The organism is Lacinutrix neustonica, assembly GCF_026625145.1.
Taxonomy (GTDB): Bacteria; Bacteroidota; Bacteroidia; order Flavobacteriales; family Flavobacteriaceae; genus Lacinutrix; species Lacinutrix neustonica.
Genome location: NZ_CP113088.1, coordinates 519,042 through 634,384, shown reverse-complemented (window position 1 = coordinate 634,384; position 115,343 = coordinate 519,042). Strand labels below are relative to the sequence as shown.

At 34.8% G+C, this 115,343-nt stretch carries 118 protein-coding genes, 1 tRNA gene and 18 pseudogenes (2 of these 137 cut by a window edge); 104 read left to right on the top strand and 33 right to left on the bottom strand.

The genetic code is table 11. The features are described 5' to 3' along the window. The 50 genes and pseudogenes from N7U66_RS03470 to N7U66_RS03235 form a co-directional block, all read left to right on the top strand. On the top strand, window positions 1–465 hold the 3' end of the coding sequence (locus N7U66_RS03470; RefSeq protein WP_267677342.1) for a hypothetical protein. The gene continues 777 nt to the left of window position 1, outside the view; only the last 465 of its 1,242 coding nucleotides appear in the window; its start codon lies beyond the left edge, outside the window; its stop codon occupies window positions 463–465. After that, window positions 413–1,885 carry a hypothetical protein gene (locus tag N7U66_RS03465; RefSeq protein ID WP_267677341.1) on the top strand — a complete coding sequence of 491 codons (1,473 nt, stop codon included), beginning with the start codon at window positions 413–415 and terminating at the stop codon, window positions 1,883–1,885. Before N7U66_RS03470 ends, N7U66_RS03465 begins: the two co-directional genes overlap by 53 nt. Before the next feature lie 72 nt (window positions 1,886–1,957). Then, a complete protein-coding gene (locus tag N7U66_RS03460; protein WP_267677340.1) occupies window positions 1,958–2,227 on the top strand; it encodes a hypothetical protein in 270 nt (89 codons plus the stop codon). Continuing rightward, window positions 2,217–2,645 (top strand): hypothetical protein, encoded by a 429-nt coding sequence (locus N7U66_RS03455; RefSeq protein WP_267677339.1) that lies wholly within the window; start codon window positions 2,217–2,219, stop codon window positions 2,643–2,645. The genes N7U66_RS03460 and N7U66_RS03455 overlap by 11 nt, the downstream gene beginning before the upstream one ends. A gap of 369 nt (window positions 2,646–3,014) precedes the next feature. Further along, a complete protein-coding gene (locus tag N7U66_RS03450) occupies window positions 3,015–3,410 on the top strand; it encodes a hypothetical protein (RefSeq protein ID WP_267677338.1) in 396 nt (131 codons plus the stop codon). A 340-nt stretch (window positions 3,411–3,750) separates the two neighbouring features. Then, window positions 3,751–3,981 carry a hypothetical protein gene (locus N7U66_RS03445; RefSeq protein WP_267677337.1) on the top strand — a complete coding sequence of 77 codons (231 nt, stop codon included), beginning with the start codon at window positions 3,751–3,753 and terminating at the stop codon, window positions 3,979–3,981. Between the two features lie 46 nt (window positions 3,982–4,027). Then, window positions 4,028–5,638 carry a hypothetical protein gene (locus tag N7U66_RS03440; protein WP_267677336.1) on the top strand — a complete coding sequence of 537 codons (1,611 nt, stop codon included), beginning with the start codon at window positions 4,028–4,030 and terminating at the stop codon, window positions 5,636–5,638. Window positions 5,639–5,790: 152 nt separating this feature from the next. Next, entirely contained in the window at window positions 5,791–7,245 is a 1,455-nt protein-coding gene (locus N7U66_RS03435) for a hypothetical protein (RefSeq protein WP_267677335.1), read from the top strand. Beyond that, window positions 7,196–8,257: a hypothetical protein gene (locus N7U66_RS03430; RefSeq protein ID WP_267677334.1), complete on the top strand. Its 1,062-nt coding sequence runs from the start codon at window positions 7,196–7,198 to the stop codon at window positions 8,255–8,257. The genes N7U66_RS03435 and N7U66_RS03430 overlap by 50 nt, the downstream gene beginning before the upstream one ends. A gap of 81 nt (window positions 8,258–8,338) precedes the next feature. Beyond that, a complete protein-coding gene (locus N7U66_RS03425) occupies window positions 8,339–8,539 on the top strand; it encodes a hypothetical protein (RefSeq protein ID WP_267677333.1) in 201 nt (66 codons plus the stop codon). Window positions 8,540–8,619: 80 nt separating this feature from the next. After that, complete coding sequence (locus N7U66_RS03420) at window positions 8,620–8,919, top strand: hypothetical protein (RefSeq protein ID WP_267677332.1); 300 nt, start codon at window positions 8,620–8,622, stop codon at window positions 8,917–8,919. Window positions 8,920–8,985: 66 nt separating this feature from the next. Then, a complete protein-coding gene (locus N7U66_RS03415) occupies window positions 8,986–10,431 on the top strand; it encodes a hypothetical protein (protein WP_267677331.1) in 1,446 nt (481 codons plus the stop codon). Next, the gene (locus N7U66_RS03410) at window positions 10,383–11,189 is read left to right on the top strand and encodes a hypothetical protein (RefSeq protein ID WP_267677330.1); all 807 of its coding nucleotides are present in this window, start codon (window positions 10,383–10,385) and stop codon (window positions 11,187–11,189) included. The genes N7U66_RS03415 and N7U66_RS03410 overlap by 49 nt, the downstream gene beginning before the upstream one ends. Beyond that, entirely contained in the window at window positions 11,170–12,525 is a 1,356-nt protein-coding gene (locus N7U66_RS03405; protein WP_267677329.1) for a hypothetical protein, read from the top strand. Before N7U66_RS03410 ends, N7U66_RS03405 begins: the two co-directional genes overlap by 20 nt. Beyond that, window positions 12,449–12,892, top strand: a complete 444-nt coding sequence (locus N7U66_RS03400; RefSeq protein WP_267677328.1) for a hypothetical protein — start codon at window positions 12,449–12,451, stop codon at window positions 12,890–12,892. The genes N7U66_RS03405 and N7U66_RS03400 overlap by 77 nt, the downstream gene beginning before the upstream one ends. Window positions 12,893–12,924: 32 nt before the next feature. After that, complete coding sequence (locus tag N7U66_RS03395; protein WP_267677327.1) at window positions 12,925–13,269, top strand: hypothetical protein; 345 nt, start codon at window positions 12,925–12,927, stop codon at window positions 13,267–13,269. Window positions 13,270–13,521: 252 nt separating this feature from the next. Further along, window positions 13,522–13,860, top strand: coding sequence for a hypothetical protein (locus tag N7U66_RS03390; RefSeq protein WP_267677326.1), 339 nt, complete (start codon window positions 13,522–13,524; stop codon window positions 13,858–13,860). Next, complete coding sequence (locus tag N7U66_RS03385; protein ID WP_267677325.1) at window positions 13,860–14,333, top strand: hypothetical protein; 474 nt, start codon at window positions 13,860–13,862, stop codon at window positions 14,331–14,333. Before N7U66_RS03390 ends, N7U66_RS03385 begins: the two co-directional genes overlap by 1 nt. A gap of 103 nt (window positions 14,334–14,436) precedes the next feature. Next, window positions 14,437–15,006 carry a SprB repeat-containing protein gene (locus N7U66_RS03380; RefSeq protein ID WP_267677324.1) on the top strand — a complete coding sequence of 190 codons (570 nt, stop codon included), beginning with the start codon at window positions 14,437–14,439 and terminating at the stop codon, window positions 15,004–15,006. A 59-nt stretch (window positions 15,007–15,065) separates the two neighbouring features. Further along, complete coding sequence (locus tag N7U66_RS03375) at window positions 15,066–15,803, top strand: hypothetical protein (RefSeq protein WP_267677323.1); 738 nt, start codon at window positions 15,066–15,068, stop codon at window positions 15,801–15,803. Window positions 15,804–15,900: 97 nt separating this feature from the next. After that, window positions 15,901–16,947: an RHS repeat domain-containing protein gene (locus N7U66_RS03370; protein WP_267677322.1), complete on the top strand. Its 1,047-nt coding sequence runs from the start codon at window positions 15,901–15,903 to the stop codon at window positions 16,945–16,947. A gap of 105 nt (window positions 16,948–17,052) precedes the next feature. Further along, window positions 17,053–17,196 carry a hypothetical protein gene (locus N7U66_RS03365; RefSeq protein WP_267677321.1) on the top strand — a complete coding sequence of 48 codons (144 nt, stop codon included), beginning with the start codon at window positions 17,053–17,055 and terminating at the stop codon, window positions 17,194–17,196. Continuing rightward, window positions 17,180–19,684 (top strand): RHS repeat domain-containing protein, encoded by a 2,505-nt coding sequence (locus N7U66_RS03360; protein WP_267677320.1) that lies wholly within the window; start codon window positions 17,180–17,182, stop codon window positions 19,682–19,684. The genes N7U66_RS03365 and N7U66_RS03360 overlap by 17 nt, the downstream gene beginning before the upstream one ends. A gap of 545 nt (window positions 19,685–20,229) precedes the next feature. Further along, window positions 20,230–20,307: pseudogene (locus tag N7U66_RS22445) on the top strand (hypothetical protein); the annotation flags it as partial. Between the two features lie 670 nt (window positions 20,308–20,977). Next, window positions 20,978–21,301: a hypothetical protein gene (locus tag N7U66_RS03355; RefSeq protein ID WP_267677319.1), complete on the top strand. Its 324-nt coding sequence runs from the start codon at window positions 20,978–20,980 to the stop codon at window positions 21,299–21,301. Window positions 21,302–21,377: 76 nt separating this feature from the next. Continuing rightward, complete coding sequence (locus tag N7U66_RS03350; RefSeq protein WP_267677318.1) at window positions 21,378–21,842, top strand: hypothetical protein; 465 nt, start codon at window positions 21,378–21,380, stop codon at window positions 21,840–21,842. A gap of 119 nt (window positions 21,843–21,961) precedes the next feature. Then, the gene (locus N7U66_RS03345; protein ID WP_267677317.1) at window positions 21,962–22,216 is read left to right on the top strand and encodes a hypothetical protein; all 255 of its coding nucleotides are present in this window, start codon (window positions 21,962–21,964) and stop codon (window positions 22,214–22,216) included. Between the two features lie 147 nt (window positions 22,217–22,363). Continuing rightward, a complete protein-coding gene (locus N7U66_RS03340; protein WP_267677316.1) occupies window positions 22,364–22,828 on the top strand; it encodes an FG-GAP repeat protein in 465 nt (154 codons plus the stop codon). Next, the gene (locus N7U66_RS03335; RefSeq protein ID WP_267677315.1) at window positions 22,825–23,439 is read left to right on the top strand and encodes an FG-GAP repeat protein; all 615 of its coding nucleotides are present in this window, start codon (window positions 22,825–22,827) and stop codon (window positions 23,437–23,439) included. Before N7U66_RS03340 ends, N7U66_RS03335 begins: the two co-directional genes overlap by 4 nt. After that, on the top strand, window positions 23,426–23,980 hold the full coding sequence (locus N7U66_RS03330) for a T9SS type A sorting domain-containing protein (RefSeq protein ID WP_267677314.1): 555 nt from the start codon (window positions 23,426–23,428) through the stop codon (window positions 23,978–23,980). Before N7U66_RS03335 ends, N7U66_RS03330 begins: the two co-directional genes overlap by 14 nt. 5 nt (window positions 23,981–23,985) lie before the next feature. Further along, entirely contained in the window at window positions 23,986–24,900 is a 915-nt protein-coding gene (locus tag N7U66_RS03325; protein WP_267677313.1) for a hypothetical protein, read from the top strand. 1 nt (window position 24,901) lies between these two features. Continuing rightward, window positions 24,902–25,651 carry a toxin-antitoxin system YwqK family antitoxin gene (locus tag N7U66_RS03320; RefSeq protein ID WP_267677312.1) on the top strand — a complete coding sequence of 250 codons (750 nt, stop codon included), beginning with the start codon at window positions 24,902–24,904 and terminating at the stop codon, window positions 25,649–25,651. 1 nt (window position 25,652) lies between these two features. Then, window positions 25,653–26,357 carry a hypothetical protein gene (locus N7U66_RS03315; protein WP_267677311.1) on the top strand — a complete coding sequence of 235 codons (705 nt, stop codon included), beginning with the start codon at window positions 25,653–25,655 and terminating at the stop codon, window positions 26,355–26,357. Window positions 26,358–26,421: 64 nt separating this feature from the next. Continuing rightward, entirely contained in the window at window positions 26,422–26,871 is a 450-nt protein-coding gene (locus tag N7U66_RS03310) for a hypothetical protein (protein ID WP_267677310.1), read from the top strand. Continuing rightward, entirely contained in the window at window positions 26,849–27,190 is a 342-nt protein-coding gene (locus N7U66_RS03305; RefSeq protein ID WP_267677309.1) for a hypothetical protein, read from the top strand. The genes N7U66_RS03310 and N7U66_RS03305 overlap by 23 nt, the downstream gene beginning before the upstream one ends. Before the next feature lie 31 nt (window positions 27,191–27,221). Beyond that, a complete protein-coding gene (locus N7U66_RS03300) occupies window positions 27,222–27,671 on the top strand; it encodes a hypothetical protein (protein ID WP_267677308.1) in 450 nt (149 codons plus the stop codon). Window positions 27,672–27,777: 106 nt separating this feature from the next. Further along, a pseudogene (locus tag N7U66_RS22440) lies at window positions 27,778–28,091 on the top strand (type II secretion system F family protein); the annotation flags it as partial. A gap of 39 nt (window positions 28,092–28,130) precedes the next feature. Continuing rightward, the gene (locus N7U66_RS03290) at window positions 28,131–28,793 is read left to right on the top strand and encodes a type II secretion system F family protein (RefSeq protein WP_390886675.1); all 663 of its coding nucleotides are present in this window, start codon (window positions 28,131–28,133) and stop codon (window positions 28,791–28,793) included. Window positions 28,794–28,803: 10 nt separating this feature from the next. Further along, the gene (locus N7U66_RS03285) at window positions 28,804–29,226 is read left to right on the top strand and encodes a type II secretion system protein (protein WP_267677306.1); all 423 of its coding nucleotides are present in this window, start codon (window positions 28,804–28,806) and stop codon (window positions 29,224–29,226) included. A gap of 95 nt (window positions 29,227–29,321) precedes the next feature. Beyond that, on the top strand, window positions 29,322–29,711 hold the full coding sequence (locus N7U66_RS03280; RefSeq protein ID WP_267677305.1) for a hypothetical protein: 390 nt from the start codon (window positions 29,322–29,324) through the stop codon (window positions 29,709–29,711). Beyond that, complete coding sequence (locus tag N7U66_RS03275; RefSeq protein WP_313791394.1) at window positions 29,708–30,820, top strand: GspE/PulE family protein; 1,113 nt, start codon at window positions 29,708–29,710, stop codon at window positions 30,818–30,820. Before N7U66_RS03280 ends, N7U66_RS03275 begins: the two co-directional genes overlap by 4 nt. After that, the gene (locus N7U66_RS21310) at window positions 30,735–31,124 is read left to right on the top strand and encodes an ATPase, T2SS/T4P/T4SS family (protein WP_313791393.1); all 390 of its coding nucleotides are present in this window, start codon (window positions 30,735–30,737) and stop codon (window positions 31,122–31,124) included. The genes N7U66_RS03275 and N7U66_RS21310 overlap by 86 nt, the downstream gene beginning before the upstream one ends. Before the next feature lie 2 nt (window positions 31,125–31,126). After that, a pseudogene (locus tag N7U66_RS03270) lies at window positions 31,127–33,027 on the top strand (type II secretion system protein GspD). Further along, window positions 33,027–34,190, top strand: a complete 1,164-nt coding sequence (locus N7U66_RS03265) for a hypothetical protein (RefSeq protein ID WP_267677303.1) — start codon at window positions 33,027–33,029, stop codon at window positions 34,188–34,190. The pseudogene N7U66_RS03270 and the gene N7U66_RS03265 overlap by 1 nt, the downstream one beginning before the upstream one ends. 76 nt (window positions 34,191–34,266) lie before the next feature. Next, window positions 34,267–34,686, top strand: coding sequence for a hypothetical protein (locus N7U66_RS03260; RefSeq protein WP_267677302.1), 420 nt, complete (start codon window positions 34,267–34,269; stop codon window positions 34,684–34,686). Between the two features lie 29 nt (window positions 34,687–34,715). Continuing rightward, a complete protein-coding gene (locus N7U66_RS03255) occupies window positions 34,716–35,438 on the top strand; it encodes a hypothetical protein (RefSeq protein WP_267677301.1) in 723 nt (240 codons plus the stop codon). A gap of 14 nt (window positions 35,439–35,452) precedes the next feature. Then, window positions 35,453–35,674, top strand: a complete 222-nt coding sequence (locus tag N7U66_RS03250; RefSeq protein ID WP_267677300.1) for a hypothetical protein — start codon at window positions 35,453–35,455, stop codon at window positions 35,672–35,674. Further along, the gene (locus tag N7U66_RS03245; protein ID WP_267677299.1) at window positions 35,674–36,192 is read left to right on the top strand and encodes a hypothetical protein; all 519 of its coding nucleotides are present in this window, start codon (window positions 35,674–35,676) and stop codon (window positions 36,190–36,192) included. The genes N7U66_RS03250 and N7U66_RS03245 overlap by 1 nt, the downstream gene beginning before the upstream one ends. 845 nt (window positions 36,193–37,037) lie before the next feature. After that, on the top strand, window positions 37,038–37,394 hold the full coding sequence (locus N7U66_RS03240; protein WP_267677298.1) for a single-stranded DNA-binding protein: 357 nt from the start codon (window positions 37,038–37,040) through the stop codon (window positions 37,392–37,394). A gap of 80 nt (window positions 37,395–37,474) precedes the next feature. Further along, window positions 37,475–37,678, top strand: coding sequence for a hypothetical protein (locus N7U66_RS03235; protein ID WP_267677297.1), 204 nt, complete (start codon window positions 37,475–37,477; stop codon window positions 37,676–37,678). Here N7U66_RS03235 and N7U66_RS03230 read toward each other — a convergent pair. The 3 genes from N7U66_RS03230 to N7U66_RS03220 form a co-directional block, all read right to left on the bottom strand. Further along, window positions 37,635–38,567, bottom strand: a complete 933-nt coding sequence (locus N7U66_RS03230) for a site-specific integrase (RefSeq protein ID WP_267677296.1) — start codon at window positions 38,565–38,567, stop codon at window positions 37,635–37,637. The genes N7U66_RS03235 and N7U66_RS03230 overlap by 44 nt on opposite strands. A 238-nt stretch (window positions 38,568–38,805) precedes the next feature. Next, window positions 38,806–38,890: transfer RNA gene (locus N7U66_RS03225), tRNA-Ser, on the bottom strand. A gap of 96 nt (window positions 38,891–38,986) precedes the next feature. Further along, on the bottom strand, window positions 38,987–39,376 hold the full coding sequence (locus N7U66_RS03220) for an acyl-CoA thioesterase (protein ID WP_267677295.1): 390 nt from the start codon (window positions 39,374–39,376) through the stop codon (window positions 38,987–38,989). Between the two features lie 90 nt (window positions 39,377–39,466). Here N7U66_RS03220 and N7U66_RS03215 point away from each other — a divergent pair, with 90 nt between their 5' ends. The 3 genes from N7U66_RS03215 (at window position 39,467) to N7U66_RS03205 (ending at window position 41,922) form a co-directional block, all read left to right on the top strand. Beyond that, window positions 39,467–40,096: an NAD(P)H-dependent oxidoreductase gene (locus N7U66_RS03215; RefSeq protein WP_267677294.1), complete on the top strand. Its 630-nt coding sequence runs from the start codon at window positions 39,467–39,469 to the stop codon at window positions 40,094–40,096. Window positions 40,097–40,166: 70 nt separating this feature from the next. Next, window positions 40,167–40,580, top strand: coding sequence for a thioredoxin family protein (locus N7U66_RS03210; protein WP_267677293.1), 414 nt, complete (start codon window positions 40,167–40,169; stop codon window positions 40,578–40,580). A gap of 148 nt (window positions 40,581–40,728) precedes the next feature. Next, window positions 40,729–41,922, top strand: a complete 1,194-nt coding sequence (locus tag N7U66_RS03205; protein WP_267677292.1) for a DegT/DnrJ/EryC1/StrS family aminotransferase — start codon at window positions 40,729–40,731, stop codon at window positions 41,920–41,922. Between the two features lie 160 nt (window positions 41,923–42,082). Here N7U66_RS03205 and ribB read toward each other — a convergent pair. The 6 genes and pseudogenes from ribB to tpx all read right to left on the bottom strand — a co-directional run bounded on the left by ribB (window position 42,083) and on the right by tpx (window position 49,498). Further along, a pseudogene (gene ribB, locus N7U66_RS03200) lies at window positions 42,083–43,235 on the bottom strand (3,4-dihydroxy-2-butanone-4-phosphate synthase). 269 nt (window positions 43,236–43,504) lie between these two features. Then, a complete protein-coding gene (locus N7U66_RS03195) occupies window positions 43,505–45,319 on the bottom strand; it encodes an LptF/LptG family permease (protein ID WP_390886619.1) in 1,815 nt (604 codons plus the stop codon). Window positions 45,320–45,381: 62 nt separating this feature from the next. Further along, window positions 45,382–46,018 (bottom strand): annotated as a pseudogene (locus tag N7U66_RS03190) (LolA family protein). Window positions 46,019–46,082: 64 nt separating this feature from the next. Further along, a pseudogene (locus tag N7U66_RS03185) lies at window positions 46,083–48,492 on the bottom strand (DNA translocase FtsK 4TM domain-containing protein). 64 nt (window positions 48,493–48,556) lie between these two features. Beyond that, window positions 48,557–48,883 (bottom strand): diacylglycerol kinase family protein, encoded by a 327-nt coding sequence (locus N7U66_RS03180; RefSeq protein ID WP_267677290.1) that lies wholly within the window; start codon window positions 48,881–48,883, stop codon window positions 48,557–48,559. Between the two features lie 108 nt (window positions 48,884–48,991). Next, window positions 48,992–49,498 (bottom strand): thiol peroxidase, encoded by a 507-nt coding sequence (gene tpx, locus N7U66_RS03175; RefSeq protein WP_267677289.1) that lies wholly within the window; start codon window positions 49,496–49,498, stop codon window positions 48,992–48,994. A 227-nt stretch (window positions 49,499–49,725) separates the two neighbouring features. Between tpx and N7U66_RS03170 the strand changes: the two are divergent. Both N7U66_RS03170 and katG read left to right on the top strand, forming a co-directional pair. Then, window positions 49,726–50,306: pseudogene (locus N7U66_RS03170) on the top strand (fasciclin domain-containing protein). A gap of 209 nt (window positions 50,307–50,515) precedes the next feature. After that, a pseudogene (gene katG, locus N7U66_RS03165) lies at window positions 50,516–52,727 on the top strand (catalase/peroxidase HPI). A 106-nt stretch (window positions 52,728–52,833) separates the two neighbouring features. Here katG and N7U66_RS03160 read toward each other — a convergent pair. The 4 genes and pseudogenes from N7U66_RS03160 to nhaC form a co-directional block, all read right to left on the bottom strand. After that, window positions 52,834–53,091: a DUF6952 family protein gene (locus N7U66_RS03160; protein ID WP_267677288.1), complete on the bottom strand. Its 258-nt coding sequence runs from the start codon at window positions 53,089–53,091 to the stop codon at window positions 52,834–52,836. 44 nt (window positions 53,092–53,135) lie between these two features. Further along, window positions 53,136–53,443: pseudogene (locus tag N7U66_RS03155) on the bottom strand (thioredoxin family protein). A 6-nt stretch (window positions 53,444–53,449) separates the two neighbouring features. Then, on the bottom strand, window positions 53,450–54,094 hold the full coding sequence (locus N7U66_RS03150) for a peroxiredoxin (protein ID WP_267677287.1): 645 nt from the start codon (window positions 54,092–54,094) through the stop codon (window positions 53,450–53,452). A gap of 140 nt (window positions 54,095–54,234) precedes the next feature. Further along, window positions 54,235–55,701 (bottom strand): Na+/H+ antiporter NhaC, encoded by a 1,467-nt coding sequence (nhaC, locus tag N7U66_RS03145; RefSeq protein WP_267677286.1) that lies wholly within the window; start codon window positions 55,699–55,701, stop codon window positions 54,235–54,237. Window positions 55,702–55,787: 86 nt separating this feature from the next. Here nhaC and N7U66_RS03140 point away from each other — a divergent pair, with 86 nt between their 5' ends. Together N7U66_RS03140 and N7U66_RS03135 are read left to right on the top strand one after the other, a co-directional pair. Continuing rightward, window positions 55,788–56,810 carry a metal-dependent hydrolase gene (locus N7U66_RS03140; protein WP_267677285.1) on the top strand — a complete coding sequence of 341 codons (1,023 nt, stop codon included), beginning with the start codon at window positions 55,788–55,790 and terminating at the stop codon, window positions 56,808–56,810. A gap of 118 nt (window positions 56,811–56,928) precedes the next feature. Then, window positions 56,929–57,546, top strand: coding sequence for an SPOR domain-containing protein (locus tag N7U66_RS03135; protein ID WP_267677284.1), 618 nt, complete (start codon window positions 56,929–56,931; stop codon window positions 57,544–57,546). Between the two features lie 207 nt (window positions 57,547–57,753). On the opposite strand, the gene N7U66_RS03130 is transcribed toward N7U66_RS03135, so the two are convergent. From N7U66_RS03130 to N7U66_RS21305, 4 genes are all read right to left on the bottom strand, one after another. Then, the gene (locus N7U66_RS03130; RefSeq protein WP_267677283.1) at window positions 57,754–58,155 is read right to left on the bottom strand and encodes an OsmC family protein; all 402 of its coding nucleotides are present in this window, start codon (window positions 58,153–58,155) and stop codon (window positions 57,754–57,756) included. Then, on the bottom strand, window positions 58,149–58,427 hold the full coding sequence (locus N7U66_RS03125; RefSeq protein WP_267677282.1) for a PLP-dependent transferase: 279 nt from the start codon (window positions 58,425–58,427) through the stop codon (window positions 58,149–58,151). The genes N7U66_RS03130 and N7U66_RS03125 overlap by 7 nt, the downstream gene beginning before the upstream one ends. Beyond that, a complete protein-coding gene (locus tag N7U66_RS03120; RefSeq protein ID WP_267677281.1) occupies window positions 58,420–59,427 on the bottom strand; it encodes a trans-sulfuration enzyme family protein in 1,008 nt (335 codons plus the stop codon). The genes N7U66_RS03125 and N7U66_RS03120 overlap by 8 nt, the downstream gene beginning before the upstream one ends. A gap of 495 nt (window positions 59,428–59,922) precedes the next feature. After that, on the bottom strand, window positions 59,923–60,528 hold the full coding sequence (locus tag N7U66_RS21305) for an NAD(P)/FAD-dependent oxidoreductase (protein WP_313791392.1): 606 nt from the start codon (window positions 60,526–60,528) through the stop codon (window positions 59,923–59,925). A gap of 157 nt (window positions 60,529–60,685) precedes the next feature. Between N7U66_RS21305 and N7U66_RS03110 the strand changes: the two genes are divergently transcribed. From N7U66_RS03110 to lpdA, 4 genes and pseudogenes are all read left to right on the top strand, one after another. After that, on the top strand, window positions 60,686–61,144 hold the full coding sequence (locus N7U66_RS03110) for an Lrp/AsnC family transcriptional regulator (protein ID WP_267677280.1): 459 nt from the start codon (window positions 60,686–60,688) through the stop codon (window positions 61,142–61,144). 18 nt (window positions 61,145–61,162) lie between these two features. Further along, entirely contained in the window at window positions 61,163–61,789 is a 627-nt protein-coding gene (locus N7U66_RS03105; protein ID WP_267677279.1) for a CPBP family intramembrane glutamic endopeptidase, read from the top strand. Between the two features lie 61 nt (window positions 61,790–61,850). Then, on the top strand, window positions 61,851–62,621 hold the full coding sequence (locus N7U66_RS03100) for a response regulator transcription factor (RefSeq protein ID WP_267677278.1): 771 nt from the start codon (window positions 61,851–61,853) through the stop codon (window positions 62,619–62,621). 615 nt (window positions 62,622–63,236) lie between these two features. Beyond that, window positions 63,237–64,635 (top strand): annotated as a pseudogene (gene lpdA / locus N7U66_RS03095) (dihydrolipoyl dehydrogenase). Window positions 64,636–64,759: 124 nt separating this feature from the next. Here lpdA and N7U66_RS21300 read toward each other — a convergent pair. The 3 genes and pseudogenes from N7U66_RS21300 to N7U66_RS03085 form a co-directional block, all read right to left on the bottom strand. Next, window positions 64,760–65,040, bottom strand: a pseudogene (locus N7U66_RS21300) (LytR/AlgR family response regulator transcription factor). Window positions 65,041–65,255: 215 nt separating this feature from the next. Beyond that, window positions 65,256–65,471 (bottom strand): LytR/AlgR family response regulator transcription factor, encoded by a 216-nt coding sequence (locus N7U66_RS21295; protein WP_313791391.1) that lies wholly within the window; start codon window positions 65,469–65,471, stop codon window positions 65,256–65,258. Next, window positions 65,464–66,171: pseudogene (locus tag N7U66_RS03085) on the bottom strand (sensor histidine kinase). The gene N7U66_RS21295 and the pseudogene N7U66_RS03085 overlap by 8 nt, the downstream one beginning before the upstream one ends. Window positions 66,172–66,724: 553 nt before the next feature. Between N7U66_RS03085 and N7U66_RS03080 the strand changes: the two are divergent. After that, the gene (locus tag N7U66_RS03080; protein ID WP_267677277.1) at window positions 66,725–67,099 is read left to right on the top strand and encodes a MotA/TolQ/ExbB proton channel family protein; all 375 of its coding nucleotides are present in this window, start codon (window positions 66,725–66,727) and stop codon (window positions 67,097–67,099) included. A 466-nt stretch (window positions 67,100–67,565) separates the two neighbouring features. Here the strand turns inward: N7U66_RS03080 and N7U66_RS03075 are convergent, their stop codons facing one another. The 3 genes and pseudogenes from N7U66_RS03075 to N7U66_RS03065 all read right to left on the bottom strand — a co-directional run bounded on the left by N7U66_RS03075 (window position 67,566) and on the right by N7U66_RS03065 (window position 70,189). After that, window positions 67,566–67,703 (bottom strand): hypothetical protein, encoded by a 138-nt coding sequence (locus tag N7U66_RS03075; protein ID WP_267677276.1) that lies wholly within the window; start codon window positions 67,701–67,703, stop codon window positions 67,566–67,568. 184 nt (window positions 67,704–67,887) lie between these two features. Further along, a pseudogene (locus tag N7U66_RS03070) lies at window positions 67,888–69,243 on the bottom strand (DEAD/DEAH box helicase). A 40-nt stretch (window positions 69,244–69,283) separates the two neighbouring features. Beyond that, window positions 69,284–70,189, bottom strand: a complete 906-nt coding sequence (locus tag N7U66_RS03065; RefSeq protein WP_267677275.1) for an aldose 1-epimerase family protein — start codon at window positions 70,187–70,189, stop codon at window positions 69,284–69,286. Between the two features lie 67 nt (window positions 70,190–70,256). Here N7U66_RS03065 and N7U66_RS03060 point away from each other — a divergent pair, with 67 nt between their 5' ends. The 6 genes from N7U66_RS03060 to ade all read left to right on the top strand — a co-directional run bounded on the left by N7U66_RS03060 (window position 70,257) and on the right by ade (window position 77,802). Beyond that, window positions 70,257–71,549: an anthranilate synthase component I family protein gene (locus N7U66_RS03060; protein ID WP_267677274.1), complete on the top strand. Its 1,293-nt coding sequence runs from the start codon at window positions 70,257–70,259 to the stop codon at window positions 71,547–71,549. Between the two features lie 53 nt (window positions 71,550–71,602). After that, window positions 71,603–71,920 (top strand): serine aminopeptidase domain-containing protein, encoded by a 318-nt coding sequence (locus tag N7U66_RS03055; protein ID WP_267677273.1) that lies wholly within the window; start codon window positions 71,603–71,605, stop codon window positions 71,918–71,920. Between the two features lie 13 nt (window positions 71,921–71,933). After that, on the top strand, window positions 71,934–72,422 hold the full coding sequence (locus tag N7U66_RS03050; protein ID WP_313791552.1) for a serine aminopeptidase domain-containing protein: 489 nt from the start codon (window positions 71,934–71,936) through the stop codon (window positions 72,420–72,422). A 214-nt stretch (window positions 72,423–72,636) separates the two neighbouring features. Continuing rightward, window positions 72,637–73,749, top strand: coding sequence for a tRNA lysidine(34) synthetase TilS (tilS, locus tag N7U66_RS03045; RefSeq protein ID WP_313791390.1), 1,113 nt, complete (start codon window positions 72,637–72,639; stop codon window positions 73,747–73,749). Beyond that, on the top strand, window positions 73,746–76,133 hold the full coding sequence (locus tag N7U66_RS03040) for a protein-disulfide reductase DsbD family protein (protein ID WP_267677272.1): 2,388 nt from the start codon (window positions 73,746–73,748) through the stop codon (window positions 76,131–76,133). Before tilS ends, N7U66_RS03040 begins: the two co-directional genes overlap by 4 nt. A 46-nt stretch (window positions 76,134–76,179) precedes the next feature. Continuing rightward, entirely contained in the window at window positions 76,180–77,802 is a 1,623-nt protein-coding gene (gene ade / locus N7U66_RS03035; protein ID WP_267677271.1) for an adenine deaminase, read from the top strand. A gap of 14 nt (window positions 77,803–77,816) precedes the next feature. Here the strand turns inward: ade and N7U66_RS03030 are convergent, their stop codons facing one another. The 4 genes from N7U66_RS03030 to N7U66_RS22435 all read right to left on the bottom strand — a co-directional run bounded on the left by N7U66_RS03030 (window position 77,817) and on the right by N7U66_RS22435 (window position 80,971). Then, window positions 77,817–78,956, bottom strand: a complete 1,140-nt coding sequence (locus tag N7U66_RS03030) for a sodium:calcium antiporter (RefSeq protein WP_267677270.1) — start codon at window positions 78,954–78,956, stop codon at window positions 77,817–77,819. A 316-nt stretch (window positions 78,957–79,272) separates the two neighbouring features. After that, window positions 79,273–79,509, bottom strand: coding sequence for a hypothetical protein (locus N7U66_RS03025; protein ID WP_267677269.1), 237 nt, complete (start codon window positions 79,507–79,509; stop codon window positions 79,273–79,275). A gap of 30 nt (window positions 79,510–79,539) precedes the next feature. Then, the gene (locus tag N7U66_RS03020) at window positions 79,540–80,493 is read right to left on the bottom strand and encodes a hypothetical protein (protein WP_267677268.1); all 954 of its coding nucleotides are present in this window, start codon (window positions 80,491–80,493) and stop codon (window positions 79,540–79,542) included. Window positions 80,494–80,776: 283 nt separating this feature from the next. Continuing rightward, window positions 80,777–80,971 carry a response regulator transcription factor gene (locus N7U66_RS22435; RefSeq protein WP_390886674.1) on the bottom strand — a complete coding sequence of 65 codons (195 nt, stop codon included), beginning with the start codon at window positions 80,969–80,971 and terminating at the stop codon, window positions 80,777–80,779. 646 nt (window positions 80,972–81,617) lie between these two features. On the opposite strand from N7U66_RS22435, the gene N7U66_RS03015 reads away from it, so the two are divergent. From N7U66_RS03015 to N7U66_RS02870, 31 genes and pseudogenes are all read left to right on the top strand, one after another. Further along, a complete protein-coding gene (locus N7U66_RS03015) occupies window positions 81,618–82,400 on the top strand; it encodes a helix-turn-helix domain-containing protein (RefSeq protein ID WP_267677267.1) in 783 nt (260 codons plus the stop codon). Window positions 82,401–82,606: 206 nt separating this feature from the next. Next, on the top strand, window positions 82,607–83,059 hold the full coding sequence (locus N7U66_RS03010; RefSeq protein WP_267677266.1) for a hypothetical protein: 453 nt from the start codon (window positions 82,607–82,609) through the stop codon (window positions 83,057–83,059). Next, window positions 83,028–83,920, top strand: a pseudogene (locus tag N7U66_RS03005) (S8 family peptidase). Before N7U66_RS03010 ends, N7U66_RS03005 begins: the two are co-directional and overlap by 32 nt. 10 nt (window positions 83,921–83,930) lie before the next feature. Beyond that, on the top strand, window positions 83,931–84,656 hold the full coding sequence (locus N7U66_RS03000) for a hypothetical protein (protein ID WP_267677265.1): 726 nt from the start codon (window positions 83,931–83,933) through the stop codon (window positions 84,654–84,656). 16 nt (window positions 84,657–84,672) lie between these two features. Further along, window positions 84,673–84,840, top strand: a complete 168-nt coding sequence (locus tag N7U66_RS02995) for a hypothetical protein (RefSeq protein ID WP_267677264.1) — start codon at window positions 84,673–84,675, stop codon at window positions 84,838–84,840. A gap of 43 nt (window positions 84,841–84,883) precedes the next feature. Beyond that, window positions 84,884–85,069 (top strand): hypothetical protein, encoded by a 186-nt coding sequence (locus N7U66_RS02990; protein WP_267677263.1) that lies wholly within the window; start codon window positions 84,884–84,886, stop codon window positions 85,067–85,069. A gap of 4 nt (window positions 85,070–85,073) precedes the next feature. Beyond that, complete coding sequence (locus tag N7U66_RS02985; protein ID WP_267677262.1) at window positions 85,074–85,703, top strand: hypothetical protein; 630 nt, start codon at window positions 85,074–85,076, stop codon at window positions 85,701–85,703. Then, window positions 85,687–86,067, top strand: coding sequence for a hypothetical protein (locus N7U66_RS02980; RefSeq protein WP_267677261.1), 381 nt, complete (start codon window positions 85,687–85,689; stop codon window positions 86,065–86,067). Before N7U66_RS02985 ends, N7U66_RS02980 begins: the two co-directional genes overlap by 17 nt. A gap of 19 nt (window positions 86,068–86,086) precedes the next feature. Further along, window positions 86,087–87,157, top strand: a complete 1,071-nt coding sequence (locus N7U66_RS02975) for a hypothetical protein (RefSeq protein ID WP_267677260.1) — start codon at window positions 86,087–86,089, stop codon at window positions 87,155–87,157. 18 nt (window positions 87,158–87,175) lie between these two features. Further along, a complete protein-coding gene (locus N7U66_RS02970; protein ID WP_267677259.1) occupies window positions 87,176–87,796 on the top strand; it encodes a hypothetical protein in 621 nt (206 codons plus the stop codon). Then, entirely contained in the window at window positions 87,793–87,990 is a 198-nt protein-coding gene (locus tag N7U66_RS02965; RefSeq protein WP_267677258.1) for a hypothetical protein, read from the top strand. Before N7U66_RS02970 ends, N7U66_RS02965 begins: the two co-directional genes overlap by 4 nt. A 34-nt stretch (window positions 87,991–88,024) precedes the next feature. Continuing rightward, window positions 88,025–89,458: a hypothetical protein gene (locus N7U66_RS02960; protein ID WP_267677257.1), complete on the top strand. Its 1,434-nt coding sequence runs from the start codon at window positions 88,025–88,027 to the stop codon at window positions 89,456–89,458. 4 nt (window positions 89,459–89,462) lie between these two features. After that, complete coding sequence (locus tag N7U66_RS02955) at window positions 89,463–89,612, top strand: hypothetical protein (protein WP_267677256.1); 150 nt, start codon at window positions 89,463–89,465, stop codon at window positions 89,610–89,612. Window positions 89,613–89,614: 2 nt separating this feature from the next. Next, the gene (locus N7U66_RS02950) at window positions 89,615–89,875 is read left to right on the top strand and encodes a hypothetical protein (RefSeq protein ID WP_267677255.1); all 261 of its coding nucleotides are present in this window, start codon (window positions 89,615–89,617) and stop codon (window positions 89,873–89,875) included. 2 nt (window positions 89,876–89,877) lie between these two features. After that, window positions 89,878–90,633: a hypothetical protein gene (locus tag N7U66_RS02945; protein WP_267677253.1), complete on the top strand. Its 756-nt coding sequence runs from the start codon at window positions 89,878–89,880 to the stop codon at window positions 90,631–90,633. A 198-nt stretch (window positions 90,634–90,831) separates the two neighbouring features. Continuing rightward, window positions 90,832–91,263, top strand: a complete 432-nt coding sequence (locus tag N7U66_RS02940) for a hypothetical protein (RefSeq protein ID WP_267677252.1) — start codon at window positions 90,832–90,834, stop codon at window positions 91,261–91,263. Beyond that, the gene (locus N7U66_RS02935; RefSeq protein ID WP_267677251.1) at window positions 91,226–91,795 is read left to right on the top strand and encodes a hypothetical protein; all 570 of its coding nucleotides are present in this window, start codon (window positions 91,226–91,228) and stop codon (window positions 91,793–91,795) included. The genes N7U66_RS02940 and N7U66_RS02935 overlap by 38 nt, the downstream gene beginning before the upstream one ends. Window positions 91,796–91,977: 182 nt before the next feature. Beyond that, complete coding sequence (locus tag N7U66_RS02930) at window positions 91,978–92,583, top strand: hypothetical protein (RefSeq protein ID WP_267677250.1); 606 nt, start codon at window positions 91,978–91,980, stop codon at window positions 92,581–92,583. Between the two features lie 27 nt (window positions 92,584–92,610). After that, window positions 92,611–92,763: a hypothetical protein gene (locus tag N7U66_RS02925; RefSeq protein ID WP_267677249.1), complete on the top strand. Its 153-nt coding sequence runs from the start codon at window positions 92,611–92,613 to the stop codon at window positions 92,761–92,763. Further along, the gene (locus tag N7U66_RS02920; RefSeq protein ID WP_267677248.1) at window positions 92,748–93,290 is read left to right on the top strand and encodes a lysozyme; all 543 of its coding nucleotides are present in this window, start codon (window positions 92,748–92,750) and stop codon (window positions 93,288–93,290) included. The genes N7U66_RS02925 and N7U66_RS02920 overlap by 16 nt, the downstream gene beginning before the upstream one ends. 170 nt (window positions 93,291–93,460) lie before the next feature. Further along, window positions 93,461–94,579 carry a D-alanyl-D-alanine carboxypeptidase family protein gene (locus N7U66_RS02915; protein WP_267677247.1) on the top strand — a complete coding sequence of 373 codons (1,119 nt, stop codon included), beginning with the start codon at window positions 93,461–93,463 and terminating at the stop codon, window positions 94,577–94,579. Between the two features lie 1,009 nt (window positions 94,580–95,588). Next, window positions 95,589–96,237 (top strand): annotated as a pseudogene (locus tag N7U66_RS02910) (magnesium chelatase domain-containing protein); the annotation flags it as partial. Continuing rightward, entirely contained in the window at window positions 96,212–96,418 is a 207-nt protein-coding gene (locus N7U66_RS02905; protein WP_267678609.1) for a hypothetical protein, read from the top strand. The pseudogene N7U66_RS02910 and the gene N7U66_RS02905, both read left to right, overlap by 26 nt. A gap of 177 nt (window positions 96,419–96,595) precedes the next feature. After that, entirely contained in the window at window positions 96,596–96,862 is a 267-nt protein-coding gene (locus N7U66_RS22430; protein WP_390886673.1) for an ISAs1 family transposase, read from the top strand. Between the two features lie 218 nt (window positions 96,863–97,080). Further along, window positions 97,081–97,989, top strand: coding sequence for a hypothetical protein (locus N7U66_RS02900; RefSeq protein WP_267677246.1), 909 nt, complete (start codon window positions 97,081–97,083; stop codon window positions 97,987–97,989). Window positions 97,990–98,057: 68 nt separating this feature from the next. Continuing rightward, window positions 98,058–98,972, top strand: coding sequence for a hypothetical protein (locus tag N7U66_RS02895; RefSeq protein ID WP_267677245.1), 915 nt, complete (start codon window positions 98,058–98,060; stop codon window positions 98,970–98,972). A gap of 426 nt (window positions 98,973–99,398) precedes the next feature. Further along, the gene (locus N7U66_RS02890; protein WP_267677244.1) at window positions 99,399–100,937 is read left to right on the top strand and encodes a YifB family Mg chelatase-like AAA ATPase; all 1,539 of its coding nucleotides are present in this window, start codon (window positions 99,399–99,401) and stop codon (window positions 100,935–100,937) included. 297 nt (window positions 100,938–101,234) lie between these two features. Continuing rightward, on the top strand, window positions 101,235–101,594 hold the full coding sequence (locus N7U66_RS02885) for a hypothetical protein (RefSeq protein WP_267677243.1): 360 nt from the start codon (window positions 101,235–101,237) through the stop codon (window positions 101,592–101,594). Window positions 101,595–102,457: 863 nt separating this feature from the next. Continuing rightward, window positions 102,458–102,970: a hypothetical protein gene (locus N7U66_RS02880; protein WP_267677242.1), complete on the top strand. Its 513-nt coding sequence runs from the start codon at window positions 102,458–102,460 to the stop codon at window positions 102,968–102,970. Window positions 102,971–102,980: 10 nt separating this feature from the next. After that, window positions 102,981–103,691, top strand: coding sequence for a hypothetical protein (locus N7U66_RS02875; protein WP_267677241.1), 711 nt, complete (start codon window positions 102,981–102,983; stop codon window positions 103,689–103,691). Further along, entirely contained in the window at window positions 103,684–104,505 is an 822-nt protein-coding gene (locus N7U66_RS02870; RefSeq protein ID WP_267677240.1) for a sensor histidine kinase, read from the top strand. Before N7U66_RS02875 ends, N7U66_RS02870 begins: the two co-directional genes overlap by 8 nt. Window positions 104,506–104,918: 413 nt before the next feature. Here the strand turns inward: N7U66_RS02870 and N7U66_RS02865 are convergent, their stop codons facing one another. From N7U66_RS02865 to panB, 4 genes and pseudogenes are all read right to left on the bottom strand, one after another. Further along, entirely contained in the window at window positions 104,919–105,284 is a 366-nt protein-coding gene (locus N7U66_RS02865; RefSeq protein ID WP_267677239.1) for an endonuclease domain-containing protein, read from the bottom strand. Window positions 105,285–106,172: 888 nt separating this feature from the next. Beyond that, on the bottom strand, window positions 106,173–107,543 hold the full coding sequence (locus N7U66_RS02860) for an aldehyde dehydrogenase (RefSeq protein ID WP_267677238.1): 1,371 nt from the start codon (window positions 107,541–107,543) through the stop codon (window positions 106,173–106,175). A gap of 74 nt (window positions 107,544–107,617) precedes the next feature. Continuing rightward, complete coding sequence (locus N7U66_RS02855; protein ID WP_267677237.1) at window positions 107,618–108,322, bottom strand: RluA family pseudouridine synthase; 705 nt, start codon at window positions 108,320–108,322, stop codon at window positions 107,618–107,620. A gap of 204 nt (window positions 108,323–108,526) precedes the next feature. After that, window positions 108,527–109,346, bottom strand: a pseudogene (panB, locus tag N7U66_RS02850) (3-methyl-2-oxobutanoate hydroxymethyltransferase). A 101-nt stretch (window positions 109,347–109,447) separates the two neighbouring features. Between panB and N7U66_RS02845 the strand changes: the two are divergent. Continuing rightward, the gene (locus N7U66_RS02845) at window positions 109,448–109,906 is read left to right on the top strand and encodes a nuclear transport factor 2 family protein (RefSeq protein ID WP_267677236.1); all 459 of its coding nucleotides are present in this window, start codon (window positions 109,448–109,450) and stop codon (window positions 109,904–109,906) included. Window positions 109,907–109,986: 80 nt separating this feature from the next. Here N7U66_RS02845 and N7U66_RS02840 read toward each other — a convergent pair. Then, window positions 109,987–111,410: pseudogene (locus tag N7U66_RS02840) on the bottom strand (L-serine ammonia-lyase). 246 nt (window positions 111,411–111,656) lie between these two features. Here N7U66_RS02840 and N7U66_RS02835 point away from each other — a divergent pair. After that, window positions 111,657–112,550, top strand: coding sequence for a neutral zinc metallopeptidase (locus N7U66_RS02835; protein WP_267677235.1), 894 nt, complete (start codon window positions 111,657–111,659; stop codon window positions 112,548–112,550). A gap of 125 nt (window positions 112,551–112,675) precedes the next feature. Here N7U66_RS02835 and N7U66_RS02830 read toward each other — a convergent pair whose 3' ends face one another. Then, a complete protein-coding gene (locus N7U66_RS02830) occupies window positions 112,676–113,206 on the bottom strand; it encodes a collagen-like protein (RefSeq protein ID WP_267677234.1) in 531 nt (176 codons plus the stop codon). Between the two features lie 551 nt (window positions 113,207–113,757). Here N7U66_RS02830 and N7U66_RS02825 point away from each other — a divergent pair. From N7U66_RS02825 to dnaK, 3 genes and pseudogenes are all read left to right on the top strand, one after another. Beyond that, complete coding sequence (locus N7U66_RS02825; protein ID WP_267677233.1) at window positions 113,758–114,189, top strand: hypothetical protein; 432 nt, start codon at window positions 113,758–113,760, stop codon at window positions 114,187–114,189. Continuing rightward, window positions 114,149–114,631, top strand: coding sequence for a M48 family metalloprotease (locus N7U66_RS02820; RefSeq protein WP_267677232.1), 483 nt, complete (start codon window positions 114,149–114,151; stop codon window positions 114,629–114,631). Before N7U66_RS02825 ends, N7U66_RS02820 begins: the two co-directional genes overlap by 41 nt. 174 nt (window positions 114,632–114,805) lie before the next feature. Then, window positions 114,806–115,343, top strand: a pseudogene (gene dnaK, locus N7U66_RS02815) (molecular chaperone DnaK); it runs 1,380 nt beyond the window's last position.

The window sequence follows — 115,343 nt, the reverse complement described above, 5'->3', positions numbered from 1 at the left end:
CGAGTTAAGAAAATTCTAATGCATGATAAAGGTATTGAATCCGGAGATGCAGCTACGTACGGACAAGAGTATCGCTATGAATTAGAGGATGGCCGATCTAGTGGAGTGGCATCTAATGAGCCACAGGAAATGAGGGAAGAGAATCCTTTAGTAGAATTCATGCCTAAAAAAGATCAGTCTTGGATCAATAGATTAATCGTAGGTAAAGATAAAGAACAATCAGAAGGACCTATTGGAGAATCACTTTTACCATCAGCTACTGTAAGTCATTCCGGAGTTGTCGTAGAAAATATTCATACGGGAAAGACTGGTACAGGATATACAGTACACGAATTTTTTACTTGTAAGGAGTATCCATATGATAAGTTGTATGATTATCAGGTTTTAGATGGTGATGAGAGAAAATTTGATTTTGCAACCAATCGTCCGAGAGAAAGGTGTTTCGTATACCGTGTTACAGGATAATTTACATAACGATAGATTAAGTATCCCAACGCCTTACTTTAGTTATGGCTTTGACAAAGCTTGGGCGTCACAAGGATTTAGATTTATACAGAATGGTATGCATGGTGTTCCCGGATCTGTGCGAACGTATGGAGGGACTTATGCATCAGGTAGTACTAGCTACATTTCTTCCGGTCAGGATTTTTACTATTATGAACCCGGAGAAAAAGTAAGACAATTAAAAACATTTAATGGGGAAGGTGAGGGTACCTATGTATGGGATGTACCAGGCAAAGAAATGGATGTTACTCAGGAAGGATATTTGGTACAAACCAAAAATTTAGACTTTAATTTTGAAATTGATGTCAGTGCCGGTTTAACATTACCACCCCCTATTTTTGTGTCCTTTTCATTAGTGTTTAACTATAATGAGCAGTTTTTAACAAAATATGCTACATCAAAAGTTATTAAGTACCCTGCGATACAGAAGAAAGTAGTTTCTTATACAGATAATATTGCATCGACTACAGAAAACCTTGCTTTTGATTACGCGACTGGACGTCCAGTTTTAACTAAGACCTATGATGCCTATCATAATATTGCATTGATTGAGTCTAATCAAAAGCATGATGGATCCATCTATAATCTAAATATTCCTGCACATTGGAATTATTCTGAAATGGGACAGAAGTCTACTTCAGAATTCAACACAAATCAATTATTAGCGAGCTCCGGTCAAATTATCACTTATGGTGCTGATGCCAATCCTATTAATGATGATGGTACATGGTCTATTAAAACAGATAAAGTCATTTCTGCTGGTGCTAATACCTTTGCTAAACTGGCTAATGTGTCTTCCTGGATTAATAATCAAAGCGTGGAAGATGTATATGGTACATTAGGTTCCCCTTCGGTATTTAGAATGCACGAGAGTTATGCATTTAAAGGAGACGTAAAGAAATCATCAAATAGATTAACTGATGCTGGAAAAATATATGAAGGAGGAATCATAGAAGATTTCATTCCATTTGCATTTAACAATTCAACTCAGGAAGAAAGATGGGTTAAGTTAAATCAAGTTACTAAGTATTCACCAAATGGTAGTGCTTTGGAGGAGATTGACGTCCTTGGCGTATATAGCGCTTCTAAATATGGATATAATTTTACTCTACCTACAATGATATCAAAGAACTCGACTTATGATGAGATGTTTTTTGAACATTTTGAAGACAAAGAAGCTATAGAGACCAACCTTATAAAGGATGTTGCTCATTCAGGAATTTTTTCTAAACAAATTACTAGCGGAGCAAATATTATAAATAACGTTATCGCAAGAGATCTATTATCTACCACAGGAGGGTGGCTTAAGTTTTGGACAAAATCCGATGAGAAACTTATAAATCCAAAGGTAGAAATTAATGGAAATCAGTTTGCACCGTAAGTAGTAGCCAAAACAGGAGCATGGACTTTATATAGAGTATTTCTTTCACCACAATCATTTGTTGCTGATCAGATGGTTCAGGTATCGTTAAATTTCGATAATCCTCAAGTATATATAGATGACATCAAGTTTAATCCAAAAGAGTCACAAACAACCTGTTATGTTTACGATGTGAAGTCACTTCGATTAATTACACTATTTGATGATCAACATTTTGGGCTTTACTATCAATACAACGGAGAAGGACAATTAGTAAGAAAACTCATTGAAACAGAGAGAGGACTAAAAGTAATAACAGAAACACAGTACAATTTACCAAAAGAAAATCGTGATGAACTTTAGATGCATACTCTTATTGATTGCAATGTGTTGGATGGAATTTGGCAACGCCCAAAATGAAACTGATGTAAATTGTAAGAATAAAATTTTAGAATACTTGGATGGCATGGAAAAAGTTTCGACTCCTAAATCCAGTCAGGTCTATCATATGAGGTATACAACAAAAACTGAGTTTTTTGAATCCTACAACATTCCTACAACAACTACATATACCGATATGTTGATGAGTGAGAAACAGATCGTAATGGATGATGAGAATATGAAGGTCTATGGCAACGACAAGAATATGTTTGTAGTATTACCTAAAGTAGGTAAGATTTATTGGAATAACTCTGATCCAAGATTATTTACAGAGAACAACTCATATAATAAATTTCTTGAAATTGAAAGATTATTGCTTAAATCGTCCGTGAAATCTTAGTTGTAGTTCTAAAGGCGAAATAGCTCATATAATTATAATTCCAGGGAAAGATTTTGAGAAAAACACAGGGCTTACTAAGCAAGTACTAGAATACGATGAAATTCAAAAGAGAGTGCTTAGTGTAGAAAATCGTTTTAGTACAAAAAGTAAAATTAAAAAGCAGATTGTGAAGTATGAGATTCTTAATTTTCAAAGCACAAAAAAAATAAAAGAGCCCTTAGAATATATTTTCAAGGGTTCCAGCTTAAAGCAGCCATACAAAGGTTTTGAAATAATTGATAATAGAAAAAAATAAACCATTAAAGACGTCAAATTATTTTTGGAATTTGAATTGATGCCTTTGTTAGATAATAAAAAATAAATATATAGATGAAAATTAATTGGTTATATAGTATAGTTACCCTTTTACTATGTTTTTATTGTAATGTTCTGTTTTCTCAGGATAAAGGAACGTACATAGATAATGTTATGATTACTGTACCTACTTCGGGTGCAGCGACCTCCTCAGAAAATTTAATTTTTTTAACCCCTTGTAGTAATTTTTATGCAAAAGACGGCAAAGCTTGGATAAAAGTGGACTTAGGAGAAAACTATGAGTTTGGAAACACTGATTTCGGAATACCATTTGAGATATCAATGGACTTGGATATTCGAATATTAACTAATGACCCATCATCTGATCCTTCAATATCATTTAATGTAGAATTAAATAATAATAAACCGAGAAAGTATCATATACCTAGATCTCAATCAGTATATCGATAGAGATAACAATAGTACTGGCTTTTCCTACTTAACTAATCAAGTGATTGGTGTAGAAGGTACTGTTCGCAATGTAACTAATTCCGCAGCCATGATAAATCCAGCTACGGATCTAAAAATAGGACTCAATTATGAGATCAATTATGGAATTGATATTACTAATAATATCGTTGATAATTTAAGCTATACTATAATTCCGTAATCCAAAACTGTAGTTTTCCAATGGGAAAATAGCTGCGAAGCACCAGGTTATGAATTTCAAGTTTTACGACTATATAATACTAATCCTGACACCGTAGACAATGAATTAAATATTACCGCTAATATTGATTGGAAAAAGGCATTGTCACTTTACGTAGAAGGTTCTAATCCCTCAATTGATTTAACAATGGGAGAAGGACAGGGTTATTATGCCTGGAGAGTACGACCAGTTGGTACGTTTTACGAAAATGGACTAGGAAATGACCAAAACTGGGGAGCATGGAATGCACCGGATTATGGATTTTGTACGGAGTGTACCTTTAACGCATTAACAGTGAGTGATCAGGTGTTTTTCTTTACAGATCCGAGATGATGCTAAGAATTTTCAATATAGCAGAGTTTTTACTGAAGATAATAAAGTGAGTGAACAGATTACTTATGCTACTTCGCTTAACCAGGTTAAACAAACGCAACGTTATATCCCGTCTAAAAACTATAAAGTAATAACGCAAACGGTATTAGATTATTCAGGTAGACCAACATTAAATACTTTACCAGTACCTGTAGTGGGAGAAAGAATTTATAAATACAAAGAAAGTTTTGCCACAGCGAGTGAAGAGTTATATAAGGCACAGAATTTTGATGAAGATAACGAAAATGATGCTTTAGATAATTATAATGCTCCGGATATGATAGATGCTACAGGAGCCTTTGAATACTATACCAGTGCAAATGCAGATAAAAGAATTCCGGACGCACAGGGCTTTCCATTTACTAGAGTTATTTTTAGTAATGACGGTACAGATCGAGTTGTGGAGCAATCCGGTGTAGGTAAAACTCACATGATTGGTAATATGGTGGATGGAAATACTAGAACCACACGTACGCTATATGCTACTCCTACAGAAGACGAATTAGTAAAGCTTTTTGGCGATGAGGCGCCCAATCACGAAAACGTTGCCAAGATTATCACAATAGACCCAAATAATACCAAATCTGTTAGTTATATAACCAAAGAAGGCAATACAATAGCAACAGGTTTAACTTTTAGTGAAGACTCTAACATATTAGATAGTGTAAAAGGGACAAGCATTGATAATACTGTTTCAGGTATTATGGATAGAATTACTAATAATGTCAAGACTTCAGATGGATTTATGTCATCCAAACGCATTACAATACTTCAAGATAATACCAGTATTAACTTAAGTTATACAATTACGAAACAAATTCTTGATGGATTATGTAGTGACATCACTTTTGATCTCGATTATAGACTAAAAATAGAAATTTTCGATATTGAATCGGGAGTGGTAATTCATAGTTTTGAAGAACCCACATTAAAAAATTTAACAGATACGACAGATGATGATATTGATAATGTCATGGTAGATTTTGGAGATATTATCTTAAACACCGGCACTTATTATGTTCAGAAAACATTGGTTCCAAGCGATAATATAAAACTTGAGGTTGTTAATGCTGAGGATAGTTTAAATAAATTAATAAAACCATTTTTTAATTGGATCCTTAATTTTTCTAATAAAATTGATTGTGAGGAGGAAATGGAGTATTTATATAATGATATCTTTCACTTTGGACAATTAGTTTATAACAGTCAAATTAGTTCCACCGTAAATTTTAATTGTGATGGTTGTTCAAATGAATCTATATATTTTGCAAGCAAGGATCCTAGTGATCCCGAAGCAGATGACGAATTTTTAGATTATTATATAGGGCGAGAAAACCAGTATAGCATAACAGTCTTCTATTTTGATGCGAATGGAGAACTCCAACCAATTGATTACAGTCAAACAAGTACTTTGGGCGCATTAAAGCCGGTGAAGGTTAATTTTAGTACTCCTTGTTGTGATTTTACTGTTCCTATCGTTTTCACACCTCCTTTTAAAACACCAACTCCGGAGGCATTAACGGCATATTTAGAAGGGTACGATGCCACTAATCAAGTGTCGCTACAAGATCAAGTTCGGAATCAACAGCATATTATGCTACTGATCCAAATCCGTTAACTGCAGTCAACTCAAACAATTGGATAAACCCCAACCCGAGGTTTATACTTGATGATACTAAAAATTTTACATACGATCAAAATGATGATGATACTGTTGAATTATTAAATACAGAGGCGTACCCTATTGATTTTGAAGGCTATGCGATTTCAATGCTTTACGAATGCAAGAGTGCTGGAGATTCTAGTTATACATTAGAAGCAGCAGCACAAGAAATTTATAGTTCTATGCGGGGATGGCATAGACCAGGATTGTTAAATCAAATGGTATATCATATGGTTACAGACAATAATGGCAGCCAAGAATGTCCCAGGGATGTTGTTGGAAATACAGAAGCACCTCCAACAGATAGTCTGTATGAGGTTTGTGATTTTCCTCAAGCAAAAGTATTTCTTCCAGGAGCCTCTTATACTGCACAGGAGCTAGCAGATTGTTGGGAACCTATAGTCATTGAGATTGTAAATCGATTGTGTATTAGCGCTTATGGTTTAGATGAAGATGGTAACGGTAATGTAGCAGAGAGCTATGATGATAGAGGCGGTAATAGTAATGGCCATTTATCTGATAACATTAATAATTTTATTATCAGATGGATTTCTAAACCTAAGTTGATCAAGAAAATGAGAAAACAAAATGTCAATGGAAATGGCTCTGCATTGGATCAGGCAACCGATGAAATTGATAATTTGGTTAATACGTTTCTAAAATGTACAGGCTACTCTTTTGGAGATATTATAGATCAAACAAAAGATGAACCGGAAGCAAATTTTAGTGATTTTAATGCGGATTTTGTGAGTAGAACAAATTCGAAAACCAATGAAGCATATACGCTTTACGACCGAAATAGACTCTCTTACCCTGCAATAGAAGACGGAGATGGCAATATTGATTGGGTTAGTTTCTCTATTAATCCTACTGCTGATGGAAATGGAGATTTAGCCATAGATGGCGATTACATTTTTACTTCTCAAGAAGAGATAGATAATAATGTTCCGGAAAATGTATGGGCTGGGAGAATAGCAGAGTTTTTTCCATTCATTAAAGATCCTGTATTTGCCTTTAAATATTTCGAATATAAAGATGGTGCATTCCCAATCTTAGAAGGTGAAACTTGTTATAGAGATCCAAATCTATGTATTGATGAAGAAACAGGAGAAGAATTTGGTTGTTGTGGAGAGGATGCTAACGGTGATCCTATTCCTTGTAATTTCTGTGGTGTTGGATATTTAATCTGCGAGGAAACAAAAAGCGATTGGAATTGCGAACAACGCTTTACATTTTATGGATTATTAAAAAGCTATAGAGAAGAGGTGGTACCAGGTCTCGTGCCTATTAATTGCGAAAATTATTATGAAGCTAATAGTTATGTAATTAACCCCGATTACGGTTTGGAGCCTGAAAATTCTAGCCTTGAGTTTAATGATCCTACAATTCAACAAGGTTCTTTGACCACTTTAGAATACTTATCGGTGAATCTTTTTGTAGATTTTGATCCAGTTGGAGGTTATATTACAACGAGTTTGTCTAGTATGGAACCATTGGCTTCGAGACCTCAAGATGAATGGTTTACAAGTTTGGCTGGAGAAAAAGTGCCGAGATGGCATTAGTCTTGTCGAAAATGAAGCCGCTAAAATGATCGATGACTGTAACAACAATTGTGAAGATCGTAAAGGAGAATTTAAAGCTACCTTAATAAAAACTTTCCTAGACAGATGTTATGAAATAGGATTATGTAAAATTGATCCGAATGATAATATTGTTCCGGAAGCAGATATAGATGTCTTAGTTGAAGAAATGATTAAACAATGTAAGAATCAATGTGAGATTGATACATTTGCTTGTGTGGATGAAAGCTGTAGGCTACTTGGAGCACCAACAAGAATAAATAGAACAGATCCAACGGCATTGGATAAATTTACAATAAACATAAGTACTACCGATTTTGGTGTTTCAGGCCCAGTGGTAAATCCTTTGTCAATAAGACAAGGGGAAGCAGGAGAACCTACTCAAAAACTTAATTATTTTGATCCGTTAACAAAAATTACGACAGAAACTGATGCCGCGGTATTGATAGAACCTATTGGAACTAATGGTTTAAATAAATATTCTTTTAATAATTCGGGATATCCATTTGTAACTATGTGGGATATTAGGCAATCCCTTACGTATGCACAGTTTACCAGATGGAGCCAGGCAATGGAATGGACGGTTAAATTAGATGTGCCCAGTAAATGTGATCAATTCGGCAATTATAACCCTGATCTCACTTATAACAGTGAAAACCTTCCCAACGAGGCAGTATATGTTTATGATAGGTCTTACGGTACCTGGATTCAACAAAATTTTGAGATTTGTACAGATCAGAACGATTATGTAAATAGAAGCAATGAAGATGGGCCGGGAGATACATTTGTAGAAAGAAGTGACTACGTTTTCAATAGCAAAGAGCCTTACTCTGCGTCAAACCAACAAGGAAGCGTGTTTTTTGAAGTTGGTGATTTTATTGATGACGGAGACGTTTTTGATAAAAATATTACAATCACCAATTCGGTCCGGAGGTTCTTGAAGAGCTTAGGCTTTTTATTGATTTTAATGTTAATAGTACAGTCAAAGAATTAAGACTAGTTACAAGTACAGGAGAAGAATTGTTGTTGAACCCCATAGGAATGGGGATAATTTCCCCACTAGGACCGAGAATTTTTGAGATTTGAATATCGTATAACTGATTTTGCAAACATTGGAAATCTTAATACCGTTTTTGACGTTGAAGAAACACTTACATTAATTAAAACAGTTTCACAGGAGGAAGAGGATGAAAATGACCTACAATATACTTACCCGACAGGAAAGGTAGAGTCTCCTAAAGTAGGTATTAACAAAAATTTTGGTCCCAATGATTAATAAAAATAGTAAAACCATGAATTTACGATATATATATATAGCTATTACTGTGTTGCTGTTTTCAAGTTTTTCTTACAGCCGTGAACGATAGTTTCGATTATGAAGTACACGTGCCTGCCAAAGGAGTGTATGAAATATCTTTTAATTTTTATGAAGTAATAAACATTCAATTTATTCAGATTGATTTGTTTGAAGAAGAAGGTTTGATGGCGAGTTATGAGGCGATAATAAATAAAAAAGCGGATAATAACTATTATTTATTTTTTAATGATGTCGAACGCTTGGTATACATGGACCAGCTAAAGTTAGTAGTGAATAATACATATGGCAAGCCGAGATATAGGCCAGCAATTTATAGAAGTCAGGTTGCTGGATTATAATTTTGAGGTGTTAGATACCTATCGTAAAGAAATAAGATAATTAGAGAAATAAGGAATACAAGATTTATGAAAAATTTTTACACATTATTATTTTTAGGTCTATCCTTATTAGGATATAGTCAATCCGGAGATAATGTATTGATTGAAACTTCTAGTAATACTGCTTTAGTTGTTTGTGGTGATGCCATTACGTTTACGATTAAAATTACAAATAGCAATTCCGGTACATTAACTGGTATTACCTATACTTCAAATTTTCCTAATGGAATGACGCTAGAAAGTTCTGAGTATGCAAATGAAGGCTCAATTACTGAACCTATTTTTGAAATTCCGGATATTAATGGTAATAGTAGTTCTACATTTACCTATACGGCAAAAGGTAATTGTACTATTCTTACAGAATTTGACCTTGTAATGGGTAATACTGGGGTTTTTACGGTTTCAAATGTGAATAACTTGGTTTACAGTATAAATAATGGTGCAATCCAGAGTATTCAAGGAGCGTCAGAATCCTACAATATAAATTTCCCTGAGTTGTTTGTTAAAGTAAAGGATGAAGATGTTAACCTACAGGTGGGGGTTTTAGAAAAAGATGCAGATGGTACTGTTTTAAATCGAGAAATTGAGGTGACAAATAGTGGATTGGGTGCGTTAAATGAATACCGTCTATATATTGATTATGATGCAAATATAGATTTTAATGAACTCCGTTTATCTACTGGGTCAGTCCTAAACCCAGTAGGAACAGCAATAACTTCTCCTTTAGGTAACGGATTATTACGATTAGAATATATAATAACCGACTTTTCAAGCATTGGTGATGGGGATAATAAGTTTGAACAGAATGAGAAATTCACATTTATCGATACGGTTTCTTTAGATGCAGATGATTGTAATGATGCTATGCAAACAAATTATACCGCTGTTTATGGCTGTGAAGCTTCCTTTTGCGAAACTACAGATGACCAAGATGCGACTTCCATTAATTATATAAGTTTTGTGCAAGGTGTACCACGTTTCACATCTCGTACTTTTTTGGTTAAATCAGGAGATTTATGTGGAGATCCAATACAATTGCGATACGAATATACGAATGTGGGTAGTGGTTCTATTATAGCAGAAGCCGATACAGGGTTTAATTTGCAATTAACAGAAAGTTCAGAGATTTTTAGAAATTTAGGAACAAATAGTATTAAAATTAATGGTGTAGCATTACCGGAGTCCGTTTTTACAAGTTTTACGCGTTATGATTTTTCATTGAATGCGAATGGTTTATTTAGCAGTGATCCAGATGGCCCTGGAGTTGGATTAGAGGACATCGATAAGGATGGTGTGTATGATGATCTTCCAGTAGGTGCCACATTTACTGTATCTGTAGAATTGATATTACCTTTTGATACAACATACATAGATAATATCTATAATGAACAGCTTACCGAAACAGTATTTATGGTAACTCAAACATGTGTAATAGTACAAATCGATATTCTTCAGGAACAGGAATTAATCTAGCCTCATATCGGACTTCAGTAAATGATATTGTACCAGATCAATTAGCGACAGGAGCTACAGAAGACTTTGTTTTTATTGTGGATTATCTTTATATGTTTAGAGATAATTTAGCCCTAGGCGTATTAACACCCATAGACAATTATTTATCAAGATTTACCATTCCTGAAGGATATACTATTAATAATGTTACATGGCACAATTTTACGAGTGGTAATGATGCTAATGCAGTAAGCCTTACAGCAGTACCCATAGGAAATAATCAATATGAAGTTCGTGGTGGTGGTGGCCCAAGAGGGAGATATGAAGTAAATGTTACGGTAGGATGTAGTGATACTATGGTAGAAAACATAGGACCTGTTGATTGGGAAATGTATGTTGATGTTTGTGGGGGTTTCAGCAGTTTAGAATTGCTAGAAATGGCATCTACAAATGCTTTGATTTTTACAACATTTGAACGTTGTACAACAGATCCTGGAGGACCAGGCGGTTCAGGTGACGATATATGCGATTTCTCGACAGAGAGTTTTGAGGTGACTAGAAATTCGTTTGGTTATGTTGCAGGATATAATGGTAAAACTTATTATTCTAAAAGCGAACTGGGCTCCGTTCCAAGGGTGACAGCAAATACACCGGAAATTGAGTTAAATGCAGCGTACCCTCTAGATAAGGTGTTGTTTAGCGGATTAGGGACATTGAGTACTGATGATAATGAAACATACAATCAGCTCTCTTTCTCTTTTGCATATAATTTGCCGTGAAGATGCCACTACAGCTTTTTTTAGTCACAGTAATGATGGCGAGTTGTTAGTCGATGGTAATAGTTATGCGCTAACTAATCCTGTTGTGGATATTGGTAACAATAGAATTACATATACCTATTCCGTTTCAGTAAGCCCAGTCTCCGGGACAGGTATTAATTTAGAGTTGAGAGGTTTGGAATTAGTCTTAGATAAGAAGTCCAATATTCCATTATCAAAAGGCGTTCACAAGTTGCCTGTTTTTAGAGGGAAGTTTTTAGGTACTAATAACGGGGGGGTTATAGAAAGCTGTGGTACGTCAATGGGTGCAGATTTTTCATTGTATATCCCTGATGTTTCAGTTGAAGTATACCAAAATAATAGTGTTGGCTGTACAGGGTTTAGTAATGTTTTTGCATATTTACGTCTTACATCGGCTACGGGAGGAGATGATTTTATAAACGAATACCGTCCTTTAGCTATTTTTGATGAATCTATTTATACACTACCATCGGGTTATAAATTGCGCGAAGATAACCCCCTAACTAATTCGGCACATTATTATAATTTAGGAACTCCGTCAAGTAACACACCTATTACAGAGTATACGATTCAAGATAATGCAGTTAACTTACCCTTAAATGAGGTGGTCGTTCCAAGTGCAGAAAGTTCCGGTGTTTATACAGTTGCATACCGTACTTTTGAGCCTGATTGTGATCAAGGGTATACAACCCTTCCATTTGGAACCACTACAATGTTTACTTCAGATTTATATTATCAGGATCTCTTAGAAGAACCTGGAGTAATCATAGATTATTTTGCTTCTCAGAACCTTAGTAATACAATTCGATTAAGAGATTATTATAATTTACCCTTTAGTGTATCTCCCAATGAGGTGCAGGAGGGTTACGAGCGCACTACAGATTGGCCTGTTCAATTTTGTAATAATGCAGTAGGTTTCTTTTATAGCATTGGGAACCCTTGGGTTGCCTTAGAATTAGATGCAGCAGATGAAAGTACAATTTTAATTGGAGCTAAAGATCAGGCAGGTAATGTGATTCCTGATGAAGATATTACATTTTACGGCCCAATCAATCCAAGATCCGGGAAACCAAGCCATATGTTAGTTCGTATGCGAGATACACGAATTGCAGCTCAAACCTGTATAACGATCTATCCAATTGCCGAATATCGTGTTTGCGAGAATGACATATCACAAAATATTAATCTCATTTCCAGCTGGTCTTGTGATACATTTCCATTAGAAGGCACTTCTTACGATGAGACCACCGAACTTTTGGCGGTTAACTCAATTACCGACTCGCGGTGTTTTATCGTGCCAGTTTGGTGTTATTGAAGATATTGTAACACTTCGCTATAAGACAGGTGATTTAGATTGGGAAGTAAATAGAGTACAAGATGAAGTAGAACTTTGTGAAGCTACAGAATTTGAAATTAAAGTAGTAAGTGCCAAGTTTGCCAATGTGTACGATGTTGCCGTTAGTGTCGATCTACCAGAAGGCGTTAGCGTTACCGATATTGCGCAATGGAGTTATACATATGATGGAGCACCTTATACACAAGTGCCCGCTGGTTTTATTCTACAAAACATCTCAGATATAGAAGATGTTAAGATCGATGCCTCCGGTTTGGTAACCTCTTTATTAGTAGCTTCGGTGATATTACTGATGCTACAGAAAGTACGATACCAGGGATTCGATTAACAGGTAAAAACGAAATCACGTTTAAATTAAGCTTGAACTCAGATTGTAATTATAATCCTGGTAAGCCAGTAAAATTTACACTAGACGGAATTACAAACTGTTCAGAAAATATAAGTTTAGAGTTGGGACGTTATATTCCAATTAAAGGTTTAGTATTGCCCGATCTAAATGTTGATATTTTAGCAGATAATTTTTTAGTTTGTGATGATTTTAATGAAGTCACTATAACTGTAAATAATAATAGCACCGAAGCGATTGCTCAACAGCAATTAGTACTTACCCTGCCAGTAGGAGTGGCATTTGAGAGTTCTGTTTCAGGATTTCCTCCACCTAATACAACGACACCTACAACTGTAAGCTGGAACTTACCGATTTAGAAACCGTTACCACACAGACCTTTAAAATTAATACTAGACTAATAGATGTTAATAGTTTAAGCTTAGAGTATCATGTAGAGACGATCCGGAACGGACAAGCAACCTGCTTAGAAAATAATGAGGTGTGTGATCTTAAAGTAACCACCGCAGAAGGTTTTATTGAAGTTTTAAATACGCCATTTCCGAGAGATAATTATCAATCCTTTAACTAATTTCCCTGTCTGTGAAGGAGAGGCTATTGTAGTAGAAGTGTTGCTCAGCGGAACAGTTGGTGGGGGTTCTTATGTTTACAATTGGAATGTAACGCCTGTTTCTACTAATGGCAATCAATTTACTTTTAATCCTTTTAATAGTACGCAATTGCAGGTTACAGTACAATCTGCTACCAATACAGCTGCTAACTGTAGTGGTACGGCTACTATTGATATTGAGGTTTATCCAGGCGCTACACTTAACATGACGTTAATAGAAGGCGTAAGTTGTACAGATCAGGCAGATGGTCAAGTGTCTCTTGTTATAAGTGGAGAGCAGGGTACTGGCTATGTAGATCAGGCACCGTTTGAAGTTATTAATGCAACCTATCCGATTTAGTGACCATTGGTCAAGAATTACAGAATGGTGAAACACTAATCATAGACAATCTTCCTGAAGGGAATTTTAGTGTCACTATAAAAGATAATTATGGCTGTACTTTCGAGAAAACCATATATATACCAAGAGTTAATAATCCTATTGCTAATTTATGTACCACTCTATTAGCTTGTGGTACTACGAGTGGAGATATAGAGCTGTCTTTTAGAACTTTAGATGTGCATTCCGCAGTAACAGGCACTAATTATACAGGACGTATCTACCAAGCTTCTTCAGGATCTAATGAGGACCTTGTGACCTTTACAGGGACCTTTACAGATACTCAAATCCATCAATTAGCTAATGTGACATCGACTGCCATTTATGTCTTAGAGATCATTTCAGAAAATGGATGTACCTATACCGAGCTTTCAGACCACGGGTGTTACAATTGTCTCCTCAAATTGCTAATGACACCGATCCGATTTCTATGAAGTATGCTTTTCGAATGACACTCGTAATATTACAGTAACAATCGCTGATAATATCAATCAATGTACTAATTTTCAAATAGAGTCTTACACCGTTTTCTTTGGTTTGGTAGATGGCAATCAAGAATTTATAAGTAGCCCCCAAGTTTTTAACAATGTAGGGGCCACATTAGAGCTTACCGATGTTGGGGTAGGTAGTTATAAAGTAAGTGTACTACCAAGTTCGGTGAGTAATTATCCAGATGATATTGCTTCTTGTGAAGCTAAACTATTCTTTGAGATTACTTCTAAGTCTAAATTTACAGCAGAAGTGGTGTCTAAGGATCCAAGGTGTTTCGGGGACGCTAGTGGTACTGCCCATGTCATCGTTACTGGAGGCGCAGGGACCATTAGTTACCAATGGCTAAATGTAACAACAGGAGAGGTTATTTCTTTAGGATATAGCGCTACGGGATTACTAGCAGGAGATTATAAGGTGATTATAACCGATGCGAGTGGTTGTGGTAGTACAGATCCTATACTTTTTAGTTTAGAAGATCCTGCTCCATTAGAGATCCCTATTATTGAAGATATACAGACCAGCTGTGATGCGGTGTCTGGTTCAGGAACCCTAGGAGGGACAGCTTCGGATATACGTCAGGAACGGCTCCTTATGTTTTTGCTTGGTATGAAATAATAGAACAAGAAATTATTATAGCAGATGGAGATCCTGTTATTGAACAAGTACCGGTATTAGTGTATGAAGAACAAGTAGCCTATGGAGAAACCTCAAGTTTTGAAGGCATTTTAGCAGGGAATTATATGGTTATAGTTACCGATGCTAATGGGTGTACTACCGAAACTACTGTTACAGCGGTAACACAACCACCAGTAGCACGTAATTATAATATATGCTTAAGTTGGGAATCACCAGTAATATTAGAAACAGAACCAGAAGCAGAGGATGAGACTAAAGAAATACCACCGTTAGGCCCCTCAGATTTTAGGCAAGCCATAGCTGCTAATGTAGAGCGTTGTGTGGTTGATAGTAAACTACAACTAGAAGCAAATGTAGATGCCGCAATTAATGATGTTGATGCACTAGATGATGCTGTCTTGTTAAAATACAATCAAGGCGTAAGTGATGTTTACCATTTTACGTTGTATTATTATGATAGAGCTGGTAGTTTGGTACGAACTGTTCCACCAGAAGGCGTACAAACGGTTAATGATCGCGTAGCCACTGCACATACTTACGTTACTGGATACGATTATAATAGTATCTCTCAATTATCAAATCAGAATACCCCGGACGGAGGACGTTCTCAGTTTGTATATAATAATATTGGGCAGTTATGGTACTCTCAGAATGAGAGGCAGATTCGAGAACAAGTATACTCCTATGTAATCTATGATGAGTTGGGGCGCGTGCTTGAAGGAGGAGAAGCAAAATTGAACGGAAACAGTTTTCCGAGAAGATTTCTTAGTAAATAACCAGGCCAATCCGCAAGTAGCATTAAGTATTCTAGACGCAGATAAGGTAGAATACATCCGGACCACCTATAATGATAAGGTTGAGGAGATCAACTATTTGGGACAGACCCAACGTTTTTTAAGAAACAAGGTTAGTTTTATTAATAATAAAGATAAAAATGGAGCGGTTACTAAAACCTATTATAGTTATGATCCACATGGCAATGTAGAATGGTGTATCCAGGAACTACCAGGAATAGGAAGAACAGCAGTAGCCTATAGCTACGATTTAATTTCAGGTAATGTTAACGAAGTACACTTTAATAAGGGACAAATAGGTGAATACCGTCATCAATATAGTTACGATGAAGATAATAGGATTATAGCTGTAAAAACATCTAAAGATGGCTATATCCGGGATGAAGATGCGCGTTATGATTATTACCTACATGGACCGTTAATGCGAACCGAAATAGGAGAAGACAAGATACAAGGCTTGGACTATACCTATACTATTCACGGCTGGTTAAAGGGAATTAACACACCAAACTTAGAGCAGAATGCCTATAACCCGGATGGGAATAACAACCGTGGCGACAGCCCTACAAAGCATGCCAAAGATGAGTTTGGGATGGCTTTGGGGTATTACCAAGGAGACTTTACGCGTGAAGGCGTATTAAACTCAGGTTTAACCGCAGCCAATCCGTTTAACCTACAAAACCAAGTAGGTGGGGTACAGCAAAACCTGTATAATGGTAATATTAGTACCTGGACGTCTCAAATTGCAGAAGAAGCTAAAGAGAAGAACAGGGCGAGTTACCTTACAGGAAATGCCTACCGTTATGACCAGTTAAACCGCATTAAAACGGCTACTACTGCCTTATACAGTGACACAAATGAAAGTTATGATGCTATAGACGGTAATGCCAATGCGTTTAAGACGTCTTATAGTTATGACAAAAACGGAAATCTACAAACCCTAAAGCGTTATAAGGAAGATGGGCTGTTAATGGACGATTTGGAGTACCATTACGACCTGACTAGTCCTAATCTCTCAAATAGGTTAACCCACGTAAACGATGGTGTCGGCCGATTAGTGCAGAGATCAATGATCTCCCTAATCAAACTGATGGCAATTACGAGTATGATGAAACGGGTCAATTGATTCGCGATTATAGCGAAGGCCTAACTTACGTGTGGACTGCGTCAGGAAAAGTATCAGAAATCATTCCTGATAACACTAACAATCCGAGATACTCAAAAAGTACACATGTCCATCACCTATACAGGTATGGGTATGCGTGCCGTAAAACAAGTAAACCGTTTGCCTTATAATACTGCAGGAGAGGGGCCACAAATTCATAACCCAGCAGCGGTAGAGACCACTTATTATTCTTATGATGCCTCCTGGTAACGTCATGGGTATTTATAAGCGTGAAGATGAAAAAGCAAACCCTAATGATGCTAACGATACTGTTTATACTGCGACCTTTAGTATTACAGAGCGACCTATTTATGGTAGTGATCGTGTAGGACAAGATGTATTTGAAGAAGTGGTGTATACAAGAACCTATGGTTTTGATGGCATAGAACAGTATCAAGAGATTGCCGTAGATTTTAGTAGCAGCATTACCAATGCGTTAGGCAATGTATTGTTAGTACAAAATAATAACCAGGAACTTACCGATGTTAATGGGGGGACCATACAAATTGAAGCCACTACCATAGCCAAAGCAAAAGCGAACAAGGCCTTTAATGCATTGCAGTATGAGCCTCAGCAAGACAATGCTGCCGTATTACCAATCCATTCAGGTAACAACGTGATCTTGATTGAAGATAGCCAAGGCGAGGTGATTAGTTATGGCTTGGTTGCCCGTAATTATTTTAGTGCAGACCCCGATCGTTCTGTATTGTTACTCTATGATACTCAGGGCGCATTAATACCCGGATTAGAATTAATTAACGATGATTCCCTCACGCCTATAGATGCACAGGCGAAAACCGTAGTCGTGCGTCACCCATCGAACCCAACGGAGTATTTATTATTTTACAGAGATAGAGCGGCAGGATTGCATTGCGCGACCTTGCGTAACTCAGGCGGTTTAACAATTACTAAGCATGAGAATTTTGCCTATAGTAATTACGGGCGTCATATGGCGGTGATCCAGGATGAACTACAAAAAAAGGCGTATCTTTATGCCACCATGCATAGTGCAGCGGTGATTGAAGACGGTGGGACAATAAGCACACCAGCAGGAATAAACCTGGTACGCTTTACTATAGACCAAGCGGGAGCAGTGACCTTCGATGGTGCGTTGTTACCAGCTTATTTCGATAGTTTTGATAGTGAAGGTAATGGTGAATTACAAATCGCCTTAAATGGTAGTGCCATTAGTATCTATCACAATACGTCGTTACCAGAGCAGTGGACAGACAATGCAGCAGCAGAAATTCGCACATGGCAGCTGGATGCAGAGACCAGATTGCCAGAGGTAACGAGCGTAGTAATCACGCCAGTAGTTAATGGTAATATAGGTAAAGGTTCTTTGATAAATACGGGAGATGAGATCTATTATACACAGTATACCCAAGAAGTATCAAGCAGTACCGATAATAAGGTTGTAAAACAAGCCTCTAATGGAGCGGTAGTAGCGACTGGTGGCTTTGGTGATCTTAGAATTAACAAAGACGATAAGCTGTACCAGTTTGTAAGCACGACAGATAGTGGGCAAGAATGGAATCTGGATACCCGCACCGTTACAGCGCTAAACAACCTACCAGCCTCTACAGCAGGTAGTACAGGATACCAGCCGTATCAAGCCTATACCATCCTTAAAGCAGTAGAAGAAGCTACAGATGGTATTGTTTATAGAAATATAGGGCATAAATACTATGAGATCAAGGATCACTTAGGTAATGTTAGAACGGTAGTAGGCGATAGAAAAAATGCGGATCCTGCGACTGGCGACTTGACAGCCAATGTAGAAAGTTATAACAACTACTATGCTTTTGGAATGCTACAACCTGGTAGGCATAAAGATTCGAAATCATATAGATACGGCTTCCAAGGACAGGAGAAGGATGATGAGATTAAAGGGGAAGGGAATAGTATCAATTATAAGTTCCGTATGCACGACCCACGTGTTGGTCGTTTCTTCGCTGTTGACCCACTAGCATCAAAATATCCACATAACTCGCCATATGCATTTAGTGAGAATCGTGTTATAGATGCTGTCGAATTAGAAGGTTTGGAGGCTGAAAATATACATGCAAATGCTATAGTCACTAGATATGGAGTTGATGCTTTAAAAATTAAAACTGTTGATGATGCATTTGGAAACGTACAAACTCAATTATTTACTTTAAAGGTTTTAGGTAATCATCAAGAATTCTCTAATCTTAAAGAAACTTTTTTAAAGAGCCCTCAAACGATAACAAATAACCCTCTAGCAATCTATTTTCCAGCTCAAATGAAAGGTGATAAAATTTCAATGGGTGATGAGATAGCTATAAAACCAACAGCTCCTATTTTATTTGCTTTTGTTAGAGTTATGAATGTTGAAGATAAAACAAATTCATTTTCAGCAACATTTGCAACACTTTATGGTCATCCGGAAGCAGGTTATGTTAAATTTTTCGGATCATTTGATGAGGAAACAGGAGAGGTCTCTTTTGATGTTCTCACAGAAACAAGAGAATCTTTTGGTTTAAGTAAGATAGGGCCTTCTAGAATAATGCAAGTTAAGCAATGGGAAATAGTTATGGGTACTGTAAGAGAATTTTTGAATAAAACAGAGGAAGAAACGACTGTTACAAAAAAAATAGAGAAGTTTGAATATGACCCAAAAGGTTCAATGGGTAAAGGGAAATTAATAGAGTCAGAAGAAGGAGAAATTGATTAATAATTTTTATTATGAAAGAATACATAATCTTTAACATACTTGTTGTTATACTATTTGTTTTAATACCACTTAGTTTCTATTTTTTAGCAAAACAGATAAGGTCGAAGTATAATGGCAAAGTTTCACTTTATTTTAAAGGATTAATTACTTCTCTATTCTGTTTTGCGTTTTATATGATATATTTAATTCTTCTTGTATATTTTGATTTAGAATTAATGGTTTTAGGGGTTTTATATTTTGTACACGTCCCTATTTCTGTATTAAGTTTCATTATATTTAGTGTGCTATTCTTTACAAAGAAAAATACACTATCTGATTAATTAATGTTTTGATAATAAGAAACAAAATAAAAAAAGCTACCCAAATAGGGTAGCTTTTTTTATGAATATGCTTTTTTAGTTTTATGGTAAGAAATCGCCGATCACTGTGAATCCTTTATTGAAATTAATTTAGATAAATTATGATCGCAAAATGAAGTATAAGAATAAACTAATTGATTTATCAAAAATAAATAGTGTTGATGAATTACATGATGCGTTAAAGTCAAATTTAGGATTTCCGATTTTTATGGAAATAATATAAATGCACTGATAGACTGCCTATCTCGGCTTACGATATCCTGAAGAAGGTATGATCAAAATTACCCTTGAAAAAAATGAAGTTTTATTACTAACACTAAAAAATGTTTATTCTTTGAATGAGGATGCGCTTTATATCTTAATAGGAGCAATTCAATCAGTAAATTCAAGACAGATTGATAAAGGAAACTCGTCAAGTATTCATTTAAATATTATTAAGTAAATTGTTATTTAAACGTTTTCTCCCCGCTGTTCCATAATATGCGCTACTGCTAGCTTTTAGCTAGTAGCGTTACAGATTGGTATAAGAGTAAGAAATAACAAAGAGAAAGCTTTTACAGTAATGTAGCGGCTTTTTTTATTGGGTTAAAGCGAAGCGCCATCAAATAAAATGCATGAAGCTATTGAAGATAGTGAAGATCCTACAAAACATTTTCATTATCTTCAAGTTCTTTATCCAACAGAACTCAATATTTAGGTATTGAAACTGAACCAAAAAATTAGATTAATGGATGTAATTTTTAAATTAAGTGTTTTTGCATTTCTATTTTTGACTAGTTGTTCATCAACTAAATATAGTGTATTTAACTCTGCTAGAAAAGCCCTTTTAAACAAGGAAATAACTCGATTGCAGTATGATTCTATTTTAAGTAACTAGTATACTTTTCCTCTTTATGTAGATGTTAGTACGAATAAAGTATTTTCAAAAGAAGAGGTGTATTCAAGAAAAGGGGATGATAATTTATATGAATCTATTAAGTTCTATACCGATGGTCGTGCTGTTCTTTCGGGAGTTGATAAAGTAATTATGAGTTCAAATGAATTAGATAAAAAAAACAGAAATAATTATCGTTATAGAATTAATAATGAAGAAATAGAAATAGAATATTTACGAGTTAAATACAAAAAGATGTATAATATTATTAAGTATGGCAGAATATCTAAGGATACTATAGTATTTTATAAAGCAATTAATTTACAGCATAATAATATAGCTAAGCCAAGTAGTTTAAATGAGATTTATATAAAAGATAAATGAAATATTAGCTCTTTTTCGCCAGACTAACATGCTGCTCAAGATCCCTACAGACCTACAGGTAATAAAACAAAAAATAATGAAGGAGGCTAAAAATATTGATATAGAGAAGCTTTTTATAGAGTCTAAAGGGGCGCCAATAGCCATAAATGGTAAAGAAATAGTTGGATTAGACCGCTTTAAGATGATATCAAAAAAGATGCGGTTTAATTTAATTTTACTTGAAACCAATAGTCAATGGAAGCAAGGCTTTGTGTTAAAAACTAAAGGAACTTTTAAAATAGAAGGACGACCTATGATTGAAAATGTCATAGTCTTTTGGGAAGATACAATGCCACAAAATATTGAAGTAACGGTTGATTCTAAAGATAAAACTCTTTTAATTTACAATGTTTGGGATGTTGGAGATGGTGTTATGCATTATTGGCATAACGGAGCCGCCATAGAGGTAAAACAAGAAAATGAAAATAAGCGAATTTATCATTGCAATGATGGTTATCCTGATTTGGATTTTAATGATTTAATATTTAGTATATCTTGGTGATATAATTTTGAGTTATGATGAAAATAAGTATAAGGTTACTGAAAAAGATAGCCTTTTGTTTTATAATACCCGAGCATCGCAAACAAAGATAAGTAACGGCTAGCGCGAGCGTCTCGCTCGTGCGTTCCTCTGTATTGTTACTCTATGATACTCAGGGCGCATTAATACCCGGATTAGAATTAGTTAATGATGATGCCATTACGCCTATAGATGCACAGGCGAAAACCGTAGTCGTGCGTCACCCCGCTTCGACAAGTGTATTTATAACATACCATAATGTGGCGCACATGGCGCCCCATTGTGCAGAACGTTATAATTATATAAACGATAATAGCTTACCCGCATTTTCATACGCTACTATTTGGTTAAATTAAGAGAACCCATGTGAGAATTCTCCTTAAACTTTTCTTAAAAAAAAGTTAATTTATAATTTTTTACTCAATTTTTATATAATATATTTACACCAAAATTAGCATATACCCTTAATCCTTAAAGTTAAGCGTTTAATCCCCAAAAGACTTATGTTCACTACTAGTAAGAGGTGTTTTTTCATCGGTATTTGGCTATGTTCTATAGCAACTTTATTTGCACAAGATTTTGTAGAAACGGCAAAACTTTATCCTAATGCGCGACATGCAAGTCAAAGATTTGGGCATGCTGTAGGTATTAGTGGCAACTATGCCATAACTGGAGCTCATAGGGAACAATTTGATGCCAATGAAGAAAATGCGATTGAAGATGCTGGGGCAGCTTATATTTTTGAAAAAGAAAATGAGGCCTGGGTTTTTAAACAAAAACTGGTACAAGAACACCGTTGGTTTGTAGATAATTTTGGGATAGCGGTCTCTATAGAAGGTGATTATGCTGTTGTTGGTATTTTTGGAGAGGATATGGACGACCCTAATGAGGCCAATGTCAATACTTCTTATGGTGCTGCAATGATCTACAAAAGAGATGCCAACGGAATCGGCAGGAACACCAATTGATACATGCTAGCAATGAGCGGCGTACAGGCGAAAAATTTGGTTTTCCTGTAGTGATAAGGGATGGGGTGATTTTAGTAGGCGCTTTACAAACGAGTCTATGGTCTAATGGAGAGTATTTGGCGAAAGTGGGGTCTGTATATGTTTTTGAACAAGACGAAAATACAGACCAATGGGTAAAAGTAAAAAAATTGATGCCATCTGATCCTGTAGGACACGACATGTTTGGTAAAATGGTAGATATTCATAATGGGACTATTATAATTGGCGCAAGCCTCCAGGAGAATTATGAGAATGATTTCCGGGTGGGTGCTGCTTACGTATTTACTAAAGATGAGACGGGAGAATGGGTAGAAAGACAAAAACTGGAGGCCTCTAATAGAAGAAACGGGGCACAATTTGGAGAGGCTGTGGCAATAAGTGGGGATTATATTTTTATTGGGGCATCAGGACACGCCGTTTACGCAGCATCCGGTAATACCAGTCAAACTGGTGCGGCCTATGTTTTTAAAAAAGACACGAATGGGAGCTGGCAAGAAACTCAATATTTATTCCTTGATGATGTAAGTGTTTTTGATGAAAAATTTGGACAATCTGTGAGTGCGTCTCGGTAATCGATTACTTATTTCCGCTAATGAAAAAAACATATCAAGCATTACTTCCGGAAAAGGTATGTGTTATCTATATGAATTAGACTTGAGTACAGACACCTGGAACCCGATACAAACCATAAAGGCGGAAGTCAATTATTCCTCAAAAGAATTTGGAATAAAAGTAATTTTGGATGACGAAAACATAATTATTGGAGATGCCAATGATAACGGTGCCGATCAGAATTTAGAATTACAAAGATCAGGTGCTGCCCATATTTTTGAGATACCCCAATCTTTATCAACTACAGATAATGATATAGAAAATAAGTCCATAGTAACGTATCCTAATCCAGTGCGGAATGTCTTATATATTCAATCTCAAACGGTCTTAAAAGAGTGTCACATCACAATAACAGATGTGTTAGGGAGAATAGTATATACAAATCCAAATACCATCATTGATGGGGCGTATGAAATAAAGGCCAATTTTTCTCAAGGGACTTATATCTTACGATTAGTAGTAGAGGGTAAAATTTATACTACAAAATTGATAAAAAGATAGTTGCCATGAGATATATAACTATGTTTTTCTTTTTTTGTTATTGTTCCGTTTGTTTTTCACAATACAAGTTTCCAAAACAAGAGTATGCTCAATTGGTTCTAGACAGTAAATTAGTGGTTGAGTTGCTAGATGGAGAAAGTGAGTATAACGCAATTATGAATAGTAGCGTTAAAGAAGTATTTATCAACAATTGGAAGCATACAGAAGTACTTTTTTTAACGCGATCAGGAATAGATAGTCTTAGAAATATCCATAAAAACGGGTATTCCTTTTTATATCAGAAGGCGAGTAAATACAGCGAACGTAGATTTAGAGAAGATAATTTAGGACGCTCTAGTACTTATGAAGCCTTCACTTTTTCTTCTTACCGCTACTTTCTCAATATTTTAATTGAAGGAAAAAATCATTTTGTTACATCCATCGATTTTGGCACTAATAACCTAATTGAAACAGATCATTTATTCTTATACCAGCAATTATCACTATTGATACAAGCTTCTGCAGAGGGAAAAAAACCTTGGCACTTTTTTAAAGTAAATCGAAATCTTGAGCAGTTAAAAAACTCTACATTGGTGATGCCAAGGTTCCTGTTTAAAGAAAAAGACAGTAGTAAAATAGAAGACTATTATAAACATGATTATCAACTCGTTGATTTTAACGCGTACCAAGAGCTCATACTAAACAAGGAAACAGGTAAATCTTATATAAAAATTATTTGGTCTCCTCAACACAAACTTTATATGTGGATTGTTGTTAACGCTAGTGATGGGGCTATATTATCTATTAATAGCTTTGGAGGATTACATTTTAGCAATGAACAAACGGTAAAAGAGGTTATTAAAGTAAAATATCTTAAATATGCTACAAGTAAGTTGGCCCAAAAAGTGAACAATCGATATGGTTGGAAATTAAAGATATAGAATGATGCGTAAACTAATATATATTGCTGTAGTCTTCATTTGTATAGTAAGTTGTAAAAGTACTTATGAACCTTTTACAAAAAAAGTTATCAGTAATACAGAATATAAAGAACATTTTAATATTACTAGCCAAGCACCAAATGCTAAATTAACTAAAAGGTATTATTGGTTTAAATCTCAGAAAGTCCACAGCTCCCAGGGAGATTATGCTGGAGATTTGTTAGATGGTGAATATCTTAAGTACTATTACAGCAATCAACTCGCTGAGAAAGGACATTTTAATAAGGGAGTAAAAACAGGTATTTGGATTTCTTGGTATAAAAACGGACAAATAGCGACTACTGAAGGATGGGTAAATGGGAAACAATCCGGTAAAAATACATTTCAGGATAGTATTGGGAACCTTATTTCCAAAGGAAAATATAAAAACGGTTTGCGATCAGGACTATGGATATATCCTGTGAAAGGAGATACCATCCTTTATAAAAAAGGAGAGAAAGTAGTGAAGGATAAGGAGGTTTCTAAACCTCATTTTTTTAAACGATTTTTCTTAAAAAGAGATAAGACTGAAGAGCAACAGGTTAAAAAGAATACCGAAAGAGATAATACATTAAATAAAACAAATTCTAAAAAAGGAAAGAAGGTTGTAAATAATAAAACACCAAAGAGGAAGCCAAATAATAAACCTAACAATAAGCCGAACAATAACCCTAGTTTTTTTAAAAGGTTGTTTGGTAGAAAAGATAAATAAAATGCTTAAAGCGGGATCTATAGCTTATGCTATCTTTATTTGTATTGTAGTTGGGATATTTTGTTACTCATTAGTGATTATGAGTAGTTATTCAAGAATACATCAAACGATGTTATTGACCTATACTGAGTTAATTTCTAATAATGAATCTGCACAACACTACTTTTTAAATCATATTGATACTCTAGAAGAGGAAGACACTTCTACAGATCTTTTTGATAACGGGATAATGTCCTCTGCTGTGGTGTTACCTTGGGGGTTTTATAAGGTTTTACTAACAGCTTCGAGGTTCAAGAATGATACGATAAGGCAATCCATGTTGATTGGAGAAAAGCAAGAAGACAATGCCTTGGCATTATATTTAACAGATAATAGTAAAGCGCTATTTATGGTGGATGATGCTCAAATTCTCGGTAATGTTTTTTTACCTAAAAAAGGTATAAAAGAGGGGTATATTACCTCTAATGCCTATCGAAACACTAAGTATTTATCAGGAAGCAAAAGTGTTTCTAAATCTAGCTTACGAGAGATAAACCCCTCTGTTTTTGATTATGCTAATCAAGAACTCGACAGGATGAATTATAAAGAACTTAAGGATTCAGTGAGGTACTATCAGAGTTTTTTTGAAAAAACTTTAGTTATTAATATCAAAGAGGTTTTATTACAACAAAAATCACTTTACTGGCAATATTATTTTAGAATCTAAGGATTCTATCTATATAAAGAAAGATAATTTCCTTGATAATATTATTATTAAGGCGCCAAAAGTTGTGTTCGAAACCGGTTTTCAGGGAAGTGTGCAGGTATTGGCAGAGCAATTAGTAGTATTAAACGAAGATGTGATCCTGAAATATCCTTCGGGTATCTTAATAAATAAGGGCGTTTCAGAGAAAAAAGAAGTAAGATTAAAAAAAAACAGTAAGGTTTTGGGAGCTGTTGTGGTTTATGATCAAGATAAGAGTGCCCATAAGATAATTAAAATAGATAAAAAGGCTGAAGTTGTTGGTGATGTGTTTTGTAGTGGTAAGATTCAACTAACAGGTAAGATTATTGGAACCGTATATACGAGTAGCTTTTATCTCAAGACAGAAGCTTCAACCTATGATAATTACATTATGAACGGAATGATTGACAGGAAAAACCTTCCCAATGATTTTGTTAGAATTCCGCTTTTTCAACATAACCACAACCGATTATATGGCGCTATTAAACCAATGTAATTTTAAAGCGAGTTCTATTACAGAGACCGTAATTGCTATGTCAATCATTGCAACATGTCTTACTATAGCTATTATAACCTACAGTAGAGTGTTACAAACGGATCATAATATAGCTTTCTATAAGTCACAACAGAAAGTCAAGGAATTATTATTAGAAACCAAAATAAAAAAACGAATTGAAAACATAGATTATAATTTTGAATCTTTTAAAGTTCAAAAAAGAGTAGAAGAGTTGGATAGCGATTCGAGTTTTAAAATTGTATTTGTGGTCACGACACATAATTCTAAAAAGAAGTATCAATATATTGTTAATTACTAAGAAACATATTAGCCTTAAGGCGTTTACTATAATGGAATTGGTTATAGGATTAGCAATCTCCTCTATAGTCATATCGATGGTTTATATTATTTATACCAACATTTCTAAACAAATAGTGGAATATTCAAAACAACAATCTGAACTAATGGAATATAATCAGTTTCAAAATATATGGTCAGCAGATATAAGGCTGTGTAATGAACTGATGCCAGTTGATCCAAAGCGTGTAAAATTGTTAATGGCACAAGAAGATATCCAATATTTCTTTGCAAATGGTCACGTTATTAGACAAGGAAAAACCCGAGACACTTTTAATATCAATGTTAAAGAGCTGGAATTAAACGCTAAAGAGAGTATAGATGAGCATTACCAAGTCATTCGATTAAAAACGACATTGCTTGGACAAGATATTATCGTTTTTGAAGAAAAGAAAATAACCTTAGCTAAACGGTTAAACAACTATCTTTTAGGTGAGTATTAATATATCTACATATAAAGCAGAAAAAACCGTCCTTAAATCAAAAAAAGGAACCAATTTTTTTTCCGGAGAATTAAGTTTTGGAAATCATTTTTCTGATAAAGATAAGATGGGGCTTTATAAAGAGTTTTCCGTTTTATTAAATTCAGGAGTCGATTTTAGAAAAGCTTTAGAAATTTTGAAAGAACAACAAAAGAAAGCTAAACATAAAGACTTAATGCATTCCATAACAAAACAAGTGGTACGAGGAAAATCTTTGTTTGAAGCATTACAGGAATCGGGAAGTTCACTCCATATGAGTGTTACAGTATAAAAATTGGGGAAGAAACCGGAAAACTAGGTGAAGTGCTCTTAGAATTACACCAATTTTTTGATAGAAAAGTAAAAATGAAACGTCAGCTATTATCTGTTTTTACCTATCCTGCATTTGTATTACTACTAACCTTTGGTGTATTATATTTTATGATGAAATATGTAGTACCTATGTTTGCATCGGTTTTTAAACAATTTGGGAAAGAGTTACCTAGTCTTACAAAGAAAATTATTTACGTATCTGAACATTTTTCGAGTTTTAGTTTAGTATTTATAGGCTTCCTGTTGAGTATAATTGGATTACATGTTTATTTTAAAAATAACAACGTATATAGAAAATATCTTAGTAATATAGTAATCAAACTTCCTTTCTTTGGAAAACTAATAAAGAAAATATACATTACTCGGTTTTGTCAATCTATGAGTCTATTATTAGCCGCAAAGACGCCATTAGTGAATGCCTTAAATTTGGTTCAAAAAATGATAGCATTTTATCCTCCGGAGAACAGTCTAGAGAGTGTAAAGCTTGAAATCACTAAAGGAGGTTTGTTTTCTAAAGCATTATCTAAACATAGTATTTATGATTTTAAATTAATTTCATTGATAAGTGTTGCAGAACAAATAAATGAACTAGATGCGATGTTTGAGCGCTTGGCAAAGCAATATGATGAAGAAGTGCAACATCAAACAAAGATGATTGGTGTTGTCATGGAACCGCTTATTATTGTGATTATTGGAATAGTGGTAGGTACCGTCTTGATTGCAATGTATTCTCCCATGTTTGACCTTAGTAAAATTATTCAACCTTCTTAAATATAAGAAAATGAAAAATAAAAGAGAAATTATAAATAAAGGGTATGCAAAGGCTTATTCGATGTCAGAGTTAGTCATAGTGCTTTGTATTATAGGCATATTGATTTTGTTAGTATTACCTAACCAAACGTCTATAGTAGCACAAGCTAAAGCAATTGAGGCTCAGAGTATGTTAAATCACTTATATGGGTTGGAAAAAAGTCATTTTTTTAGATATTCTAAGTATACTAACGATTTTGAAGCTTTAGGATTTGAGCCTGCGTTATCAGTAAATGAAGGAGGACAGGCTGTTTATAGAATTGAAATTATTGAAGCTTCAACAAATACATTCAGAGCTAAAGCCGTTTCTCAATCAGATTTTGATGGTGATGGGAATTTCAATACTTGGGAAATTGACCATAATAAACTTTTAAAAGAAACGGTTAGAGACTAATGGAATTTATAATACTCTGTTTTTTAGTGTTGTTTTTTGGGATAATCGTATATCAAGATTTAAAATTTAGACATATACATGTCAGTCTACCTATTTTGATATTCTTACTCAGCTTTTATCTTAATACAAGCTGGATCAATGCGATTGATATTATAAAATCAATAGCCTTTTTAGTAATTAATTTTGCGTGCATTATTGGTTACTTTTCAGTAAAAGAGGCACAGTTAATAAATCCATTTAAAAAGCACATGGGGTGGGGAGATTTAATTTTTTTGATAGGTGTGATTCCAATGTTTACATTTAGAAATTATATGTTGTTTTTTATAACAGGAATGATCTTTACGCTTACGTTATATGGGATTTTTTACAGGAAATATTCTCAGAACACCATTCCCTTGGCAGGATATTTATCATTATATATTATTGTATTAGTGATTTCTGATCTCCTTTTTCCTATTAATATTTTTTACGGAAATATAGTATGAAAATAGAAGGAGACATACAAATATCTGTAGAATTACAACAGCTTATTGGTACAGATATGGCACATCATTACAGGATAGTGCCTAAAAATAACCATAAAGAACAGTTGCAATTATATATTGATAAAAAGAAATGGAGCACTGATATTGAAGCGGAGTTAGAATTATACTTAGGTAAATCAATAACATTTGAGAAAATTGAGTCAGAACAATTAAATAAAGCGCTCTTTGTTTACTATAGAAAGAATGATTCAGATCAAGCCTTAGTAAATACTGGTTCGGCAGAAGACAATAATTTTCTTGAAGATCTAATATTTGAAGCTGAAGCGATTGGTAGTAGTGATATACACTTTGAAGTATTTGAAGAAGAAGCTAGAGCTCGATTAAGAATAGATGGGGTATTAGTAGAAAAATATAAAATTCCAAAAGAGAATTATTTAGAATTAATAAATAAAATTAAGATTGATTCTAATCTTGATATTACTGAAAAAAGGCTCCCACAAGACGGCCGCATCAATTATGATAGTTTTGATGTACGTGTGTCTATACTTCCAACACTACATGGAGAAAAAGTGGTTATGCGTTTATTAGGAAAAGATGCCTCTAATATCAATCTTGAGGACTTAGGGTTTGAAAGTGAAGAAAAAGAAATTTATCTAGAAGCTGTAAAAAAGAATAATGGTATTGTTTTAATTAGTGGTCCTACTGGATCTGGAAAAACAACTACTTTGTATGCAACACTCAAGCTGCTTAATGATATTAAAAGAAATATAGTTACTGTTGAAGACCCAATAGAATATACTTTAAAAGGGATCAATCAAGTGCAATTAAAAGAAGATATTGGATTAACGTTCGCCGCTGCTTTACGATCGTTTTTGCGTCAAGATCCTGACATCATTATGCTTGGTGAAATTAGGGATGCAGAAACGGCTCAAATGGCTATTAGAGCATCGCTAACAGGACATCTCGGTATTGTCTACTATTCATACAAATTCGGCATTAGGAACAATCTCGAGACTCGTAGATATGGGAGTGCCAGCCTTCTATATCGCAGAAACTTTAAATGTATCAGTAGCCCAACGATTGGTAAGGACATTGTGTTACCATTGTAAATTGGAAGCGACTTTAGATGACAATGAGTTTCCTATAAGCTATTCATTACCACGATCGCTAAAAACCCACTTCATAGCCTGTGGATGTCAGGAATGCTATTATACTGGATATAAAGGAAGAAGGGCTATTTATGAGATACTGCCAGTGACAGAGGACGTCATGAGAGCTATTAAAGATGATACTCATCTATTAAAACAAAATTTACATTACAAATACGGAAGTCTTTCAAGTAAAGCATTTAGCCTTCTTGAAAAAGGAGAAACTTCTCTTGAAGAGATTTATTCTTTGTTAATTAACTCATAAATATGAAAAAAAAATTACTGTACTTTTTATTAATTTTAAGCATACAACTTTCTTTTGGTCAGCGCGATATCGAAAATATAGAGAAACAACTAAATGAATATGCGATAGATAAGCCTGCACTGTATGAAACGATCCAGATAGATGTGTCAGGTCTTACAGTTTATGACTTTTTAACTTCAATAGCTATAGAACATAAATTAAATATTAGTGTAGATTCTGATTTAAACGAAGTCGTTTCTAGTAGTTTTTTTGACATTCCTGTGAAAGATGTTTTTCTGTTTGTGATTAAAAAATACAATCTAAATATCGAGTATATAAATAATATTATAGTATTTAAAAAACAACAAAAAATTAAAGAAGAACCTAAAAAGAAACTTGAGAAAGAAATTAAAGTGACTTATAATGCCCTCAATGACTTTCTCACAATTAATTTAAAAAATGATTCTTTACCAAGTGTTATTCAAAAAATTACGGATGTCTCGGGAAAAAGTATAGTCCTTGCACCGGAGGTAAAGCAAGAGCGGGTGTCGGCTTATATCCTTAATAGACCGTTTGATCAAGTTATGGACATGATGGCCAAGTCTAATCAACTACTAATCACTAAGGATGAGAATGATTTTTATTATGTAGAAAAGGATATTCGGACACCAGTAGCAAATGAAAGTTTAGCAAAGAGTAACTCAAAAAATAAGAGTTCAAAGCGTTCAGAGTCTTCTTCCGAAATAGTTGTGCAGCAAAATGGGTTTTTAAGTATAAAGGCGTTTGATGCTTCTATAACAGATTTAATTATGGAAGCTGCAGAGAAGCTAAATATTAACTACTTTTTGTATGCAAAACCAGATGAAGATCAAACCTCTTTGGTGGTCAATAACATAACCTTTGATGATCTTTTGGATCATGTGTTCAAAGGAAAAAGGAGTACTTATAAAAAAACAGATGATTTTTATCTTATAGGCGATCAAAACTCAGAAGGTTTAAGAAGTACAGAGCTCATTCAATTAGAAAATCGAACCATCGAAACTGTAATAGAAACATTGCCGAAAGATTTAACAGAAAATGTAGAACTAAAGGAGTTTATAGAACTCAATGGTTTTGTAGCTCACGGTTCTAGGCCTAGAATAGAGGAATTGAAAGAATATATAAAGCAAATTGATAAGGTTATTCCTATGATTTTTATTGAAGTGCTCATAGTACAATATCAAAAAGGACATGAAATACAAACAGGTATACAGGCAGGTATCGATAAGCAAAACAGAACAACTTCCGGAGTATTGTTTCCTACCAGTGATGTCACTCTCAATTCTTCTTCTGTAAATGATTTGATAGATGCATTCAACGGCTTTGGTATTTTTAATTTAGGAAAAGTTGCAGAGGATTTTTACCTCAATTTAAAGGCATTAGAAAACAATTCTATAATTCGATTACAATCTACTCCAAAAATATCAACTCTAAGCGGGCACGAAGCCAAGCTTTCTATTGGTGAAACGAGTTATTATTTTGAACAAAACAATAGGTTGATTAATAGTGGATTAGGTAATGATATTTTACAATCTGGACAATGGAAGGCTACTGATGCCAATTTGAGTGTTAATATAAAACCTTTTGTGTCTAAAGATGAGCAAATTACACTAATCATTGAGGTCGAAAAAAGTGCGTTTTTGGGTAGAGCGGGAGAAAACGCACCACCAGGAAAATCTACACAACAGTTCGAATCTATGGTAAGGGTTAGAAACGGAGAAATGATCTTATTAGGCGGATTGGATGAATTAGAAAGAGAAAATTCAGGTACTGGAACTCCTTTTTTATCCGAATACCAGTTATAAAATGGTTTTTTAGCAGTAAAATAAAAAGAAAACAAAAATCTAAACTACACGTATTTATAAAACCTACAGTAGTATATTAATGTTTGATAAACTAAAAAATATAAACTTTTTCCAAGAGAAAAAATTTGCCATTATTGGTATTGTAATGGGGGAAGTACCCTTTTATGAGATCCTTGTTTTGGATAATAAATTAGATAATCTATCAATAATTGATTCATTTTCTACAAAACATTTCGATAAAATTAAAGAGAAAGTTGATCTGTCAATTCCAATACTTCTGAATTTTTCAGGTAAAGGAGTTGTTAGTAAAAAAGTACTTTATAAAGTAAATTATTTAAAAGAGATTCTGTTTAATGCATCTCCAGAAGATTTTTATATCTATGAATTACATCAAGATAAATATGAGTTTGTTTCTATTGCTAGAAAAGAAGTTCTAGACAATTTATTTGGCTTATTTAGAAAAGATAACTATTTGGTATTAGATTATAGTATTGGTCCATTTGTAGGGGTAATGTTAAAAAAAATATTGAATAAAGAATTGTTTTTTTCAGGTGATTCTCAATTGAATTTTGAAGAAGATTTACTAGTGGATTTTAATAATGACATCAAAAATATTGACAACTATGCTATTGGTCAAGATAAAATCAGTAGTTCTCAAGTACCCCTATTTACAACATTATTAAACCATCTTTATCCTTTCGAGAGAATTAGTTATGATTTTGAATTTCTTAAACCAAATAAGCAGGAGTTAAAATTAAAAAAGATTTTCAATAGTTCTGTGGCGTTTTTGGGAATCTTTTTTTTGGGAGCACTATTATCGAGTTATTTGTTGTTAAATTATTACAACAATCAATATATTACTTACGAGTCTCAATTGTATAATTTAAATCACACTTATAATCAGGTTAGAAAACTGGAGGCAGAACGACAGGATAAAGTTATTATACTACAAGAATGCAGAGTGCTAAAAGAAAATTTTATTGCCTTTTATGTTAATGACATTGTAAATAATATACCAAATAACATAAGTTTAATGAGTTTGGTAGTCAATCCAAAAATTAATAAAAACAAACGCACTGAAAAAATAATTTTAGAACCAAATACCATCTTGATACAAGGCGATTCAGATTCAAGTTTACCATTGAATACATGGGTAAAGGACTTAAAAACGAAAACTTGGATATCAAAAATTGAAATTCGGACTATAGCAATAAAAGAAAAAACATCGGTAAGTTTACTTTAAAAATTATAATTAAATAGTGTTTTCAAACTTCACATATAGGCAAAAATTATTTGGACTAGGAATAGTAGCCTTCCTTTTGTTCTTTGCAGCTAATAAGCGATCATTTACAATAACAAAGCAAGCGTATACTCAAATAGGCGAATTAAAAGAAAAATTGAATTATGTAAATGCTTCTACTGGAAATATTGGACAGCTAGAAAGAGAATTAAAGTTATATGATAGGATTATTGGAATACAAGGGATGGAACCAGAGATTGTCCAGCAGAGTATATTAAACTTTACCACCTCATTTGAAAAAGTAGGTATATTTGGTATGGAAGAAATACATGTCGCAGAAAGTGATGGTTTTAGTATAATTACAAATCAATTAATTCTAGAAGGAGACTATAATTCTTTAATTGAAATAATATATGAGTTTGAAAAAGAATTTGAGTCATCCAATATTGTTAGCATAGCCTTTTCAAAAGAAAAAGAATACCGAGACCCAAAAAAATAAATTAAGAGTTAAAGTAATATTTCAAAATTATGAAAAAATTAATTAGTGTATCGTTATTTACGTCCTTGTTATTTCTAATTATCGGGTGTGATGATGTGTTTGAAGAAGATATAACCAATGATTTGGTGACCGTATCATCCCCACAAAACCAAAGTGTGATTAATGGTAATTCAGTTCAATTTAAATGGAATGCTTTAAAAGGTGCCGAAAATTATAGAATTCAAGTTGTAGAAGAAAACACGCAAAGGAATTTTTTAGATTCTTTGGTAACCGGTAATAGTTTTACTTTTAACCTTAATCCAGGTAATTATAATTGGCGCATTAGGGCGGAAAATTTTGCTTATCAAACGGCGTATAATTTTCCTACATCCTTTTCAGTGATTTTTTCAAATGATTTGTTCACTCAAACGGTTTTTTTAAATTCTCCTTCACAAAATTTTTATACCAATAGAGATACTATAATATTAACTTGGAATAATATTCAAGCAGCAGACACATATAGCTTAGAGGTCGATAAAACCGTTCAAGGAAATACCATTACAGATTTTCAAATCGGCGATTTAACTAATAATAGTTATACATTGAATTCAACAATTTTAATGGAAGATGCAATTTATACTTGGAAAATAAAAGCGGTAAATGAAAACAGCGAAACTGAATTTTCTTCAAGACAAATTTTATTAGATACTCAAGTTCCTAATCAACCTTTTTTGAATACTCCGATTCTAATGGAATTACGAATAGTACAGTAGAGTTTGTATGGGATTTGGGAAATGATTCAGGAGAAGTCCTTTCTCCTTTAGCAAGTGTTCTTGAAATCGCTACCGATATTAATTTTACAAATATCATTCAAACAGAGTTTACAAATATTACATCTCAACAGATTTTAATAAATTCAGTAGGTGATTATTATTGGAGAGTGAGAGCAAGGGATGAAGCAGGGAATGAAAGTGTTTCAAGTGAACCAAGAAAGTTTACTGTAGAATAATGAATAGACGATTACTAAATATTATTTTAATGGTTTTTATGTTCGCTATTTGGATAGTCGTTATATACAAACTATTTAATTTTTTTAAAGCAGATAATCAAACAACCTACCTTTCGAAAGATGTTATTTATGCAGAAAGTTCTTTGCAAACTTTGTCTAAAGACACCTTTCAATTAAATAGAATTGACAGAGACCCATTTTTAGATAAAGTGAGAGAAAGAAAAGTGAATGTAACGGTAGGGAAGCCTAAACAAAAACCGGACAAAAAGAATGTAAAAAAAGCATTAAATAATAAAATAAGTATAGTTGTTAAATGGCCTAAGCTTAGATATTATGGTACAATTAAAGGAATAAATAGTTCTTCTGAATTAATATTGATAAAAATCGACAATAAACTCTTTAAATTAAGGGAAGGAGATAAATTAGAAGACATTGCTTTAAAAAAAGTGTATAGGGATTCAATTATAGTCGAAATGAATAACGAATTGAAATCCATATTGAAGAATCAAAATGAGTAGATAATATTCATTTTTTAGGGCTTTAATTAAAAACGTGTATGCTTAAAAAGCATTAATGTAAGTATTTTATTAATAACTAATTGAAATCCTAAATAATATATTTGTTGCACTTATGGGTTGAATTCGGCAATTAAGAATATTGCACTTTTTTGTTACTGAAAAACAATTTTATTCTTTTGAGATTTCAACATTTTAAATATGAAAACTCCGAGTGTTATAATATTTTTTTTAGGTTCGGGAGTAAATTTTAGATAATAAATCCACTCAGCACATTCCTCTACATTCTGCGAAAAGCTACATTCCAAGAAAAGAGCTTATTTAAAATAAGTCTTGGACACAATTCCCACTTTTTACTCTTCATTCCGTTAACCCTTTCCGCTCTGCTGGAAAGGAACACTACATTCCCAAGTAAAAAGCGTGAATCAAGTCCGCTAAATAAGGAAAAATCTATTTGCATTTTGTTCCACTTCTTATGTTTTATACTTCACAAGAAGTTTAGGCTCACCTCCCGAGCCATCACAACCATACCTTTTTTTGACAGCAAAATAACAACATTCAGCTTTGAACGACAGCATAACCAGGCTCACTTCGACTACGCTCAGCGTAAACTCGCTCGCACTTTTTATATGTCTAAACAAAGCTGAATATCGAAAGCACCAAGCAACAAAAAAAGGTAACAGCAACGGCTCTATGGGAAGTAAATCTAAAATGAATCTTATGAGATCTTACAAAATCCTCAAAAAGGAAGCGGAACAAAAGTTAAAAAAACAACAAAAGGAAAACGCTCCGGATATAATAAGTAAATCAATAATTCAAATAAATATTAATCTTTAAATCTTTTAATTATGATCACTCTAAAAAACAAAGTACAGTTAATCGGGAACGTGGGAAATGCGCCTGAAATCAAGACCCTAGAAAGCGGTAAAAAAGTTGCTAATTTTTCAATCGCTACCAATGAGTTTTATAAAAACTCAAACGGAGAAAAAGTACAAAATACACAATGGCATAATATTGTAGCCTGGGGTAAAATTGCCGAAATCGTAGATAAATACGTGGACAAAGGAAAAGAAGTCGCTATTGAAGGTAAATTGACTTCACGAAGCTATGAAATAGAAGCAGGAGAAAAAAGATATGTTACCGAAGTGGTAGCTAACGAAATTTTATTGCTTGGTATAAAGGGCGAAGAAAATTCTACTGAATAGCTAAAAAGACAAAGAGGGCGTTCCTGTGGAAAGATGCGCCCTCTTTTTCATTATTAAAAATCCTTTAAAAGACAATTAAAATGAGAACACAAGTTAGTGAAATAAAAGTAAGTTATCAAGAAAAAATTAGTGCTAGTAAAGCATATAAAATTCAAAATTCAAAGGATGCAGCAAGGTTGGTTTTTGATAATTGGGATAAAAAAACAATTGAACTTCAAGAATGTTTTAAGGTACTCTTACTTAATAATAGTCATTATATTTATCCAAAATATCAAGAGCAGTAGGTAATAATGGAATGCTACTTCGTGTTTCAGTTTTTGAGCGCTTTATTTTAATCCATTTATCACCATCTATACCTATCACTATATCATTTCTAGAAAGCTTTTTAACATCTGCATAGGCTAATCCTGTAAAGCAAGAAAATATAAAGATATCTTTCACCTGATCTAAACGCTCTGCATGAAGTTCCTTCTCAACCATCTTTTGAATTTCTTCCTGAGTTAGAAATTCTCGATCTACGATTTTGAGTTTTGCTTTCCAATTTATAAAAGGGTCTTTGGTTATCCAATCATTGGCAAATGCAATGCGAATTATTTTTTTGAAGTTAGTGACGTATTTAATAGCTGTGTTGTGAGCGCATTTGCGCTTTGTTTTAAGGTAGTATTCTAATCCTGAAATGAATTTATGATCAACATCTTTTACAGGAATATCGGCTATGCGATATTCTAGGTTGATGTAATCTGAAACGTGCTTTTTTGCAGTTTTGTAGCGTTCTATGGTGCCAGGAGCAAATTCTTTACCTACAAGTCTTTCAATTTTATCGTTGTGAGCTTGGAAGATTTCTAATAGCATTTTGTGCTTTATATTTTTACCTAGATAGATGTTCTTGATAATTTCGGAGGTAATCAATCCTTTATTTTTCGAAAGGGTTTCTTGGATCTTATGTACCTTGACTTTAATAGCATCCATATATCTATTAAGCTCACGAACATCAGCGGTAGTCCCGCGAACCTTTCCTGCTTCAGAGTTCCATTTAGTCAATAGTACTTTTCGTTTGATGCTAAATTCACTGCGCTTGCCGTTTACCGTAATCCTCAAATAGATGGGAGTCATACCTTTTTTATCAATATTACTTCCTTTTGGGTAAAACAATACAGAAAATGTAGTTTGCATAGGTGCTTGTTTTATATTTCTCTTAAAGATACAAAAAAATATTAATAAAAAAACAATCAACTGTTTGATTATCAATTATTAACAGATGATTCGGTGCTTATTTTTGTTTGTAATTTTAAGCACCGAATCAAGCTCCTTTTATTTAATATTATATGGTTTTGTTTGATATAGGAGGTAATTAAAAAACCCCATAAACATAATGTTTATAGGGTTTTGGTGGAATTTGATTCATTCCTAGCGGAGAAAGAGGGATTCGAACCCCCGGAGGTGTGACCCTCAACAGTTTTCAAGACTGCCGCATTCGACCACTCTGCCATTTCTCCTTGAGTGCCTTATCAAGCTATTTGCCTGAATGCGGCTGCAAATATAGTGTCCTTTTTCATTCTTATCAAATAAAAAATAAGATTTTTTATAAATTTTTAATCTAGAATAGGGATGGGTTTCATTTCATCGTTGATAGCCACGAACTTAAAGAAACCGGTGACGGTTAATTCTCGCTTATAACTATACATGTTTTCCATAAAAATATCGACTTTAACAGTACAACTGGTGGTTCCCACTTTAGAAATTCCGGCGATGAGTTCAACAATGGACCCTTCAGGAATAGGCCTTTCGAAATCTATTTTATCTGTAGATATGGTCACTACTTTTTTTCGGCTAAAGCGCGTGGCGCAAATAAAAGAAGCCTCGTCCATCATGTGTAAGGCCGTTCCCCCAAATAGGGTGTTGTAATGGTTGGTTGTATTTGGGAATATAGCTTTAAATATTCTTGTTTCGGAAGCATTGATTAATTCTTCGGTAGTACTCATAACTATAATAGTATCATTTTAATTTATCACTCTTTATCATTATATATACGAATGTAACCCTATTTTTGCAAAAAGTTATACCACGAATTTATGAATGCAATTGACGCACTACGCTGGCGCTATGCTACCAAAACCTTTGATGCGACCAAAATAATTTCCGAAGAGAAACTTAATATTCTCATGGAAGCTTTTAATTTAACAGCGACCTCATATGGCTTACAGCCTATTAAGTTAGTAGTACTACAAAATAAAGCACTTCAAAAGCAATTGGTCGAGCATTCTATGAATCAAGAGCAAGTAGCACAGGCGTCTCATGTTTTTATTTATTGTATTGAAAGGGTTGTCGATACGGCATATATTGAAAATTATTTTCAGCGCATTAAAACCATAAGAGACACTCCGGATGCTATAATCGATCCTTTTAAAGATTTTTTAATTGAAGATTTTAAAAATAGTCCTAAAGAAAGAATAGAGCAGTGGGCAACAAAACAGGCTTATTTAGCGATGGGGAATCTATTAACAGTTTGTGCCTTAGAACGCATTGATGCCTGTCCCATGGAAGGATTTTCATCAAAAGATTATGATTCCATTTTACACTTAAAAGAAAAAGGGCTACAGTCTGTATTAGTGATGCCTGTGGGGTATAGAGACCAAGATGACTTTATGTCTAAATTAGGAAAGGTACGTAAAGAGTTAAAGGATAGTGTTATTGTGTTGTAATACAGTGTCTTGGCAGGATTTTTGTTACTTTGTGTTTTTTAAGGGATCTAACGTTTAAAGGAAACAAGGAATGAAAAAACTATTTATACTTTTAGCTTTGTGTATGGGGACGCTCAGTTTTTCTCAGGAGGAAGACTATTCAAAGCTCAATTGGTTAACAGATTTTGATCAAGCGGCAAAGGAGTCACAAATTTCCAACAAGCCCATTTTAATGTATTTTACTGGTAGTGATTGGTGTGGGCCATGCAAATCCTTAAAAACCGATTTTTTCAATTCAGACGCATTTATAGTTAAATCTGAAAATTTTGTGTTATTAGAGATAGACATGCCAAGACGATCAGACATTATTACTCCCGAACAAAAAGCGAAAAATATAATTTTAATAAAAAAATACAACCCAAACGGGGGGTATCCCAATATTGTAGCACTTAATAAAAAACTGCAGGTCATAGGAGAGCTATCTCGGCTATACCTTTTTACGTGAAACAGGTAGACATTTTACCTTTATAGATAGCATTATTGAAAATCAGTAATCTAGATATATTTTATTTTATTAGGCCTTTAAACTTAGTTTAGAGGCTTTTTTTATTGAGGAATTTCCGCTAATTTTGCGGTCAATTTAAAACACAATTATGCCAGGATTTGAACGCTTTGGAACGGAAGAACGAAAGGAATTACAAGATGTATTAGACAATGGAGTTTTGATGCGTTACGGTTTTGATGGCATGCGAAATGGACACTGGAAAGCGAAGTCTTTAGAGGTCGAACTACAAAAAACTTTGGAGTCTAAGCATGCCCAATTAGTATCTAGCGGAACGGCAGCTGTATCTGTCGCTTTAGCAAGTGCAGGGGTAGGGGCTGGAGATGAGGTGATCATGCCAACATTTACTTTTGTTGCCAGTTTTGAAGCTATATTGATGTTAGGCGCTATTCCAGTGTTAGTGGATATCGATGACACACTCGGTTTAGATGCACGTGCTGTTGAAGCTGCAGTGACTGAAAAAACTAAAGCCGTTATGGTCGTGCAAATGTGTGGGAGTATGGCAAATATGAGCGAGTTACAAGTGGTTTGTGATACTCATAATTTAGTATTAATTGAAGATGCCTGTCAAGCCATAGGAGGCACCTATAAGGGGAAGCCCTTAGGAAGTGTTGGTGATTTAGGTTGTTTTTCTTTCGATTTTGTAAAAACAATAACATGTGGTGAGGGCGGTGCTGTAATTACAAATAATGAAAAATACTATTTAAATGCAGATCATTATAGTGACCACGGTCATGATCATGTCGGCAATGATAGAGGGGCAGAAACACATCCATTTTTAGGTTACAATTTTAGAATTTCAGAGCTGCATGCGGCTGTGGGGTTAGCTCAGATTAAGCGTTTATCTGAATTTATTGCGATTCAGAAAAAAAACCATACCATATTAAGAGCGGCATTGTCTACAATTCCTGAAGTGACCTTTAGAACGGTTCCCGAGGGTGGAGAGGAAAGTTATGCTTTTTTAAACTTCTTTTTGCCCGATCTAGAGAGTGCAAGAAAAACAATTGAAGCTTTTAAGACTAATGGAGTAGATGCTTGTTGGCACTATTACGACAATAGCTGGCATTATGTTCGTGAATGGGAGCATTTAAAAACAGCCAAATCACTATTTCCATTGTCTGCTGAAATTAAACAAGCGTTGAATACATTAAACACAGCTTCTTTTGAGCAAAGTGATCATTATATAGGGCGTAATATCTCCTGTCTTATTAAATTGTCGTGGACAGAAGAAGAGGTGCATAGTCGTGCTGCTCACATGGTAGCAGCGATAAAAGCAGCGCTTTAAACGAAAGTCTTTAATTTTCAAAAGCTGCCATCATTTTAATAGAATAATGATGGTAGCCCTTTATTATTACAGCCCATTAGGGCCATACGCGTACTTTTCAATGCGTACGTAAATTAGACACCACCAATAAGTGGTTTAATGATTGTACTCTAGGTACTTATTAATAAGTCACATATTCAACAATCTCTAAACCATAACCAATCATACCAACACGCTTGGTTTGTTGTGAGTTAGAAATTAATTTTAGTTTGTGGATATTTAAATCGTGAAGAATTTGTGCACCAATGCCGAAGTCTTTAGTATCCATTGCAATAGCTGGTGCTTTTACAATTTGTCCTTCCACTTGCTTGTCTTTTAAAAGGCTAAGTCGTTTTAATAAATTTAAGGATTGCGATTGTTGGTTTATAAAGAGTATGGCGCCTTTAGAGGCTTTGGTAACGACACGAAACATATCATCTAATTTCTCATCCGCATTATTCGTTAGCGTTCCTAAAATATCATTATTGACTAAGGTAGAATTCACTCTAGTTAATACGGGTTCGTTAGTAGCCCAGCTTCCTTTCGTTAAGGCAATATGCACCTGATTATTAGTGGTTTGTTGGTAGGCTCTTAATCTAAAACTTCCAAAACGCGTTTCTATATTAAAATCCTCTTTCTTTTCAATTAGAGAGTCGTGATCCATCCTATAGGCTACCAAATCTTCAATCGAAACCAATTTTAAATCGAATTTCTTAGCGACTTCAATCAATTGTGGTAATCGCGCCATGGTACCGTCTTCGTTCATGATTTCTACAATCACACCAGCGGGTTCTAAGCCTGCTAAACGTGCAAAATCTATGGCTGCTTCTGTATGGCCTGTTCTACGCAACACACCGCCTTCTTTTGCTACCAAAGGAAAAATATGACCTGGTCTTGCAAGATCAAAGGGTTTTGTGTCTTTATTAACTAAGGCTTGTATGGTTAATGCACGATCACTAGCAGATATTCCTGTGGTAACGCCGCTACCTTTTAAGTCTACCGATACAGTAAAAGCAGTTTCTAATGGATCTGTGTTATTCGTAACCATCATATGAAGACCTAAATCTTTACAATGATTTTCGGTTAAAGGTGCACAAATTAACCCTCGACCATGAGTGGCCATAAAATTAATCATTTACTGGTGTTACTAATTCTGCAGCGGCTAAGAAATCACCTTCATTTTCTCTATCTTCATCATCTACAACAATTATTACTTTTCCAGCTTTAATATCGTCGATTGCTTCTTGTATGGTGTTTAATTTAAAAGGCACTTTTGATTTGGTGTTAGTAATCATTTAAATTTTTTTTAAATACAGCGCAAAGATATTGCTTATTTACGATTTTCGGGCTGAATACACATTTGATTTTTTGATTTTGGAATAGATAAAAAGATGTATAAAGGCACTACAATGGTTTTTATAACCCATTTGGATTACTTCATTAGAATAACGCTAAGTATGCTGCTATCTCTATCAATACAATCTATGCGAAGTGACGGAATGGTTATGAAAAAAAATGAAATAGTTAAAAACAAAAAAGTAGTGATACCTGTTAAACGCGTATTTTAATCGTTAATAAGGCTTTTGTTAGCTGTTATGTCGTTAAAAACAGGATGCTTAATAAGATCAAAAGCATGATAGAAATCATGAGAAGTTATTTCAATAGTAATGTTCTCATTAGAAACGATGTCTAATGGTTGTTTGCAATCTTTTTTTAAATTTTCAATAAAAGTGGTCACGATTTCGGACTTTATTTTATCATCAAAATCAATCAAATAGGTTGTTGGTTCTCCTTTTTGTATATTGATTCCAATGCTAGTTATATCCATTGTTTCAATAAGCTTATGCATTGAATCGCTTATTGTTTCATAGTCTATATTTTTTATTATAAAATAATTTAGAAATATTTTATATGCTTTCCTTAAGTTCCTATAATCTCTTGATTGTTCAACTCTTCTAATGGTATCGTAATCTTCTACAGTTTGTATTTTTTTACCTTTAGCATTAAGTTTTTCCGGGGTTTTAAATAATTTTTTAAGAGGTTCTGTAATATGATCAAACTCAAAAAGACCACGATCTGCGGTCGCTCTTCGGGTAAGGAAGATACTTAAAGGGAGCATAATCAATGTGGAGAACCAAGTAGCTAACGCCGGATTAAAAGAGCCATCTTTAGCACTATTTTTAGCAAAAATCCCAATAAAATGATAACTTAAAAATAAAACAATGGCGATCACCATAGGCAAGCCCAAGCCTCCTTTTCTAATTAAAGCACCAAGAGGGGCGCCAACAAAAAATAATATAATACAAGCAATAGCCAATGCGAATTTTTCATGCATAGCGATAATATGTTTATTTAACCAGATGGTTTTCGCTTTAACATTATCTTCTTTAGCAACAATAATTTGTTTTGTACTAGCGGTGGCATTAATAGCATAATCGAGCAATTGAACTTGACGCCTAGTGTTAAAGAGATCAAGAATGTTACCCGAGTACAGGGTGTCTTTTCGTGAGTCAACCGTTAGGTTTAACGTCCCTATATTAGAGCGATTATATAGTGTCTCGCCAAACTGCTCATACGTATTTCGACGCTCTGTTATTAATGAATCTGTTTTATTATCTAATTCTGCAATAGATAGCATGGAATATTTATTATCTGTGCTCTTGTCATCTAAATCGACAGGGTTTAATTGAGACAAGTCTAAATTTATAGTATACTCTTTGAATACGCTTTTTACAAAGGGATTCTTTTTTCTTTCTGCAGGTTTACTTGGCGGGGTGTCATCATAATAATGACCATCATAGAGAATTAATTTTATGATTTCAGAGTCTTCGGCACTTGCTAATTTCCCTGTCTTCGCAACGATTACAGTATGGTTTCCTGATATTTTAGTTTGACCTTTATGGATAACAACTCCCTTTAATAGTCTTCCCTCGGGACCATATTTGTCTTCCACCTTAATATTGAAATTGTCACCGAGTTGATTGAATTGGCCTTTTGCAATAAATTGTTGCGGCTTTACTTTAGCAATGTTCTTACGTAAATTGTAACTTTCGTATTCCGCCTTGGGAATCACATTATTAGTAAAGAAGAAAGTGGTTATCGCTAGTAATACAATAAAAACACTCAATCCAGCCATAGCCCTTTGTAACGAAATACCAGTTGATTTCATAGCAGCAAACTCATAATTTTCGGCAAAATCACCAAATACCATGATTGAAGCTAACAAGATGGTGAGCGGTAAAATTAGAGGAATTAGAGTAGGCGTAATGTAGAATAAGAATTTCAAAACTGTAGAAATATCTAAGTCTTTTCCAGCTAATTCTTTAATATATAGCCAAATCGCCTGTAATACAAAAATCAGCATGAGAATAAAAAACACGCTGATAAAAGTTTTAAGATAAGACTTTAATATGTATCTATCCAGTATTTTCACTAAGAGATCTAGTCTAGTTTATTGATGTAATAATCTTTAAATTTACTCTCGTCAAAAGTAAACAAGGTTTTCGAGATAGTTTCGTTTGTTTTAAAAGAATTAACAGTTAAAGTCGTTTTGGTACCATTATCACCAATTTCTATCAAATTGTAAATATGCTTGGTTTGGGCATCTATGCCCAAAAGGATATATTTAATGGTTGAATTTGAATCTATAGGGGTTAATTTAACGTATTGAATTTGACGTCCTTTTATATTTTGAATAATATCCATTTTGTAAGAAAAACCATCTTCATAAAAAGACAACATTTTACTTGGTGTAATGGTGTTAGTATCACTGTTTTCTGTAGAAATGGTTACCTCTTCATCATCTCGGACTTATCGTATATAGTTTTTTACCGTCAAAAATTCTAGTCGCGCCTAAAATGTTTAAATGGTATTTATCGCCTTTCATGGTGACGTCACCTCCGGTTTCTTGCTTAATTTTTTCCGCAGTGTTTTCTAAAACATATTTAAAATCGATAGCAATGTTGTCATAACTTTTAACTTTTGTTGAAACTTCAGACAAAAGTGTTTTTGCTTTAGAGTCACTTTGAGCAAAAAGCGTGCTGCTAGTGATGAATAATAAAAGTAATAATTTTTTCATGGTAAATGTTAATTTGCTATTTCTACTAGCGTATAGCGTAGAAATTTTAAGTTATTTTAATAATTTATTGACCTTCGTTTTCTAATAATTGATCAAGAGCTACTAAATCTGTAATTAAAACTTGTCTTGCTTTGCTGCCTTCAAATCCGCCAACAATACCAGCGGCTTCTAATTGATCAATAATACGACCTGCACGGTTATAACCTAATTTAAGTTTACGTTGCAATAAAGAAGCAGAGCCTTGTTGTGCTGTAACTATAATTTCGGCAGCATCTTTAAACAGTTTATCTCTTTCAGATATATCTATATCAAGACTCGTGCCACCTTCTTCACCTTCATATTCAGGAAGTAAATAAGCATCGGGATAAGCCTTTTGCGCGCCAATAAAATCGACTATTCTTTCAACTTCGGGTGTGTCAACAAAAGCACATTGTATTCGTATCATATCGTTGCCTTGGGTATACAGCATGTCGCCACGACCAATAAGTTGATCGGCTCCACCAGCATCTAAAATTGTACGTGAATCGATTTTACTCGAGACTCTAAAGGCAATTCTCGCTGGGAAATTGGCTTTAATAATACCTGTAATAACATTTACAGAAGGCCGTTGTGTCGCAATTATTAAATGAATACCAATGGCACGAGCCAATTGTGCTAAACGCGCAACAGGAGTTTCAACCTCTTTGCCTGCAGTCATAATTAAATCGGCAAACTCATCTACAACTAAAACAATATAGGGTAAGTAAGCATGGCCATCATTAGGGTTTAACTTACGGTCTTTAAATTTTTTGTTATATTCTACAATATTACGACACAACGCATTTTTAAGCATTTCGTATCGGTTATCCATTTCAATACACAGTGAGTTAAGGGTGTTAATTACTTTGGTATTGTCAGTTATAATGGCCTCAGCTTCCCCAGGTAATTTGGCTAAATAATGGCGCTCAATTTTATTAAATAGCGTCAATTCTACTTTTTTAGGATCAACTAAAACAAACTTCACTTCAGCAGGGTGCTTTTTGTATAATAGAGAGGTTAGTACGGCATTTAAACCTACCGATTTTCCTTGTCCTGTGGCACCAGCCATTAATAGGTGAGGCATTTTTGCTAAATCGATGACTAAAGTTTCATTACTAATGGTTTTACCAATCGCGATTGGTAAGTGCATATCTGTTTTTTGAAATTTTTGAGAAGCAATAACCGATCGCATAGAAACAACCGTTGCGTTTTTATTAGGCACTTCTATACCAATGGTTCCTTTACCTGGAATTGGAGCAATAATTCGAATACCTAAAGCAGACAAGGACAATGCAATATCGTCTTCTAAGTTTTTTATTTTAGAAATTCGAATGCCAGCATCGGGTACAATTTCATATAAGGTTACGGTAGGGCCAATAGTTGCTTTAATACTTGCAATACCAATTTTATAATTATTTAGGGTTTCTACAATTCGATTCTTATTTTCTTCAAGTTCTTCTTGATTTATAGTAACGCCCTCATTGTCGTATTTTTTCAATAAATCTAAAGGCGGAAATTGGTAATTACTGAGTTCTAAAGTGGGGTCAAATTCACCAAAATCTGCTACTAATTTATCAGAAAGGTTATCTGTTTCAGACTTTTCTTCAATTATTTTTTCAACTTCTATGTCAAGATGCTCTTCCTCTTCTTCTTTTGGAATTTCGATTTCTAAGGCTGCAGAAGTTGATTCCGTTTTTAGAGTCTCCGTTTGATCCATTTTGGAGGGCTTAGAAATGGTAGGGTCAAGAGTTTCTGATTTGTTTTCGAAAGCTGCTTTTATAGCTTCGGCTTCATCAGTTAATGCATTGTCAATAGGAACAAAAACATCTTCTGAAGCTTGTTTAAATTCTGTTTTTATTTCTTTTTTTGCACTTCTAAACAAAGCGCCAATACGTTCAGGTGTAAATTTAAACCGAATGGCCGGATAAGTTATTAACACGAAAATTAGTAATAATATAATCCCTACTTTTCCAACATAATCCTGTAAATAGCTGTTGAGTTCAAAGCCAATGGTGCCACTTAGATAATCACTTAAAGGTGCTGCAAAAGCCAATAATACAGACAACCAAATGACGATTATAGTACCCCAAATCCAATGTTGTGCCAGTTTTCCTTTTTTTAAATCCAACAAAATATAGATTCCCGATAAAAATATCAATCCGAGAAAAAATAAATGAAGCGACTCCAAAACCTTTATAAATTAAAAAATCGCCTAACCAATTACCAAGTGATTTTGCCCAATTTTGTGTTTCAGAAGTACGTGAGGGGAATGCACTTAATAAGCTTTGGTCTGCTTTACCAGTAAATAGATAAGAGAGCAATGCAATAAAAAGCATCACGCCACAGAGTACTAATAAGCTCCCAAAAATAAGTTTTTGTTGACTTGATAATTTAAAATCGGGTTTTTTTAATTTGGGTGCCGACTTTCTTTTAGTTGTCTTTTTCGCTTTCGCCATTATCAATGTTTAGAATGAAACAAAAATACAAATTACTACCGTTTAACCTAATTAGTTATGGTGTTTAAAATATCTTAGGAATATAAATGATAAAGCCTATAGCGATTGCTGCAATGGCCACAATAAATACGGCCCCTGCTGCCAAATCTTTTATAAGTCCAATTTTTGGGTGATACTCAGGATGAATAAAATCTGCCATTTCTTCAACAGCAGTATTAATACCTTCTATAGCCATGATAAGGGCTATAACTAAAGTTTGAATACACCATTCTATTGAGGATAATCCAAAGTATAATCCAGCCAAAGTCATTATAATACCTAAAACGAATTGCACTTTTAAGCTGGCTTCCGTTGTGATTAACAAATAAGCCCCTTTAAAGGCATAACCCACGCTTTTAATTCTGTTGACTAAGAAAGAGTCTTTTTTTTCATATATATATAAATAAACCTGTCATGTGTTTAAACGTGACAGGTTGTGATTTATTGAATGTCGAGTTATTTATTCACCTAATAAAGCATCTAAGGATGCTTCATAGTTTGGTTCATCTCCAACTTCTTTTACTTGTTGTGTGTATGTAACAATACCATTTTCATCTAATACAAGAACGCAGCGAGAATGTAACCCTTCAAAAGGACCATCTGTGAACTCTAAACCATAAGCTTTACCAAAATCGCCTGTTTTAAAATCAGACAGCATTAAAACATGTTCTAAACCTTCTGCGCCACAAAAACGCGCTTGTGCAAAGGGTAAATCTCTCGAGATACATAACACTTTGGTGTTGTTCATCTTTCCTGCTTTTTTATTAAACTCACGAACAGATTGCGCACAGGTGCCCGTATCTACACTTGGAAAAATATTCAAAACGACTTTATGGCCTTTTAAATCTGATAATTTTTGAGTGGATAAATCGGTTGTAGTTAAATGGAATTCGGGTGCCTTTTCACCTATTTCCGGAAGCTGTCCTGAGGTTTCAACAGGTGTTCCTCCTAACGTTATTTTTGCCATAGTTTTATGTTTTTAAAAATATAAAATTAAGAATAATTAGAGCTTTAAACTATTTGTTTCCTCTTTTTTTACTTTTTTGATTTTAACATAACAATATGGCATATAAATAGTTAAGTGATTCAATGGCGTTAATATAATGTTAAAGCTCAAATGAAGAGAAAACCGGCAGGAGGCAAACTACGTTTATGTAACTGAAACAATAAAATAACAGTTTAAAAATCAAAATTATGAAAACATCAAAATTAATTAAATCAACTTTCTTTACTATGGCCATTTTTGCTTCGCTTAGTGGTTTTTCTCAAGACAAAATGATGAACGAGACAACCGTAATGGTTGGTGGGGCCGCTATGTACCCTAGTAAAAACATCGTTGAAAATGCCGTTAATTCGAAAGATCATACCACTTTAGTAGCTGCTGTAAAAGCCGCAGAGCTCGTTGATGTATTAGCTAGCGAAGGACCTTTTACTGTTTTTGCGCCAACAAATGATGCCTTTGCGAAATTACCGAGATGGTACCGTTGAAACATTATTAAAGCCGAGAAAACAAAAAAACATTACAAACGGTATTAACCTATCATGTGGTTTCAGGAAAATGGAATGCAAAAGCGCTTTTAAAGCGGGTTAAAAAAGGTAAAGGAAAAGCAGAAATAACAACTGTAAGTGGAGGAATGATAACGGCTTGGTTAAAAGGTGAAGACCTTTATATTTCTGATGAAAATGGAAACTCAGCAAAAGTGACTATTGCAGATGTTAACCAATCGAATGGTGTGATTCATGTCATTGATGCGGTACTATTACCAAAATCTTAAGATGTCTAAGGACAGTCTCTTTAATTTTAAAAAAAGCCACTCCCATTGGGGTGGCTTTTTTTATTAAATCTAGAATCATAGTCTCCAATGTTATTTTAACGCCTTATAATAGTTTATAGTTATTGGAAAATAAGAACTATCAATTTTTTAATTTTATTATAATCAATTAAATCATTAAATTTAAGAAAACTATAAAATAGCGTTACATCATGGATAATAAAAATACCGAAACATTTGAAATTAACGATTCAGCAGCGAGTAAGTGTCCTTTTTTAGGAACCCAAAAAAGAACGGCTGGAGGAGGCGTGAAAAATCGCGATTGGTGGCCTAATGAATTAAAATTAAATATTTTACGTCAAAATGCTCCCAACTCTAACCCAATGGGTGATGATTTTGATTATGCTGAAGCCTTTAATAGTTTAGATTTTAGAGCGCTTAAACAAGATGTACTTAATTTAATGACTGATTCTCAGGATTGGTGGCCTGCAGATTATGGGCATTATGGAGGGTTTATGATTCGTATGGCGTGGCATAGTGCTGGAACCTATAGAATAGGGGATGGAAGAGGAGGTGCTGGATCAGGAAACCAGCGTTTTGCACCTGTAAATAGCTGGCCGAGATAATGGTAATTTAGATAAAGCCCGGTTATTATTATGGCCAATAAAGCAAAAATATGGAAACAAAATTTCGTGGGCAGATTTAATGATTCTTGCAGGAAATTGTGCGATAGAATCTATGGGCCTTAAAACTTTTGGATATGCTGGAGGGCGAGAAGACGCTTGGGAACCAGAGCAAGATATTTATTGGGGCAGTGAGACCCAATGGGGAGCAAATGAAGAACGCTATGAAAATGGAGAACTAGAAAATCCACTTGCTGCAGTCATGATGGGATGGATTTATGTTAACCCTGAAGGACCAAATGGTCATCCGGACCCGATGGGCTCAGCACAAAATGTTAGAGAAACTTTTGGGCGTATGGCTATGAATGATGAAGAAACCGTAGCGCTTGTCGCTGGAGGACACACGTTTGGTAAAGCACATGGAGCAGCAGATCCAAACGAGTATGTGGGGCCGAGCCACATGGCGCATCTATTGAACAGATGGGTATGGGTTGGAAAAATTCATTTGGTACAGGGGTTTTAGATGATGTTATTACTAGTGGTATCGAGGGGGCATGGACACCCAACCCCACCCAATGGGATCATGATTATTTTGATGTTTTGTTAAATTACGATTGGGAACTTACAAAAAGCCCTGCTGGTGCGCACCAATGGACACCAACAGCGGCTTCCAATGCTAGAATGGCACCTAAAGCGGGTGATCCTAATGGAAAACAAGCTTTAATGATGACCACCGCAGATATTGCCTTAAAAACAGACCCCGAGTATTTAAAAATTTCTCAGCGCTTCCACAAAGATCATAAAGCGTTTGAAGAGGCTTTCTCGCGTGCTTGGTATAAATTAACGCATCGAGATATGGGACCTAAGGATCGTTATTTAGGTCCTGAAGTGCCCAAAGAAGAATTACTTTGGCAAGACCCCATTCCTAAAGTTAGCTATCATTTAAGTGATGGTGATATAGAGTCATTAAAAAACATGATATTAAATTCGGGTTTAACGGTATCTCAATTAGTGACGACCGCTTGGGCTTCTGCTTCAACCTATAGAGGTTCAGACAAACGTGGTGGAGCCAACGGCGGCCGCTTACGTTTAGAGCCACAGAGGAGTTGGAAGGTTAACAACCCCGATGAATTAAATCGCGTTTTAAATATCCTAGAGGGGATTCAAAAAGACTTTTCAGGAACTATTTCGATGGCAGACCTAATTGTTTTAGGAGGCGTAACGGCTGTGGAAGAAGCTGCAAGAAAGGCAGGTTATTCTGTTAAGGTTCCTTTTACACAAGGTAGGGGTGATGCTTCACAAGAGCAAACAGACATCGAATCTTTTGGTTATTTAGAGCCTTTGGCTGACGGGTTTAGAAATTACATACAAACCGACTTGGATATTGCCGCAGAAGATTTATTAATAGATCGAGCCAATTTATTAACCTTATCGGTGCCGGAAATGACCGTGTTGTTAGGTGGACTGCGTGTTTTGGGAGCGAATTACGACGGTTCTAGACACGGTGTGTTTACAGAGACTATTGGAAGTCTAACGAATGACTTTTTTATAAACGTCCTTGATTTATCAATCACATGGAAAGCAGCGAATACCGAAGAAAAGGAATTTATTGGAAGAAATCGTAAAACAGGTGCTATGACATTTTCTCGGAACTAGAGCAGACTTAATTTTCGGTTCAAATAGCGAATTAAGAGCTGTTTGTGAAGTTTATGGTGCCCATGATGCTAAAGAAAAGTTTGTTAAAGATTTTGTCTCTGCTTGGGATAAAGTGATGAATTTAGATCGTTTTGATTTAAAATAAATGATAATAGATAAACAAAACACTCCGGGTTTTTTAACCTGTTAGAGAAATAAAAAAAAGCCACTTCATTTTGAAGTGGCTTTTTTAATTACGCTAAGTTCTATTTTTATTTGTCAATAGCGCCTAATACTCGTGTCATAAAACCATTTAAAGCCTCTTTTTTTGAGGTCCCGCTTTTAATCATTTTATTCACCTCAATGGCGCCATACATATTAGAAATGAGTTCACCAATAACGTCAAGTTCTTCATCTTTTAACGAAGGAATTTCTGTTAAAGCTTCCAAAGTTTCTATAGTCTCAACAATAAAATCTTCATCATTGTCTTCAATAAATTGTGTTAAATGTTTAATTACTGGTAATTTCATCGATACCTATATTTTTCATTTTCGATAATGCGAAAATATTTTTGTTATGCGACTTCATCAACTAATGCTTTTAAAACGTCAAATTTGTTTGTCTGTGTTTGATTTACAAATTTTCCATCTTTAAAAGTTGCAAAAGTTGGTAAATTATCTACTGTTGCCAATTGTCTCGATTCGGAAATTTTTCGGCGTCAGCAATAACAAAGGTTATATTATTTAACGCTCCAGCTAATTTCTTAACTTTTGGTTTCATAATACGACAGTTACCACACCAACTTGCAGAATATTGTACTACCACAGTATCGTTAGTCGCAATAATTTCAGATAAGTTGTCTTGACTTAATTCTTGAATCATGCTTAATTAGTTTACGTGGTTTGCTAAATACTCAGCAGTCCCTAATCTGTTTGCACTCATAGCATCTTTTCCTTCTTCCCAATTTGCAGGACACACTTCTCCTTTTTCTTGAACGTGGGTTAAAGCATCGATAATGCGTAAAAATTCGTTTACATTTCTACCAATGGGCATATTATTTACCCCTTCGTGTTGTACAGTTCCCTCTTCATCGATAACATAAGTGGCTCTATAGGTAACATTGTCGCCTTCAACAGTCACTACGCCTGTTTCCTCGTTATACGTTTCATTACTAATATCTAAAATACCAAGTGTAGACGCTAAGTTACGGTTAGAATCTGCTAAAATGGGGTAGGTAACACCTTCAATACCACCATTATCTTTTGGAGTATTTAACCATGCAAAGTGTACTTCAGGCGTATCGCAAGAAGCTCCAATGACGATGGTGTTTCTTTTTTCAAATTCTGCTTTAGCAGCTTCAAATGCATGTAATTCTGTTGGGCAAACAAAAGTAAAATCTTTCGGGTACGCGAATAATAATACTTTTTTCTTATTTTTTTTTGCTTCCTCAAGAACGTTTAATTTAAAGGTGTCACCCATTTCGTTCATTGCATCCACACTTAAGTTTGGAAACTGTTTTCCTACTATTGCCATTTTTTTAAATTTTATAATTAATTGTTTTTTCAGTAGACAAAAGTACAGCAGTAGTTAAAAAAATAAGCCTAATAAAATTTTAAAATTTTATTAGGCTATAAGTTTTGATTATAGTTAGGATTTAAAGCTTTAACCTACAGTTATTTAGCTTTAAGCTGTTTTATTTTAATATTAAGTGCGGCAAAAAACAAGGTGGTAAAAGGACTTAACCAATTGAAGATTGCATAAACAAAATACTCGCTAACGCCAACGCCTAAAACACCACTTTGGTAGGCCCCACAGGTATTCCAAGGAATTAACACAGAGGTTACTGTGCCTGAGTCTTCTAGTGTACGACTTAAATTTTCCGGAGCTAAACCACGATCTTCATAGGCCTTTTTAAACATTTTTCCAGGAATAACTAAGGCTAAATATTGATCTGAAGCAATAACATTCAATCCCAAACAACTGATTACGGTACTTGCAAACAAGCCAAAAACGGTGGTTGCTAATTTTAATAGTTCTTTAGTAATTCTTGCTAAGGCACCAATAGCATCCATAACACCACCAAAAACCATCGCACAACAAATAAGAAAAATAGTCCAAAGCATGCCATTCATGCCTCCTGAACTAAATAAATCGTTAAGCTTTTCATTATCTGTAATGATACTGGTATCTGTTAAAACAGCGTTAGTGATGGCGCCTAATTTTGAATCGGCAATACCGTCTAAAATATTTGGCTGAAAAATAAAGGCAAAAATAGCAGCCGTAATGACTCCTGTTGCTAGAGCTATTAGGGGTTTTGTTTTAAATAAGATTAGGGCGACAACCACTGCAGGTACCGTGAATAACCAAGGTGAAATATTAAAAGTCGAATCTATAGTTGCTAAAAGCCCACTTATATCCGCACTTCCAGTGGTATCTACGGTCATACTCATAAAAGTAAAAGCGATTAAAGTGATGATAATAGTTGGTACCGTTGTAATCGTCATGTAACGTATGTGCGTAAATAAATCGGTTCCAGCCATGGCAGGAGCAAGGTTTGTAGTGTCGCTCAATGGAGACATTTTATCTCCAAAATAGGCGCCGGAAATCACGGCACCAGCAATCATTCCTGCGGGAATTCCTAAAGCACTTCCAATACCTATTAAAGCAATACCTACGGTGGCAGAAGTGGTCCATGAACTACCTGTAGCGATTGAAATAATGGCTGCGATAATAACCGAAGCAGGTAAAAATATAGAAGGATTTAATACTTGAAGGCCGTAGTATACCATTGCGGGTATGATACCACTAACCAACCAGGTTCCTGCTAAGGCGCCCACTAAAAAAAGAATCATTATGGGAACAAAAACACTTCTTAAATTTTCCCAAACCTCTTTGAGCATCACCTGCAAAGAAACTTTATTTAAAAACCCATCAATCAGTGCAACTCCACCTCCCATAAGTAAAATGATTTGATTGGTATAAGTACCAAACCATTCTTGGCCATCAACAAAAAAGATATTATAAGCTAATAAGCCCATTAAGATAATGACAGGAATTAAAGCTTCCCATATATTAAGCTCTTTATTATCTATTATTTTTTGGTCTTCGATATCAATTTTTGAAAGGTTATCGTCTTGCATTTCGGTTCGTTTTTTAAGAGTTGTAATGTTACGATATTACAATAAGCTATGCAAATTCAATTCCTTACTGTAAATTAGCTATTTATATGGATTCACTTACTCAAATTGTACTTGGAGCTGCTTGTGGAGAAGCGGTTTTAGGAAAGAAAATAGGAAATAAAGCATTACTTTTTGGGGCTCTAGGCGGTACTATTCCGGATTTAGATGTTTTCATCGGGAATCTTTTATATGGAAATAAAATAGATGCCATGCTTTTTCATCGTGGCTTTATGCATTCTATCTTATTTTCGGTTTTAGGGGCATTTCTTTGTGGCTGGTTGGTTTTTAAATTATATAATTTCGGCAAACGAATAAAGACGACCACACAGAAAGAGTGGATTTTGTTGTTTTTTTGGTCCTTATTTACTCATCCTATTTTAGATTGTTTTACCCCGTATGGTACGCAATTGTTTGCTCCTTTCTCGAATTATCGCGTAGCATTTAATAGTATTGCCGTTGTAGATCCATTGTATACCCTACCTTTTTTAATTGGTATGTTGGTTTTAATGTTTTTTAAAAGAAGCTCTCAAAAACGAAGCCGTTGGCTTCGCATGGCAATCAGTATCAGTTCTGTCTATTTGTTATTTACTCTTATAAATAAAGTTTATATAGATTCTGTTTTTGAAAAATCACTCGCAGAAAACAACATAGTGTACACGCGGTATAGTACGCAGCCTACTTTATTAAATAATATTTTGTGGTATGGTATTGCAGAAACTGAAACGGAATATCAAATGGCATTCTATTCTTTATTAGATGCTAAGCCTCGTTTTTCGGAATGGCAAAAAATTTCGAAGACACGTGCCCTTTCTAAAACAGGATTTCGGGACATAAAAAGATTAGCATGGTTTAGTAAGCAGTATTACAGTGTTGAGAGGGCTTCAGATAATGAATATTTGTATAATGACTTGCGCTATCCATTGATGAAAACAAAAAAGGGTTATGAAACTGTATTTAGTTTACAGCTTTATATAGAAAAGAACAGGCTTAATATGCGAGATTTTAAACCTAAAGTAGAGGATTTTGGAACCGCAATGTTTGCCCTTTGGAAACGACTGACAGGGGTTTAAAAAACAGCAAATCAAATAGTTATATTAGTGTTTTTTTTTAACATAATGTATGTTGAATCCTGTATAATAATTAAAAATTATTATATTGCAAACCTATTAACCTCAATAACCTACAGTTATGCCATTTATAGATGAAAAAGATCTAGTTGCTATGCATGAGCAGATAGATCAAAGTAAACAAGAACTTAAGCAATTTGAAAAAAATTTTTACAGAGAGCGAAGTAAAACAGAGACGCTAAAAGACCAACGCAATATTTTTATCGGGTTATCCTCAGTATTTCTGCTTCTTTTACTTATTGGTGTTACTACATACTTTGCCAGTCCTGCTATTTTAATAAATGAAAGTGCCCTTCAGGATGATGGATTTAAAATGTATGAAACCGTTAAAATTGATTCATTAGAAACACAACTTAATGGCTATGGAGAAGGAGATAACACCTTGTTAGCCTCTAATGATTTTTCAGAGGAGGATTCTCGTGCTTCCATAGAAGATGAATTGGTGTATGCTGTTCAGGTTGGAGCCTTTGAAGAGCGCATGGTGTCTACCTATTCTGAATCCTTTATGAATCTAAAAGAATTTGAGGAGGATGAATTCTATAAGTATTCTATAGGTAATTTCGACAACTTAAATGAAGCACAACGCTTTAGAAAAGAACTTTTGAGAATAGGTTTTAGAGATGCATTTATAGCGTCGTACGAAAATGGGAGACGTATTAGGATTGAAGAAGCTTGGTAAACCTGAGTCCTTGCATAAAAAAACAAAAGGCCGTAACTAATTGTTACGGCCTTTTTATTTAATTTAGTATGGCCTCTGTTTTTAATTCTCCGATCATCCTTACTTCATTTTTTATAGTATTAAAGTTAGGAGAGTGCTGCATGACGCGTTCAATAAGTGTGTTGTAAACCTCCGGTGTACCATTTCCCTTAACATGAAAAATGAATTTTAATTCGGAAAACCAGAGTTTATAGTGGGGTCTATTCCTAAAAAGCCACTTAAATCTAATGTTCCGTCAATTTCAATTTTTAGTTCATTAATCTCCACCTTCATAGCTGTTGCTCCAGCCATAAAAGTTACCGCCATACAACCCGCTAAACCACCTAACATGTATTCTGCTGGATTAGGAGCATGATTCACGCCTAATAGTTGAGAAGGTTCATCTATAATAAATTCGAAATCTCTTATTATTTTATGGTGACCCAAAACCATATTCTTGGTTTTTACTTTTGTTTTAGTACCACTTACCCAATCTAGAGTAATGCCATAGGCCGCTTGTCCTTCTGTAGTGCTTTCCTTTACTTCATTAGTAAATTCGCTTAATCCAGCGATGTTTATGTTGTTTAACATACCAATTCCTTTTTAAATACGTTATTAATTGCTTGTTCAAAGTCTGTTATTAGATCTTCAATATCTTCAATACCCACAGATAAACGAATAAGACCTTCGTTGATGCCTATGTTTTTTTGTTGTTCCTTGGTTAAGGAAGCCTGTGAGGTATTATAGGGGAGCGAGATTAAACTTTCTACGCCTCCTAAGCTCGTCGCTTCTTTGGGCAATTTTAAGTAGCTTAGTAATTTATGAGCATTTTCGTTGCCTCCTTCAATTTCAAAGCTAATCATTCCGAGAATATTTTCCTTTCATTTGAGATTGAGCCAAGTCATATTGGTCGTGAGAAAGTAATCCTGGATAATAAACTCTTTTAATAGTGTCCTGTGCTTCTAAAAAATAGGCCAGTTGAAGTGCATTATCATTGTGAGTGCGCATTCTAAGAGCGAAAGTTTTTAAACTTCTTTCTAATAAAAAACAGGCGTGTGGGTCCATTGATCCTCCATTTTTAAGCATTTGTGGCCAAATAGTATCAATAAGTTTACGGGATCCTGAGACGGTACCTCCAATTAAATCGGAGTGACCATTTAAATATTTTGTGGCTGAATTAACAACTAAATCAACACCTAAATCTAAAGGTTTTACATTATATGGTGTTAAAAATGTATTATCAATTACGACTCTTAAATTGTATTTTTTTCCTAAAGCAACAAGGTCGCTCAGCGGTGTTATTTTTAATAAAGGATTGGTTAGGGCTTCAAAATATAACACTTTTGTGTTCTCTTGAATGGCGGCTTCAATAGCTTCAATATTGGTAGGGGAGGTGAACGTTACAGACATCCCATAGCGGTATAAATCTTCGTATAAGAAGTTATATGTGCCACCATAAATATCTCTTGAAGAGACCACATGACTTCCTTTGTCTAAAAGCGCTAATAAAGTGGAAGATATGGCTGCCATTCCGGAAGAAAAAACGATAGAACTCTCAGCATGTTCTAATGCCGATAGTTTTTCTTGAACACTCCATTGTGAAGGATTTCCATACCTTGAATAAATCATTTCATCTCTACCGCGACCTTCTTCTATGGCTTTATATGAAGCGTCATTTAAATAAAATGTAGAACATTGGAAAATGGGAGTTCCCAATGCGCCTGTATTTGGGTCATTGTATTGCCCTGCATGTACAGATTTTGTAGAATCCTTACATTCAGAATAGGAAGCTTTGTGAAGTGTAGGTCCATTTTCTCTTCTGCGCTGTAAATCGTTTAGCCATATATCTTTTTTACTATTCATTTTGACTATATTATGTTAGACAAGTATTTTGGTGGTTTGTTTTTGTGCGGTGTTTAATTCGGGCGCCGTTTTTGATATGTATTGACTTAAATATTCGGCATCTTTTTTTACGCCACCTAATGTAGCAGAACCTCCTGGTGTGCAACCAAGGTAATCCTAAGTAATACAGTCCCTTAATAGTACTTACGCCTCTGTAGTTTTTAGGATAATTATTGGCATCCATTTGTTCATTTTCTATCCAATTAAAGTTAGGTTTAAATCCCGTGGCCCAAATAATATTTTTTATAGAAGATAAGGTTTTGTTTTCAAAAACAATGTCATTTTTATTGGCATCTAAGGTTCTACCTACGCAATGAATATTTGGTTTTTTAAATAATTTTTTAACATCTGTACCTATTACCGGTTGTCTTCCTGAAACTAGTTTTTTACCAATCCAAGAATATTTTGTGACTGTTAAAAAGCCAATTTTTTTAAACCACCACCATAATGTTTTTCCTAAAATTTCTTGTGGTAATGTCGATATATTGGTGTTTCCAGAAAAATAAACGGTTCTTTTTGTTTCAGAAATATCTTGGAGAATTTGTACACCGAATCTCCAGCGCCAACCACTAGGGTGTCACCTTTTTGTAGTTGATTGGCATTTTTGTAATACTCACTATGAATTTGAAAGATGCTTTCTGAAATCTTTGAATGACAAGGAGGTATAAAAGGCGTATGAAAAGGACCAGTAGATACAATAACCTGTTTTGCCTTATAGACATGGTCTTCGCTATACATAACAAAGTGGTTGTCTTCTTTTTTTAAAGCGATTATTTTTTCGTTATAACGCACTGGAATATCAAAGGTACTTACGTATTTTTTTAAATAATGGGCGACTTCATATTTACTTGCATAATGTCCCTTTTTATGAGGAAAAGGGAACCCTGGTAAATTATTAAATTCTGATGGTGTAAATAATTTAAGAGAATCCCAGCGTTTCAACCATGGTGCTCCAGTTTCAGCGTTGGCATCAACAACCAAAAAATCTTGATTTTGCTCCTTTAAATAGTAAGCAATCGATAATCCAGCTTGACCACCTCCAATGACAATAAAATCTTTCATTAAACTGATTAATTTTTTAGCCAAATCTAGGCTTTTATAGATTATTAGTCAATCATTATGTATATTTTAGGAATATAAAACTATGGTATTTGTTTATTTTAGTTTATTTTAAAGTAATATTTGTGTTTATTCATTTTTAACAGAAAATTTTTCAATTATGCAGTTTGATCTCATTGACAAAAAACTAATAAGCTTATTACAAAAGGATAGTAAAAAAACAAACAAAGAGTTATCTAATGCTCTAAATCTATCCGTCACTGCCGTATACGAGCGTATTAAAAAACTAGAAAAAACCGGGGTTATAGATAAGTATGTGGCATTAATTAAAAAAGATAAGGTCAATAAAGCGTTTGTAGCCTTCTGCCATATTAAACTAACGCAACACACGCATGATTATGTGGTTAAGTTTGAAAGAGAGGTTACTAATCTTGAAGAAGTTACAGAGTGCTACCACATAAGTGGGGACTATGATTATTTATTGAAAGTTCTTGTAAAAGATATGGAAGCCTTTAGAGAATTTATGGTGAGTAAGCTAACGAGTATTAATCATATTGGGAGTACACATAGTATGTTTATGATTAATGAGGTGAAGCATACCACGGCTATTAGTTTGTAATTATTGTATCTTTAGTACATGCAATCAACCACTTATAAACTCACAGAATTTTTTATATTCTTTATTTTAATTCCTATAAGTTTTGTGCTTTCTTTCCCAGTTTGGATTAAAATGGGGTTAAGCATTACAGGTTTCATATATGTTATTTATGTGTTGCTTAAAATAGAAAAAAACAAGTTTAAAATAAAAGAGGATCTACATTGGAAACTGTTTTTTAAAGCAACCACTATAAAATTTATCATTATTGCGATTATTACTACGGTGTTTGTTTATCTTTTAGAGCCTTCCAACCTTTTTAAAGTACTTGTAAATAAACCATTACTTTGGTTGGTTTTGTTGGTTGTTTACTCGGTGTTTTCAGTGTATCCACAGGAATTAATTTACCGCACTTTTTATTTTCAACGTTATGAATCTCTGTTTAAAAATAAGAATGTGTTTATATTTTTAAATGCCACCGTATTTTGTTTAGCACATTTGTTTTTTAGAAATGTTTTAGTGATTATTATAACTTTTTTTGGCGGCTTATTATTTGCCTTTACATTCAATAAGACGAAATCAACACTATTGGTTACCATAGAACATGCTGTTTATGGATGTTGGTTATTTACAGTTGGAATGGGAGAACTGCTTGGTTTTCCTTCTTAATAAAGAATTTAGTTTAAATAAATTTTTTTTTATAAATTGACAATACTATCACAATCAATTTATGAAATATAACCAGATTAAGGATTCTTACAAGTCCATTTTTGAGTCTTACGAGAAGCCGTCGCTTGAAACCCATATTAAAAAAGTCATGGAGTTAGATAAATTCCTGCCATACAGTTCTACTTTTTTTTGCGTGACTAATACTCAAGATTTAATTTTTGAATACATCAGTAAAAATTTCAATGCTTGTTTGGGCATCGATGCCAATATTCTTAAAACTAAAGGCATGCGTTATTTTTGGAGTAGAATTCATCCTGAGGATGTTGAGGTGTGGCTAAGCGCATTAAATGAATTAATGGAGTTTACACTCAAAGAAATTCCCGAAAACAAGAGACCATATGCGAATTATACCTGGAATTTTAGATTTAAAGATGCCAATGATAATTATGTTAATATCATTCAAAACACGACGCCTCTTGCTTTCGATTCTGATATGAAACCCATAATTGGTTTGGCACATTACACAGTATTAGATTCAAATATTACAATGCCAATAACGGCAACAGCTAAACTACTAAATGAACAAAAGGAGTATGATACCGTTTATTTTAATAACTTTTCTCAAAAATTATTGGAAAATGGTATTAGTAATAGGGAGCGCGATATTGTACGATTACTGGTTTTAAACCATTCCAGTAAAGAAATTTCAGAAAAATTGAATATAAGTTCGCATACGGTGGACACTCATAGAAGAAATATTTTAAAAAAACTGAAGATTTCTTCAACAGGAGAATTAATAGGTATGTTAAAAATGAATAAAAGCCTTTTGTAATATAGATATTGAAAATACTCAAATTGAGTATTGTTCACTTTAGAGAATTAGTTGATATTTATAATCGCTATTAATTAATTTATTTGATTAAGCAGCCGTTTCCAACCAAGTGTCTTGGTTTTTATGAGATGGCTGTTTTTTTTTTTTTTTTCAATTGTGCAATCACAGTAATAATTTTTTAAACTTTTTATTCGTATATTTAATTTAATATTAATTAAAAACCAAAAATTATGAAAAGTAGTATTTTTAACATTAAAGGTATGCACGTGTTATCCGAGAGAAAGTCAAAGAACTATTATGGGATCTGGCGGTTATAATGCATCACAATGTGGTTGTTCTTGCAGTGGATCGGTAACAGGCCCCGCTTATTGCCATAAAATTATGGCTTGTCCTCAGGTTTATACTTGTAATGAGGAAATATAAAGATATAGTACTAGTAAGAAAAAGCCTGTTTATTTATTATAAACAGGTTTTTTTTATTTCAAATAATAGGTAATGAGTGCAATGAAGTAAAAACAGATAAATTGCATTGGGTTTAAAAGAAAAATCTTTCATTGACTTCGCTATTTATTTTTGTAATTTTACGCCCTGTATAAGAAAACAAAAATAAATCTTATGAGTAAATATGATGTAGCCATTATTGGCTCGGACCTGGAGGATATGTTGCCGCAATACGTTGCGCACAATTAGGAATGAAAACGGCACTAATAGAAAAATATGCGACGCTGGGTGGTACTTGCTTAAATGTAGGCTGTATTCCAAGTAAAGCACTTTTAGATTCGTCTCATCACTATGAAGATGCTGTAAAACACTTTGAAGAACATGGTATTGACATTCCAGGAGAAGTAAAAGTGAATTTAAAACAAATGATTGCTCGTAAACAATCTGTTGTCGACACTACCACTGGTGGTATAGAATTCTTAATGAAGAAAAACAAAATTGATGTATACCAAGGGGTTGGGAGTTTTGTCGATGCGACACATATTAAAATCACGGGTAAGGATGCTACTGAAATCGAAGCTAAAAACACCATCATTGCAACAGGATCTAAGCCTTCGAGTTTACCTTTTATAACTATAGATAAAGAAAGAATAATTACCTCTACGGAAGCTTTAAAACTTAAAGAAATCCCAAAACACATGATTGTCATTGGCGGCGGTGTTATTGGATTAGAATTAGGTCAGGTGTACAAACGCTTGGGTGCAGAAGTTACCATTGTAGAATATATGGATCGTATTATTCCAACCATGGATGCCTCACTTTCTAAAGAATTAAATAAAGTTTTTAAGAAGGCGAAATTTAAGATGGAAGTCTCCCATAAGGTGAAGTCTGTGGAGCGTGTTGGAGACGAAGTCATCGTGAAAGCCGATAATAAAAAGGGTGAAGAAGTCACATTTAAAGGAGATTATTGTTTGGTATCTGTAGGGCGTCGTCCTTACACAGAGGGATTAAATGCTGAAGCTGCAGGGGTTAAATTAACAGACCGGGGGCAAGTAGAAACTAACAATCATTTACAAACCAATATTAAAAATATTTATGCTATTGGAGATGTGGTTAAAGGGGCGATGCTCGCACATAAAGCGTCTGAAGAAGGCACTATGGTTGCTGAAATAATTGCAGGTCAAAAACCACATATTGATTACAATTTAATTCCAGGAGTCGTTTACACTTGGCCGAAGTCGCTGCTGTTGGTAAAACAGAAGAAGAACTAAAAGAAGCAGGCGTAAAGTATAAGGTGGGATCTTTCCCAATGCGTGCTTTAGGAAGAAGTAGAGCCAGTATGGATATTGACGGATTTGTAAAAATCTTAGCCGATGAGAAAACAGATGAAGTCTTGGGTGTACACATGATTGGTGCACGTTGTGCCGATTTAATTGCAGAAGCCGTAGTGGCGATGGAATTTAGAGCCTCTGCCGAAGACATTGCACGTATGTCTCATGCACATCCTACCTTTGCAGAAGCAGTAAAAGAAGCCGCTTTAGCCGCAACGGATGATCGTGCTTTACATGTGTAACAAAAAAATAAAAAGAGCACTCTTCACTAGTTGAAGGGTGCGTTATAAATAAAAAGCGAGTCCTAGGACTCGCTTTTTATTTATAATAAGTACGCGTTTGAGATAGAGACAAAGACAAAGACTATTAACCATATTGTTCTAAAACAGATAAGACCTCTTTTTTGTAACTCCTACTGATAGGTAATGCTTTCTCAATGATGTTAATATGCTCATTGGTAAAAGAAACGATATGTTTTATAGAAATAATATACGAACGGTGAATACGCATAAATTCGGCTTTGGTAATTTAGCCTCAATGGTACTAATGGTTTCTCTAGTAATTATAGTTTCTGTTGCTAAATGAATTTTGATGTAATCGCTATAGCTTTCAATGTAAACAATAATATTAAAATCAATTTTGATCATACGTCTGTCTGAACGCACAAACATAAAATCACTGACCTTATGAGCTTGGATCGCGTCTTCTTTGTAAGTATTGTAGACTTCAAAATAAGTATTTACAGCTTTTAACAATCGCTCAAAGGCAATGGGTTTCAGTAAATAATCAACGGCTTGCAGTTCGAAACCTTCCACAGCATAATCCCGATATGCCGTAGTAAAAATCACCTTGATATGCTTATTTATAGATTTTGCAAAGGCGATTCCGAAATCTCCGGCATATTGATATCAAGGAACACTAAATCTATGTTATGCGTATTAATGCAATTAAATGCTTCAATAGCATTGCTGCAGCTTTTAACGATTTCTATAGCATCTATTTTAGATACATGTGTGGCAATGATTTCTCCGGCCATTTTTTCATCATCTACTATAATACATTTTATTGTATTAGACATGGGCTTCTAATCTTTTAATGTTTAGGCTCAGTGTGACTTCAAAGCACGTATTCCCCTCTGTGATTTTTAATTCGTAATGGTCTTTGTACAATAATTCAAGACGCTTTTTTATATTCTCTAAACCAATACCATGCTTGCTATTCGTTGTATTATGGGAGGTGTTTTTTATATGAAACACTATGGTTTCGTCTTCACAGGCGATAGCAATGTCTATCTTGAGTGTTCCATTTTTAATAAACCCATGTTTAAAACTATTTTCAACAAACGGTAAAAATAACATAGGTGAAATTTGGGGTGTTCCCACGCCTGTTTTTGAAGTAAAAGATACGTTCAACCGGTCGTTAAAGCGCAATTGTTCTAGAGCGATGTAATCTTTTATATGATTTATTTCCTCTGTTAAACTCACAAAAGGTTTATCCGCTTGATAAAGCAGATAATCTAATAGATTGGAAAGTTTTAAAATCATTTACGGGGTTTCATCTGCTTTCTTTAAGGCAAAACCGTACATGGTGTTTAAGGTATTGAATAAAAAATGGGGGTGAATTTGCATCTTTAAATAATGCAATTCCTGTTCTTTTAATTTGAGCTGCGTTTCTAAAATTTTCTTTTCTAATAGATTCGCTTTTGTACTATTTTTTAAGTTTAATTTTAATAATTTAAAAGCGCTAACCACAACAACTATCAAGTAAACGCCTGTCATTACAAACAATAAGTTTTTAGTGATGGGATTCATTTGGTCATGTTTAAAATTTGACAAATAAATCAAACTAAAAAAGATAGAAAGCATGATTAAATACGCCGAGATGATTAGCGTGTATAAGCTGTAAACAGCAAATAGAAAATAGCGTTTAGTGACTAAATACTCGGTATTAGTTTATATATAGAAACATACGTAGTCGCAATAGTAATGGGCATTAAGAACAGAGAAAATGCGAGTACGTTATGGTAATTTTTACTATCGGTTCCAAAAAAATACGTAAAAAATAATAGTACGATACACCAAAACACACTATGTGATAGTAGCTGCACCAGTTTTTTAAATAAGAATCTCTTTTCTAGCATGAATTATAAAACTCTTACAATAATAACATATTTTTGAAGGTATTTCATGTTTTATAGACGAATGACGCGTTTAGCAATTGTTTTGGCCGTTTGTTTAATCGCTTACTAAACCCGTCGTTTGCCGCATTTTATTTTTTTGATGTGATATTCGCACTAAGTTTGAATCATCTTAATCAAAACACCTAACAATTATGAATGTATTATTAGTTTCAAATCGCTTCGTCGAAGGCGGACCATTATTTATGTCACTTATTTTAGTGTCACTTTTACTTTCTGTTTTCTTTATCATTAAAGGTTTTTTAAATGTAAAGAAAGATGAAGCCGTTTCTATAAAAATGATCAGTTTAGCAACAGATGCAAGTCTTTTAGGCTTGACGCTTGGTTTTTTAGGCTCTGTATTAGGGCTTATCCAAGCCTTTGATGTCATTCAATCTATCGCTAATATTGATTCAAGAGTGTTGGCTGGAGGTCTCAAAGTGTCTTTGCTAACTGCAACTTTCGGGCTTTTTACCTTTGTTATTTCTAGAATAGGGATATTAATTTTAAGAGGGATACTAAAAGAATAACACTTTTATTTTACCACGAAAAAGCGCCTCTAATTTATTAGAGGCGCTTTTTGTTTGTTATATAAAGTCTGAGGAAAACTGTTTAAATAGCTTCGATTAAATCTCGAATACGTAATCTTTTACTATAATCGTCATCTTGGGTTTCACGAATAAAACAGTGTGAACTAATACGCTCATTTTCTGCTCTATCTATTAATTGCTTTGCAGTAAAGGGGCCATACTCAATGGAGTTTTCAATGTAATAGTATTCGTGATTGTAAATGATTGTTACGGCTTTATTAATGTACTTTTTATGTAAAAATTCAGTGATGGCATCTCGGGAATTTAGAGGGCTGTTGCTTTTGCTTTCATTAATAAAAACAGCTAACGCCTTGGAGCGCCTGTCGATATCTAAGGTTAAAATATCATCATCTCTAAAACTAATTTTAATGACGTTTATTTCATTGTTACTGGTAATTCTAATATATTACGGGTTTACATAATGCCATTTCGCTTGTGCAACAGCACCATCTGTGGAAATCGTGAGTAAATTGTCTGCAAAGAAATTATAAACGGTCTTGGTTTGTTTAATCTCATTAACAAGCACCCAGTTATTATTCACCAAGCGATTAATAAAATTAGAATCCTCTCGGATATAATTTGTTGTTCGAAAGTATGTTATGAACCGTTTGCATATTTAAATCTAATTAATTAGATCGATATTCGTATACGAAACGCAAGTTTTTAGATAAAGGTGGTAAATCTATCGATGTTTTACTTAAAAAGTTTAAACACTGGGAGTTACATAGTTATTTTTTCTTGTTTCTTTTGTTGTAATTTTTGTCCCCCTTCGTTTTTGGCTTTTTGTACTTAGCCGCAATTTTAAACTTGTAAGAACCGCCTAAATTTTCTTTTGAATTTTTTTCTGATCGCTCATGAAAAGCAGCACCAGGTTCTTCATCATTTTTCTTTCTCTTGTGCGGATTGTTACGTTCTCTAATAACTTCGCGCTCTTCCTCAATCAATTCTTTGGAAACTTCAACCTGTTTAGGCAAATCTAATAATGGAATTTTCATGTCCATTAGCGCTTCTATGTCTTGTAACGCTTGCTGTTCTTTTTCGGTTGATAATACCAAAGCACGACCTTCTCGTTCTGCACGTCCGGTTCTACCAATACGGTGCATATAATTTTCGGGGTAGTCTCGGGGTATCAAAATTGATGACATGAGACACATTGTCAATATCCAGTCCACGAGCCATAACATCTGTCGCTACTAGGATACGGTTAAAACCTTCACGAAACTGTTCAATACTACGCAATCTGTAATTTTGTGTTTTGTTAGAGTGAATAACACAAAGTTCTTCTTTAAATTCTTCTTCTAAGGCCTCAAATAGGCGATCCGCCATTTTTTTATAGGCCACAAAAATCAATACTTTATTAAAGGTTTCTTCGTCTTGAAGTAAGTGTTTTAATAAATTGAGTTTGGTATAGAAATTTGGAGCGTCGTAACGTTCTTGCTTAATGTTTTCTAAGGGTGTTCCGAAGTGGCAATCGACACTTTTTCTGGTGCGATAAAGAAATCGTCAATTAAATACTCCACATCTTTAGTCATGGTTGCAGAGAACATAATATTTTGGCGACGTTCCGGCAGGATATCAAAAATATTTATCAATTGATGTCTAAACCCCAAATCCAGCATAACATCGACTTCATCAATAACTAATTTTTGAATGGATTTCAATTGTAACACGCGACTCAAAGCTAAATCGTATAGTCGTCCTGGTGTGGCTACTAAAATATCGACCCCTTGTGCAATGGCTTGTTTTTGTGTATTAATATTGGTGCCACCATAAACCCCTAATACACGGGTGTTAATATACTTTGAGAGCTTTTCAATCTCATCCACAACCTGAACCACCAATTCACGTGTAGGCACTAAAACCAAGACACGGGGATTTTCCTGTTGAGAAAATGGTAAATGCTTTAAAATGGGAAGCATATAGCCAAAGGTTTTTCCTGTACCCGTTTGTGCAATACCAACCATATCTTTGCCGCTGGCAACAACACTAAACGCTTCCGCTTGAATAGGAGTAGGTGTTGTAAAACCTAGGTCGTCAAGCGCATTATATAATGGGGTGTTTAAATTTAAGTCTCTGAAATTCACAATAATTATTTAGATTGCAAAATTACTACTATTATTTTGTTTACGCTAAATGACTCTCATGTATTTGTATCGTATAGCTTGCGTCGAAGCTTTCATCAATGGGTAAGGCTATTATACCTTCTTTTTCTATGAGTTGTTTTGTTGTATTCTCATGATCTGTAATACCCAACCAGGGCTCAATACATACAAAATGGGCGTTTGGTTTTGCCCAAAGACCTAAGTATTGATATTCTTTAAAAGAAACAGTGAGTATTTCTCCATTATTTTTACTTACTAAAGCCACTGATCTTGAGGCTAAATCCTTTAAAATAAGTGCGTCATTATTAAATAAATCGGGTTTTAAAGTAATGTTTTTTGGGGTGTCGAAAACCGCTTTAGTTTGGTCTGTTAGTAAACCGTTTTTTTTATTCAATAAATAGCTTTTTGAAATTTCTTCTTTTTCAAACACGAGACTGTAATCTGAATATTTTTCACCAGCGTATAAGGGGCATTTAAAAGCGGGATGGCCACCAACAGAAAAATAAATGGTTTGTTTGTCTAAATTTTTGATGGTATAAAGAATCTCTAGTGCATTACTGTGAAGGGTATAGGTTATTAAGAATTCAAATTTAAAAGGATACCATTCTAATAATTTTTTATTGTGTTTTAAACTAAAAATAAGAGAAGTACTCGTTTGAGAGATGCATTTTATATCTTTAGAATGTCTAATAAAACCATGCTTCGGCAGGGTATAGGTCTCATTCTTATAAATATATTCCTCATTTTTTAAAGTACCAATTATAGGGAAAAGATTAGGGGCAAAGCTACCCCAAATATCAGGGTTGGCGTCCCACATAAATTCATTTTTATTTTTTACGGAAGCAATACGACAAAGTTCTGCTCCAATTGGGTTGACCGCTATTTTTAAAAGCGCATTAGATAAGGTATACATGTTTACTGGATTCAATAACTATGTAACTAAAATAGCCCATTTTTTATCAATTCTCACTAACTTTACCATTCATTTCGTGATATTGAGAACACAGCAAACACATACATTAAAGAATAGCGATAGTTTCAAGCAAAACCTCTTAGCTTGGGCCCAACAATTTGATGATGTGGTCCGGTTGGACTCTAATCATTATGAGCAAAACTACTCCAGCTATGATGCTGTATTGGCTGTCGATGCCTTTACCGCAATACAAACAGATTATTTAGACGCTTTTAATACCTTGAAAGAATATCAAGCGCTAACTAAAGACTGGATTTTTGGCTACTTAACTTATGACCTTAAAAATGATGTAGAGGCTCTAGAATCCAATAATTTTGATGGTTTGCATTTTCCGGACCTGTATTTCTTTCAACCTAAAAAGATTTTTTTATTCAAAGGGAATGACATTGAAATCTTGTATTTAAATGGGGTTGCAGAGGAGCTGGAAAATGATTTTGAGCTTATCAGGAATTACCATACAGAAAAAAAAGCGGTCACTAAAAACGATATAAAAATAAGGCTGAGAATTCATAAAGACGACTACATGGAGAAAGTAAAGACGATGCTCTCTCATATACATAGAGGAGATATTTATGAAGCTAATTTTTGTCAAGAGTTCTATGCGGAAGACACAAGTATTGATCCTCTTGATACCTATAATAAACTCAACGCCATTTCTAATCCTCCCTTTGCCACTTATTTAAAAATGGGAAATAGATATTTAATGTCTGCCTCACCGGAACGGTATATAAGAAAAGAAGGTAAAAAAGTTATTTCTCAACCTATAAAAGGAACCGCAAAACGGGAAGAGGACATCATTTTAGATAATTTGCTAAAACATGAGTTGGCTTTCGATGAAAAAGAACGCAGTGAAAATGTCATGATCGTAGATTTAGTAAGAAATGATCTATCACATACGGCAATAAAAGGAAGTGTGATCGTGGAAGAACTTTGTAACGTTTATAGTTTTAATCAAGTTCATCAAATGATTTCTACTGTAGTTTCTAAGGTTCAAGAAAACACCAATCCTATTGACATCATTAAAACTACGTTTCCTATGGGAAGTATGACTGGAGCACCAAAAATATCCGCCATGCAAATCATAGAAAGCCTTGAAGAAACCAAACGCGGACTCTATTCGGGAGCCGTGGGTTACATCACACCTGATGACGATTTTGATTTTAACGTGGTGATTAGAAGCATCTTGTATAACGACATAGAAAAATATGTATCCTATTCTGTAGGTGGTGCCATTACTTCTAAAAGCGATCCGGTAAAGGAATACGAAGAATGCTTAGTGAAGGCAAAGGCGATGCGGGAGGTTCCGGAGAGTTAATAAGGTTATAAGTACGTGGTAAAAGAGAAAAGCCGGAAGATAAAAGAGTAACTATGAAAAACACCTTCACTTTTAATATTAGAAATGTAGAATTATTTGGTCAATACTGGACTCGGAAAAAGCAAAAGGCGTCGTTCTTTTGGTGCATGGTATGGGCGAACATTACTGGCCGTTATGAAGAAGCTGTAGTGCCTTATTTTTTAAAAAACAAGTATGCGGTGGTCTCCTTTGATCAATTCGGTCATGGAAAGTCTCATGGAAAACGCGGGCATTGTCCTAGCTATGAAGCACTATTGGAGAGCCTAGAGAGCGTTATAGAAAAAGCAAAAACACTATTTCCGAGAGGTTCCAGTATTTCTCTATGGTCATAGTTTAGGTGGGAATATTGTTATTAACTATGCCCTAAGGAAGCAACCAGATATTAAAGCCATTGTGGCGACAAGCCCGTTTCTACGCTTAGCATTCCAACCACCAAAATGGAAGGTGACTTTGGGTAAATTAATGCTTAAATTAGCCCCATCGGTGACCTTGCCTAGTGCTATTGAAGAATCAGCAATATCAAGCATTCCCGCGGAAGTAAAACGCTATCATGAAGACCCTTTAATTCACGGCAAAATTAGTCCTATGTATCTGTTTCCTGTCATTGACGCTGGTGAATATGCAATTGCCAATGCCTATAAGCTTAAGATTCCCATTTTAGTTACCCATGGAACAGGCGATAGAATTATTGATTATAAAGGTTCAGTAGATTTTACTAACCAAGCCCATGGTGCAGAGTTAAAATTGTACGACAACGGGTATCACGAGTTACATCATGATGTCTGTGCCGAAGAAATGCTACTAACGATAGTAAAATGGTTGGACAAACACTAAATTTGTGTCATGCTTAAAGCGTTTCAACATCATATAAATAATAGCTTGTCTTTTTTACAAGGAAGTAGAATTTTAATTGCTATTTACGGCGGTCCGGACAGTGTAGTGCTTACCCATTTATGTCATGAATTAAAGCTAAAGATCTCATTAGCACATTGCAATTTTAATTTACGCGGACCGAGAAAGTGATGCAGATGAAGCTTTTGTATTAGACTTGGCTGATGCTTTAGATTTAGAAGTCTTTATTCAACATTTCGAAACGGAAACTTATGCGGAAACGCATAAAGTGTCTATTCAATTGGCTGCCCGGGAGTTACGATATGAGTGGTTTCAAGATGTAGCGGCACAACTTAAATTTGATTACATTCTTACCGCACATCATGCCGATGATAATTTAGAAACCTTGCTCATTAACTTAACACGGGGTACCGGTATTGACGGTCTCATTGGAATTCCTGAAATTAATGGCAATATCGTGCGTCCTTTATTAAAATACTCGAGGGAAACATTAGAAACCTATGCTAAAACCCAAGATATAAAATGGCGGGAAGATAGTAGTAATGCTTCTACTAAGTATTTAAGAAACAAGCTCCGGCATGAGGTAATCCCAATATTGAAAGAAATCAACCCGCAATTACTTCAAAATATAGCGCAGACCATTAGTCATTTAAATGATACAGCAGATATTGTTGAAGAAAGTGTTGCTGCAGTTTTAAAACGTGCCATAAAAAGTATGGATGAACATGCGATAGTCTATAATATTGAGGCATTTATAAAATTAAATAATCCTAAAGCTTACTTATTTGAAGTGTTTAAAGCCTACGGCTTCTCAGAATGGAATGATGTCGAAAGCTTATTAACCGCTCAAAGTGGAAAACAGGTCTATTCTGCCACACACAAATTACTAAAAAATAGGGGCACGTTGATTTTAACGGCTTTAGTTTCTGAAGACACTCCAAACGATATTCTTATCACTTCCGAAGATAAAACGATAGAAACCGAGCAGGGTCTTTTGTTTTTTGAGGAGGTTGAAACACGCGCTGTTCCAGGAAAGCATGAGATCTATGTCGATGCACAAACGTTAAAATTTCCTTTAATAGTAAGACATTGGAAAAAAGGCGACTATTTTTGTCCGCTGGGGATGCAAGGCAAGAAAAAGTTGAGTAAGTTCTTTAAAGACGAAAAGCTATCTTTGCTAGATAAAGAAAAATGTCTGTTATTGTGTTCGCAAGACGACATCATTTGGGTCATCAATCATCGGGCAGACGACCGTTTTAAAGTCACTAAACAAACCCGTAAACTATTAAAAATCAGCTTTCAGAAATGAAGTATCTCTTAAATCTACTCTTATTCGTTTTATTTTTTATTAACTCCATTTCAGCACAAGTGTTAGAACCTGTAAAATGGAATGTTTCGGTAGATAAAGTGTCTAACACAGAATATAATTTAATCTATACCGCTGACATAGAGTCGCATTGGCATCTATATTCTCAAAATTTACCAGAAGGCGGCGCTATTCCTACCGAATTTATTTACGATTCATTGTCAAAAACAAATGATTTTAAATTGATAGGTAAAGCACAAGAGAGCAAAAGTATCACCAAATTTGATAAGGTCTTTCAAATGGATCTTACGTATTTTGATAGCGAAGCGACTTTTACACAAAAAATTGAAATTTTAAACCCTAGTATCACGTCCATTGAGGCCGAAATCTCTTATCAGGCCTGTGATGATAAAATGTGTATTTTTGAAAGTGAATTGGTAACGTTTAATTTACCCGCAACGGCTCCTAAAAAACAATCTAATATTATAGATCCAGTAAAATGGACCTCGGAAGCTAAGAAAATTTCAGAGACAGAATATGAAATTATTTATACGGGGTTAATTGATGACCATTGGCATTTTTACTCGCAAATAGAAGGCGAAGACATGGGGCCCATTCCTACGGCATTCACTTTTGAAGATTCAGAAGACTATGTGTTACTAGGAGAGACCTCTGAGTCTAAAACCAAAACGGTATTTGAACAAGCGTTTCAAATGGAGGTGCGTTATTTTGAAAACCAAGCCATTTTTAAACAACGCTTTAAAATATTAAACCCTGAATTAAAAAGCATTACCGCAGAAGTATTCTATCAAGCCTGTGATGACGAAAAGTGTTTAGCACCCACGGTCTTCGAGTTTAATACCTCTCTAGACGGCCAAGCACAACGTACAGAGGTTATAGGATTAGATGCAGCGAGTCAGGCGAAATCTGAAGCGTTAAACCTAGGGGTCACCGGTTGGGATAATTACAAAAAGGAAGCTATCGCTAAGAAGAGTAATTTTACCATTTTCTTTTTGGGCTTTTTAGGGGGGTTAATCGCCTTGTTAACACCTTGTGTGTTTCCTATGATACCTTTGACCGTCTCGTTTTTTACTAAAAGTGCTAGCGATTCTAAAAAAGGCTTGGCCAATTCAATACTCTATGGCTTCTTTATCTTTTTAATCTACGTTTTACTCAGTTTACCCTTTCATGTATTAGACTCTTTAGATCCGGAAATACTAAATAACATTTCAACGAATGTGACTTTAAATATTATTTTCTTTGTCATATTCATTGCCTTTGCGTTTTCGTTTTTTGGGTATTTCGAATTGACCTTACCACATTCTTGGAGTGCCGCTTTAGATAATAAAGCGAATAGTATTGGTGGTATTATAGGTATCTTTTTTATGGCCATGACGCTTGCCATTGTTTCCTTTTCTTGTACTGGACCTATTTTGGGTACGCTGTTAGGAAGTTCCCTAACAAGCGATGGAGGAGCGATGCAATTAACAGCGGGAATGAGTGGTTTTGGTTTGGCTTTGGCTTTACCATTTACATTATTTGCCATGTTTCCGAAATGGTTAAACTCATTGCCAAAATCCGGTGGTTGGTTAAATACAGTAAAAGTGGTGTTAGGTTTTATCGAGATAGCACTGGCTTTAAAATTCTTATCGAATGCCGATTTAGTAAAACACTGGGGCATTTTACCAAGAGAGGTATTTATTGGCCTTTGGATCATCATTGGAATTGGTTTGTTGCTTTATTTATTGGGAAAAATCAAGTTTCCACACGATGGCCCTTTCAAAAAAATAAGCTTTAGTAAAGGCGCTTTTATCTTTTTAGTGGCAGCATTTGTTGTGTATTTAATTCCAGGATTAACCAATACAAAGTATGCGAATTTGAAACTGTTGAGCGGTTTCCCGCCGCCACTGCCTTATAGTTTATATGAAAAGGATTCAGAATGTCCATTAGGTCTCAACTGTTATAAGGATTTAGAAGCAGGCATAGCAGCTGCAAAAGAGCAAAATAAACCTATTATGCTGGATTTTACGGGGTATGCCTGTGTAAACTGCAGAAAGATGGAAGAGCAGGTTTGGAGTCAAGATAAAATCTATCAAATTTTAAATGACAACTATATCATCATCTCATTATACGTCGATGATAGAAAAGAATTGCCCGAAGCAGAGCAATTCAAATACATAAAAGCCAATGGTTTAGTTAAGAAAATTAAAACCATTGGTGATCAATGGGCCACCCTACAAACAGTGAATTTCCAAAACAATTCGCAACCCTTTTATGTATTATTAAATCATGATATGGAATTGCTAAACCACACCACTGCTTACACACCCAATGAAGATGAGTATTTAGAGTGGTTGAAAAATGGTTTGGAAAATTTTAAGAAGTAGTAACTAATACCGAAATGTCACACTGAGCTTGTCGAAGTGTAATTATATGAAAATCCAAGGCCAAATAGTAGACATACCAAACCAAAGCATATACAAAGGCGAAGTCACCATTGCAAATGGTAAAATACAAGCTATTGTAGAAAAAGACCACGAGGTCACGCATTACATTTTACCAGGATTTGTAGATGCGCACATTCATATAGAAAGCTCTATGTTAGTTCCAAGTGAGTTTGCAAAACTAGCGGTGACGCATGGTACGGTAGCCACCGTTTCAGATCCTCACGAAATAGCCAATGTTCTTGGTGTGAAAGGCGTGGAGTTCATGATTGAAAATGGGAAACAAACGCCTTTTAAATTCAATTTTGGTGCCCCATCTTGCGTGCCAGCCACAAGCTTTGAATCGGCAGGAGCCATCATTGATTCTGAGGATATAAAAACCTTAATGGCAAATCCGGACATTAAATATCTAGCGGAGATGATGAATTATCCCGGGGTATTGTTTGATGACGAAGAAGTACTTAAAAAAATAGCTTGGGCAAAACAGTATAATAAGCCCGTTGATGGCCATGCACCCGGTTTACGTGGGGACGATCTTACTAAATATATCGCCGCTGGAATGTCTACAGACCACGAGTGCTTTACTTTTGAGGAAGGCTTAGAGAAGCTTCAAAAAGGGATGAAAGTCATCATTCGAGAGGGCAGTGCAGCCAAAAATTTTGAAGCCCTTATCGCGTTATTGCCACAGCATTTTGAAAACATGATGTTTTGTAGTGACGATAAACATCCGGACGATTTGCTAATGGGTCACATTAACCAACTATGTGCAAGAGCAGTTTTAAAAGGTATAGATATTTTTAAAATACTACAAACAGCGTGCATCAATCCCGTGAGCCATTATAATTTAGATGTTGGATTGTTAAACATTGGTGATCCTGCCGATTTTATTGTTGTTGAAGATTTGAAAACGTTTAAAACCTTGCAAACGTTTATTAATGGTGAGTTAGTCTATGACTTCGGAACAGTAAATATTAAAGACGTTACTTTCAAAAACCTTAATAATTTCAATTGCGATAAAAAGCATGTCACGGATTTTAGATTTGAATCTTCAGCTGAAAAAATAAGAGTGATTGAATGTCTTGATGGCGAATTAGTAACCAATGAAATTATTGCCAACGCTTCCATTGAAAATGGTAATTTAGTATCAAATAGAGAAACGGATATTCTTAAAATGGCAGTGGTAAATCGCTATAATAATGCGAAGCCCGCGATGGCGTTTATTAAAAATTTCGGATTAAAAGAAGGCGCAATAGCTAGTTCTGTAGGTCATGATTCGCATAATATTATTGCGGTAGGAGTCAATGATGCGGCCATTTGCAAAGCGGTAAATGCTATTATCGCCGTTAAAGGGGGGATTTGCGCAGTGAATGCTTCCGAAGAAAAAACAGTCCCACTACCAGTGGCAGGGATTATGAGTGATAAAGATGGTGAAACCATAGGTAGACAATATGCTGAATTGGATACCATGGCTAAACAATTGGGTTGTACGCTAAATGCCCCTTATATGTCCTTGTCGTTTATGGCCTTACTAGTCATACCTGCTTTAAAATTGAGTGATAAAGGCTTGTTTGATGGCGAAACATTTAAATTTACATCCTTAGAAGTAGACTAAATTTACGCTGAATATTAAAAAATAGTAGTAAACCAGTTTGAAATTGCAGACAATACATCAGAGATACTATTAATCACAGAACTTTCATAAGGGATGCCCTTACCTACAGCATACGCTACAAAAAGCACGTACAAAAAGAGTAAGATACGGGCGTGAATCCGTCGGAGGCCTTTTCGGGCAAATACAAATATAAAAAACACAATACTGGTTATAAGTAATAATAACACCCTCAATTGACCCACATTCTCAATGGTTTCTGTACTCATTTCAATAGGACCATAAATAAGGGTGAAAAGAAAAAGCGGGAAGCCTAAAGCAAAACACACATCAAAAATATTACTCCCTAACGCATTGGCAACGGCATCATCGTAATTGCCTTTCTTAGCGTCTTTATACGACATGATGGTATCCGGAACACTAGTGGCCGCTGAGGCTAATATAACAGACACAAAATAGATGGGCATGTCTATAGCAGAGCCAAAATCGTCACAGGCTTCTACCAGCCAAAAACAAGCCAAGCCAATAAAAATTACAGACACTAGGAGTAAAGCTACTGCTTTTGGGCCGTTAATTTTAGAATCACCCAATACCGTGGTTGCTAAATCGCCTTTAAAAAAGGCCAACACCCGATCCCCACCTTCCGCAGTGGCTTCATAGTCATTTTCAACAGTTCCAGGACCTTGACTCAATAGCATATAAGCGACATAAACAAAATACAAACACATTAATATAAACCCATGCACCCAGTTTAAAGAGGTGCCTGTAATGACGAAAATAAGGGCCAGTTCAGCCAATAGTAGTGCGATACCATCGCGTAAAATAACTTTTCGAGACAGCACAATCTTTGAGCTCACACCACTACCTATGACCACTAAAATAACAACGGCAGGAATAATCATGGCGTTAAAAACAGCACTTCCTGCTGTAGTTCCAATGCCACCAGCAAAGCCGTCTTTATCTTTTAATACAAATAAAAAGAAGAGTGTGGTAAATAATTCGGGCAAGCTGCTTCCAATAGCATTAATAGTCGCCCCTTTAATACCTTCCTTCATGTTCCTCCCTAAGTAATTGGAAGCCATTTCAAAACCATCACAGGCGCGCCAAATGATAATACAGGTGATTAATATTAAACCTAAAGAAGATATAATTGCCATAGAATTTATTCTGTTAGGCAAATCTAGAAATTATAAATTAAATAATGGTTTATGGATCGTTATGTTTTTTACAGGTGGTATTCCATGTCATGAACATATTACAGGTAGCCCATGAAGTGAAATGACAGCACTACATTTAGACGGCTTAAAGTTATTGTTGCCTTGATAATACTGAGAATTAAAGGACCGTCTTTTTAATTTCTCGAACATAGCGCATTAACCTTATTTTAGCCGTGAAACAGCCCGATGGCCTTGCCTAAAACGGTCATAACAACGATAAACACAAAGCATTCCATAATTGTTCTATAGGGGTTAGCTATAAAGTGACTATATCCCTAACTAGGTAGAGGGTTGAAATTATAAAACTAGAGAACATGAGTTGAAAACCTGTGGTGCAGCCACAAGCGTGATAGGCTTTCTCAACTTTGTCTGACCAATACTGATTGTCAGGCGGCTTTAGGTTTGGAAAATTGAAGGTGATGCGATCAAATGTCGAATTTGAAAGCAGTAACGAAAGCGCTTCTTTATTGGTAATGATGAGATTATTTTCCATTGTTTTGTTGATTAAAGAGTCGTCTTATTTTTAAATATAAACACAGTGCTTACTCCAACGAATAACAGAAACTTGCCAGTTAGTTAGTGTCTGTGGGCTAGAACCCACGGTGGGAAACATTAAGTTCGCACGATCGTCTCTATGAAGTAGAACACAAGCATGTCCCATTTCATGAGCGATCATATTATTTGAAGTATTGCTTTCGGTCATAATGTAATTCGTAGAGGCTGCCATGCTACAGCCGCCTTTACCATCAGGAGTCACATCATCCACCACAAACACCACAATTTCTGCACCATATCCTAGTACTCTGCGCCAGCCATCTTCAAATTTACAAAGCGCTGTTGCCAACTCATAGAAAGACCCTTGAATCCACCAGTCGCTAAAGAAGCCTTCGGCATTACAAGGATATTCTAAAGGATTATTTGGCGCGTTTATAGCAGAATTGCAACTGCCAGTAAAGATTAAATTGACGTTACATAGCCTATCCATATGCTCAATAGCCGCATCTATTTGTGGTTGTAAATCCGTTTGATTGGCTATAGGTTTTCCCTCGTGGGTAGGTATAATAAGACCAAAATACATTTTCTTTCGCGGTCGAATGCCTAATAAACTTCCAATAAAATCAAATAAGCCAACAATACGCCAAATTATTTCGGTGATCCAATTTAATAGAGTTCTAATGATACCTCCAATTATGGGGATGCTTAAAATAAGATTAACGACTAAAGCAATAACATCTAAAATGAAAGAAATAATTTCACAGACCACTCTAGTGACCCATTTACCAACGATGACTACAACCCATTTTATGATTTTTACTAATAGAATTTCAATCCAGCAAAACCACTTATTGCAGCAGGCGCACCACCATTTACATTTTCGTCTACTACATCGTTCTTCTGCTCTTTCTTCCCACGTTTCAATAGGTTTTTCGATTTCTTCTTCGACCCATTCTTGTATTTCTCTACAGACTCGTCCCATGATAAAAATGTTTTGATTTAAGAATTAATGGAAATTGAGAACTAAAGGTTAACATTAAAATTCGTTTTTTAAAAACCTCATAATAACTCGTACTTTCCAAATCATAATAGGCAAAACTTATAGCTGTTCTTAGTATCGTTTATGAGGTGTAGAGTATTTTCATATATAGAACAGAAACTTTAAAGAAGGCACTAAAAGAGGGGGTGTCTCACTCACAAACCATCGTTGTTATTTAAAGGGTGCGCTAAGGTAAAGCGGTGCTAGAAGAAATATAACCCAGTGCTTAAGGTTTGTGAAGCTTATTTTTTATGGCGTAGAGTACTAAGCCCGTTCGACTTCTTATTTTTAATTTTTCGAAGAGGCAATCGCGATAACCATCTATTGTTTTCGGACTTCTACACATTTTTTTGGCAATCTGTTTATAGGTCAACTCTGAGCACACATATTTTAAGAATCTTTTTTCTTGCTCTTTTAGTATTGTTTTATTTACGCCGCGAACTTTTGTAAAAGAGTTTACAAGGATATTAGAGACGCTACTGGTATGGTAATACCCATAAAGTATGACTTCTGTTAATGCCGTTTCTAAAGTCTTGGTTTCAATTTCCTTAAATAAATAACTTTTAATTCCGATTGCAGCATGTTAATAATTGTGGCTTCATTTTTTTCTTCACAGAGTGCTATTACAGAAATTTTTGGATATTGTTCTCGTATATATTTTACAATATTTACGTCATCAGACACGGGTATAGGGAAATCGATCAATACTAAGTGGGGTAACGTTGACGAAAATTTCAATTTATTTACAAGCTCTTTTTGGTTAGAACAGGTATACATAACCTTGAAATTTTTAAAGGAATTTATAACTCCGAGATAAGGCTTGAGAAAATAAGTTATGATTTTCAACGATAACAACAGAATATGAATCCATAGATAGATCTTTAAATAAATAATTCAATTAATAAAGCGCATTAAGGGCTACTTATTTTAAGCGTTGTTAGGTACTTAAAATTAGTGTTTTCCCCCTAATAAAACAAGTTATTACACCATTAAAAAAAGGTTATAACACTCTAATACAGGGTGTTGATTATTCGTACTTTTATTACAACGTATCAAGCTGTTTTATAATGGATGAAGTTTTATTAAGTAGGCGTGTACTTTCAGACGCTGCAGTAACGCGATTAACGCTAAGAACAGAATTCGTGGCGCTCGATATTCTGCATATTGGCAGTATTCCATCCTGTCTAGAATCTTATATAACTAAAAATAACATCCAATATAAATCTTCTAGTACTCATAGAGACCATACTGAAGTGGATATTATTACGGTTAATAATGAAAGTTCTATTAGTAATAAAACATTAAAGGCGCTTGATGATCTTAAACTCATAGTAACCTATACCACTTCTTTATACATAAAAGCGGGATCAGAGTTCATTCACTTTTCCCTCATTCCTATTTTATTAAAATATTTAGCCAAGATTAAAGGATCTATGAACTTTTTGAATAAAAAGATAACCACAGATAGCGCGGATATATTTTTGAATAAAGTCACCAAAATTATAGATGAAAATATCGATAACGATACGCTAAACATGCAACAATTAAGTGAGTTGCTGTATATGAGCAGGAGCTCATTGAGTAAAAAGATAAAAACGCATACCGGATTAAAACCAACAGCATTTATAAATAAATATAAATTGGAAAAGAGTAAACATCTACTCATCGTCACCAATTGGCAGATAAGCAGGATATCTGATGCTTTAGGGTTTAGCTCCCAACAGTATTACTGTCGCTTATTTAAAAAACATTTCCGTGATAATCCCACGCAATATAGAGTATGCCATAAGGACCAATCGTATAAAGTTGACTCAATACCACAAAAACCATACACAATAATGCAAATCTAAAACGTAATAGATAACTAATTTTATACAGATGAAACGCGCATGCTAAAAGCATTATCACTAAAGAGAGTGATAAATAGCGAATAACAGGTGACCGTTGAAAATAAATAAATAGAACACATGAAACGCTCATGCTAAAAGCATTATCACCAAAGGGAGTGATATATAGCGAACAACAGGTGGCCGTTGAAAATAAATAAATACAACACATGAAACCGCATCTTATAATAAAGCTCAATAATCAAGATGAAAACCCAAGGTATGATTATTGGGAGACCTTGATTAATGACAAAAGTAATTTGAGCAAAAGCTTTGTTCCAAATATAGATGCCATTATAAACAAGACCTATAAAATAGATTTTATCGCGTCTCAAAACTATAAATCAAAAGACAAAAAGTGGTCTCCGGAAGAAATAAGGTCCGGATTAGATAGAATTTATAGACTCATTCTTCTCACCAATAATACTACGATTCCTCAGCAGTTAATTGATGATATTTCCTTTTTACCTAATGTCGTATATGTTCATGAAGGGCAAATTACGACCAGTGACATTCCAAGACAAGAATTAGCCGCCACTCAAAGTTTAAGCTCAAAATACAGCGATAACGCTATTTATTTAAAAGAGGGACATCTTTGGACAAAAGGACATCCGAGAGATTAAAATTGCCATTTTAGACACCGGTATTGAAACCAGTCATTTTGAATTTGAAGTACAAGACAGCCAAAACCCTAAGTTTAAAGATCACAAAGACTTTGTGAACATTATCGATGGCGCACAACAGTTTGTTGGAGACTTTTTAGATATGGATGACATTCCAGATGACAAAGTAGGGCATGGAACCCACGTGGCAGGAATCATTGGCTCTAAAGGTCATAAAATGCCCATTGGTGTGGCACCCAATTGCACAATAATACCCATAAAGGTACTGGGGGCACTCAACGCTAATGGTAAAGTTGTGGGAGCTGGACTCATAGACGATATTAACTCAGGGATTAAATATGCTGTAGATAAAGGAGCAGATGTGATTAATATGAGTTTAGGAATAAAGCATACAGGCGGTGGTTTACCACATCGGGATGTTATTAAATATGCCTTAGATAACGACGTTACCGTAGTCGCTGCTTCGGTAACGATGGTAAAAAAGACAAATATTATCCTGGTGCTTTAGATTATGTGATTGCCGTAGGGGCATCAGACAATGTCGGCCACGTGGCACCTTTTTCTACCTATGGCGGACACGTCTCAGTAACGGCACCAGGGGTCAATGTCTATAGCTCGTTCTTAAATAATGGGTATGCCTTGTCCTCCGGAACCTCTCAGGCATCTCCCTATGTTAGTGGTACGGTAGCCCTATTAAAATCCTTTGCCTATCAAAAAGGGAAAAAAATAAAAAATGACTTAATACGAGACATCGTACAACGCACAACCGATAAATTTAGTAATCAATTTAAAGATGAAAAATCGGGGTTCGGAAGAATTAATGTACTAGATGCATTAAAAATGTTAAACTATAACCTGTAAAAAATGTATTATGAATAAAAATGGAACATTATCAGAATCTAGGAGTAGTAAGCTTAAGCTGCCAAGTATAAATAATTTAACGTACTACAATCAGATACCTAGAACCAGCGATTTACTAAAATCAAGCCAGTTTTCAATGGATGCTGCGGGCAGTTTATTAATTTCAAAATTCTTTATTTCCCCAGCCACGATGCGTTTTGATGATTTGGTTGAAGAATCATTGTTTGAACTCAATAAAATAATAACGAACAGAATGAAGGTGCCTTCAAAAGAAGCCCTTTTAAATAAATCCATTCAAGAACTCTTAGGCGAAGACGGAAACCTTAGTGCTAAAACAAATAACCAATTTAAACACTTTATTACCAGTCACGGGCATACAGGAGTGATGACTAAAGTGGCCTCAAGTATCAATAATTCTACTATAGATCAACTCTCGAGAGCTATTTTAACAGAGGAAGGGATTTTTCTGTTCCTAGCATGTAGAGCCATAATTGGTTATGAAATTTTGGATTGCGAAGGGATTAGCGCAAACATGTTTGAGTCGTTAGACTTAGTGAAATCGTATGTCAATGTGCAATTGGTTGACAAAATCATCAAAAAAGAGAGTCCGGAAGTAAGCAAGAAAGAGGTGAAAATTCTGAAAGATAAAATTGAGAATACACGTATTAGTTACTTTCCAGGAGCACCGAAAAAGACGATCGAAGAATTAATAGACGATTTAAAGTCTCGGAGGTAAATTATACCTATTAGTCATGAACTTTCTAAATAGTGGTAAAGTGACTTTAGATAGAGCGACGAACAAAGAATCATTAGCCAAAAAAATGGTGGATTACCTATTAAAACTAGGGTATAATGAAGAATTTAATCACGAGGAAGAAGACAACACAACACAAGAAGAAAACCAATTAGTTCCGAGATGAGTTTGAAGCTATAGAAGGTGTCGGGAGTGTTATTAAAAAAGAATTGATAGAAGTGGGGATCATGTCTTTTTCGCATTTAGCTTCCTTTGATGAAGATAGCCTTAAAAAAAGATTAAAAAAAGTAAGAGCTAATATTAATTACGGTCAGATACTTGAACAAGCAAAATTTATTGCTAAAGGTCAATTTAGAGAACTACTGGCGTATCAAGATAAATTAAATAAAAGATAAAATTATGAGCACTGAAGCAATTTTATGGCACACGTTAAGTGAAGTCTTAGGTAGTTCTAGTGACGTTTCTAGAGACCCAGTAAAGAACGTTTACTATAATGAAGTTAATGACTTTGATCATGTTAATTCATTTCAATTTTTAGACCCACTTAATTTACCAGGAGGAACCATTAATGTGGTGAATATTCAAAACGCAGCATCACTATATGCTATTATGATATTAGGTGATGAGATGGGCATTTTTAGGGTGGCAGATAGCATTTTAAAATATGTAACCATGGGTAGAGTTGATGTAGAATCTACAACAACCGCAACAAGACTCTATAATTACATGCAACTAAGAGATAATCGTACGTCTTTCGATGAGCGTTCTATGTGGTATAAGCAAGTCTTTGATATTGGTAATGGCAATACGGTATCAGATATGGTCACCAATGAAAACTTCTTACCGCTTTGGGAGAATATGATGGGAGAAGTAATAAAGTATATTGATAAATACGAAAGTGCAGACGACCCATTACGCGTTTCAAAATCCGGAATTCAACAAGTGATTACAGATCTGCAACACAACCTATCTAGAGCAGCCTCCGGTATGGTTAAAATATTTGTACCGAGAGATGTATGCCCATCTTGAGGATGCCATTCAAATTATTAATGCCGAAGAGTTAAGAGATCAATTAGGGCACGGTATTTCAAGAGACCTCCGGAACATTGTAGAAAGCGTGAGTATGGAAGAGTTTAATTATTTCCCTAATACGTCTTCTTTAAGAACCATTGCAGATTCGGCTAGAAACATCATTTTAGATTTAGCCATCTACAACAAAGCCACCTTTAGTGAGGATCAATTCCAAAAATTTGTAAGCAATGTTGAAACCTTTATTATAGCACAACACCAGTTTCAAAAAAGTAGTGAAAGTGGAGACGATTCAGAACAAGGCGGTGATTTTGAAGACACCGAAAAAGAATTTGAATCTATGGAAGAAAATTGGGATTTCTAAACACTAAAATATAAAATTCATGAATAATCCAAAACACATAAAAGAGGTAGCTCGTGATAAAGCTAGAGAAATCCTATCAGGGAACGACACCTTTAAAAACATGTCCATTGAGGACCAAAAGAAGATGTATGTTAGTGTGGTAGAAGATCAAATAGATAAACTGCGAAAAAGTAATGGGCATTATCAGGACGACTTTTCTCAGGCTAAAGAGAACTTTCTTGAAAAAGCCACAAGACAGGCAAAAGCAAATCAGACCGCTAATAGAGCTTCCAATTTAATTGATGACTCGCGTCATGAAAAAGGGTTTGAAGAAGGGGTAGATGCTTTTGAAGATTTAGTAGATTCTGTAGATTTTCCAGCATTTGTAAGGGATTTACTTAAATCCGTTTTTGATGCCAATATTTCTGTTATGAAATCTCAAACCGATGATTACATTCGGTTAATGAAAGAAGCAACTTCAGGTTTAGCAAAATTTATTAAGCAAATCGATGATACCACAACCTTCGCTTACCTGGCAGAAAACAAACCCGATGAGTTTAACATTAGTTTGGAAGAAGATGCCGATGGTGGCGAGAAAATGAGTCTTACCGATCCTAAAGGCGAGGCTGTAGACATTGGTGATAATGAAGTTAAAGCCAAAATCATGGATGCCAAAATTAAAATGGCGCAAGAGCATCGTGCGGCTTTGAGAGAAATGGTACTTATGGGATTAACGCGTTTAGTGGTAGATAAAGGGGTGGTTGAAGCTGAGGTTAATTTTGAATTTAAAGGGCAACGTACTGGAGAGAAGAAAGACAAGGCGATTAACAAAACCACGTCTTCTACAGGAACCTCAGGAAGAGCAAGTACTGGCTTAATAGGTAAAATATTTGGAGGCGGTAGTATAGGTAGCACCAAGAGTAGTCAAACCACGAAATTTAGTGTGTCTTCTGCAAAAAGTACTTCTGAAGATGAGCTGAAAGCAAAGTTAAGAGGTTTTGTTAAAATAGAATTTAAAACAGATTACTTTAAACTAGACAATTTTGCGCAAATGTACGCACCCCCTTCAGCTGAAGAAAAACAAGCGGCTTTGCCTGCAGCAACAGCATAATGATGTAAAAACGTAAAAATGGCATTAGCATTTTTAAAATTTCGAGGTAGAACTAATGGGAACTACAGTTTTCAAGCAGATATAGGAACTGCAAAGTATTTTAAATATGTTACGGCATCAAAACAAAAAAAAATAAAAGTTGGAAAAAATGAATTCATAACGGTATTAGATGAAAATAAAAAAGTTTCAAAAGTGTATCAGCTTAATGAAGCCATGCAGAAGATAAATAAAGGTGGTTTTCCTTTAATGATACCTGAAACCGAAATTGATGCTGATGCAAAATATGTGCAGTTGTATAGCTTCTCAAATAGCAGGAGCAAAGCACCAACAATATCTAATATTATTAGGGTATATCCAATGGTAGGAAGAACCCATAATTTGACCTTTAGTAATTCATTAGAAACAACCATTAAAAACGAGTCTATCATGCAAGAAACGTTAGTTAGAAATAAAGCATTTAATTACCAAGAGCCTAAATTAAGCAAGGTGATGTTTTGGAATGCAATAATAAATGCATTACCAGCGCTACTTGGGCATGCGGCTCCTGTAATTGGGAGTCCGGTTGGCGGGTCAAATACTAATCAACCGGCAACAAATACCCGAATAACACAGCAGAAAGCAACAAAACAAGTGAAGTGATAAGTAAGGTTGTTGAGGTTTTAGAAGCGATTTCAAATAATGCTAACCCAACACCTGCTAATGCTACTATAGCACCAGCCACAACAACAGAAACTAGTCAAACCTCGCAACCAGCAACAAATGGAGGGGTACAACAACCAGCGCAATCCATAGCATCTACTAGACTTAGTACCGCATATAGTTTAGAGCCGTGAAACCATTATAGGTCTTAAACCTATTTTAGAAAAGTTGTTCTCACCGGAAGCCATACTGGCAATAGGTGATGATCCACAAAAATTATTTCTCGCCATTAAAGATGCCGTACAAAAAACAGAAGGTACCAGTACCAGTAATGTTACCAATGTAGTCGAAAAAGCGCAGAATGGTATTGAAAAGAGTAATGGTCAAAAATATTCTGAAGCTAAAGTCGCTCCGGCATTATTAGCAGCATTGCCAGCATTAATGCCGGTAATTGAAAAAGCATTAGATCCCAAATTAATAGAAGCCGTAGGTAACCAACCTGTAAAACTATTTAAAGCCATTGGAGATGCGGTATTAAAAATGGATGAACAAGAAATCAAGCATTTAGAAGCGATAAATCCTGGAGTAGATACGGCTGACGATATTGCGAAAATGCTCATTGGGATGAGTATCAATTCATCAATGTATAAAGAAGATATTATAGACTTCAAGCTAATAAAAAGTTTAAATCTAAATTTTAAAAATACCAAGACCGTTAATTTTAAAAATAAACAACGGGTGCTTTATGGTAAAAACCAACGTATCGCTATCCCTTTTGAAATCACAACCAGTAACGGGCGGTTAAATAAAATTCTAAAAAAATCGGTCATTCAAATCCTTATAAAAGATGCAGAAACGATGGCTTTGGTTTTTCGTAAAGATATTAAATTAGTTAATGTCGATATCAGTATAGACGTTAATGAAGCCTATCTCACTGTAGAAGAAATTAAAGGAATCCCTAGTAATAAAGAACTAAAATTAGAAGTGTCTCATGTCCGGAAATCTAATAACAATGAAAATATTGGTGTTTTTAAAAGCCATTACATTCATTTTATAGAGAGCTATATTTTTGACAGAATAGGAGAAGAAATTGGAGAACCTATACCATTAAATGATATAAATGTACATAGAAATTATTGGCATAAAATATGGGAAGGTGGTTTTTCTCAAAGTAACAGGTGGCATGTAGAATTTGATTTAAAATACTACTACCTATTAAACACAAATTCACAGGACCTTTCAAGACTTGAAACTAAAAAAAGTATTACAGAAGATAATGTAGAATCAGGCCAAGAACATCCAGGGAGACGTAAAGTGAAAGCGAAATTAAAAAGTGGTACAGAGCTAGGAATGCAAGCCATAAATGATGTGCTGGCTTTGCTTAATCAACCCGTATTAGAGGCATCTATTCTTGAAGTGTTAAGCAAAAGTGATCTAGAAAAAGTATTCCAGCAAGTCTCGAGAATGAGATTAGAAATGAAAGGTCGGGAAGGGGACACAAGCACATTATGGGCGTATCCGGAAATGTCCTTGTATAAATTACATCTTTCTCAAATTGGGGATGTAGATGCCTATGGGCAGGTGGTTCGTTTAACCCCTATTGAAAAAGTCATTCCTAAACCAAATTTTATACATTTTATAGGAACAACATCAGAGCGTTAATATTATGGAAACTAAATTACCAGATTTATCACAAATGTCCTCTAAAACATTAGAGTTGGAAACCGTTTTGGTCAACGGACAAAAATTGCTTTTTGATAAAAAAGTAAAATTAATGCCCGTAGAAATAGAAAAACAAAAAGGTAAAATAGATTAAAAATGGACGATGAAGATTTTATAGCGTTGCATGAATTTATATTAGAAATGGCTAATGTCGATTTCTATCTAACAGAGCATTATTTAGATGAAGAAATCGTATTAAAACCAAAAAAAATAGAGACCCAAACCCCCGTGCAATTAGCGATAGAGATTGACGAGAATAACGAAGTGAAAATTGGAGCCATCCCTCCAATGTATTATGTAGAAACCACATTTATGCCCGTTTTTCATAATATCAAATTAACTATAGAAACAGAATAATAATGGCTAACACAAACAGAGCATGGAACTTAGAGTCTTTTTTAGATTCGCTTATAGTAGAGCTAGATAAGGCCGAAGAAACCCTGTCTGTTAAAGCCATTAATAAACCATTAACCTATGCGGTGAAAGATGTCAATCTAGAAATGCAATTGTTTCCAAGTTTTGATGGCACCAATGTGAAGTTTGTTACCGCAGAACCCGGGCAACAAGGCGCTTCTAAAATTGCCATTCAGTTGGGGTCTATTACAGATCAACAAATTAGAAAAACGTCAAAAGAGCCCACGAAGTCCAATGACATCTCCATCGATTTAATAGAAGAGATTGATGATGAAACAAAATCGACATTACGCAAAATAGGGGTGACCTCTGTTAATGATTTAGATCAAATTCAAAAAAGTAATGTCGACTTAGAGCAAATAAGTAATAAAAAAACCAATTATGGAAAACTAGCCAATCTGTTGCAAAAGGCCGGACGAAATAATCTGCCTCCAACTGTAAAAAATGTAAACTTCAACATTAGTAAAAGCGGTTCTTTTGTGGTGGTTGAAGGTGATAATTTAGTTGTTGACAAACGCTATACCCCTGTAGCAGTGTTCAATGGCAAGTTGGCAGAATTGGAAAATGCAGATCAAGGACTACTAAACATAAAAGTGCAAAAAGAGCATATAAACGAAGCCGAAAATGAACTGGTCATTGTTTCAGACCCGTTTACGATATATAAGATGAAGCTTAATACTAAAAACAATAGTCATGCTTAAACATAAAAGTTTTGTAATTAAGAGTGCTAAAAAGCCAAAAAGAAGTGTGAGGTCGATGAGCATAGAAACGTCCAAAGCATTGGAACCAAAGCTGGCAACTCATCAACCAGAAGAAGGAACTTCGGTCATTATGATAAAAACGAAAAGATTGAACTTGTCTTACCACAAAGTTTAAGTTATGACGTTGAAGATACGGAAATGAGTCATGCGCATAGTTACGACGCACAGCCACCAAAACAAGCACAAGAGTCGCCTTTAGCTTACGAAGAAGTTACAGAAGATAATAACGAAGATTACAGTGATGCAAATGCTTATTTTGAAAATGATGCGGGCCTGGTTAAACAACAATCTAATCAACAGGCACCTGCCCCTAGAAAAAAGAACACATTAGAGGCGGAGGAACCTAATAAGGAAGCGACTGTAGCTCATGAAGCGGTTGTAATGCAGCCGGAAGATGTGTTAGATGAGGCGGCTATACGAGAACAAGACAAGAAATTTGAGGAAGACATCCAATCTATTTTAACGGGTAAAAAACAATTTGATAAAGCCGGAATAGAAAAGGATCCGGAAGAAGCCGTAAAAGATCAAAATCATGGTGTGTTTAATAAAAAAGACAACCGAGACGATTGAAGATAAATTAAAAAATGACCATGCCATTTTTGATAAAATAGCACAGAGTATGGAAATGGCGAGCTCATATGACTTGGGATCTATTGCCATGGATAAAAAGTTCGATTTTCTAGAAAAAGAAACCGACAAGGATTTTACCAAAAAAATTCATGAGTTGCTAGAAGAGGATGCGCCAAAAAAGAAAGAGACTATTGAAGATGCAGAGAGTGTAGGGCATGAGACCGAAAAAAAAGAGGCAGCTCCTGAGGATAGTGACAAGATTGAAACCAAAGATTTTTTAAACGATTTAGATAAGTTAAACGCCATTGAAGCCAATCATAAAAAAGAAGTTTTAGAGACCTTATCATCTCAATCTAGTTTCAATAGTACCATTAATATCAAGCACAGCTATTTAAAGAGCAGAGTGTTTGCTGTAAGTGGTAGCACCGTTGAGGTTCAAATTGATTCTAATTGGACACCACTTAATTGTTCAACACTTAATGAGTTACATGTCACATTAACGCGGTCGGTAGATTATTGGCCGAGACGATGAAAAGGGCACAAAACAATTTAGAATAGGAGGCCCAGATACCAAAACATGGAATGATTTAGAGACCGGAAACTATTATCTCACCTTCTTCTTTGTTAATAATACAAACCCTAATTGCGAGTTAACCGGTACCATAGCAGTTAAAGCATAACCATGAACGACGTTCAATTAAAATAGATACAGCCATGAGTAATAGATTTTTATTTTTAGAAAAAGAGTTAACAGATTTCGATGCGAATAACACGAAAAAGAAAGGTATCCTGTCCAAAACAAAGTCCAGGTATTCAACTCAGAAAATTGCACCAGCAGTAGCTGGAGCGGTGGTAGCGGCAGTAGGTGTTGGATGGAAAATTTTTGAATTTGCTTGGGCGCAAACGGAAGGCGATATTAGTGTAAAACTCGCCAGAATGGAGGGTGCAAAACTACCTAGTGATGATACGTCCTTTCAAAACAAAGGGGTTTGGCAGAAAAAAACCATACGGGTTTATAAAAAAGTTGAAAACTATGTTAACGATGAGATCTCAGCAAAATTTGATCTCTCCTTTAAATACAATGGGTATGGAGTGGGTTATGTAGATATGGATCATGTAGCTTCCAACGATGCCGTAGGATGGGGATTAAGAGTAGAAGCTAAACTAATGGCAGATCCTCAAAATTATAAGTCGAATAATGGAGGGCAATCCATGTCCATGATAGAGGTGACCTTTAATTACCGTTTCACTAGAGCGATTGGAAGTGATGTAATAAAAATTCAACGCTATAAGTTATACGGAGACGGCACGGTAATATAAACACTAATGAAACTCTAAAATACTATTATGAGTAATCGATTTCTTCAATTAGATAAAGATATAAAAGCCTTTAAAACAGGTAGTTTTTATGTAAAAACGAAGGCCTTGCCAACAGCGACTAAACGAAGAAGCCATTTTGAATCGGTGCGGCCGAGTACGCGAGAATGTACCAACATTTAGTGTTTGGTCAAAATGTAGCACGGGTAGCCCCTAAAACTTTAAAAACAAGTGCTAAAGGTATTGCTTTTATAAAAGAATGGGAAGGGTTTGTAGAAAACGCCTATAACGATGCACTGGGCTATTGTACCATTGGTTATGGACATTTGATAGCTAAAAACAAATGTGAAGACATCACGCTTCCTTCTGAGTTTAAAGGAGGCATAAGTAAAGTAAAAGCAGACGCGCTGTTTTTAAAACGTTTGCCGAATTTTGAAAAAGCAGTACAAAGAGACATCACTGTTCCCCTGTATCAATACGAGTTTGACGCTTTAGTCAGTCTACTATTCAATACAGGGTCTAATTTCTTAAATGTTGGTGGCGCTGGAAAAGGAGAAACTAAAATTAAAAAGTACATCAATGCTGGGCACTATGCTAAAGGAGCTGACGAGATGCGAGATGTTACCAATGGCGGACTAGAGGGTTTAGTAAAACGTCGGCTTTCCGAAATCAAATTATTTAAAACAAATGTGTATGATGCCTCTCATTAATATGTAAACCAAAACGCTATGATACGTTATCAAAACATAAATACTTTCTCAACACCAAGACGGAAAAAAGTGGTAAAAAAACCACTTGAAGAGAAAAAGGCGCTAAATTTTTCGGGACGAACCCATGCTTTTAATTATTTACCACCGAAGTAGTCAGACCGTTTTCTGAAATGACGACCTATGCGACCCAGCAGTCACTGGGGTCATCCGGATTAACATGGCCCGGTGCCACACCGGAACAACTAACGTTTTTAAAACGCGTGTACGACATTAATCTGGCACGAAAAGCCAATCAAACCTTTGTAAATGATGTGCCGGCAAATGAGTTGTCAACAGTAGAAGGCCGCTTTGAATTAAGAACCAATGCGGCACAAGCGGCTATTAATATGTTGCAAGCCATTCGAGCAGAAATCACAAGCGCTGGAAAAAATGTTCAGGTAGGCCTCTCCAGTGCGTACCGCTCAGCCTCCCATCAATTTGCAATTTGGAATGACTTAGTTACCAATCAATATTATGCCGCGACAAGAACAGAGCGGGAAGCACTGCAAGGCGGAGCTCATGGTGATGCCGCAGCATCGCATTTAGCAGCATACACTAGAGCACGCATAGCAACACCGGGGTATAGTAATCACAACAATGGATTAGCCATCGATATAAAAAATATCCAAGACGGGAAATTGTATAGGAATAAAACCAATACACAAGCCACTGCGGCATGGAGAACCACCTGGGCGTGGGATTGGTTAGTTGCGAATGCAGCGACCTATAACTTTTATCAAAACCTGCAAATTGACGAACCTTGGCATTGGGTGTATAGACCAAGTAGTACCGATTTAAGTTTACCCGAAACTTTAAATTTAGGAGAACACCTCCCTAAGGAAAAAGAATTAGATGTCGTGGGACGTATTTCAGGAAAAATTTTAAGAGGAACCCCGGAGTTTGATGCCCTAGTTAAAAATGATAATGCGAAAATTATTTTTAAAGATGAAGAGGGCACAGGTGCCGATCGTTATATGACAAGCAAAATGAGTGAGAAGCTAAATGCTCCGGCAGATCTCGTGATACAAGAATGGGGGCCTGAAATAAAACTAAGACTTACCGAAGCTTGGGACGAAAATAATGAACATGCCACATCAAGCGTGCATTATGAAGGTCGAGGTGCAGATTTAACAACGAGTGATAGAGATGGTAATAAGTTAGGACGCTTAGCAGGCCTGGCTGTTTTAGCAGGCTTTGACTGGGTGCTGTATGAGGATAAATACCATGTACATGTGTCTATGAAAAAGTAAGGAGTTGAAGTTTTAGAAAATTATAATGATTTTTAGAAGTAGGTCCTTAAAGGAAGTCTATGGTGAATTTTTCTATTAAACTTTCATTTGGAAAAAAATCTGAATTGTGGTCAATACACCAAGGTTATAAATTTTCTAATCAAATAAATAGAGTCAGAATCATAACATGTAAATTCCTTAATTATAATAAGGACTGTTAGGTGATTTAAGCTCTTACTTATATAAGTAAATTTTTTCTAGAAGCTACCAATAGATTTAACCACTGTAAGCTGTGAGGGAAATATAAAAGCAACTAATAAACTATCAGTACCACACAAGAAGTCAATTATTAATGCACATAATAATGCAGCTAATAAAAAAGTAAAATTGATATTATTTATAATAACTTATATTCCATAGTTCAAATTTCAATAGATAATATCTATAATTAGGTAACAACTAAATACAAAATATGTGCATATATTTGTATAAGAAAAAATACCCCACCTAATAAATAAGTGGGGAATGATTGAAACTCTAATGTTTCGGTCTATTATTGAGTTACTTGTATTATCTAGCGTCTGAAACTATAACGATAATACTTATTAAGTAAAAAACAATGGCTACAAGCATATAAACGGCTTGTAGTTTTTTTTTGTACCTCATACTTTGTATGAAAATTTTAGGTTGAACTTTTAGTTATTTTGTAATAATCCGATTACAATTAAGACCTCAAAGCCTAGTACAAATTTACTCTTTAATCAACTTATCAAAAGGTGGTTTTACCACAATTAGCCTAATGTTATTAACTGTTTTGAATTATATTAACAATTAATAAGCAAAAAATACTTTGTAGAGTTGTTTAAAGTCACATTATAATTATTTCCAAATTTTTAAGTCTGTTAATAACATGAAAATTTATGGCATTTCGATTATAATAAATTATCTAATTCTATATCTCGGACCGCAAGTAATAGCATGACTATTAATTCATTGAATTTTCTTACATTTAAGGAAAACTATCAGTTCTATGCTCAAAAAAGTTTATGGCAGTGCTGTTTTGGTGTCGATGCCACAACCATTACAGTAGAAGTTAATGTTGATTCCGGCATTGGTTATCATTTAGTAGGGCTTCCCGATAATGCCATTAAAGAAAGCAATTATCGCATTGCTGCGGCACTTCAAAATAACGGGTATAAAATTCCAGGAAAAAAGATTACGATTAATATGGCACCTGCCGACTTAAGAAAAGAAGGCAGTGCGTACGATTTAACCTTAGCCGTAGGTATTTTGGCGGCTTCTAAACAAATCCAGGCAGAACACATAGAAGATTATCTCATTATGGGCGAGTTGTCTTTAGATGGGAGTTTACAACCCATTCGTGGGGCACTACCCATTGCGGTTAAGGCATTAGAAGAAGGGTATAAAGGCTTTATTTTACCCTCGCAAAATGCAAAAGAAGCCGCTATTGTTGAAGGCTTAAAAGTGTTTGGTATTGATAATATTAAACAAGTCATTCATTTTTTTGATAAAGGAGACCCCATTGAACAAACCATTATTGATACCAAAGCAGAATTTGAAAAAAATCTCAATTACCCGAATTTGATTTTAGTAACGTTAAAGGTCAGGAATCCATAAAACGCTGTATGGAAATTGCTGCGGCCGGTGGATATAGTGTCTACTTTTTTAGTTGACGATAAAATTGTATGGTGTGAAAATGATGGACAAGAAAATTTTGAGTTGCAAAATATAATTGACATAGTTGATGATCTACAGGCTGTTTTTCCTACAGATATTGAAGAAGATGATACATTAATTTGTTTGGGCGTAGTTAAACATTTAACCTGCATTATGCATTAGAAATAAAAAAGAGCTGGGCTTAAATTATTAATTTGGAAGAATAAACCGTCCATCCATGGTCTTTTTGGGTGTTCAATACCATTTATACTTTAAAAACGTGATTAAAAGTGTTCGTATAAAATCCATGATACCTCTCATATTGAAGATGTAGAGAAGTGGGTTAATTTATAAACTTATATCCAAATAGAGACTGAAGTATATTACAAAAGCAGTAAAAAAACAACAAGAGACAAAAGACACTATATTAGTAGTCAGTTAAATACACCGGAGTGTTTTTTAAAATCAACTAGAAGTCATTGGCTGATTGAGAATAAATTACATTGGAGTTTAGATTTTATTTTCAAGGAAGACCAAAGTAGGAAAAGGTTTAAAAATACAACTGAAAACTTCTCAATTATTTTAAAAAACAGTATTGAAAATCATGCAAGAAAAACAGAAAATTAATAAAAAAACAAGTATTCAAAGGATGAGAAAAAAGGCAGCGTGGAATCTAGGCTACCTCATTGAAATATTCGAGTTTTAATGCGTTTAACCTGCATAGGTAGTGCTTATTAATAAAATAAAATATACCTTTGCTATGGTCAATTTAGAAGCGTTTATCATAAAAAAGTTTTTAAATTACAGTATAATTCTTTAATCTATAAAATTAAAACCAATTAAACATGCCTAAGTTACATAAAACCCAATTACTATTATTTTTTTCTTTCTTTATCATTTTTTCAACTTTTACTTATTGCCAAGATATTACTGAAACTATTAATTATTCACAAAGACAAGGCGCTGATGAACAATGTTCATTTAGTGGCTGTACATATTTTGGTGGTTTTGGAGACATTATTTCATATACAAATAGTTCAGTAACGAATTCTAGTACTAAAAATGCAAGGTATTTATTTGAACATCCAAATTTCACTAATGATAAAATAAAAAGGATTGTATTAGAAGTAGAGATTAGTAAATATGGTTTTAGCACCAGTGGCTCTACAATAATGCAAATAAGAGCTCCCCAAACTTCTTGCAATGAAGATGTTCCTTGGTTTGGTGGGTTATCGTTTGCTGAACAAGAAGATTTGTTTAACTGTAACCTTTTTGGAAATATTGTATTTCAAGATGGAATAGGTACCACCAATATATCTCCAACTACTCATAATTTGTTAATATATGATGAAAATTTATCAGGGTTTTCAAGTCAAACCTTAGCTTATTTTAATCCTAGTAATGATTCGCTCACTCTTTCTTTTACGCCTATTGTTGGAGACACCGGAATTCATTCTGCAAAAATTCATATTACCTATGAGGGTAATAGTGTTCCGGACACACCTTCTTTATCAGCGACTTCAAATTCAACTTCAAGCATCAATTTAAATTGGACAAATATTAACAGTTCAACAAGTTATAATGTTTTTAGATGTGATAATAATCAACTAATTGCAACAACAATAAATAACAGCTATACAGTATCAGGGTTAAATTCGGAACCAGCTATAGTTATAAAGTTCAGGCTGTTAATAATAATGGTGTTTCAAACTTTTCTAATTGTGCAAGCGCCACAACTAATTGGCCTGCAATAAGCAATAATGTAATAGGAAGTAATCAAACAATTCTTTACGGGCAAAGTGCATCAACCCTTAGTGGTAGTATGCCTAATGGAGGAAATGGGGTATATCTATTTCAATGGCAAAAAAGAATTACTGGGAATTGGGTAAATATAGGAGGTGCAAATTCACAAAATCTCAATTTAGGAATTTTATATGAAACAACCCAGTATAAACGTTTAGTTACCTCAGGAGGTTTTACCAATACAAGTAATAGTGTTACAATTACTGTAGTAATATCTGAAATATCAAATAATACAATACAGTATCATGGTAGTTATGATAATCAACTAATAGGAAGTATACCTACAGGAGGAAATGGTTCTTATGAATATCAGTATCTTTTTGTTATTGATAATATATTATTAGGTTGGAGTAAACAAACTATCGCATTATTAAAGAGTGAACGGCTTATTGCACCACCACGACCTGAATCCTATAGATTTAGTACACCTTGGAGTACAAACAAAGATTATTTTGATCTACTTTCTAATGGTACATTAAGCTACGCATATGAACGAGGAATTCCTATAAAAGTTTATCGAAGAGTACGATCAGGAACGGAAGTCAGTATCAGTTTTTCTAATCAAGTAATTATTACCCCATGGTACAGAACTAGTAACAATTTAGAAGATGTTTTAGAGAATGGAATTCCTTTTTCTCGTTTGGAAGATATAAGTGAGACCCAAATTACTAATATAATTAGTATTAAATTATACCCAAACCCTACCTCAAAGCTTATTAATTTTGACATTGGGATAAATAAATTTGCTAAAGTTAGAATTATGCTATTTTCGATAGACTTGTCTGTGAATGATATTGTTTTTGATAATTACATTGATTCCAAAAAAGTAATTAAATATCACATTCCTAATCATTATCGCGCAGGTCTTTATAAATACAAGGTGTTTGTTGATAATGAAGAGCTTAAAAATGGAACCCTTATTTTAAAAAGATAACCTTTTAATCGTATATACAATTTATAAGTCAAGATAATAATACATTCCCTGAGTTATATGTATTTGAGCAAAACTATAGGGCGGATTTGTAATCCGTGCCCATTAAGGGCATCTATATACCAAATGGGACAAATAAATAAAGTGTGATAATGTAAGTGAGAGAACCGCTTTTTTATTTGCGTACTCCTTGCGGCACGGATTGCAAATCCGCGCTATCTCAGTTAAAAAAGCTATACTAAACGTTAGTAATTTATCTCAACAGCTATATTTTATAGAGATTAAATCAGGAAAAACTAAACAAACACAAAAATTTATAAAAAATTAAGTGCTATTTTATTACAGAAAATAAACCTTTCAGGAATTCAATTCCTGAAAGGTTTTTTGTTGCAATGATTTTTCTTATTTTTAAGGAACTAATATGAATCTATGCTCAAAAAAGTTTATGGTAGTGCTGTTTTTGGTGTCGATGCCACAACCATTACAGTAGAAGTTAATGTTGATTCCGGCATTGGTTATCATTTAGTAGGGCTTCCCGATAATGCCATTAAAGAGAGTAATTATCGCATTGCTGCGGCACTTCAAAATAACGGGTACAAAATCCCAGGCAAAAAAATTACGATTAATATGGCGCCTGCCGATTTAAGAAAAGAAGGCAGTGCATACGATTTAACCTTAGCCGTTGGTATTTTAGCGGCTTCCAAACAAATACAAGCCGAACATATAGAAGACTACCTTATCATGGGCGAACTGTCTTTAGATGGGAGTTTACAACCCATTCGTGGGGCACTACCTATTGCGGTTAAGGCCTTAGAGGAAGGGTATAAAGGTTTTATTTTACCCTCGCAAAATGCAAAAGAAGCCGCTATTGTTGAAGGCTTAAAAGTGTTTGGGATTGATAATATTAAACAAGTCATTCATTTTTTTGATAAAGGCGACCCCATTGCGCAAACCATTATCGATACCAAAGCAGAATTTGAAAAAAATCTTAATTATCCGGAATTTGATTTTAGTGATGTTAAAGGCCAAGAGTCCATTAAACGCTGTATGGAAATTGCCGCTGCTGGTGGACATAATATAATATTAGTAGGCCCACCAGGCGCAGGAAAAACCATGTTGGCTAAGCGACTCCCTAGTATTTTACCACCCATGACTTTAGAGGAAGCGTTAGAGACGACTAAGATACACTCCGTAGTGGGGCGTGTAAAGGCAGATACTGGTATTATGGCGCAGCGTCCGTTTCGGTCGCCACACCATACGATTTCTAATGTGGCTTTAGTTGGCGGTGGGAGTTATCCACAACCTGGAGAAATCTCACTATGCCATAATGGGGTGTTGTTTTTAGACGAACTCCCCGAATTTAAACGGGAAGTTTTAGAGGTTATGCGGCAACCGCTGGAAGACAGAGAAGTCACCATATCGAGAGCTAAATTTACCGTCACCTATCCGTCCTCATTTATGCTAGTGGCTAGCATGAATCCAAGTCCAAGCGGTTATTTTAACGATCCGGATTCACCAATAACCTCAAGTCCTGCAGAAATGCAACGCTATTTAAGCAAGATTTCAGGCCCATTATTAGACCGCATAGACATACATATTGAAGTCACGCCCGTGCCTTTCGAGAAATTAAGTGAAACACGTCAAGGGGAATCTTCCATTGCCATAAGAAAACGGGTGACCGAAGCTAGAGCACTGCAAACCCAGCGCTTCGCAGATTCTAGTACCGTGCATTATAACGCACAAATGAATACCAAACAAATAGCCAAACATTGTGCCTTAGATGAAGCCTCGAAAGTCTTATTAAAAACAGCTATGGACCGTTTAAATTTATCGGCAAGAGCGTATGATAGAATTCTTAAGGTATCACGAACGATAGCAGATTTAGAAAACGCGGATGCCATTACAGGCAGTCACATTAGTGAGGCCATTCAATACCGAAGTTTAGATCGCGAGGGATGGCTGGGGTAGTGCTGAGGTTTAATTTTGTTTCACTCACAGTCTCCGTTTTCATTGTCTAACTCAAATACTAACAAAATGGCACGAGTGAATGGCTTTGTGGGAATAAAACGGTGACGTCTTGGGTTTTTAATGGCTGTGTGCTCCAAATACATAAAAATTAACGATTTAGGTCAGAAAACGCTCGGTATTCTTTGCTTATAATGAGAGATGCGAGGGAATGAAAACCGACAAGACGCTTAGATTTTAACATTTTTTTCCTACATTTAAAACCTAAACTAATATTAATCACATAAACTAAACCTATTTATGCCTACACCTAAAGGAATGATTACAGCCGCCCAGGCTCAGAATTTAAATGATAATTGGACAAACTTGCGATCAAGAGCAAATGATAGTGCTGCAGGAAAACCGGACAATCGATCTTCTTGGTATTCTTTCGATGATTTACAAGACTTTTTAAACATAATTAAAGGAGATAATCCGGATGTCAATGGTGTTCGCTTTTATTTAGGAACGGAAACTAGTCTTATAGATAAAAAGGGGTTAACCACCATATTTATGGTACCTACAGTCGAAAAAGATGGAATCACTAGAGACATCCCTGGAGCTCGAGGGATGGATAGAGGAGCAGAAGGTGATCCACCTGAATCAGGATATCCACAATAAAAAGACTCTAATGTTAGAGTTCTTGTATAAACATAATAGTTTAATAACTCTTAGTATTGAAGGTATAGCAGCTATTATTGGTGTTTGGTTTTATAAAAAATATCGAAACACAGCTGCTATTTTTTTTATACTAATACTTATTTGCCTTTTTATTGTGGATGCCGTAGGTTTCTATCCATTATATTATGGCAAACTTGATTTTTTAAAACCTTTAGAAAATAGCGTTTTCAGAAGAAATCATTGGTGGTTTACCATTTTTTTCGATGTGGTTGTTATCACGCTTTTTTCAATATTTTACCGGAAAATATTAAAAAATAAAATTCATAGGAAAATTTTAAAATACGGCACTGTCAGTTATTTACTGTTTTCTCTTATACTTATTTCAACTCATTTAGAAATCTTATTTAATAGTGCATTTCCTATCTTGTATGTTTTACAAACCCTAATTATTTTATGTTGTTCAATATGTTATTTTATAGAGATACTAAAGAACGATAATATTTTAATATTTTATAAATCCTTATATTTCTATGTAAGTATAGCTATTTTTATTTGGTGGGTTGTTATCACTCCTTTAATTTTTTTTGATATGTATTATGTTCTAGAAGATAATAGTTTCATCCTTCTAAGGAGAAGTATTTATATTTTTTCGAATATCTTCATGTATCTCACGTTTACAATAGGCCTAATCGTCTCAAAACCCGAAAAAAGAGCATAGTCGTTTTTTTTTATTACTTTTAAAAAAGCTATTAACCAAAACCCTTTCTATGACATAGACTTCAAATCGCATGGCGTGTTATACTCACATCTGTAGTATAACGCCTTACCAAAACCAAATTAACCAACATTAAAATTCAAAAAAAATGAAAAATTTAGGAAGCCTTATATTAGGTTTAATTATTGGCGCATTAATCATGTACTTCTTTTTCTGTAGTGGTGTAAAAGCCATGGAGGCAGAAATTATTAAACCCAAAGGGGTGATCACCGCAAAAGAAGCAATGGTATTGGACAGAGCTTTTAACTCAAGACACACGCTTATTAGTGACTCAATCGTAAAACGTGAAGATAACCGTTCGGCGTGGTGGTCTTTAGAGGACATGCGTAACTATTTAAATTATGCCGAAAACCAAAGTAAAGAATTAGGCTATACCATGGATGGGGTACGTGTGTATTTAGGTGCTTATCCGGATACAACCGTAGATTCTACAACAACCGTGGGCTATACGACCCTATTTATAGCACCCACATCAAGCGAAGTAGGGCTCAAAGGTGGCGCTGGTGCCTCATTTAGAGCAGATGGCGGAGATGTGCCCGGTGGTGATCCATTGAATGATGGAGGAGATGGGTACCCACCATCAGCCAATTATCCACAATAATAATATTTAATTGGAAGAATTTTTAAAAGAAAATTATAAAATTCTTACATTGAGTATAGAATTTTTAGCAGCATTTAGTAGTTTGTACTTTTATCACAAGTACAAAAATACAGCTGCTAAATTTTTTATTTATTTTATTTTTTATTTATTTATATGTGATTTTATATCACTAAACTATTATTATTTTGTTAATAATTATCTTGTTTTTTTTAAAGGAACAATTTTAGAAAAAAATAAGTGGTGGTCAACGCTTTATTGGAAAATTGGAGCTATAATTTTTTATTCATTCTATTACAATAAAATTTTAAAAAAATCAATTTTTAAAATTTTATTAAAAACCCTTACATATTGTTTTCTAATAATATCATTTGTAAAAATTTTTAAAAATTGGGATGATTTTTTTGTAATATCTTTCCCCATAATAAGTATTCTTGGAGCTATAATCATTTTAATGTGCTCAATATTTTATTTTATTGAAGGATTAGAATACAATAAAATCCTTGTATTTTATAAATCAATTAATTTCTATATAAGTGTTTCCATATTTATTTGGTGGTTGATAATAACCCCCTTGGTATTTTATGATTTATATTTTTCAACCTCAGATTGGAATTTTGTCATTCTGAAATGGCAAATTTACCTATTCGCCAACATCTTTATGTACACCACTTTCACCATTGGTTTAATTGTTTCTAAACCAGAAAACTCATCTAATGAATAATTTTTTAATACTACTTCAAGAACCACAAGTATCTACCGCAGCAGAGCGTTACTTACTCATTTATATGATAGGAGTATTAGTGGTTGTCACCACACTGGTTATCTTATTTTTTATAGTGTTCCGGAAAAGAAAAAATAAGCTGTTAATAGATAAAATGAAACAGCAACAGGCCTTTGAAGAAGAACTCTCTAACGCACAAACCGAAATACAAGAACAAACGCTTAAAAACATTGGTTGGGAATTACACGATAACGTAGGCCAATTGTTGGCCGCCGCAAGTATGCAACTCAATATTTTAAAAACCCAAATTAGTGACGAGGTTAAGGATAACTTTGCAGAAGCGACAGATACCGTAAAGCAAAGCTTAAAAGAAGTGCGCATGCTATCGCGCTCATTAAATAATGAAGTGATTTTGAATATTGGTTTTGAGCAATCGATTACCAATGAACTCAACAGATTGAAAAGAATGAAATTTGCTTCGGCAGAATTACTGGTGAAAGGAGAAGTGATTCCGTTTAAGAATAAAAAACATGAAATCATCGTCTTTAGAATTTTACAGGAGTTCTTTTCTAATGCGGTAAAGTATTCGCATGCTAAGAGCCTTTCGGTAACACTAAACTATCTAGAAGACACTCTTAATATTACAGCCACAGACGATGGTAAAGGCTTTGATATGGAAACTGTTGTAAAAGGTTCGGGATTATTAAATATGACAAGTCGTGCGGCGCTTATAGGTACAGAATATAATTTGTCTTCTAAAGTGGGTGAAGGCACGCGATTAGAATTAACCTATCCTTATAAATCTGAATTTTAAAATATAAAAAGACGTACGGCAAGTATAAACACGGCCAATCGTTTAGCTTTTAAAATTGATGAAGACACCCGATAGGAATTGACCTATGCTTATAAATTTGAAGAATAAGTAACCTCGTAACCTGCTCTCCTCTTTATTTAAAGAGGAGAATGAATTTCAGTTTTTTTAAACTGGAAGAAAGAGGAGTTTTCAGAATAATAATAAAATAGCACCCAGATTATATAGTAGTATTAGTTACTTGTTAAAAATAGCTTACGCATTTTAGGTTCAAACCATCCGAATGTCATAAATGACATCCACCTTCCTTTGTCTAAAGGAAGGAGTTGGTATATTGGTGTTTTTGTGCGAAGTATTTAAATATGAGGAGATTTCATGTTTTTAGTAAGCACTTTTTAATAAAAGATAAGTTTAAGCTATTGCTTAAAATGCGATTGAATGTGACTAAATACAACAGCCAAATTTTCAAATACCATTTTGTTTTCAAACCGAATAACAGTATAGCCCAAAGCTTCCAAGTACCTCGTTCGTTCTAAATCATACTGTCTACTGGCAGCATTGTTGTGTACCTCGCCATCCAGTTCTATAATAAGCCTTTCTTTAGCGCAATAGAAATCAACAATGTAATTTTTAATACTATGTTGTCTCGTAAACCTTCTGTTATGAAATTGTCTAGCTTTTAGGTGTTTCCACAAAAAGGCTTCGGCTGGTGTAAGATTGGCTCGCAATGCAGCACGATAATCCTTTAAATATTTAAGGCTGTGTAAATTTTTGCCTTTCATTACTATTTTACTATTATAATTTGTCTTTAATATACGGTTAAATTCTAAAATAGCTCACGCATTTTAGGTTCAAACCATCTGAATGTCATAAATGACATCCACCTTCCTTTGTTTAAAGGAAGGAGCGGGTTTAATTATGCTTTTGTTGTTAAGTGATTAATTATGAGTTGCCTTTATGTGTTTTGTAAGTACTCTGTTATGTATTTTGGTTTTCAGTATTATTTGTGTGGTATCTCTTTTATGCACTTACATTATAAAATAGCTGGCGCATTTTAGTTTCAAACCTTCCGAATGTCATAAATGACATTCACCTTCCTTTGTTTAAAGAAAGGAGCGGATATGTTGATGATTTTGTTGTTAAGTGATTAATTATGAGTTGCCTTTATGTGTTTAGTGAGTACTCTGTTATGTATTTTGGTTTTCAGTATTATTTGTGTGGTATCTCTTTTATGCACTTACATTATAAAATAGCTGGCGCATTTTAGTTTCAAACCTTCCGAATTTTATAAATATCATCCACCTTCCTTTGTCTAAATGAAGGAGCGGATATGTTGATGATTTTGTTGTTAAGTGATTAATTATGAATTGCCTTTATGTGTTTTGTAAGTACTCTGTTATGTATTTTGGTTTTCAGTATTATTTGTGTGGTATCTCTTTTATGCACTTACATTATAAAATAGCTGGCGCATTTTAGGTTCAAACCATCCGAATGTCATAAATGACATCCACCTTCCTTTTTTTAAAGTAAGAAGCCGATTTATAGTTAAAAAATAATCCTTCTCAAGGGGATAATCTCAATGTCTCGAAGCTGGCTCTCCTCTTTTTTAAAGAGGAGATATGAATTCTAATTTTCCTTAGAAAATTAGAAGAAAAGAGGAGTTAAAATAGTTACATCCATTTTAAAAGCGTTCTAACAGTTTTAAGTTTCCCAGTATACGGCGCATAACGCACAGGTAAGTCTAACCAGTTTGCCTTTTTAACTACTGCTTTTTTGTGAGAAAACGTATCAAAAGACAATTGGCCATGGTACGCACCAATGCCACTATTACCCACACCACCAAAAGGTAATCTGTGATTTACAAAATGAATAACCGTGTCATTAATACAGCCACCACCAAAAGAGAATTGGGTGATTAGTTTCTTTGCGGCAGTCTGGTTGGTGCTAAACACGTACAATGCCAAGGGCTTGGCGTAGCGGTTTATAATGTTTTCTAGATCGCTAATTCCTTCGTAAGAAATTATGGGAAGAATGGGACCGAAGATCTCATCTTTCATCACTTCGCTATCTAATTTTGGTTCATCAATGAGCGTAGGGGCGATGTAGTAGGTTTCAGCATCTGTCGCGCCACCAATAATGCAATGTTCGTTCGCTAACATTTTAGACAAGCGCTCAAAATTATTTTGGTTTATGATACGGGCAAAATCGTGAGATGCTTTTGGGGTATCGGTATAGGCCTTTTCAATTTCTATTTGCATGGCCTTATAGAAAGCTTCTTTTTTCGAGGCTTGAATTAAGACGTAATCCGGCGCAATGCACGTTTGTCCGGCATTGATGAATTTACCCCAAACAATACGTTTTGCCGTTAAGGGGATATTAGCCGAGGCGTCAATAATACATGGGTTTTTCCCTCCCAGTTCTAAAGTCACCGGTGTTAAATGCTCAGCTGCCGCTTTGGCTACTATTTTACCCACCTTAACACTACCGGTAAAGAAAATATAATCCCATTTCTGAGCGAGTAACGTGGTCGAGACGTCTACACCGCCTTGCACTACACAAACATGTTCGGGTTTAAATACGGTTGATATAATCGCATTTAAAAGCGCGGCAGTATGCGTTGTTAATTCGCTGGGCTTTAAAATCACCGTGTTTCCTGCAGCGACTGCGGCAATTAATGGAGCCATGGCCAGTTGGTACGGGTAATTCCAAGGGGCAATAATTAACACGGCGCCATAAGGTTCAGAATACAATCGGTCTGTAGACGGAAAATTGAGTAATGCGGGCAGCACCCGTTTTGGTTTTGCCCAACGCATCATGTTTTTAATGGTGAGATCCAATTCAGACAAAACCACTTGCGTTTCTGTTAAAACCGATTCGAACGCGGGCTTTTTAAAATCTTTGTCTAAGGCTGCGATAATATCGTTCTCACGGTTGATTAATTCTGCTTTTAAACGTTTTAAGGCTGTTTTTCTAAACGCCACCACTTTGGTGTCACCAGTATCAAAATAGTTTTTTTGAGCACGTAATAATTCAGGAATCATAAGCTTCGATTTGGAGAGTAAGTTACGATTTCCTGTAAGGTTTTAAAAGGGGGCTGGTATAAAATAAAAAAGACTTATAAGCAGGCTTCCCGCACCGGATCTTTTGGTAAAGGCGCTGTAATATTTAGAGCCTCATTGGAAACCGGGTGAATGAATTGTATGTTTCTTGCGTGTAAACTAATACTGGCATCTTTATTTCTGCGATCGAAACCATATTTTAAATCCCCTTTTATGGGGCAACCTATGCTTGATAACTGTGAACGAATTTGATGATGTCGCCCCGTTTCAAGATTGACCTCTAATAAATAATAGTTATCCAAGGCCTTTAGCGTTTTATAATGTAGAATCGCCTTTTTACTTTCGGGCACCTCCTTAATATAAGCGGTCGATTTATTGTTTTTAGGATTTTTACGCAACCAATGTATCAATGTATCACTGGGTTTCTCGGGCGCATTTTTTACCAAAGCCCAATAGGTTTTAGAAATGTCTTTAGAGACAAATAATTTGTTTAAACGGGGTAATGCTTTACTGGTTTTAGAAAAAATCACCAAGCCTGTAGTGGGTCTGTCCAGCCGGTGCACGGTGCCTAAATACACATTTCCTGGTTTGTTATATTTCTCAGCAATGTACTCTTTTACCACATCACTCAAAGGCTTGTCGCCTGTTTTATCCCCTTGTACAATATCTCCGGCACGTTTATTAACCACAATGATGTGGTTGTCTTCGTAAATGACCTGAAGGTTAGAACTGTTGGATAGTATTTTTGATTGTTGGGTCACTGGAGGATTAGATTCTTGAATTATTAAATGGGCTAAATACTTGGGGTCGATTTAAATTTAGAAGTCACAGTATAAATTACAGAACTATACAATCTACTCTTTTTGTAAATTTCTAAATCTTTAAATCGATGCATGCTTTGTGTATTTTATTCATGGGAGTAAGTTTTGAAAATCTACCCCATCTAAAAATCGAAAGCCTTCAAATTAATATTGTTCCGAGTCATTTGGAAAATCACCACTCTTTACATCTTTACCATATTGATGAAACGCACTGGTCATCTCTTCATACAAATTCATATAGCGACGTAAAAACCGCGGATTGAATTCGTGTGTCATCCCAATCATATCATGGGTGACTAGTACTTGCCCATCAACCCCATTACCGGCACCAATTCCAATCACTGGAATAGAGACACTTTGCGCCACTTCTTCAGCCAGTTTTGCAGGTATTTTTTCTAAAACTATAGCAAAACAGCCCGCGCGTTCTAACATTAAAGCATCATCTTTAAGTTGTTGCGCTTCTTCGTCTTCCTTAGCTCTTACCGTGTAGGTGCCAAATTTATATATAGATTGTGGTGTTAAACCCAAATGGCCCATAACAGGAATACCCGCATTTAAGATGCGCTTGATGGAGTCCTTAACTTCACGACCACCTTCCATTTTCACCGCATGTCCTCCAGATTCTTTCATGATACGTATGGCAGAACGCAAGGCTTCTTTTGGATCACTCTCGGTAGCTTCCAAAAGGTAAATCGACCACCACTAAGGCACGTTCCGTAGCACGAATAACAGAAGAGGCATGATAAATCATTTGATCCGCAGTAATAGGTAAGGTCGTCTCATGACCCGCCATCACATTACTTGCAGAATCTCCAACCAAAATCACATCGATACCAGCGCCATCAACAATTTTAGCCATGGTATAATCGTAGGCCGTAAGCATTGATATTTTTTCACCCTTAGATTTCATATCCACTAAGGTTTTTACGGTAATTCTTTTGTAATCGTTTTTAGCTACTGACATTTAGTTAATTTTAAATTGGAGTGTAAAAATACTAAAATAAGTATATACCCTCGATTTTTATTTCCTTCTAAAAATCAATACATTGCAATAAATTTCGTTTTATGAACTACTATTTAGGACTCTTACTTTTTATTTGTTTTGGAAGTATATCTGCCCAAACAGATATAGAAACCGAAGTAAAACAAACCATTACTACTTTTTTTGAAGGTTTCCATAAACAGGATAGTACGATTATTAAAAGTGTGATTTATAAAGACGTGATCCTTCAGTCCATTGGGAAAAATAGAGCGGGAATTATACAATTGGAGACACAAGATTTCCCAAAATTTTTAAAATCCATCGTTGCTATTCCAAAAGATCAGTCATTTGAAGAAAAGCTATTGCGTTATCACATTCAAGTCGATGGAAATATGGCCAATGCATGGACGGACTATACATTTTGGTTCAATGGCGTGTTCAGTCATTGTGGCGTTAATTCTTTTCAGTTGATTAAAGAAAACGATCAATGGAAAATTTTCTATTTAGTAGATACGCGTAGGCGAGAGGATTGTGACAATTAATGTATTGCCCTAATTCCAGTATTGTTTTATCAAGCGTTTATGAGAGCCAATCACTACGACGGTATATAAGATTTCTTATTTTAACAGTCAGACAGACTGACCCTAACAGCTAAGCCACCTTCACTCGTTTCCTTATACTTCGTATTCATATCTTTTGCCGTTTCCCACATGGTATCAATAACTTTGTCTAAAGGGACTTTTACATTTTTAGGATCGGTCTCTAAAGCCAATTCAGCAGCGTTTATGGCTTTAATCGCACCCATAGAGTTACGTTCTATACAAGGTATTTGCACCAAACCAGCAATGGGATCACAGGTTAAACCTAAGTGATGTTCCATGGCAATTTCAGCAGCAATCATGACTTGTTCGGAGAACCTCCTAAAAGCTCGCATAAGGCAGCCGCGGCCATAGCAGACGACACACCAATTTCGGCCTGACATCCACCCATGGCAGCACTTATGGTTGCTCCCTTTTTAAAGAGACTACCAATCTCACTGGCCACTAATAAGAATTTTTTAATGTGATTAAAGTCGGCCTCATGATTTTCAATCACCAGATAATACATTAAAACCGATGGAATAACACCCGCACTCCCGTTTGTAGGGGCCGTAACGACCCGGCCTAGGGCCGCATTTACTTCATTAACACTTAAAGCAAAACAGCTCACCCATTTTAAAATTTGCCTAAATTTTACTTCACTTTGTCTAATACTTTCTAGCCAATCTTGAGGGGTTACATAGGGTATTTCAATGTTTAAACCTTTGTGCATGTCAAAAGCACGACGGCGTACATTTAAGCCGCCGGGCAAATTGCCTTCGGTATGACAGCCTATAAACATACACTCTAGCATGGTTTGCCGATTTTGTTTAATTCAAAATTGATGTCTTCTTCCGAGCGAAGTGATTTTTCATTTTCATAAACAATCTCAGAAATGGATTTATTTTCAGCGATACAAAACGCTAACAACTCTGACGCTTTAACGACAGGGAAGGGGAATTCCTTTTTTAATTCGGTGTTTTCCTTATGTACCGTACGTTCTTCTTTTACAACAAAACCACCACCTATAGAGTAAAAGGTAGAAGTGTGGATCATTTTTTCGTTTGAATAGGCCTTAAAAGTAAGCCCATTGGCATGAAAAGGAAGAAATTCTCTATTAAATTTTATATCCGTTTTTGGAATAAAATCTATTATTTTTTCATTATTTAAAACTAATTTTTCGGTATTATTTATTGAAGCGATGATAATATCAATCGTTTCTGTAGGAATAATCTCTCGGATCTGAACCACTTAGTCCTAACATAAGCGCAAGATCTGTAGCATGGCCTTTTCCAGTTAATGACAATGAGCCGTATAAATCTACAGTTACTCGATTAACATTATTGAAAACGTCTTCATCTTTCAACTCATACAACCAGCGTTCGGCAGCACGCCAAGGTCCTAAAGTATGGGAGCTAGAGGGGCCTACACCTATTTTTAACATGTCGAAAACCGAAATACATTCCATAATTGTGAAAACGTTTTATTGGGGCAAATATACTTTACATTTTTATACTTTTTCAATAAAGTCAGGGCTATAATAAAGAGAATTTATTGGGCACAAAACAGACGAAAGACTAAAAAAAAGGACAAAATCCTAACATATTAATATTCTTAAAAAATTGTTAATATTTTATGATTTTGTAATAAAATTTAGTTTAAAATTGTCATATCTATAACACATTGATTATTAATGTTTAACTAATAGCAAAAAATGAAAACAACAAAAACCAACAATTTATTTTTAATGGGTGTATTTACCTTAGCAACTGTATTGTCATGCAGTACAGATGAGAATGAAACAGAAGCGCCAATGGAAGCTGTGATCTTCGAAAAAATTGATGAATCCATTTCTGAAACTCAAAAAGAGTGCGGTTATGTGGATGGAAATTGGAGTAGTACCGCTTATTTAACCACAAATTGGGGGTCGACGACTAAAACAAATTTCATGAACAGCCAAAACAGTAAAATTGCTGCGGTATGGGGAAGACCAGCAGTAACCTTGCGTTTGGTTAAAGATAATTCTAATCCAGGATCTACTTATAATGCGTTGTCTTATGGTTCGGGTAAAATTTATTATGGAGACGCCATTTATAAAGATGCTTTATCTAAAGGCGGGAACATTGTAAACGCAATGATCTTAGCTCACGAATTTGGTCACCAGTTACAGTTCACTTACAATTATCCATCAGTAAACGAAAATACAGCAAGAGCTGGTGAATTAGAGGCAGATGGTATGGCAGGCTATTATTTAAGACGACCTACTGGGTATAATAAAACCAGTTTTTCACAAATAGCAAGTGCTTATGATTTCGCAGCATCTATTGGCGATAATTGTACAACCTGTCCTAGTCACCATGGAAAAGATTATCAAAGACGTTCTGCAGTACGTTTAGGGTTCTTATTGGGAGCTTACAGTTTAAATGCCTCTAGTTTTGATTACAACTTTTTCTATTATTATTCAGGCGTGTTAAATGGACAATATAGACAGGTAAACTCAGAGTATTTTGATGCTAAGTTAGATGCCTACATTCGTTCGCATATCGATGAACTTGCTAGAATTCAAAGTGGAGAAATGACAGACGAAGAATATTTCGAATTGGAGTAATGCTCAAACTTCAATAAAACAAAAAAACCGGAACATTTAATTGTTCCGGTTTTTTTATGTGATTCACTAAGTTCATCTACTGAACAAATCAGTCTGTGTAGTATGTAAAGAGTGTCTAAACGGAGTTATTTTTTTTCAAAACGCTCTATTCTACTATAGCCCATAACCGCTTCCAGATCTGAAAGATCTACGCGATTTAAGCCATCTACATTATCAGCAGGAACAACTACTACTCTAAAAATTTGGTTTTGCGTGTAAGATGCATCTAAGGTTCCAAAATCGATAGTACCGTCTAAAAACAGCCTTACATCACTTTGGGTGAAATCAAAGTTGTACGTTAATGTTCCGGTATTAAATTCGACATTTTGTGGTGTTAACCTCCAAATATCTTGCCCGTTGATCGTATCCCGGAGTAAATAAACTAAAGTAACATCAGAAGGAAAGACTTCAAATCCATAAGGTTCAAAAATCTCATAGTTATTAGCGGCATTAAAATTAACTTCTACTTCAAAAGCACTGGAAACAATAAGTCCGCCATCTTGGCCATTAGCTCCATCGAAACCATCAAAGCCATCCCTTCCCGGAGGGCCTTGGCTGCCTTGACAAGCGGTTAATAATAGGCCAAAAACGAATACTACTGATAAGAGTTTTTTCATAATATTTTTTTTTAAAGGTACTAAGACCTTTTTAATTAGTGGTGATATACATTTGCTTATTACTTATCATATATTGTACCAAATTAATTTCTATGATTTAAACGCAGTTTTTAACACGAATAACTGTTAATCTTTAATACTTGCTTTTTATCTATGGCTTTCCACGCTATCTCTTATAAATTAATTAGATACCGCGGCATTTTAATCTTAGATACTACTGGTGTAAGGTAGTGTCCGTTGGTCTGCTGCTCTTGAACAAATTTGCGCATCACTATTTGAAACTTTAATTTTCTCTTATTTATATGATATAATGAGTGTAACCTATTGACAACTAGTGTAGTCGGTTTATTTATTAATTAACTGACCAATCGTTAAACCGTAGTCAATTCCCGATGAATGTTGGCGGTGCTTTTGTTCTTAAAAAATCGTTAAAGAATTATCAATTTAACTGGATTATTTTACTTAGAATTGTCAAATGTTTAACGAATTAATCAATAATATGACTAATTCATAATTTAATTTAAATGAGAATATATAATAGAAACAAAATTGTGTTTACAGGACTTTTAGCCATGGCGACATTTTTTTCTTGCAGTAATGAAGAAGAAGATATGGTTGTTGAAGAAAATAATGTTTCGGCAGATAAACTTTATGATATTCATTCCTTCAATGATGGTTTAAAGGATTGTAGTTATATTGATAATAATTGGGGGCAAAATGCATATTATGATTATACCATGGTTAATCAGACTCAAACGAATTTCTTATTCAACCAAAACACAAAAATTGCAAGCGTCTTTAATATAAGTACGGTACCAACTGCATTTGTACATGATAACTCAGGGAGCACCTATAATGCTATTTCTTACGGACAAGGGTACATCTTATTTGGAGAAGACATTTATAGAGAGGCATTATCTAAAGGCCGAGATAGTACCAGCGATGATTCAAGCTCACGAAGTAGGGCACCAATTACAATTTAGAAATGGATTTCCTTCAAGGAGAGAGAATACAGCAAGAGCTCAAGAGTTGGAAGCCGATGGTTTTGCAGGGTATTATATGCGTAAGCCTGCAGGATACAATGCAACATGGCAACAAGCTGGTCCAGCGTTTCAATTTGCTTATCAAATTGGAGATAATGGCGTAAATAATCCTGGTCACCATGGTACACCAGCTCAAAGAAGATCTGCAACACGTTTAGGGTGGTACTTAGGAGAGAACAACTTGACTGTTTCAAATTTTGATTACTATTTCTTTTATTACTATGATCAGTATGTATTACCTGCAACTTTAAAAATGAATATGGATAAACCAGCTGACATTGATAATAAGGTTCACGAATTCATACTTTCTAAAGTAGAAGAACTTAGAAAAATTAATAGTGGAGAAATGACACAAGAAGAATTTGAACAGTTAGAAGACTAAATACAAGTCATTCAGTAATCCCTTTAAATAGGCTACCAACATATGGTAGCCTATTTTATTTTTATGACATCGTGTCAGTCATTTTGGCTTGGCATAATCATTGACTTAATCCTAACGTAAATAATAATAAAAACACATTTCCGCATTAGCGGTAAACTAAAACAAATAAAAATTATGAGTAAGATTATTGGAATCGATTTAGGAACTACCAACTCTTGCGTTTCTGTAATGGAAGGTAACGAGCCAGTAGTTATCCCTAATGCGGAAGGAAAAAGAACAACTCCTTCGGTAATTGCCTTTGTAGAAGGTGGAGAAATTAAAGTTGGAGATCCAGCAAAAAGACAAGCGGTAACAAACCCAACTAAAACAGTTTATTCAATTAAGCGTTTTATGGGTAACAAGTATTCTGAGTCTAAAAAAGAAGCAGAACGCGTACCTTATAAAGTAGTAAAAGGAGATAATGACACACCACGTGTTGATATTGATGGTCGTTTATATACGCCACAAGAATTATCTGCTATGATACTTCAAAAAATGAAAAAAACAGCTGAAGATTACTTAGGTACTTCAGTGAGTGAAGCAGTAATTACTGTTCCTGCTTATTTTAATGATGCACAGCGTCAAGCGACTAAAGAAGCTGGTGAAATTGCAGGTTTAAAAGTACGTCGTATTATCAACGAGCCAACAGCAGCAGCTTTAGCTTATGGTATGG

Excerpts from the sequence above, each read along its gene's own strand:
- N7U66_RS03400 (WP_267677328.1), top strand. The coding sequence starts at position 12,449 with ATGAGACCACCGAACTTTTGGCGGTTAACTCAATTACCGACTCGCGGT.
- N7U66_RS21295 (WP_313791391.1), bottom strand. The coding sequence starts at position 65,471 with ATGTCTAATACAATAAAATGTATTATAGTAGATGATGAAAAAATGGCC.
- N7U66_RS03435 (WP_267677335.1), top strand. The coding sequence starts at position 5,791 with ATGCTTTACGAATGCAAGAGTGCTGGAGATTCTAGTTATACATTAGAA.
- N7U66_RS03210 (WP_267677293.1), top strand. The coding sequence starts at position 40,167 with ATGAAAAAACTATTTATACTTTTAGCTTTGTGTATGGGGACGCTCAGT.
- N7U66_RS03020 (WP_267677268.1), bottom strand. The coding sequence starts at position 80,493 with ATGGGACGAGTCTGTAGAGAAATACAAGAATGGGTCGAAGAAGAAATC.
- N7U66_RS03340 (WP_267677316.1), top strand. The coding sequence starts at position 22,364 with ATGTTCACTACTAGTAAGAGGTGTTTTTTCATCGGTATTTGGCTATGT.
- N7U66_RS02940 (WP_267677252.1), top strand. The coding sequence starts at position 90,832 with ATGAGTCATGCGCATAGTTACGACGCACAGCCACCAAAACAAGCACAA.
- N7U66_RS02885 (WP_267677243.1), top strand. The coding sequence starts at position 101,235 with ATGCCTACACCTAAAGGAATGATTACAGCCGCCCAGGCTCAGAATTTA.
- N7U66_RS03360 (WP_267677320.1), top strand. The coding sequence starts at position 17,180 with ATGATGCCTCCTGGTAACGTCATGGGTATTTATAAGCGTGAAGATGAA.
- N7U66_RS02980 (WP_267677261.1), top strand. The coding sequence starts at position 85,687 with ATGTATGCCCATCTTGAGGATGCCATTCAAATTATTAATGCCGAAGAG.
- nhaC (WP_267677286.1), bottom strand. The coding sequence starts at position 55,701 with ATGCAAGACGATAACCTTTCAAAAATTGATATCGAAGACCAAAAAATA.
- N7U66_RS02985 (WP_267677262.1), top strand. The coding sequence starts at position 85,074 with ATGAGCACTGAAGCAATTTTATGGCACACGTTAAGTGAAGTCTTAGGT.
- N7U66_RS02975 (WP_267677260.1), top strand. The coding sequence starts at position 86,087 with ATGAATAATCCAAAACACATAAAAGAGGTAGCTCGTGATAAAGCTAGA.
- N7U66_RS03030 (WP_267677270.1), bottom strand. The coding sequence starts at position 78,956 with ATGGCAATTATATCTTCTTTAGGTTTAATATTAATCACCTGTATTATC.
- N7U66_RS03410 (WP_267677330.1), top strand. The coding sequence starts at position 10,383 with ATGTGTAATAGTACAAATCGATATTCTTCAGGAACAGGAATTAATCTA.
- N7U66_RS03040 (WP_267677272.1), top strand. The coding sequence starts at position 73,746 with ATGAAGTATCTCTTAAATCTACTCTTATTCGTTTTATTTTTTATTAAC.
- N7U66_RS03320 (WP_267677312.1), top strand. The coding sequence starts at position 24,902 with ATGATGCGTAAACTAATATATATTGCTGTAGTCTTCATTTGTATAGTA.
- N7U66_RS03150 (WP_267677287.1), bottom strand. The coding sequence starts at position 54,094 with ATGGCAATAGTAGGAAAACAGTTTCCAAACTTAAGTGTGGATGCAATG.
- N7U66_RS02820 (WP_267677232.1), top strand. The coding sequence starts at position 114,149 with ATGATTCAAGCTCACGAAGTAGGGCACCAATTACAATTTAGAAATGGA.
- N7U66_RS02890 (WP_267677244.1), top strand. The coding sequence starts at position 99,399 with ATGCTCAAAAAAGTTTATGGTAGTGCTGTTTTTGGTGTCGATGCCACA.
- N7U66_RS03100 (WP_267677278.1), top strand. The coding sequence starts at position 61,851 with ATGAAATATAACCAGATTAAGGATTCTTACAAGTCCATTTTTGAGTCT.
- N7U66_RS02930 (WP_267677250.1), top strand. The coding sequence starts at position 91,978 with ATGAGTAATAGATTTTTATTTTTAGAAAAAGAGTTAACAGATTTCGAT.
- ade (WP_267677271.1), top strand. The coding sequence starts at position 76,180 with ATGAAAATCCAAGGCCAAATAGTAGACATACCAAACCAAAGCATATAC.
- N7U66_RS02845 (WP_267677236.1), top strand. The coding sequence starts at position 109,448 with ATGAACTACTATTTAGGACTCTTACTTTTTATTTGTTTTGGAAGTATA.
- N7U66_RS03255 (WP_267677301.1), top strand. The coding sequence starts at position 34,716 with ATGAAAAAATTAATTAGTGTATCGTTATTTACGTCCTTGTTATTTCTA.
- N7U66_RS03160 (WP_267677288.1), bottom strand. The coding sequence starts at position 53,091 with ATGAAATTACCAGTAATTAAACATTTAACACAATTTATTGAAGACAAT.
- N7U66_RS03120 (WP_267677281.1), bottom strand. The coding sequence starts at position 59,427 with ATGAATAGTAAAAAAGATATATGGCTAAACGATTTACAGCGCAGAAGA.
- N7U66_RS03140 (WP_267677285.1), top strand. The coding sequence starts at position 55,788 with ATGGATTCACTTACTCAAATTGTACTTGGAGCTGCTTGTGGAGAAGCG.
- N7U66_RS03305 (WP_267677309.1), top strand. The coding sequence starts at position 26,849 with ATGGCGCTATTAAACCAATGTAATTTTAAAGCGAGTTCTATTACAGAG.
- N7U66_RS02870 (WP_267677240.1), top strand. The coding sequence starts at position 103,684 with ATGAATAATTTTTTAATACTACTTCAAGAACCACAAGTATCTACCGCA.
- N7U66_RS02900 (WP_267677246.1), top strand. The coding sequence starts at position 97,081 with ATGCCTAAGTTACATAAAACCCAATTACTATTATTTTTTTCTTTCTTT.
- N7U66_RS02830 (WP_267677234.1), bottom strand. The coding sequence starts at position 113,206 with ATGAAAAAACTCTTATCAGTAGTATTCGTTTTTGGCCTATTATTAACC.
- N7U66_RS02970 (WP_267677259.1), top strand. The coding sequence starts at position 87,176 with ATGGCATTAGCATTTTTAAAATTTCGAGGTAGAACTAATGGGAACTAC.
- N7U66_RS02880 (WP_267677242.1), top strand. The coding sequence starts at position 102,458 with ATGAAAAATTTAGGAAGCCTTATATTAGGTTTAATTATTGGCGCATTA.
- N7U66_RS03350 (WP_267677318.1), top strand. The coding sequence starts at position 21,378 with ATGAAGGAGGCTAAAAATATTGATATAGAGAAGCTTTTTATAGAGTCT.
- N7U66_RS02925 (WP_267677249.1), top strand. The coding sequence starts at position 92,611 with ATGAGTAATCGATTTCTTCAATTAGATAAAGATATAAAAGCCTTTAAA.
- N7U66_RS03365 (WP_267677321.1), top strand. The coding sequence starts at position 17,053 with ATGTCCATCACCTATACAGGTATGGGTATGCGTGCCGTAAAACAAGTA.
- N7U66_RS03015 (WP_267677267.1), top strand. The coding sequence starts at position 81,618 with ATGGATGAAGTTTTATTAAGTAGGCGTGTACTTTCAGACGCTGCAGTA.
- N7U66_RS03235 (WP_267677297.1), top strand. The coding sequence starts at position 37,475 with ATGAGAACACAAGTTAGTGAAATAAAAGTAAGTTATCAAGAAAAAATT.
- N7U66_RS02865 (WP_267677239.1), bottom strand. The coding sequence starts at position 105,284 with ATGAAAGGCAAAAATTTACACAGCCTTAAATATTTAAAGGATTATCGT.
- N7U66_RS03215 (WP_267677294.1), top strand. The coding sequence starts at position 39,467 with ATGAATGCAATTGACGCACTACGCTGGCGCTATGCTACCAAAACCTTT.
- N7U66_RS03455 (WP_267677339.1), top strand. The coding sequence starts at position 2,217 with ATGAACTTTAGATGCATACTCTTATTGATTGCAATGTGTTGGATGGAA.
- N7U66_RS03130 (WP_267677283.1), bottom strand. The coding sequence starts at position 58,155 with ATGTTAAACAACATAAACATCGCTGGATTAAGCGAATTTACTAATGAA.
- N7U66_RS03220 (WP_267677295.1), bottom strand. The coding sequence starts at position 39,376 with ATGAGTACTACCGAAGAATTAATCAATGCTTCCGAAACAAGAATATTT.
- N7U66_RS02860 (WP_267677238.1), bottom strand. The coding sequence starts at position 107,543 with ATGATTCCTGAATTATTACGTGCTCAAAAAAACTATTTTGATACTGGT.
- N7U66_RS03430 (WP_267677334.1), top strand. The coding sequence starts at position 7,196 with ATGAATGGTTTACAAGTTTGGCTGGAGAAAAAGTGCCGAGATGGCATT.
- N7U66_RS02950 (WP_267677255.1), top strand. The coding sequence starts at position 89,615 with ATGGACGATGAAGATTTTATAGCGTTGCATGAATTTATATTAGAAATG.
- N7U66_RS03080 (WP_267677277.1), top strand. The coding sequence starts at position 66,725 with ATGAATGTATTATTAGTTTCAAATCGCTTCGTCGAAGGCGGACCATTA.
- N7U66_RS03450 (WP_267677338.1), top strand. The coding sequence starts at position 3,015 with ATGAAAATTAATTGGTTATATAGTATAGTTACCCTTTTACTATGTTTT.
- N7U66_RS03110 (WP_267677280.1), top strand. The coding sequence starts at position 60,686 with ATGCAGTTTGATCTCATTGACAAAAAACTAATAAGCTTATTACAAAAG.
- N7U66_RS03105 (WP_267677279.1), top strand. The coding sequence starts at position 61,163 with ATGCAATCAACCACTTATAAACTCACAGAATTTTTTATATTCTTTATT.
- N7U66_RS03325 (WP_267677313.1), top strand. The coding sequence starts at position 23,986 with ATGAGATATATAACTATGTTTTTCTTTTTTTGTTATTGTTCCGTTTGT.
- N7U66_RS02935 (WP_267677251.1), top strand. The coding sequence starts at position 91,226 with ATGGTGTGTTTAATAAAAAAGACAACCGAGACGATTGAAGATAAATTA.
- N7U66_RS03460 (WP_267677340.1), top strand. The coding sequence starts at position 1,958 with ATGGTTCAGGTATCGTTAAATTTCGATAATCCTCAAGTATATATAGAT.
- N7U66_RS03245 (WP_267677299.1), top strand. The coding sequence starts at position 35,674 with ATGAATAGACGATTACTAAATATTATTTTAATGGTTTTTATGTTCGCT.
- N7U66_RS03290 (WP_390886675.1), top strand. The coding sequence starts at position 28,131 with ATGATGAAATATGTAGTACCTATGTTTGCATCGGTTTTTAAACAATTT.
- N7U66_RS03300 (WP_267677308.1), top strand. The coding sequence starts at position 27,222 with ATGGAATTGGTTATAGGATTAGCAATCTCCTCTATAGTCATATCGATG.
- N7U66_RS02835 (WP_267677235.1), top strand. The coding sequence starts at position 111,657 with ATGAAAACAACAAAAACCAACAATTTATTTTTAATGGGTGTATTTACC.
- N7U66_RS03265 (WP_267677303.1), top strand. The coding sequence starts at position 33,027 with ATGTTTGATAAACTAAAAAATATAAACTTTTTCCAAGAGAAAAAATTT.
- N7U66_RS03205 (WP_267677292.1), top strand. The coding sequence starts at position 40,729 with ATGCCAGGATTTGAACGCTTTGGAACGGAAGAACGAAAGGAATTACAA.
- N7U66_RS03055 (WP_267677273.1), top strand. The coding sequence starts at position 71,603 with ATGAAAAACACCTTCACTTTTAATATTAGAAATGTAGAATTATTTGGT.
- N7U66_RS03000 (WP_267677265.1), top strand. The coding sequence starts at position 83,931 with ATGAATAAAAATGGAACATTATCAGAATCTAGGAGTAGTAAGCTTAAG.
- N7U66_RS02915 (WP_267677247.1), top strand. The coding sequence starts at position 93,461 with ATGACGACCTATGCGACCCAGCAGTCACTGGGGTCATCCGGATTAACA.
- N7U66_RS02945 (WP_267677253.1), top strand. The coding sequence starts at position 89,878 with ATGGCTAACACAAACAGAGCATGGAACTTAGAGTCTTTTTTAGATTCG.
- N7U66_RS03240 (WP_267677298.1), top strand. The coding sequence starts at position 37,038 with ATGATCACTCTAAAAAACAAAGTACAGTTAATCGGGAACGTGGGAAAT.
- N7U66_RS02920 (WP_267677248.1), top strand. The coding sequence starts at position 92,748 with ATGTACCAACATTTAGTGTTTGGTCAAAATGTAGCACGGGTAGCCCCT.
- N7U66_RS03125 (WP_267677282.1), bottom strand. The coding sequence starts at position 58,427 with ATGATTAGCTTTGAAATTGAAGGAGGCAACGAAAATGCTCATAAATTA.
- N7U66_RS21310 (WP_313791393.1), top strand. The coding sequence starts at position 30,735 with ATGGGAGTGCCAGCCTTCTATATCGCAGAAACTTTAAATGTATCAGTA.
- N7U66_RS21305 (WP_313791392.1), bottom strand. The coding sequence starts at position 60,528 with ATGAAAGATTTTATTGTCATTGGAGGTGGTCAAGCTGGATTATCGATT.
- N7U66_RS02995 (WP_267677264.1), top strand. The coding sequence starts at position 84,673 with ATGAACTTTCTAAATAGTGGTAAAGTGACTTTAGATAGAGCGACGAAC.
- N7U66_RS02895 (WP_267677245.1), top strand. The coding sequence starts at position 98,058 with ATGCCTAATGGAGGAAATGGGGTATATCTATTTCAATGGCAAAAAAGA.
- N7U66_RS03010 (WP_267677266.1), top strand. The coding sequence starts at position 82,607 with ATGAAACCGCATCTTATAATAAAGCTCAATAATCAAGATGAAAACCCA.
- N7U66_RS02955 (WP_267677256.1), top strand. The coding sequence starts at position 89,463 with ATGGAAACTAAATTACCAGATTTATCACAAATGTCCTCTAAAACATTA.
- N7U66_RS03025 (WP_267677269.1), bottom strand. The coding sequence starts at position 79,509 with ATGGAAAATAATCTCATCATTACCAATAAAGAAGCGCTTTCGTTACTG.
- N7U66_RS03315 (WP_267677311.1), top strand. The coding sequence starts at position 25,653 with ATGCTTAAAGCGGGATCTATAGCTTATGCTATCTTTATTTGTATTGTA.
- N7U66_RS03285 (WP_267677306.1), top strand. The coding sequence starts at position 28,804 with ATGAAAAATAAAAGAGAAATTATAAATAAAGGGTATGCAAAGGCTTAT.
- N7U66_RS03415 (WP_267677331.1), top strand. The coding sequence starts at position 8,986 with ATGAAAAATTTTTACACATTATTATTTTTAGGTCTATCCTTATTAGGA.
- N7U66_RS03275 (WP_313791394.1), top strand. The coding sequence starts at position 29,708 with ATGAAAATAGAAGGAGACATACAAATATCTGTAGAATTACAACAGCTT.
- N7U66_RS03135 (WP_267677284.1), top strand. The coding sequence starts at position 56,929 with ATGCCATTTATAGATGAAAAAGATCTAGTTGCTATGCATGAGCAGATA.
- N7U66_RS03230 (WP_267677296.1), bottom strand. The coding sequence starts at position 38,567 with ATGCAAACTACATTTTCTGTATTGTTTTACCCAAAAGGAAGTAATATT.
- tpx (WP_267677289.1), bottom strand. The coding sequence starts at position 49,498 with ATGGCAAAAATAACGTTAGGAGGAACACCTGTTGAAACCTCAGGACAG.